General features: G+C 57.6%; 106 protein-coding genes, 1 tRNA gene and 1 riboswitch (1 of these 108 only partly in view). Of the genes, 46 read left to right on the forward strand and 61 right to left on the reverse strand.

What is annotated here, in order from left to right; genetic code table 11:
• Window positions 1–25: 25 nt before the first annotated feature.
• The 5 genes from PQU98_RS15800 to PQU98_RS15820 all read right to left on the reverse strand — a co-directional run bounded on the left by PQU98_RS15800 (window position 26) and on the right by PQU98_RS15820 (window position 4,654).
• Window positions 26–619, reverse strand: a complete 594-nt coding sequence (locus tag PQU98_RS15800) for a YcxB family protein (RefSeq protein WP_272745929.1) — start codon at window positions 617–619, stop codon at window positions 26–28.
• 224 nt (window positions 620–843) lie between these two features.
• On the reverse strand, window positions 844–2,103 hold the full coding sequence (locus PQU98_RS15805) for an Hsp70 family protein (protein WP_272745930.1): 1,260 nt from the start codon (window positions 2,101–2,103) through the stop codon (window positions 844–846).
• A gap of 329 nt (window positions 2,104–2,432) precedes the next feature.
• Window positions 2,433–3,131, reverse strand: coding sequence for a TPM domain-containing protein (locus PQU98_RS15810; protein ID WP_272745931.1), 699 nt, complete (start codon window positions 3,129–3,131; stop codon window positions 2,433–2,435).
• Window positions 3,132–3,140: 9 nt separating this feature from the next.
• Window positions 3,141–3,941, reverse strand: a complete 801-nt coding sequence (locus PQU98_RS15815; protein WP_272745932.1) for a TPM domain-containing protein — start codon at window positions 3,939–3,941, stop codon at window positions 3,141–3,143.
• Between the two features lie 35 nt (window positions 3,942–3,976).
• Window positions 3,977–4,654, reverse strand: a complete 678-nt coding sequence (locus tag PQU98_RS15820) for a LemA family protein (RefSeq protein WP_272745933.1) — start codon at window positions 4,652–4,654, stop codon at window positions 3,977–3,979.
• Window positions 4,655–4,803: 149 nt separating this feature from the next.
• On the opposite strand from PQU98_RS15820, the gene PQU98_RS15825 reads away from it, so the two are divergent.
• Window positions 4,804–5,385 carry a hypothetical protein gene (locus PQU98_RS15825; RefSeq protein ID WP_272745934.1) on the forward strand — a complete coding sequence of 194 codons (582 nt, stop codon included), beginning with the start codon at window positions 4,804–4,806 and terminating at the stop codon, window positions 5,383–5,385.
• A 128-nt stretch (window positions 5,386–5,513) separates the two neighbouring features.
• Here the strand turns inward: PQU98_RS15825 and PQU98_RS15830 are convergent, their stop codons facing one another.
• Together PQU98_RS15830 and ald are read right to left on the reverse strand one after the other, a co-directional pair.
• Entirely contained in the window at window positions 5,514–6,068 is a 555-nt protein-coding gene (locus PQU98_RS15830; protein WP_272745935.1) for a GNAT family N-acetyltransferase, read from the reverse strand.
• A gap of 224 nt (window positions 6,069–6,292) precedes the next feature.
• Entirely contained in the window at window positions 6,293–7,405 is a 1,113-nt protein-coding gene (gene ald / locus PQU98_RS15835) for an alanine dehydrogenase (protein WP_272745936.1), read from the reverse strand.
• Window positions 7,406–7,545: 140 nt separating this feature from the next.
• On the opposite strand from ald, the gene PQU98_RS15840 reads away from it, so the two are divergent.
• Window positions 7,546–8,010, forward strand: a complete 465-nt coding sequence (locus PQU98_RS15840) for an Lrp/AsnC family transcriptional regulator (RefSeq protein ID WP_272745937.1) — start codon at window positions 7,546–7,548, stop codon at window positions 8,008–8,010.
• Between the two features lie 210 nt (window positions 8,011–8,220).
• Here PQU98_RS15840 and PQU98_RS15845 read toward each other — a convergent pair whose 3' ends face one another.
• Together PQU98_RS15845 and PQU98_RS15850 are read right to left on the reverse strand one after the other, a co-directional pair.
• Window positions 8,221–9,042: a DUF1365 domain-containing protein gene (locus tag PQU98_RS15845; protein ID WP_272745938.1), complete on the reverse strand. Its 822-nt coding sequence runs from the start codon at window positions 9,040–9,042 to the stop codon at window positions 8,221–8,223.
• Between the two features lie 3 nt (window positions 9,043–9,045).
• The gene (locus tag PQU98_RS15850; protein ID WP_272745939.1) at window positions 9,046–10,473 is read right to left on the reverse strand and encodes an NAD(P)/FAD-dependent oxidoreductase; all 1,428 of its coding nucleotides are present in this window, start codon (window positions 10,471–10,473) and stop codon (window positions 9,046–9,048) included.
• A gap of 50 nt (window positions 10,474–10,523) precedes the next feature.
• Here PQU98_RS15850 and PQU98_RS15855 point away from each other — a divergent pair, with 50 nt between their 5' ends.
• The 8 genes from PQU98_RS15855 to dxs all read left to right on the forward strand — a co-directional run bounded on the left by PQU98_RS15855 (window position 10,524) and on the right by dxs (window position 17,679).
• Window positions 10,524–11,267: a sigma-70 family RNA polymerase sigma factor gene (locus PQU98_RS15855; protein ID WP_272745940.1), complete on the forward strand. Its 744-nt coding sequence runs from the start codon at window positions 10,524–10,526 to the stop codon at window positions 11,265–11,267.
• Window positions 11,264–11,923, forward strand: a complete 660-nt coding sequence (locus tag PQU98_RS15860; protein ID WP_272745941.1) for a ChrR family anti-sigma-E factor — start codon at window positions 11,264–11,266, stop codon at window positions 11,921–11,923. Before PQU98_RS15855 ends, PQU98_RS15860 begins: the two co-directional genes overlap by 4 nt.
• Before the next feature lie 3 nt (window positions 11,924–11,926).
• Entirely contained in the window at window positions 11,927–12,349 is a 423-nt protein-coding gene (locus tag PQU98_RS15865) for a DUF2177 family protein (protein WP_272745942.1), read from the forward strand.
• A 39-nt stretch (window positions 12,350–12,388) separates the two neighbouring features.
• Window positions 12,389–13,627 (forward strand): SAM-dependent methyltransferase, encoded by a 1,239-nt coding sequence (locus PQU98_RS15870; RefSeq protein ID WP_272745943.1) that lies wholly within the window; start codon window positions 12,389–12,391, stop codon window positions 13,625–13,627.
• A gap of 83 nt (window positions 13,628–13,710) precedes the next feature.
• A complete protein-coding gene (locus PQU98_RS15875; RefSeq protein ID WP_272745944.1) occupies window positions 13,711–14,367 on the forward strand; it encodes a histidine phosphatase family protein in 657 nt (218 codons plus the stop codon).
• Between the two features lie 85 nt (window positions 14,368–14,452).
• Window positions 14,453–14,701, forward strand: coding sequence for an exodeoxyribonuclease VII small subunit (locus PQU98_RS15880; RefSeq protein WP_272745945.1), 249 nt, complete (start codon window positions 14,453–14,455; stop codon window positions 14,699–14,701).
• 62 nt (window positions 14,702–14,763) lie between these two features.
• Entirely contained in the window at window positions 14,764–15,675 is a 912-nt protein-coding gene (locus PQU98_RS15885; RefSeq protein WP_272745946.1) for a polyprenyl synthetase family protein, read from the forward strand.
• A gap of 84 nt (window positions 15,676–15,759) precedes the next feature.
• The gene (dxs, locus tag PQU98_RS15890) at window positions 15,760–17,679 is read left to right on the forward strand and encodes a 1-deoxy-D-xylulose-5-phosphate synthase (protein WP_272745947.1); all 1,920 of its coding nucleotides are present in this window, start codon (window positions 15,760–15,762) and stop codon (window positions 17,677–17,679) included.
• Between the two features lie 47 nt (window positions 17,680–17,726).
• Here the strand turns inward: dxs and PQU98_RS15895 are convergent, their stop codons facing one another.
• A complete protein-coding gene (locus PQU98_RS15895) occupies window positions 17,727–18,101 on the reverse strand; it encodes an RcnB family protein (protein WP_272745948.1) in 375 nt (124 codons plus the stop codon).
• A gap of 211 nt (window positions 18,102–18,312) precedes the next feature.
• Here PQU98_RS15895 and PQU98_RS15900 point away from each other — a divergent pair, with 211 nt between their 5' ends.
• Window positions 18,313–19,899, forward strand: coding sequence for an AbgT family transporter (locus tag PQU98_RS15900; protein ID WP_272745949.1), 1,587 nt, complete (start codon window positions 18,313–18,315; stop codon window positions 19,897–19,899).
• A 143-nt stretch (window positions 19,900–20,042) separates the two neighbouring features.
• Here PQU98_RS15900 and PQU98_RS15905 read toward each other — a convergent pair whose 3' ends face one another.
• The 6 genes from PQU98_RS15905 to PQU98_RS15930 all read right to left on the reverse strand — a co-directional run bounded on the left by PQU98_RS15905 (window position 20,043) and on the right by PQU98_RS15930 (window position 27,419).
• Window positions 20,043–21,314, reverse strand: coding sequence for an O-antigen ligase family protein (locus PQU98_RS15905; protein WP_272745950.1), 1,272 nt, complete (start codon window positions 21,312–21,314; stop codon window positions 20,043–20,045).
• 57 nt (window positions 21,315–21,371) lie between these two features.
• Entirely contained in the window at window positions 21,372–22,250 is an 879-nt protein-coding gene (locus PQU98_RS15910; protein ID WP_272745951.1) for a methyl-accepting chemotaxis protein, read from the reverse strand.
• A 273-nt stretch (window positions 22,251–22,523) separates the two neighbouring features.
• A complete protein-coding gene (locus PQU98_RS15915; RefSeq protein ID WP_272745952.1) occupies window positions 22,524–23,354 on the reverse strand; it encodes a sensor histidine kinase family protein in 831 nt (276 codons plus the stop codon).
• Between the two features lie 226 nt (window positions 23,355–23,580).
• Window positions 23,581–25,386: an IlvD/Edd family dehydratase gene (locus tag PQU98_RS15920; protein ID WP_272745953.1), complete on the reverse strand. Its 1,806-nt coding sequence runs from the start codon at window positions 25,384–25,386 to the stop codon at window positions 23,581–23,583.
• Between the two features lie 21 nt (window positions 25,387–25,407).
• The gene (locus tag PQU98_RS15925; RefSeq protein ID WP_272745954.1) at window positions 25,408–26,547 is read right to left on the reverse strand and encodes an aldose epimerase family protein; all 1,140 of its coding nucleotides are present in this window, start codon (window positions 26,545–26,547) and stop codon (window positions 25,408–25,410) included.
• Window positions 26,548–26,705: 158 nt separating this feature from the next.
• Window positions 26,706–27,419 (reverse strand): FadR/GntR family transcriptional regulator, encoded by a 714-nt coding sequence (locus tag PQU98_RS15930; RefSeq protein WP_272746087.1) that lies wholly within the window; start codon window positions 27,417–27,419, stop codon window positions 26,706–26,708.
• Window positions 27,420–27,645: 226 nt separating this feature from the next.
• On the opposite strand from PQU98_RS15930, the gene araD1 reads away from it, so the two are divergent.
• Entirely contained in the window at window positions 27,646–28,644 is a 999-nt protein-coding gene (gene araD1, locus PQU98_RS15935; RefSeq protein WP_272745955.1) for an AraD1 family protein, read from the forward strand.
• 137 nt (window positions 28,645–28,781) lie between these two features.
• On the opposite strand, the gene PQU98_RS15940 is transcribed toward araD1, so the two are convergent.
• Together PQU98_RS15940 and miaA are read right to left on the reverse strand one after the other, a co-directional pair.
• A complete protein-coding gene (locus PQU98_RS15940) occupies window positions 28,782–30,755 on the reverse strand; it encodes an alpha/beta hydrolase family protein (protein ID WP_272745956.1) in 1,974 nt (657 codons plus the stop codon).
• Between the two features lie 84 nt (window positions 30,756–30,839).
• Window positions 30,840–31,721 carry a tRNA (adenosine(37)-N6)-dimethylallyltransferase MiaA gene (gene miaA, locus PQU98_RS15945; RefSeq protein WP_272745957.1) on the reverse strand — a complete coding sequence of 294 codons (882 nt, stop codon included), beginning with the start codon at window positions 31,719–31,721 and terminating at the stop codon, window positions 30,840–30,842.
• Window positions 31,722–31,803: 82 nt separating this feature from the next.
• Here miaA and PQU98_RS15950 point away from each other — a divergent pair, with 82 nt between their 5' ends.
• Both PQU98_RS15950 and PQU98_RS15955 read left to right on the forward strand, forming a co-directional pair.
• Entirely contained in the window at window positions 31,804–32,910 is a 1,107-nt protein-coding gene (locus PQU98_RS15950) for an Mrp/NBP35 family ATP-binding protein (protein ID WP_272745958.1), read from the forward strand.
• A 271-nt stretch (window positions 32,911–33,181) separates the two neighbouring features.
• Window positions 33,182–34,276: an NADH:flavin oxidoreductase gene (locus PQU98_RS15955; RefSeq protein WP_272745959.1), complete on the forward strand. Its 1,095-nt coding sequence runs from the start codon at window positions 33,182–33,184 to the stop codon at window positions 34,274–34,276.
• Here PQU98_RS15955 and PQU98_RS15960 read toward each other — a convergent pair.
• Both PQU98_RS15960 and PQU98_RS15965 read right to left on the reverse strand, forming a co-directional pair.
• On the reverse strand, window positions 34,273–34,785 hold the full coding sequence (locus PQU98_RS15960; protein ID WP_272745960.1) for a dihydrofolate reductase: 513 nt from the start codon (window positions 34,783–34,785) through the stop codon (window positions 34,273–34,275). The two genes, PQU98_RS15955 and PQU98_RS15960, sit on opposite strands and share 4 nt — an antisense overlap.
• 125 nt (window positions 34,786–34,910) lie before the next feature.
• The gene (locus PQU98_RS15965) at window positions 34,911–35,762 is read right to left on the reverse strand and encodes a thymidylate synthase (protein WP_272745961.1); all 852 of its coding nucleotides are present in this window, start codon (window positions 35,760–35,762) and stop codon (window positions 34,911–34,913) included.
• A 94-nt stretch (window positions 35,763–35,856) separates the two neighbouring features.
• Here PQU98_RS15965 and ilvC point away from each other — a divergent pair, with 94 nt between their 5' ends.
• Window positions 35,857–36,858: a ketol-acid reductoisomerase gene (ilvC, locus tag PQU98_RS15970; protein WP_272745962.1), complete on the forward strand. Its 1,002-nt coding sequence runs from the start codon at window positions 35,857–35,859 to the stop codon at window positions 36,856–36,858.
• Between the two features lie 154 nt (window positions 36,859–37,012).
• On the opposite strand, the gene PQU98_RS15975 is transcribed toward ilvC, so the two are convergent.
• Window positions 37,013–37,792, reverse strand: a complete 780-nt coding sequence (locus tag PQU98_RS15975) for a tRNA1(Val) (adenine(37)-N6)-methyltransferase (protein WP_272745963.1) — start codon at window positions 37,790–37,792, stop codon at window positions 37,013–37,015.
• A gap of 161 nt (window positions 37,793–37,953) precedes the next feature.
• Between PQU98_RS15975 and PQU98_RS15980 the strand changes: the two genes are divergently transcribed.
• Window positions 37,954–38,985, forward strand: coding sequence for a polyprenyl synthetase family protein (locus PQU98_RS15980; protein WP_272745964.1), 1,032 nt, complete (start codon window positions 37,954–37,956; stop codon window positions 38,983–38,985).
• Window positions 38,986–38,990: 5 nt separating this feature from the next.
• Entirely contained in the window at window positions 38,991–40,133 is a 1,143-nt protein-coding gene (locus PQU98_RS15985) for an acyltransferase family protein (protein WP_272745965.1), read from the forward strand.
• Here the strand turns inward: PQU98_RS15985 and PQU98_RS15990 are convergent.
• Both PQU98_RS15990 and PQU98_RS15995 read right to left on the reverse strand, forming a co-directional pair.
• Window positions 40,102–41,202 carry a glycosyltransferase family 4 protein gene (locus tag PQU98_RS15990; protein ID WP_272745966.1) on the reverse strand — a complete coding sequence of 367 codons (1,101 nt, stop codon included), beginning with the start codon at window positions 41,200–41,202 and terminating at the stop codon, window positions 40,102–40,104. The genes PQU98_RS15985 and PQU98_RS15990 overlap by 32 nt on opposite strands.
• Window positions 41,203–41,366: 164 nt before the next feature.
• Entirely contained in the window at window positions 41,367–42,575 is a 1,209-nt protein-coding gene (locus PQU98_RS15995) for a pyridoxal phosphate-dependent aminotransferase (RefSeq protein ID WP_272745967.1), read from the reverse strand.
• Window positions 42,576–42,915: 340 nt separating this feature from the next.
• On the opposite strand from PQU98_RS15995, the gene PQU98_RS16000 reads away from it, so the two are divergent.
• The 6 genes from PQU98_RS16000 (at window position 42,916) to rodA (ending at window position 50,032) form a co-directional block, all read left to right on the forward strand.
• Entirely contained in the window at window positions 42,916–43,662 is a 747-nt protein-coding gene (locus PQU98_RS16000) for a TVP38/TMEM64 family protein (RefSeq protein ID WP_272745968.1), read from the forward strand.
• A gap of 343 nt (window positions 43,663–44,005) precedes the next feature.
• On the forward strand, window positions 44,006–45,049 hold the full coding sequence (locus tag PQU98_RS16005) for a rod shape-determining protein (protein ID WP_267527260.1): 1,044 nt from the start codon (window positions 44,006–44,008) through the stop codon (window positions 45,047–45,049).
• A 79-nt stretch (window positions 45,050–45,128) separates the two neighbouring features.
• Window positions 45,129–46,268 (forward strand): rod shape-determining protein MreC, encoded by a 1,140-nt coding sequence (gene mreC / locus PQU98_RS16010; RefSeq protein ID WP_272745969.1) that lies wholly within the window; start codon window positions 45,129–45,131, stop codon window positions 46,266–46,268.
• Complete coding sequence (locus tag PQU98_RS16015) at window positions 46,265–46,834, forward strand: hypothetical protein (protein ID WP_272745970.1); 570 nt, start codon at window positions 46,265–46,267, stop codon at window positions 46,832–46,834. The genes mreC and PQU98_RS16015 overlap by 4 nt, the downstream gene beginning before the upstream one ends.
• A gap of 12 nt (window positions 46,835–46,846) precedes the next feature.
• On the forward strand, window positions 46,847–48,859 hold the full coding sequence (mrdA, locus tag PQU98_RS16020) for a penicillin-binding protein 2 (protein WP_272745971.1): 2,013 nt from the start codon (window positions 46,847–46,849) through the stop codon (window positions 48,857–48,859).
• A 9-nt stretch (window positions 48,860–48,868) separates the two neighbouring features.
• Complete coding sequence (gene rodA, locus PQU98_RS16025) at window positions 48,869–50,032, forward strand: rod shape-determining protein RodA (RefSeq protein ID WP_272745972.1); 1,164 nt, start codon at window positions 48,869–48,871, stop codon at window positions 50,030–50,032.
• A 221-nt stretch (window positions 50,033–50,253) separates the two neighbouring features.
• On the opposite strand, the gene pip is transcribed toward rodA, so the two are convergent.
• Window positions 50,254–51,246: a prolyl aminopeptidase gene (gene pip / locus PQU98_RS16030; RefSeq protein ID WP_272745973.1), complete on the reverse strand. Its 993-nt coding sequence runs from the start codon at window positions 51,244–51,246 to the stop codon at window positions 50,254–50,256.
• A gap of 64 nt (window positions 51,247–51,310) precedes the next feature.
• Between pip and PQU98_RS16035 the strand changes: the two genes are divergently transcribed.
• Window positions 51,311–52,567, forward strand: a complete 1,257-nt coding sequence (locus PQU98_RS16035; protein WP_272745974.1) for an MFS transporter — start codon at window positions 51,311–51,313, stop codon at window positions 52,565–52,567.
• On the opposite strand, the gene dgcA is transcribed toward PQU98_RS16035, so the two are convergent.
• The 4 genes from dgcA to gloB all read right to left on the reverse strand — a co-directional run bounded on the left by dgcA (window position 52,547) and on the right by gloB (window position 58,272).
• Entirely contained in the window at window positions 52,547–53,527 is a 981-nt protein-coding gene (gene dgcA, locus PQU98_RS16040; RefSeq protein WP_272745975.1) for an N-acetyl-D-Glu racemase DgcA, read from the reverse strand. The two genes, PQU98_RS16035 and dgcA, sit on opposite strands and share 21 nt — an antisense overlap.
• Window positions 53,528–53,675: 148 nt before the next feature.
• Complete coding sequence (locus PQU98_RS16045; protein WP_272745976.1) at window positions 53,676–56,576, reverse strand: tipN; 2,901 nt, start codon at window positions 56,574–56,576, stop codon at window positions 53,676–53,678.
• Between the two features lie 144 nt (window positions 56,577–56,720).
• Window positions 56,721–57,311, reverse strand: a complete 591-nt coding sequence (locus PQU98_RS16050; protein WP_272745977.1) for a hypothetical protein — start codon at window positions 57,309–57,311, stop codon at window positions 56,721–56,723.
• Between the two features lie 211 nt (window positions 57,312–57,522).
• Window positions 57,523–58,272, reverse strand: a complete 750-nt coding sequence (gene gloB, locus PQU98_RS16055; protein ID WP_272745978.1) for a hydroxyacylglutathione hydrolase — start codon at window positions 58,270–58,272, stop codon at window positions 57,523–57,525.
• Between the two features lie 173 nt (window positions 58,273–58,445).
• Here gloB and PQU98_RS16060 point away from each other — a divergent pair, with 173 nt between their 5' ends.
• From PQU98_RS16060 to PQU98_RS16070, 3 genes are read left to right on the forward strand one after another with little or no spacing between them, the layout of a single operon-like run.
• A complete protein-coding gene (locus PQU98_RS16060; RefSeq protein ID WP_272745979.1) occupies window positions 58,446–59,192 on the forward strand; it encodes a class I SAM-dependent methyltransferase in 747 nt (248 codons plus the stop codon).
• A 45-nt stretch (window positions 59,193–59,237) separates the two neighbouring features.
• A complete protein-coding gene (locus tag PQU98_RS16065; RefSeq protein WP_272745980.1) occupies window positions 59,238–59,756 on the forward strand; it encodes a SixA phosphatase family protein in 519 nt (172 codons plus the stop codon).
• Entirely contained in the window at window positions 59,756–60,847 is a 1,092-nt protein-coding gene (locus PQU98_RS16070; protein WP_272745981.1) for a quinone-dependent dihydroorotate dehydrogenase, read from the forward strand. Before PQU98_RS16065 ends, PQU98_RS16070 begins: the two co-directional genes overlap by 1 nt.
• Before the next feature lie 167 nt (window positions 60,848–61,014).
• Here PQU98_RS16070 and PQU98_RS16075 read toward each other — a convergent pair whose 3' ends face one another.
• Window positions 61,015–62,082, reverse strand: a complete 1,068-nt coding sequence (locus PQU98_RS16075) for an alpha/beta hydrolase (RefSeq protein ID WP_272745982.1) — start codon at window positions 62,080–62,082, stop codon at window positions 61,015–61,017.
• A 375-nt stretch (window positions 62,083–62,457) separates the two neighbouring features.
• Here PQU98_RS16075 and PQU98_RS16080 point away from each other — a divergent pair, with 375 nt between their 5' ends.
• A complete protein-coding gene (locus PQU98_RS16080) occupies window positions 62,458–62,661 on the forward strand; it encodes a cold-shock protein (RefSeq protein ID WP_189485809.1) in 204 nt (67 codons plus the stop codon).
• A gap of 57 nt (window positions 62,662–62,718) precedes the next feature.
• Here PQU98_RS16080 and gluQRS read toward each other — a convergent pair whose 3' ends face one another.
• On the reverse strand, window positions 62,719–63,549 hold the full coding sequence (gene gluQRS, locus PQU98_RS16085) for a tRNA glutamyl-Q(34) synthetase GluQRS (RefSeq protein WP_272745983.1): 831 nt from the start codon (window positions 63,547–63,549) through the stop codon (window positions 62,719–62,721).
• A gap of 33 nt (window positions 63,550–63,582) precedes the next feature.
• On the opposite strand from gluQRS, the gene PQU98_RS16090 reads away from it, so the two are divergent.
• The 3 genes from PQU98_RS16090 to PQU98_RS16100 all read left to right on the forward strand — a co-directional run bounded on the left by PQU98_RS16090 (window position 63,583) and on the right by PQU98_RS16100 (window position 65,678).
• Window positions 63,583–64,647 carry a glycosyltransferase family 47 protein gene (locus PQU98_RS16090; RefSeq protein WP_272745984.1) on the forward strand — a complete coding sequence of 355 codons (1,065 nt, stop codon included), beginning with the start codon at window positions 63,583–63,585 and terminating at the stop codon, window positions 64,645–64,647.
• A gap of 140 nt (window positions 64,648–64,787) precedes the next feature.
• Window positions 64,788–65,348, forward strand: a complete 561-nt coding sequence (locus tag PQU98_RS16095; RefSeq protein WP_189485811.1) for an HNH endonuclease — start codon at window positions 64,788–64,790, stop codon at window positions 65,346–65,348.
• A 3-nt stretch (window positions 65,349–65,351) separates the two neighbouring features.
• Window positions 65,352–65,678, forward strand: coding sequence for a hypothetical protein (locus tag PQU98_RS16100; RefSeq protein WP_272745985.1), 327 nt, complete (start codon window positions 65,352–65,354; stop codon window positions 65,676–65,678).
• On the opposite strand, the gene PQU98_RS16105 is transcribed toward PQU98_RS16100, so the two are convergent.
• From PQU98_RS16105 to PQU98_RS16130, 6 genes are all read right to left on the reverse strand, one after another.
• Window positions 65,679–66,155, reverse strand: a complete 477-nt coding sequence (locus tag PQU98_RS16105; protein ID WP_272745986.1) for a DUF1003 domain-containing protein — start codon at window positions 66,153–66,155, stop codon at window positions 65,679–65,681.
• Window positions 66,152–66,757: a demethoxyubiquinone hydroxylase family protein gene (locus PQU98_RS16110; RefSeq protein WP_272745987.1), complete on the reverse strand. Its 606-nt coding sequence runs from the start codon at window positions 66,755–66,757 to the stop codon at window positions 66,152–66,154. The genes PQU98_RS16105 and PQU98_RS16110 overlap by 4 nt, the downstream gene beginning before the upstream one ends.
• A gap of 30 nt (window positions 66,758–66,787) precedes the next feature.
• Entirely contained in the window at window positions 66,788–67,378 is a 591-nt protein-coding gene (locus PQU98_RS16115) for a disulfide bond formation protein B (protein WP_272745988.1), read from the reverse strand.
• A gap of 504 nt (window positions 67,379–67,882) precedes the next feature.
• Window positions 67,883–67,967, reverse strand: a tRNA-Leu gene (locus PQU98_RS16120).
• A gap of 116 nt (window positions 67,968–68,083) precedes the next feature.
• Entirely contained in the window at window positions 68,084–68,983 is a 900-nt protein-coding gene (locus tag PQU98_RS16125) for a hypothetical protein (protein WP_272745989.1), read from the reverse strand.
• Between the two features lie 124 nt (window positions 68,984–69,107).
• Entirely contained in the window at window positions 69,108–69,569 is a 462-nt protein-coding gene (locus PQU98_RS16130) for a MarR family winged helix-turn-helix transcriptional regulator (RefSeq protein WP_272745990.1), read from the reverse strand.
• A gap of 266 nt (window positions 69,570–69,835) precedes the next feature.
• Here PQU98_RS16130 and PQU98_RS16135 point away from each other — a divergent pair, with 266 nt between their 5' ends.
• Entirely contained in the window at window positions 69,836–70,417 is a 582-nt protein-coding gene (locus tag PQU98_RS16135) for a YqaA family protein (protein ID WP_272745991.1), read from the forward strand.
• A gap of 190 nt (window positions 70,418–70,607) precedes the next feature.
• Here the strand turns inward: PQU98_RS16135 and PQU98_RS16140 are convergent, their stop codons facing one another.
• The 5 genes from PQU98_RS16140 to PQU98_RS16160 all read right to left on the reverse strand — a co-directional run bounded on the left by PQU98_RS16140 (window position 70,608) and on the right by PQU98_RS16160 (window position 77,711).
• Window positions 70,608–72,230 carry a response regulator gene (locus PQU98_RS16140; protein WP_272745992.1) on the reverse strand — a complete coding sequence of 541 codons (1,623 nt, stop codon included), beginning with the start codon at window positions 72,228–72,230 and terminating at the stop codon, window positions 70,608–70,610.
• A gap of 155 nt (window positions 72,231–72,385) precedes the next feature.
• A complete protein-coding gene (locus PQU98_RS16145) occupies window positions 72,386–72,964 on the reverse strand; it encodes a chemotaxis protein CheB (RefSeq protein WP_272745993.1) in 579 nt (192 codons plus the stop codon).
• Window positions 72,964–73,800: a CheR family methyltransferase gene (locus PQU98_RS16150; RefSeq protein ID WP_272745994.1), complete on the reverse strand. Its 837-nt coding sequence runs from the start codon at window positions 73,798–73,800 to the stop codon at window positions 72,964–72,966. The genes PQU98_RS16145 and PQU98_RS16150 overlap by 1 nt, the downstream gene beginning before the upstream one ends.
• An 8-nt stretch (window positions 73,801–73,808) precedes the next feature.
• Window positions 73,809–77,288, reverse strand: coding sequence for a response regulator (locus PQU98_RS16155; RefSeq protein ID WP_272745995.1), 3,480 nt, complete (start codon window positions 77,286–77,288; stop codon window positions 73,809–73,811).
• Window positions 77,289–77,333: 45 nt separating this feature from the next.
• A complete protein-coding gene (locus PQU98_RS16160; protein ID WP_272745996.1) occupies window positions 77,334–77,711 on the reverse strand; it encodes a response regulator in 378 nt (125 codons plus the stop codon).
• A gap of 410 nt (window positions 77,712–78,121) precedes the next feature.
• Between PQU98_RS16160 and PQU98_RS16165 the strand changes: the two genes are divergently transcribed.
• The 4 genes from PQU98_RS16165 to PQU98_RS16180 all read left to right on the forward strand — a co-directional run bounded on the left by PQU98_RS16165 (window position 78,122) and on the right by PQU98_RS16180 (window position 82,161).
• The gene (locus tag PQU98_RS16165; protein WP_272745997.1) at window positions 78,122–79,774 is read left to right on the forward strand and encodes a phosphatidylglycerol lysyltransferase domain-containing protein; all 1,653 of its coding nucleotides are present in this window, start codon (window positions 78,122–78,124) and stop codon (window positions 79,772–79,774) included.
• Window positions 79,775–80,033: 259 nt separating this feature from the next.
• Window positions 80,034–80,912 (forward strand): division plane positioning ATPase MipZ, encoded by an 879-nt coding sequence (locus PQU98_RS16170; RefSeq protein WP_272745998.1) that lies wholly within the window; start codon window positions 80,034–80,036, stop codon window positions 80,910–80,912.
• A gap of 13 nt (window positions 80,913–80,925) precedes the next feature.
• On the forward strand, window positions 80,926–81,375 hold the full coding sequence (locus PQU98_RS16175) for a J domain-containing protein (protein ID WP_272745999.1): 450 nt from the start codon (window positions 80,926–80,928) through the stop codon (window positions 81,373–81,375).
• Window positions 81,376–81,402: 27 nt separating this feature from the next.
• Window positions 81,403–82,161, forward strand: a complete 759-nt coding sequence (locus PQU98_RS16180; RefSeq protein WP_272746000.1) for a M12 family metallopeptidase — start codon at window positions 81,403–81,405, stop codon at window positions 82,159–82,161.
• A 58-nt stretch (window positions 82,162–82,219) separates the two neighbouring features.
• On the opposite strand, the gene PQU98_RS16185 is transcribed toward PQU98_RS16180, so the two are convergent.
• Window positions 82,220–82,861: a hypothetical protein gene (locus PQU98_RS16185; protein WP_272746001.1), complete on the reverse strand. Its 642-nt coding sequence runs from the start codon at window positions 82,859–82,861 to the stop codon at window positions 82,220–82,222.
• A gap of 638 nt (window positions 82,862–83,499) precedes the next feature.
• Between PQU98_RS16185 and PQU98_RS16190 the strand changes: the two genes are divergently transcribed.
• The gene (locus PQU98_RS16190) at window positions 83,500–84,699 is read left to right on the forward strand and encodes a reverse transcriptase domain-containing protein (protein WP_272746002.1); all 1,200 of its coding nucleotides are present in this window, start codon (window positions 83,500–83,502) and stop codon (window positions 84,697–84,699) included.
• Between the two features lie 83 nt (window positions 84,700–84,782).
• Here the strand turns inward: PQU98_RS16190 and thiC are convergent, their stop codons facing one another.
• The 4 genes from thiC to PQU98_RS16210 form a co-directional block, all read right to left on the reverse strand.
• Window positions 84,783–86,636, reverse strand: a complete 1,854-nt coding sequence (thiC, locus tag PQU98_RS16195; RefSeq protein WP_272746003.1) for a phosphomethylpyrimidine synthase ThiC — start codon at window positions 86,634–86,636, stop codon at window positions 84,783–84,785.
• A gap of 66 nt (window positions 86,637–86,702) precedes the next feature.
• A riboswitch (TPP riboswitch) is annotated at window positions 86,703–86,823 on the reverse strand.
• Window positions 86,824–87,272: 449 nt separating this feature from the next.
• Complete coding sequence (putA, locus tag PQU98_RS16200; protein WP_272746004.1) at window positions 87,273–90,398, reverse strand: bifunctional proline dehydrogenase/L-glutamate gamma-semialdehyde dehydrogenase PutA; 3,126 nt, start codon at window positions 90,396–90,398, stop codon at window positions 87,273–87,275.
• A gap of 249 nt (window positions 90,399–90,647) precedes the next feature.
• Window positions 90,648–91,811, reverse strand: coding sequence for a TIGR03862 family flavoprotein (locus PQU98_RS16205; protein WP_272746005.1), 1,164 nt, complete (start codon window positions 91,809–91,811; stop codon window positions 90,648–90,650).
• A complete protein-coding gene (locus PQU98_RS16210; RefSeq protein ID WP_272746006.1) occupies window positions 91,804–92,745 on the reverse strand; it encodes an endonuclease/exonuclease/phosphatase family protein in 942 nt (313 codons plus the stop codon). Before PQU98_RS16210 ends, PQU98_RS16205 begins: the two co-directional genes overlap by 8 nt.
• Before the next feature lie 174 nt (window positions 92,746–92,919).
• On the opposite strand from PQU98_RS16210, the gene PQU98_RS16215 reads away from it, so the two are divergent.
• Window positions 92,920–93,129 (forward strand): DUF2061 domain-containing protein, encoded by a 210-nt coding sequence (locus tag PQU98_RS16215; protein WP_272746007.1) that lies wholly within the window; start codon window positions 92,920–92,922, stop codon window positions 93,127–93,129.
• A 144-nt stretch (window positions 93,130–93,273) separates the two neighbouring features.
• On the opposite strand, the gene PQU98_RS16220 is transcribed toward PQU98_RS16215, so the two are convergent.
• Both PQU98_RS16220 and PQU98_RS16225 read right to left on the reverse strand, forming a co-directional pair.
• Window positions 93,274–93,486: a CsbD family protein gene (locus PQU98_RS16220; RefSeq protein ID WP_272746008.1), complete on the reverse strand. Its 213-nt coding sequence runs from the start codon at window positions 93,484–93,486 to the stop codon at window positions 93,274–93,276.
• Window positions 93,487–93,706: 220 nt separating this feature from the next.
• The gene (locus PQU98_RS16225; protein WP_272746009.1) at window positions 93,707–94,426 is read right to left on the reverse strand and encodes an SDR family oxidoreductase; all 720 of its coding nucleotides are present in this window, start codon (window positions 94,424–94,426) and stop codon (window positions 93,707–93,709) included.
• Between the two features lie 162 nt (window positions 94,427–94,588).
• Between PQU98_RS16225 and PQU98_RS16230 the strand changes: the two genes are divergently transcribed.
• The 4 genes from PQU98_RS16230 (at window position 94,589) to PQU98_RS16245 (ending at window position 96,647) form a co-directional block, all read left to right on the forward strand.
• On the forward strand, window positions 94,589–95,152 hold the full coding sequence (locus PQU98_RS16230) for a TetR/AcrR family transcriptional regulator (protein ID WP_272746010.1): 564 nt from the start codon (window positions 94,589–94,591) through the stop codon (window positions 95,150–95,152).
• 70 nt (window positions 95,153–95,222) lie between these two features.
• On the forward strand, window positions 95,223–95,537 hold the full coding sequence (locus tag PQU98_RS16235; protein ID WP_272746011.1) for an ArsR/SmtB family transcription factor: 315 nt from the start codon (window positions 95,223–95,225) through the stop codon (window positions 95,535–95,537).
• On the forward strand, window positions 95,530–96,219 hold the full coding sequence (locus PQU98_RS16240) for a cation efflux transmembrane domain-containing protein (RefSeq protein WP_272746012.1): 690 nt from the start codon (window positions 95,530–95,532) through the stop codon (window positions 96,217–96,219). The genes PQU98_RS16235 and PQU98_RS16240 overlap by 8 nt, the downstream gene beginning before the upstream one ends.
• Before the next feature lie 92 nt (window positions 96,220–96,311).
• Window positions 96,312–96,647 (forward strand): MliC family protein, encoded by a 336-nt coding sequence (locus tag PQU98_RS16245; protein WP_272746013.1) that lies wholly within the window; start codon window positions 96,312–96,314, stop codon window positions 96,645–96,647.
• On the opposite strand, the gene PQU98_RS16250 is transcribed toward PQU98_RS16245, so the two are convergent.
• Together PQU98_RS16250 and PQU98_RS16255 are read right to left on the reverse strand one after the other, a co-directional pair.
• Window positions 96,629–97,645, reverse strand: a complete 1,017-nt coding sequence (locus PQU98_RS16250; RefSeq protein WP_272746014.1) for an adenosine deaminase — start codon at window positions 97,643–97,645, stop codon at window positions 96,629–96,631. The genes PQU98_RS16245 and PQU98_RS16250 overlap by 19 nt on opposite strands.
• Window positions 97,646–97,697: 52 nt before the next feature.
• A complete protein-coding gene (locus PQU98_RS16255; protein ID WP_272746015.1) occupies window positions 97,698–98,267 on the reverse strand; it encodes a hydrolase in 570 nt (189 codons plus the stop codon).
• Between the two features lie 424 nt (window positions 98,268–98,691).
• Between PQU98_RS16255 and PQU98_RS16260 the strand changes: the two genes are divergently transcribed.
• Window positions 98,692–99,555 carry an alpha/beta hydrolase gene (locus PQU98_RS16260; protein ID WP_272746016.1) on the forward strand — a complete coding sequence of 288 codons (864 nt, stop codon included), beginning with the start codon at window positions 98,692–98,694 and terminating at the stop codon, window positions 99,553–99,555.
• 74 nt (window positions 99,556–99,629) lie between these two features.
• On the opposite strand, the gene dapA is transcribed toward PQU98_RS16260, so the two are convergent.
• The 6 genes from dapA to PQU98_RS16290 form a co-directional block, all read right to left on the reverse strand.
• Window positions 99,630–100,535 (reverse strand): 4-hydroxy-tetrahydrodipicolinate synthase, encoded by a 906-nt coding sequence (dapA, locus tag PQU98_RS16265; protein ID WP_272746017.1) that lies wholly within the window; start codon window positions 100,533–100,535, stop codon window positions 99,630–99,632.
• A gap of 4 nt (window positions 100,536–100,539) precedes the next feature.
• The gene (locus tag PQU98_RS16270; RefSeq protein WP_272746018.1) at window positions 100,540–100,818 is read right to left on the reverse strand and encodes a hypothetical protein; all 279 of its coding nucleotides are present in this window, start codon (window positions 100,816–100,818) and stop codon (window positions 100,540–100,542) included.
• A gap of 154 nt (window positions 100,819–100,972) precedes the next feature.
• Window positions 100,973–101,173 (reverse strand): DUF2905 domain-containing protein, encoded by a 201-nt coding sequence (locus tag PQU98_RS16275; protein WP_272746019.1) that lies wholly within the window; start codon window positions 101,171–101,173, stop codon window positions 100,973–100,975.
• Window positions 101,174–101,331: 158 nt separating this feature from the next.
• Window positions 101,332–101,895, reverse strand: a complete 564-nt coding sequence (locus tag PQU98_RS16280; RefSeq protein ID WP_272746020.1) for a DNA-3-methyladenine glycosylase I — start codon at window positions 101,893–101,895, stop codon at window positions 101,332–101,334.
• A gap of 66 nt (window positions 101,896–101,961) precedes the next feature.
• Window positions 101,962–102,351 (reverse strand): DUF1398 family protein, encoded by a 390-nt coding sequence (locus PQU98_RS16285; RefSeq protein WP_272746021.1) that lies wholly within the window; start codon window positions 102,349–102,351, stop codon window positions 101,962–101,964.
• Window positions 102,352–102,819, reverse strand: a complete 468-nt coding sequence (locus PQU98_RS16290; protein WP_272746022.1) for a MarR family winged helix-turn-helix transcriptional regulator — start codon at window positions 102,817–102,819, stop codon at window positions 102,352–102,354. It abuts the gene before it with no gap.
• A 366-nt stretch (window positions 102,820–103,185) separates the two neighbouring features.
• Between PQU98_RS16290 and PQU98_RS16295 the strand changes: the two genes are divergently transcribed.
• Entirely contained in the window at window positions 103,186–103,587 is a 402-nt protein-coding gene (locus PQU98_RS16295; protein ID WP_272746023.1) for a hypothetical protein, read from the forward strand.
• A 165-nt stretch (window positions 103,588–103,752) separates the two neighbouring features.
• On the forward strand, window positions 103,753–104,652 hold the full coding sequence (locus tag PQU98_RS16300) for a glycosyltransferase family 2 protein (RefSeq protein ID WP_272746024.1): 900 nt from the start codon (window positions 103,753–103,755) through the stop codon (window positions 104,650–104,652).
• Window positions 104,653–104,713: 61 nt separating this feature from the next.
• On the opposite strand, the gene PQU98_RS16305 is transcribed toward PQU98_RS16300, so the two are convergent.
• From PQU98_RS16305 to PQU98_RS16325, 5 genes are all read right to left on the reverse strand, one after another.
• Entirely contained in the window at window positions 104,714–104,974 is a 261-nt protein-coding gene (locus PQU98_RS16305; protein WP_272746025.1) for a GlsB/YeaQ/YmgE family stress response membrane protein, read from the reverse strand.
• Window positions 104,975–105,085: 111 nt separating this feature from the next.
• The gene (locus PQU98_RS16310; RefSeq protein ID WP_272746026.1) at window positions 105,086–106,579 is read right to left on the reverse strand and encodes a tryptophan halogenase family protein; all 1,494 of its coding nucleotides are present in this window, start codon (window positions 106,577–106,579) and stop codon (window positions 105,086–105,088) included.
• A gap of 8 nt (window positions 106,580–106,587) precedes the next feature.
• On the reverse strand, window positions 106,588–107,619 hold the full coding sequence (locus PQU98_RS16315; RefSeq protein ID WP_272746027.1) for a cupin-like domain-containing protein: 1,032 nt from the start codon (window positions 107,617–107,619) through the stop codon (window positions 106,588–106,590).
• A 6-nt stretch (window positions 107,620–107,625) separates the two neighbouring features.
• Window positions 107,626–108,354, reverse strand: coding sequence for a SapC family protein (locus PQU98_RS16320; protein WP_272746028.1), 729 nt, complete (start codon window positions 108,352–108,354; stop codon window positions 107,626–107,628).
• Between the two features lie 79 nt (window positions 108,355–108,433).
• Window positions 108,434–111,538, reverse strand: coding sequence for a TonB-dependent receptor (locus tag PQU98_RS16325; RefSeq protein ID WP_272746029.1), 3,105 nt, complete (start codon window positions 111,536–111,538; stop codon window positions 108,434–108,436).
• Between the two features lie 514 nt (window positions 111,539–112,052).
• Here PQU98_RS16325 and PQU98_RS16330 point away from each other — a divergent pair.
• Window positions 112,053–114,949, forward strand: the 5' portion of a protein-coding gene (locus PQU98_RS16330; RefSeq protein WP_272746030.1) for a glycoside hydrolase family 2 TIM barrel-domain containing protein. The gene runs 205 nt beyond the window's last position; the window shows 2,897 of its 3,102 coding nt (coding positions 1–2,897); its start codon is at window positions 112,053–112,055; its stop codon lies beyond the right edge, outside the window.

The following is a 114,949-nucleotide window of genomic DNA, read 5'->3' on the forward strand; positions in this document are numbered from 1 at the left end:
GGGGAAATGGCGAATTTCCTGATGTTTAGAATGTAATATCTTTGGCTAGTAACCAGTGTTTGGATGAGGTCTTGGAAAAAGTATCCGCGTCTTCACTGGAATCAAAGGCGCTTTTAGGAATTATGATGGCGCAGTTTTTATTCGCGAATATCAGTATGGTTTTGCAGGTTTCTGAAACGTCATAAATGTTCGCCCATTCTGTTTCAGAATGTTTATGGCCAGAGGATTTAGAAAATTTTGATGCTGTAATCTCAACCTGATTTTCACGTCTTGAGACCGGGCTGATGATAAATATCATCAGTTGTGTCAGGTAGTTGATGAGTGGGGATAGCACAAATAAGAAGATCGCAGTGAACAGGCAGCACACCAAGCTTACAAATATTATCATGAACGTGGTAACAGCCGGTGCAAATCCCGGAATATCGGGGGCATCAGCGGTGATCGTGCTTAACATTGGGACTGTAAAAAACATCATGGTGGCAATAAGAACCACCGAACCGATCCAGAATTTTCGCCAGATATTTTGGGCGTATTTTGTCTTTATCCACACCTGAAAGAAATCATTGAGATTTTCCAGCCTGATTTTGTAGCTGTTGGTTTTAAGTGAGGCTTCGGTCAAGATGTGGATTCCGGTTGATGGCTACCAGAATGCCCTTGAATAATTTCAATTATAATAACTGATCCACGCTCCTAGCGAATAATGCCTTTATTATACTCCCCCGGCGTGCCGGGGGAGGTGGCGCGAAGCGTCGGAGGGGGGCTTTCAAGCCGTAGCCAGGCCCCCCCTCCGTCTTTTTGCTGATGCAAAAATCCACCTCCCCCAACGCGTTGGGGGAGTATAAATCAGGTATACCGCTCTTTCGCGGCCAGACCCAAACCAGACGCCACCGAAGAAAAGCGGTCGCCGTAGTTAATAGTGGCGGCCGGAAACGCGGCGCGCATGGCGTCCTCAAAGCCCGGCATGGCGGTCGATCCGCCGGTCATAAACAGGGTGTGGATGGCATCAATCTCAAGCCCTGCTTTTTCGTTCACGCAGGCCACCGCCGTATCCACAATCCGACCGACTTCACGCTCGGTCGCGGCTTTGAGGGTGTCGCGGTCGATGTCCATCAGCCAATCCGCATCAACGGCGCTGAGGTCAACCGTGGTTGCCTCCTGATCCGACAAAGCGATCTTGGCGCCTTCAATGCGGTTGGCGACATGGTGGCCCAGTTGCTTATCAACCGTATCGACCAGACGTTGGGTGAGTTCGGGTTGCGCGGCCTGAAAATGCAGTTGCCGGATACCGGCGATGTTCTTTTGCGTATAGAGAAAGTTGATCAGGTGCCAGGTCGCCAGTTGGTGATAATAAAGCCCCGGCATATCCAGCCCGCTTTTCATCTGTGACCGGAACCCCATCTCACGCATGGCGGTATTCAGACTCAGGCGCGTATCGAAATCCGTACCGCCGATGTGAACGCCTGAATTAGCCAGAATGCTGTTTGCCCGATCATCGCCGCGCTTAGCATTGGGCGACAGCTTGATCACCGAAAAGTCGGAGGTGCCCCCGCCGATATCGACAACCAGCACGACCTCATCGCGCGTCAGACGGCTTTCATAATCGCGCGCGGCGGCCAGAGGTTCATACTCAAAGCTGATGTTTTTAAAGCCTTGCGCCTCCGCAATGCCGCGCAGTTCGGCTTCGGCGCGGGCGTCGGCCTCCGGGTCTTCGTCGACGAAATGGACGGGCCGGCCCAGCACGACATCTTCGATAGCCGCACCCGTATGGGCTTCGGCTTTGGCTTTCAGGTGTTTGATATAGAGCCCGATAATGGCGCGAAAATCCTTGCGCCCCGCGCCGATCTGAGTCGTTTCGCCGATCAGGCGGCTGCCCAGAACCGATTTCAGCGCGCGCATCAGGCGGCCTTCATAGTGCTCCAGATATTCACCGATGGCCGCCCGGCCAAAGGCGGTTTCTTCGGTTTCAAAATTGAAAAACAGCGCCGACGGTAAGGTCACGGATGTGCCTTCGACCGGCACCAGTTCGAGACGATCGCCAAATCCCGCGCACACCGCCGAGTTGGACGTGCCGAAATCGATACCGCAATAGGGACGGGAGGTCATGGCGCACCGTGGACTTTGAAAAGGGCGCGTGTTTAACGCTGCATGGGGGGGAAGGCAAGGGGGCGTTTACAGCAATCACATATGAAAGATCAGCCTGCTTCCCCTCTCCCCGCAGGCGGGGAGAGGGTGGGGTGAGGGGCCTAAGGATGCTACGAGCACGCTGCGTATGGGTTTTTGCCCCTCATCCGGCCTGTCATCAAGGATGCCAAGCCACCTTCTCCCCGTAAAAAACGGGGAGAAGGAAATGTCGCGCAGCATAATTTTACCCCCTCTTTTATGCAGGCTCAGCCTGCATAAAAGCCCCCCCTCCAAGAGGGGGAGTTCTAAAATCAAATCTCGATCAGCACATCCGGCAGTTCGTTGAGATTGACCGCATCGGGCGGGAAGTGCGCGCTTAGAACTTCGCCGCTTTTGATGACCGCGGCCTCGAACCCGCCGGTCAGATCATCGCGTTTGATATGGCTGATTAGGGCCGCGACCGTTTCATCCCAGACCTTGTGATCGACTTTTGAATAGATGCCCTCATCGGCGATGACATCGACAAAATGTTCCTCTAAAGCGCAGAAAATCATCACGCCGGTGCGGGCCTTGGTCAGGTGCAGACCGCGGGCCATGAACTGCTCCATCGCCTTTTTGTGGGCGCGTTTGCGCTTGATGCTACCCGGTGTCAGGGCCAGGCGCACCTTGGGGATGCTCACCAAGCCGTAAACTATGGCGAACAGAATGACCTGCACCAGACCGTAAAGCCCGATGGTTTCCAGCCGGTTATAAAACTCCTGCTGGCCGTGGGCAGCCTGCCACTCAATGGCGGCGCTAGGGAGGATATGAACCAGCCAGTCCTGCGGCCATACGCCCATCAGCGCCATGATCACCGGCCCGATCAGGGCGGCGGCCGTCGCCCACATCAGCGGGGTTTCGGGGTAATCCAGCGGCTTTGATTTGATGACGCAGGTGATCTCACCCGACGTCGTTTCCTCGGCCTTTGAGATGGCGGCATTGATGCGGCTGTGATCGATTTTAAGTGCCATGATCTGATCCTACCAACTGCCCGATGAGCCGCCGCCGCCGAAGCCGCCGCCGCCCCCGCCAAAACCACCGCCGCCGAAGCCGCCTCCGCCGCCGCCTGACCAGCCACCCCCGCCGCCGCCCAGACCACTGAGCAGGAAGAACGGCAGCCAGCCGCGCGAGAACATGACGATCAGGATAAAGATCAGGATGATGACCCAGCGCGGAATTTCTTTTTCCTGCGGCTGTTGCTGCGCGGCCTGCTTGGCGCGGTCGATGGCGACGCCGCGATCAAGCGATAGCTGCTCAATGAGGGCATCGGTGCCGGCGACAATCCCGCCCGGATAGTTGTTTTCGCGAAACTGCGGCAGGATACGGGTTTGAATGATGAGTGACGACAAAGCGTCCGTAATGACGGGCTCAAGGCCATAGCCGACTTCGATGCGCACCTTACGCTCATTGGGCGCGACAATCAGCAAAACACCGTTGTTTTTCTGGGTGATATCGGTGCCGACCGCGTTTTCCGCCGACTGGCCGATGCCCCAGGTGCGGCCCAGCTTATAGCCGTATTCGGCGATATCATAGCCTTCGAGGTCATTCACTGTGACAACCACAACCTGATCGGAAGTGGTCTGCTCCAGCGTCGCCAGTTTTTGCGTCAGCTCGGCCTCAACCTCCGGCGTCAGCAGGTTTGCCTGATCGACGACGCGACCGCTCAGTTTTGGGAAGGTAGGTTCTGCAAAGGCGGCGCTGGTGAACACCAGCGCCATCAGGGCCAGCAGTAATGCCGCACCCCATGATCGTGCCTTATGGACGGGTAAAGTAGCTATCATGGGATGCGGCCTAAGTTTAAGTTTTTAAGGCCGGTTTATTGAGCCGCAGCCGGTGCGGCCGCAGGTGCCGGTTCCGCCGGCTTTAAGCCATCGAAATTGACCGTCGGTGCGTTTTGGGCGCCTGCAGAAGCCTGGAAGTACTCAAACGGCTTTTCGCCGCCATAGACGGTCTTGGCCCACACGATCGTCGGGAAGGTGCGAAGGCTGGTGTTAAAGTCGCGCGCCGATTCATTGTAATCGTTGCGGGCAATGTTGATTCGGTTTTCCGTGCCTTCCAGTTGCGATTGCAGGGCCAGGAAGTTCTGGTTCGATTTCAGGTCCGGATAGCGCTCAACCACGACCATCAGGCGGCCCAGCGCGGACGACAGGCCGTCCTGAGCCTGCTGGAACTGCTGGAACTTGGCCGGATCAGTGATGGTGGACGCATCAACATTGACCGAGGTCGCCTTGGCGCGGGCTTCGACCACTTCGGTAAGCGTCGTGCGCTCCTGAATGGCGGCACCCTGAACCGTCGAGACCAGATTGGGGATCAGGTCGGCGCGGCGCTGATACTGCGACTGCACGTCGGCCCACTTAGCCTTGGTGGCTTCCTGCTTGGTCGGAATGGTGTTGAATCCGCAGGCGGATAAGGTGACAGCGGCGGCGGCCAGTGCGGCAAAGGCCGCGATACGCTTACCCAGTTTAGATTGGCCCAGTTTAGCTGCGAATTGCATATCAGGAGCTCCCTCGAATGCTCAAATTTCAATAACCGGCATCAGGCCGATTATTGGGTATGTGGGTGTTGATACGTCATTTTAAAGAGTTGCAAAAGAGGTTAATCTCATAGCTCATCTGCGTGACAGAAACTTGTGGCAATTTGGAAATGAATAAACGCACGACACCGGGATGGAAAATCTGGGCCTATCTGGTGCCCATAGCACTGGTTCTGGCGGGTTTTGGCTATGTCGCCTATGACAACTGGGGTGTGAAAGCCTATCCCGATCCGATCGAGGTTGAGCGCAAGGCGGCGCAGCGCGGTAAACTGTCGGCGCAGGTGCGCATGGCCGAAATCTATGAATATGGTTTTTCAGTACCGGTCGATAAGGCTGAGGCTGCCCGCTGGTATCGTCTGGCGGCTGAGCAGGGGCATGCCGGTGCCCAGTTCATTCTGGCCGAAAAGCTAATGCGCGGTGAAGGTGTGGCTCGCAATGAGGCTGAGGCTTTTGGCTGGTACCAAAAGGCCGGTTTTAAGGATCACAGTGTGGCGCGCTTTAAGGCCGCCGATATGCTGGCTACGGGCGTGGGGACAGAGAAAAACAGATTGCGAGCCTATGTCGAATTCACGCGTCTGGCCAAGGATGGCGATCAGACTGCTGCTGCACGGGCTAAGGCGCTGGAGGCTGAACTCACCCCGCAGGAAAAGGCCAAGGCGGCTGAGTATCTGGAAGAAGCAAAAGCCGAATAAATCGGTTACTTATTCGTATGTGTTGGCCCCCCTCCGTCAGCCCTATGGGCTGCCACCTCCCCCGGCACGCCGGGGGAGTATAATTACGGATTGATACTCCCCCAGTTTACTGGGGGAGGTGGCAGGGGCTACAACGCCTTGGTCATAATATAGTCGGTAAAGTCGAACGGGCCCATGCGCACCGGCACTTCGGTAATCACCTGAAGGCCGTTATATTTGTAATAGTCGATGGCCTTTGCGTTGCCCTTATTGACATAGAGCGACAGGTGGGTTGCGGGCGCGAAATGCTCCAGCGCGTTGTGCATCAGGGCCTTGCCCAGCCCCAGTCCCTGATATTCCGGCAGGATATAGAGCTTTTTGATCCACAGTGCCCCGCCGTCCTTATAGGCCGAGGCAAAGCCTGTATCGACCGGTGGTTCACCGGGCAGGGCGTAGCTGATGATCCAGAACACATGCCCCAGAACGTCCATGTCCTGCTCAAGCGTATCGAGCGCATAGATTTGCGCCAGCATGGCGTCGATCTGGTGCGGCGCTATTACCCCGTCATAGCTGTTGGGCCATATCCTCTGGGCCAGAGACTGCACGATATAAAGCTCATCCGCCTTGATCTGGCGGATGTGGGTGCGACCGGGTGCCGGACGGCTTACGGGCTTTTGGCGTGTCGTAGTGGCGCTTCCTGTCATGTGGCGGCTTCGCTCTCATGGTTAGTCTGAGATCTGACTATAGATGAAAATCAACCGGTTGATTAGCCGTAAAATGCACCCGATATCTGGTCAAAGAAAAAGGACGCTCGAACGGGGGGCGGTTCGAGCGTCCTTTGGGGTAGGGCGCGCTGGGCGCTCTACGCGAGGGCGGAGACTGCAAGGGGGAAGAACAGTCGCATCACCCGTAAACCTGATATGGGGCTTCAGGTCAGGGTTTCAAGTCCGCTATAGTCAAGATTTAAGGCTTCGGCCACGGCCTTATGGGTGATCTTTCCGCCTTTTATATTAAGGCCTGCGCGCAGATGCGGATCGTGGGTCAAGGCCCCTGCGACACCTTGGCGCACCATCTTCAGCACAAAGGGCAGGGTGGCGTTATTCAAAGCCAGAGCCGATGTGCGCGCCACCGCTCCCGGCATATTGGTGACGCAGTAATGGACGACGCCTTCGTCGATATAGATCGGGTCCTGATGGGAGGTCGGGTGTGAGGTTTCAAAGCAGCCGCCCTGATCAATGGCGATATCGACCATGACCGCACCGGCTTTCATGGACTTGACCATATCGCGGGTAACCAGCTTAGGGGCGGCGGCACCGGGAATCAGCACAGCTCCGATGACGAGGTCAGCATCTCTGACGGCGGCAGCAATGGCCGCCTTAGAGGCATAGGCGGTTTTGATCCGGCCCTGATAGGTCTGGTCAATCTCAATCAGCTTATGGGCTGAGATATCAAGCACAGTGACATCGGCATGAAGCCCGATCGCCATCTGGGCGGCATTGAGGCCGGAAACTCCGCCGCCGATAATGACCACCTTACCCGGTGCCACCCCTGGCACGCCACCCAACAGCACGCCACGCCCACCGAAAGCCTTATGCAGATAAACGGCCCCGACCTGAACCGACAGCCGCCCCGCCACTTCGGACATGGGGCGCAGCAGGGGCAAGCCCCCTTGCGGTTCGGTCACCGTCTCATAGGCGATGCAGGTCGCCCCTGACGCCATCAGGGCTTCGGCTTGAGGCTTATCGGCGGCCAGATGCAGATAGGTGAACAGGGTCTGATCGGGCCTTAAACGCGCACATTCATGCAGTTGCGGTTCCTTGACCTTGACGATCAGGTCACCGGCGGCGAAGGCCTCTTCGGCGGTGGCGACCATGATCGCACCGGCGGCCACATAATCTTCATCCGAAAAGCCTATGGCCGCGCCGGCTTGCGTTTCCACATAGACCTCATGGCCATTATGGGTAAGCTCGGCCACCGAATCCGGCACTAAGCCCACACGGTATTCGTGGTTCTTGATCTCTTTAGGAACGCTGATTTTCATGAGCGGCCTCCTGTGGTTTCCAGTGATTATAGCCTGTTGTGATCACGGTGTTATTTTGTTGATAATGATACGAAAACCGTAAGATGTTTTTGCGAATTTGCGTCTTGAATTGCTAAGTTGCGCGATATAATCTCAATTTCATGGCCAATTCTGACAAATTTTCCGACCTCGACTCCTTTGATCGCGAACTGATCAAGGTCTTACGGGCTGACGCCCGCGCGACGGCGGCGGAATTGGGGGAAAAGGTGGGCTTGAGCCCGTCGGCCGCCCACCGCCGCGTCAAGATACTGGAGCAGCGCGGCATCATAACCGGCTACCGCGCCGTCATCGCCGAAAACGTGCAGGGCAAGCAGGGGACGGTGTTCGTCCATGTCACCTTGCAGGACCAGCGCCGTGAGACGTTCGAAAAGTTTGAAAAGGTCGCCCTGACCTGCGCCCCGATCGAAGAGTGTCACCTGATGTCGGGTGAAGCCGATTATCTGCTGAAAATCGTCCTGCGCGACAGCCTGTCATATGAGGATGTCCACCGCGATGTGCTGTCGACCATGCCGGGGGTATCCAAGCTGGTGTCGCAGTTTTCGATCCGCACCGTCAAGATGATGTAGGCTGAGTTTAAAGATTTTTCGAGTTTAACCAATTCTCCTCCCTACGCTTGCGCTCAAATAGCGAAGCGGTAGCGCGTTTAAAAAGCATGGGGAGGTGGCAGCCCGTCAGGGCTGACGGAGGGGTAAATGCGGCAATGAAGGATACCCCTCCGCCTCGTAAACTCGGCACCTCCCCATCTGCGCCTAAGGGCTCGATAGGGAGGAGAAAGATCACCCGACGGATGCCGAAGATTTCGCCGTCGGCGGTTTGGGGCGGTACTTAATCCCTTTTAGCCAGATTTTCAGCGCTTCCCAGTGGATACCGGCCATGACCTTAAGCGTCATCAGGGGCAGGGCGAAGAACTGACGGCGTAAGGTTTTGTCGGTTAATGCCTCGCGCCGGGCCGTAAAGGCCGCCAGTAGCATATTGGCACCTGCCTGTTTGACCATGATCTTGAGCGCAAAGGTCTCACGCGGCGCGGTCAAGTCGAACTCATAGCCCATATCCATGTCCATAAAGGGTGAGACATGCAGCCGTTTGGCGCTACGTTGATGGATGTGGCGGGCAGGCGTCTCAACCGGCAGGATATAGCTGTGACGGTCGCCGAAAGTATTATTGACCTCATAGACCACACAGCGCATCTGGCCATCCGGTTTCTGAACGAAATAGAGACTGATAGGGTTAAATACATAACCCAGCACCCGCGGCATGGTCAGCAGAAACAGCCGGTCACCATCCGCGTACATCTCATGTGATTTCAAGTGGCGTGCCACGCGGTCTTTTAAGGGGGCCGAGCTATCGGCCTGATCCGGCCCGTAATCGGCCTCATGAAAACTGAGCCCGCCAAACCGGTTGAGCGACAGCCATTTCAGCGGTTTGAGGCCCGCGTCCAGATGATCCAGATCCAGCAGAACCTGAAAAATCCGGTAGCTCAGCCGGTGCGATTTCGGCGCATAGCGGACATGCACAACATCGCCGGTATATAGCCCTGCGGCCAGTGACGGCGCGATTATCTGCGTCTGCGCTTCTGAGGCTGAAAAAGGGGCGTTCATGATCTACTCCGCCGCCATAGTCTCCGCCCAATTCGGCCGCCAGGCAATACGGCTTTGGGCTGGATCAAAGGCCCACGGGCGCTTCAACCCGCTTAAGGTCTCAGCCACCGCCAGACCCGATTGCAGGCCGTCTTCGTGAAAGCCATGCCCCATCCACGCGCCGCAGAACCATGTCCGGCGCACGCCCTGAATAAGCCCGATATGCTGCTGGGACTGCAAGGCGCGGGCATTGAACAGCGGGTGATCAAATTGGGCGGTGGCGATAATCTTCGCCGGATCGACCGGTGTGACCGGATTGAGGGTCACGAAATAGTCGGTCTCGGTCTTCAGGTTCTGCAACCGGTTCATCCAGTAGCTGACGCAGAGTTGCCGGTCATGATCCGCGCCCTTACCGATATAGTTCCAGCTCGACCAGGCGTGGCGGCGCTTAGGCATCAGGTTCGCATCGGTATGCAGTACAACCGTGTTGGGCGTATAGCGGATGCCGCCTAAGATATCGGTTTCCATATCGTCGGCATCACCCAGCATATTCAGCGTATCAGGGGTATGGGTGGCGAAGATCACCTGATCAAAGCGATGGGCGCGGTCGTGCTCATCTATTACAATCACCTCTCGGTCATGGCGGATGACGGTTTTAACCGCAGTATTGGTGACGATACGATCTTTAAAACCGGCGGTCAGTTTTTCGACATAGGCCTGTGAGCCGTTGGTCACCGTCCGCCACGGCACACGGTCTTTCAGGCGCAGCAGGCCGTGGTTTTCAAAGAAGGCGATAAAAGCTTTGAGCGGATAGTCCATGATTTCCCGCGCCGAGGTCGACCAGATCGCCGCCGCCTGCGGCAGCAGATGGTCGTCAATAAAGGCCCGTCCATAACGTTTATCGGTCAGGTATTCGCCCAATGTATAGCTGTCGGAGGTCAAGGCTCTGGTATCAACAGGGGCGTGTTTATAAAAGCGCACAATATCCGACAACAGGCTCAAAAAACGCGGACGGATCAGGTTGCGTCGCTGGGCAAACAGGCCGTTCAGGCTGGTCGAGGCATATTCGAGGTGCCCGGGCCCGTCCTGATCGACGCTGACGCCAAATGACATATCGGAGGGCTCATGCGCCACCCCCAGATGCTCAAACAAGGCCAGGAGATTAGGGTAGCAAGGGTTATTAAAGACGATAAAACCCATGTCGATCCACAAAGGCCTATCTTCGCTTCCGGCATTGAAGCTGTGGGAATGACCGCCGGGGCGGTCAGATTTCTCAAACACGGTCACGTCGTAGCGATCTTTCAGCATCCAGGCTGCTGACAAACCCGCTATGCCGGTGCCGATAACGGCGACCTTCTGGCGATCCTCACCCAGTGGCAGGCGGCTGAAGCTCATATCGCCGTGCGGCCCGTTGGGGTCAAACGGCGTGGCAATATGATGGCTGTCGGGCATGTTGGGGCTCTCAGATGGATTTTGTTTATCTATACGGCACCTAAGACCGCATGGATCAGCCGATCTTTTTGGCAAGCGCCATGATCCAGTCAAAACCGCGTGCCGTATCAACGATCATGAAACACAGCATGTCCGGCCTTCTCGATGAGTGTGATGTCGCAACGGCAGAAGCGTTTGACGTGCGCCCGCTGTCCGGCGCATCATGTGGCATGTCCCATGACGATCTTAAGACCGCCTCGACCGAAGCCCTGATCCTGAAGATCGCCGCCGATCGCGACCGCCACGCCTATGCGCGGCTGTTTTCGCAATTTGCGCCCAAACTCAAGGCCTTCATGATGGGGCGGGGCATGAGCGCCTCTGAGGCCGAGGATCTGGCGCAGGACACGCTTTTGAATGTCTGGCGCAAGGCCCATTATTTCGACCCCAACAAAGCGCAAGCCTCGACCTGGATCTATGCCATTGCCCGCAATCTGCGCATCGATAACCTGCGCAAGCTTCAGCGCGTCAAGGACCTGCCCGAAGATCTGTGGGCGCCTGAGCCTGACCGTGCCGCCGATGAGGCGGTGATCACCGCCCAGTCAGTTAAGTCTATGTCCGCACTGATGCGTACCCTGCCGCCGGAACAGATAGACGTTATCCGACTATCCTTTTTTGAAGACCTGTCCCACGGTGAAATCGCTGCGGCACTTTCGATACCGCTGGGCACCGTCAAATCAAGGCTGCGTCTGGCCATGATGCGCCTCAAAAGCGCTTATGAGGCCTCGGCCGCCAAAGACCCTGTGCTAAGATCATGAGTAGCGTAATGCACCACCCCGCCACCGAACTTTTGCTGGATTACCACAACGGGCGTATGCCGCGCGGGCAGACCCTGACGGTGCGCGCCCATGTCGAGGCCTGCGCCGAGTGTCGGGCGCAATTGCGGCTGTTCGATGTGATCGGGGCCTCGCTTATGGAAGATACGGACGGCGTTGAGATGTCGGCTGATGCACTGGATCTGGCGCTGGCCCGCATTGAGCGTCCTGAAGAGACTGTGCCGCAACCTGTTGCCAAATCCGCAAAGCCCAAGCCTTATCTGGAGGGGATTGCCCTTCCGGCAGGTCTGACAGCGCAGGATTTCAAGCCGCGTTATTGGGCCGCCCCCGGTGTGTGGATTGCCTCGCTTGCCGATGAGCATGACGGTGCCCACACCTATCTGATGGGGGTCAAGGGCGGCATGAACATGCCCGATCATGACCATAAGGGGCTGGAACTGACGGTGGTGCTGACCGGACGGTTTTCCGATACCGGCGGGAATTATCTGCCTGGCGATCTGGTGGCGCAGGCCCCCGGCGATATCCATGCGCCGGCCATTGCGAGCGGGCAGGAATGTATCTGCCTGATCTCGGCGCTGGCGCCCATCGCGCCGAAAACGCTTTTGGGTAAGCTGCTCAAACCGTTTGCGCGGATTTAAGTCATGGTCAGGTTCGCCCTCAGCTACGGCGCGGTGTTTATCATCTTTGCGGTGCTGGATTTCCTGTGGCTGTCGAACATGGCGGGCCGGATTTACCGCCCGATGATGGGCGACCTGCTGCTTGAAAAGTTCAATGTGCCGCCTGCGGTGCTATTTTATATTTTGTATGTCTTTGGCCTGACGTGGTTTGCCGTTTATCCGGCAGTGAGTGGTCAGCTCAACCCCTACAATCTGTCACCGCTGATGTCGGCGGTGGCAGGTGGTTTTGTGGTCGGGCTGATCGGCTATGGCACCTATAATCTGACCGCACTGGCGGTGGTCAGGAACTGGTCGGCGCCTTTGTCATACATCGACATAGGGTGGGGGGCTATCGCCAGTGCGGTAGCATCCGGCATCGCTTTTTTGTGTCTTCGTCTCCTGAAATAATCTATATTTGCCTCATACATAGAGGAAGGGTGCTTAAGTATGCTTACGTCACCGGTCAGTCACTCTGCGTCCGAAACCAGCCTGAAGCCGGTGGATTTATCTTACCTTCCGGCAGCGTTTCGCAAAAGCCTGAACATCCTTAACCGCAACTGGCGCAAAGGTCAGTTGGACATTGTCTTTCCGAACGGGGCGGTGTGGCCGCTAAAAGGGACGGAGGAGGGGCCGACGGCACGGCTTGAGGTCAAAAACCCGCGCTTTATCCGCCGGGTGATGGCGTCGGGCGACATCGGTTTCTGCGACGGTTACCGCGAAGGGGAGTGGGATACGCCCGATCTGGCTGCCCTTCTGACCGTCCTTAGTTACAATCTCGATAAACTTAAGATCCTGCTGGTTGGCAATCCCCTGGTGCGGGTCTTTAACAATATTCTTCACACCTTTAATAAAAACACCAAATCGGGCTCCAAGCGCAATATCTTTGCCCACTACGATCTCGGCAATGATTTTTATGGTCAGTGGCTGGATAAGACCATGACCTATTCATCGGCCCTGTTTGAGGCGGAAACCGACCTCGAATCGGCCCAAACGGCCAAATATGCGGCTCTGGCTAAACTGGTCGATCTCAAACCCGGCCAGCATGTGCTCGAAATCGGCTGCGGCTGGGGGGGATTTGCCCAATATGCCGCCCAGACTATCGGTGCCAAGGTGACGTGTCTGACCATTTCACCAGCACAAGCCGACTATGCCACCGCGCGCATGAAGCGCCACGGGCTTGATAATCTTGTGGATATCCGTCTGATGGATTACCGCGATGTCGAGGGTGAGTTTGATGCCATTGTCTCTATTGAGATGTTTGAGGCGGTCGGCGAGGCCTATTGGGACGCCTATTTCAATCAGGTCAAGGCACGCCTCAAACCCGGCGGCAAGGCGGGGCTTCAGATCATTACCATCCGCGATGACCTGTTTGATGAATACCGTCAGCGTTCGGATTTTATCCAGAAATACATCTTCCCCGGCGGCATGCTGCCAAGCCTTGCCAGACTTAAATCTCAGGCCGCACGGGTAGGGCTGGCGCCGCTTAAAACCTATGGGTTTGCCCTGGACTATGCCCAGACGCTCAAACTGTGGGCCCAGCGGTTTGAGGCGGCATGGAAGGCCGGCCACATCCGCGGCTTTGACGGTCCGTTCCGTAAGCTGTGGCTGTTTTATCTGGCCTATTGCGAAGCTGGTTTTCGCACTGGCCGCACCGATGTCATCCACTTCGGCCTGCAAAGACCCTGAGCGCACACTCAAAAGAGCCTTGTCTTGACTCACCGGTCAGGTTACGACCTTAGATCGTAGTCAATAAGCAGCGGGGCTCGTTCATGGTGGTTTCGGCATTCAGCCCGCAATCCGCTGATTCCCGCGCCGGGGGGCAGGTGAAGGTAGCCGACGCCACATTACGCCAGAAGCGCGGCGCCATTACGCTGGTGCGTCACGGTGAACCGGCCTTGTCGCGCCGCGTGAAGCTGACCGCCAAAGGCTATGGCGAATGGTGGGCGCGCTATGAGGTGGGCGGCCTGCTGGAAGGCCAGCAACCGCCGCAGGTGCTTAAGGACTATATTGCCCGCGCCCGGCACCTGTTGTCATCGACCCGTCAGAGAGCGCTTGAGACCGCCCGCATGGCCTGCGGGGAGCGTCCGTTTGAGCCCTATGACCTGTTTATCGAGGCGCCCCTGCCGCCGCCGGATTTTCCCGACAGCCTGACCTTTAGCCCCAAGCACTGGGGGGCGATCTCGCGCTTCTGGTGGTGGGCGTTCAATAATCACAAGGGGCAGGAGACCCGCCGTGAGGCTGAGGCCCGCGCGCGCAAGGCCGCCGATTTCCTGCTGGAACGCGCCAAGAGCGGCGATGAGGTCGTGCTCATGGCCCACGGCTATTTCAACTATATGATCTCACGCGAACTTAAGCGGTCGGGATATATCAAGACCCATGAGCAGGGCTTCAAATACTGGGGTTGCCGCCGCTATGAGGCGCTCTGATCAGCCTCTATGGGGTTGATATGCTGAAATTTAGGGCTTAAAGCCTTTATAGAATTATCGTTCTAAGAGAATTATTTTCAGTACCATGACCGACGCTTCTCCCGACATTTCCACCCTGTCCTTTGAGGAGGCTCTGAGCCAGCTTGAAAAAGTGGTTCAGAAGCTGGAATCGGGGGCCGCGCCGCTGGAAGAATCGCTTAAGCTTTACACCTACGGGGCCGAACTTAAGGCGCACTGTGAAAAGCGTCTTGAGGATGCGCGGCTTCAGGTCGAAAAAATATCGCTGTCCAAGACCGGACAGGTCGAAGGGGTTGCCCCCGCTGAGTTTAATTAATCGCAAACAAAGTTTTTGGCGCGGTGATGTGCCGTAACCTTCAGATCCGAAAGACTTAAGCCTTGACCCTGATCGCCGCCAATTCCGACCTTCCCCCCTTGGGTCAGCGTATGCAGGAGACGGCGGATCTGGTGACGATGGCGCTGGATGAATTGCTGCCGCGCGCCGACGGGCCGGAACAGCGCCTGACCGAGGCCATGCGCTATGCGGCCCTGGGGCCGGGTAAGCGTCTGCGGCCGTTCTTTGCGCTGGAAACCGGTCGTCTGTTCGATGTCGATGAGCGCTCAGTGTTGCGGGCGGCCTGTGCGCTGGAGTGCATTCATGCCTACAGCCTGATCCATGACGATCTGCCGTGCATGGATGATGACGATATTCGCCGCGGGCAACTGACCGTCCACCGCGCCTATGACGAAGCCACCGCTGTTCTGGCCGGTGATGCCCTGCAAAGCGTGGCTTTTGAAATCATGGCCTCCGAAGATACCCACGAAGACCCGCTGGTGCGGTGTGATCTGGTGGCGCGTCTGGCGCAGGCATCAGGCGCGCAGGGCATGGCCGGCGGTCAGATGATCGATCTGATCGGGGTGTCGGATGATCTGGGCGGGGTGGCGCGCATGCAGCGCCTGAAAACCGGCGCCCTGATTGTGTTTGCCTTTGAAATTCCGCTGATCATTGCCGATGCCGGTGACCGCGAATCCCATGCACTTACTCACTTTGCGCAGGATCTTGGGCTGGCCTATCAGATTGCCGATGACCTGCTGGACGTGGAGGGCGATCCCGACCTGTTGGGCAAAGCGACTGGCGGCAAGGATGCGGCCAAGGGCAAGACCAATTTCGTCACCCTGCTGGGCGTCGAAGAATCCAAGGCGCGGGTTAAAATTCTGGCCGATCAGGCCAAGGCGCGGCTCGACATGTTTGGATCGGATGCGCGGTTTTTACGCGAAAGCGTCGATTTCGTGCTCAATCGCCAAACCTGAAGTAACCGTCTGACGCCGGTAAAAAGGCGATAATTTAGTTATTTCAAAGCGATTCAAAAATCTATATCTTTACGCGTAATGAATATGCCGTCTGTAACGCCCGTCCTCGACACCCTGACATCGCCTGAGCGCATAAGGTCCCTGAGCTTTCACGACCTTAGGGCCCTTGCCGACGAAGTGCGCCTTGAAACCATCGATGTGGTGTCAAAAACCGGCGGCCATCTGGGCTCGGCGCTGGGTGTGGTCGAACTGACGGTGGCGCTGCATCATGTCTTTGAAACCCCGAAAGATATTCTGATCTGGGATGTGGGCCATCAGACCTATCCGCATAAGCTTCTGACCGGACGGCGCGACCGTATCCGATCTTTACGTCAGGGCGGTGGACTGTCGGGCTTCACCAAACGGTCTGAGAGTGAATATGATCCGTTTGGCGCAGCCCATGCGGCCACATCCATTTCGGCGGCTCTGGGGTTCTGCGCCGCCCGCGACCTGCAGGGCAAGGACAACCGTGTCATCGCTGTGATCGGTGACGGCTCGATGTCGGCGGGCATGGCCTATGAAGCCATGAATAATGCCGCCGAAACCACCAAAAGCCTGACCGTCATCCTCAACGACAATGATATGTCGATTGCCCCGCCGGTCGGCGGCATGAGCGCGTACCTGGCCAATCTCGTCTCCGGCGGGGCCTATCAGTCGTTCCGTAAGTTCGGCAAATCGGTCGCTGAGCGCCTGCCGCGCCCATTATTTGAGGCCGCGCGCAAGGCCGAAGAATTTACCCGCGGCATGGTCACCGGCGGGACATTTTTCGAGGAACTGGGCTTTTACTACGTTGGTCCGATCGACGGCCACAATATGGAGCACCTTTTGGCTGTGCTCAAAAAGGCTCATTCGATCACGGATCGGCCGGTGTTGGTCCATGTGGTGACGCAAAAGGGCAAGGGCTATGTCCACGCCGAAAGCGCTGCCGACAAATATCACGGCGTCGCCAAGTTCGATGTCGTCACGGGTGAGCAGTCAAAGCCTAAGGCCAATGCCCCAAGCTTCACCGATGTCTTTGCCTCGGAACTGATCAAGCGCGCCCATATCGACCCGAAAATCGTCGGTATCACCGCCGCCATGCCTTCGGGTACGGGCCTTGACCGGTTTGCCGAGATTTTTCCGGCGCGTACCTTTGATGTCGGCATTGCCGAACAGCATGCCGTGACCTTTGCCGCAGGTTTAGCGGCTGATGGCATGAAGCCGTTCTGCGCCATCTATTCGACCTTTTTGCAGCGCGGTTATGATCAGGTCGCCCACGATGTCGCCTTGCAGGATCTGCCGGTGCGCTTTGCCATTGATCGGGCCGGACTGGTCGGCGCTGATGGCGCAACCCACGCCGGCACGTTTGATATCGGCTATCTGGGCGCACTTCCCGGCATGGTCTTGATGGCCGCGTCTGATGAGGCGGAGCTTGCCGCCATGATTGCCACCGCCACCGCCTATGATGACGGCCCCTCGGCGTTCAGATATCCGCGCGGCGAAGGCACGGGGGCGGTGATCCCTGAACTGGCTGAAGCCCTTGAGATCGGCAAAGGCCGGATTGTGCGCGAAGGCTCAAAAGTCGCCATACTGTCGCTGGGCGCGCGCCTGAGTGAAGCGCTCAAAGCCGCCGACATTCTGGCCGCCAAAGGCCTATCCACGACCGTGGCCGATGCCCGTTTCGCCAAGCCGCTCGACAAAGACCTGATCCGACAACTGGCTAAACATCATGAATGTCTGATTACCGTCGAAGAAGGCGCGATGGGTGGCTTCGGCGCGTTTGTGCTGCATTTTCTGGCCGAAGAAGGCGCGCTGGATGGCGGCCTGAAAATCCGCACCCTGACCTTGCCGGATCGGTTCCAGGATCACGATAAGCCCGACGCCATGTACGCAGATGCGGGGTTAGATGCCGAAGGGATCGCCATTGCCGCTTTGCAGGCGCTTGGGTTCAGCGAGGCTGATATCGTCAAACTGGCTAAGGCCTAAAAAACGACGCGACAAAAACGGCGCCGGTTAGGGCGCCGCTCTTTAAGTTATCTCGTAATAATAATGGTTGCTATAACGCCGGTGGCGGCGGCCGCCAGAACATAGCGGTTGTCGATCTGACGCCATTCATAGCCGCGGGGCGGGGCTTTCAGCTTTTTGTGCTGGCGGTAATCGACCGCCTTGCCGCGCTGCCAGTCATTATAGGCAACATAGCCGCCTTTCTTGTAGCTCGACTTACTGTGCTTGTGCCAACCCTTGGGCGGGGTGTTGCGCTCATCGTGCCGGTCATGGCCACGAGCATCTGACTTGTTCGGCCCTTGCTCGTGACGGTCGTCCGGACGCGGTTGGGCCATAGCCGTGCCAGACAGGGCGGCTGAACTCATCATAATGGCCATCATTGAGGCGGCGAATATCTTCTTCATAGCGTGTCTCCTTTTTAAGACTGTATTTCGATGTCCTAAAATGACCCTTGTCCCATGAACGCTATCTGAATGCTCTGGGGTCTTAGTGTGTTGGTTTTGTTTAGAATTTGAAACATTTACTCGCCGAAATCATTCCGTTAGATACTATCTGCGTTTGACAGCGGCCCATGTCCCGCTAAGGTTAAGGTTTTGGCGCGGTAAGGGGAGACACATGACCAATAGTGATATGGCGCAACGTCAGAAGGGCTTTCTGGGGTTTATCGAGCGTTTGGGGAACAAACTGCCCGATCCGGTCATGATCTTTGTCTGGCTGATCCTGGCCCTGATGGTGTTGTCGACTATCGGCGCGTATCTGGGATGGTCGGCCTCCATTCCATTTTCGGGCGATAAGGCCCCGCCGTTCTCGACCCTTGAAAACGGGGTAGTGACCTATACCGCCGACAGCCTGTTCACGCAGGAAAACATTACCCGCCTGCTGGTCGATATGCCAAAGACCCTGACCGGATTTGCCCCGCTGGGGGTTGTTCTGGTGGTCATGTACGGGGCGGCGGTGGCGGAGCGCACGGGGATGTTCAGCGCGCTGATCCGCTCATCCTTACGCAACGCCCCAAAAGCTATCCTGACGCCGTGCGTGGCGGTGATTGGTATGTTGTCGCACCATGCCTCTGATACCGGATATGTGGTGTTTATCCCGCTGGCAGCCCTGATCTATGCCTCGGTCGGGCGGCACCCGCTGGTCGGGGTGGCGGCAGCCTTTGCGGCGGTATCGGGTGGCTATGCCGGTAATATCACGCCGGGTCAGATCGATGTGCTGCTGTTTGGCTTTACGCAGGAAGCGGCCCGTATTATCGATCCCGAATGGACCATGAACCCGATCGGTAACTGGTGGTTTATCGTAGCGATTGTGTTCCTGTTTACCCCCATCGTCTGGTTCATTACCGACGTGATCGTTGAGCCGCGTCTGGGCAAATGGGGTGGCACCAAGGATACCGAAATTGCCGCTGAACTGGCTAAATCCGAAGTCACCGAAGCCGAAAAGAAGGGACTGAAGGCCGCCGGTATCGCCGCCCTGATCGTGATTGGCCTGTTTGCCGCTCTGGCGCTCTGGCCCGGCTATACGCCGCTGATTGATGAAACAAAGACCGGCCCCGCCCAGCTTCAGCCGTTCTATTCGGCGCTTATCCCCGGCTTTTTCCTGCTGTTTCTGGCGACCGGCATATCGTTTGGCATCAAGGCCGGCACTGTCAAATCCGACAATGACGTGGTGCGAATGATGGGGGAGGGGATACGCTCTATGGCCCCCTATATCGTGTTTGCGTTTTTTGCCGCCCATTTTGTGGCCATGTTCAACTGGTCGGGGCTGGGGCCGATTGCCGCCATCAATGGCGCCGAAGTGCTCAAGAGCTGGGATTTGCCGACGCCGATCCTGCTGGTCAGTGTGCTGCTGTTTTCATCGGTGCTGGACCTGTTTATCGGTTCGGCCTCGGCCAAGTGGTCGGCTCTGGCCCCCGTTGTGGTGCCCATGTTCATGCTGGTCGGCATTTCGCCGGAAATGACCACGGCGGCTTACCGGATGGGTGATAGCTATACCAATATCATGACGCCGCTGATGTCCTACTTTCCGCTTATTCTGGCCTTTTGCCGCCGGTGGGACTCGACCTATGGGGTCGGGTCATTGCTGGCCCTGATGCTGCCCTATGCCCTGTGTTTCATGGTGGCGGGGATATTGATGACTGCCGGATGGGTGCATTTTGACCTTCCGCTGGGGCCCCATGCGCAGGTGCATTATTCGCGGTAAATGACTCTCCTCCCTACGCAGTGGGGAGGTGCCGAGTTTACGAGGCGGAGGGGTATCTTTCGTATGAAATACCCCTCCGTCTGCTCGCTACGCTTACAGCCACCTCCCCATCTTCGATAGGGAGGAGAATTGGGCCGCTACCCCTAGCTTTCCTGCAAACGGTTGGCGGTCAGACGGGCCGCCGCCGCCACAAATAACACCCAGATCAGGCTGTTTTGCCCCAGAATGAAGCTTTCCGACAGGATCAGAAAGCTGAACAGGCATAATATCAGTACCGAGAAAAAGCCGTCATTGACACGCGAAAACCGAAACAGGGCGCATAGAAAGCAGATCGCTAAAAACACCGCAAAGGTGATCACCCCGACCCAGCCCAACTGCACCAAAAGATCCAGCCAGCCATTATGCGCCGACGGCACCGGCCAGTGCGTTTCGCGCCGCACGATCAGGGCGGGCACCGAACCTTCGGCCCAAAAGGCCTTGTAGCCATAGCCAAGCCAGGGGCGTTCTTCAGACAGACGCCCCAGCGCTTCCCAGATCTGGGTGCGGCCGGTCAGGGTCGGGTCTTTGCCCAGCGCTTTCAGGATCACATCGGGCATGGCCATGAACAGCACTGTGCCAAGAGTCGCTGCCGTGGTGGCGCACCAGACGATAACCACGCTGATCAACCCGCCGCGCTGAATGGCCACCAGCACCGGCATGGCGCCTAAGCTCAACAGGCAGGCCAGCAGAGAGGTCTTGGAGCGCGACAGCACCACCAGCACGAATATCATCACCGCCGCACCGATCCATGCCTTACGACGTTCCGGTACCTGAAAGGCGGAGGCGCACGCCGCGATAAAGCCCAGCACCATCATGGCCGCCATCTGGTTCTTTTCATGCCACAGCCCGCGCCAGGCCCCGGCATTGATGTCGTGGGCGATACCCATCTTCGGGTACAAAATCGCCGCCAGATAGGAGCCTACGGCCAGCCCGACAAAAGTGACACCTACGATCTGGGTCAGGTCGGAACCCTTATAGCGCGCGCCCAGATAGAGCCCGAACAGGCTGGTGAAGGCAAGCGCTATGGCGCGCCGACTGGAGACATCGGGCGCGATCGACCACACCGACGACAAATAGGCCAGCCCCACAAATATACCGGTGGCAAACAGGGCAGGGATTACGCGCAAAAACGAGGATATCCGCAGGGCGCACAACAGTGCCGTGGCCCCATATACCGGCAGCCACAACAGGCGCATCCACGCCGTTTCGCCGCCGTTTTCCTGATTGGGCGCAAACAAAGGCGCCCAAAGGGCTTCGGTAAACATGAACACGCAGAAAATGGTCAGCGTGACTTCTGCCGCGCGGATCAGCACAGCCCAGCGATCTGCCGGCTCAGTGGCGGTGTGGGTTTCTGTCCGGTAAAGGGCGGCGGTCATGGCCCGGACATTACGCGTAAAAGGTCAAAATCTTGTTAGCCACCCAATTCGGTGTAATTAGTCCAGTATAATCTGGCGCATTTCCATCTGTCTCAGGCGCTCATGCTCGCGCTGTTCCCGCGCCAGCCGATCAGCCTCGACCGCCCGGTCACGCAGGTGTTCGATCGCCCGCCAGACCGCGGCAATTTCATCATGCTGATGATGAACATGGGCCGGATCGTGGTGAGGGTGAGCGTCGGGGATAGGGGTCTCATACTTGCCCTCAGAGACATTAATGATGGCATTGGCAATGGTCTTGAGCGGCTTTGAGATAAACTCAACCACGATCCAGACGGAAATAGCCACCATCAGCACGATCCCCAAAACAGCGACGGTCAGGAAATGGATGGCGCGTTTGGCATGGTATTCCTGCGCAATGGCCTGATGGTTGGCCAGATCCTTACGCGATGCCAGAACTGCCTTTTCAACATCAGCCTGAAAGGCGATACGGCGGGCGCGGGCGCGCTCATTATTGCCAAGCTTATCGGCCTCGGCCGGGTCTACCGTCGTGCCCAGCCGGATCAGTTCCCGGCGGAAGGTTATAAACTCAGCGGCCTGTTTCTCAATAACCCCAAAGCTGGCCAGCTTGTTGGCCCCGCCAACCGCGCGCCAGTCTTCCATAGTTTGTTCGATCTCAGTCAGATCGTTTTCAAGCCGCTTGGCAAAGACGCGGGCACTGTTTGTATCGCGCGACAGATATATCCCCCGTGATTCCATCACAGCGCTTGAGACCAGATAGTTCAGATGTTCGCCGTAATAGGTATTATCATAAGACAGCCCATAGTTTTGCATCATCCGGTCATAGTCGCGTATGGTCAGTACGCCCAATCCGGCAATCCCAAGCGCCATGACCGCAAACGCGGCCACAAGGGCAAGTATTCTGGCTTTAATCGACACGGTCTGCTCGCTCCCGTAATCATGTGCACGCGGTTTTGTGTGCGTGCGTTCCCTGTAAAGACTGTCCTGATGAATTCAGGTTGTTGTTATGGTGTATTCTACCGTTTTACGCCAAAGGTTACGCGGTGATCACTGCCCATATATTAGTCCTTAATGGCTAAATAGCAATGATTGATACATCAGGCCTTCGTGATGATTGACGCTGATGAAAACACGCTTTGGATGAGGGCGTAAATACTTGTGCGAATGCGAACGAATATTTATGGATTGCGGCTAATCCAATAATATCTGGCGCATTTCCAAAGCCTTCTTCTGCTCGGCTTCCCTTTCGGCCTTGGCGGCGGCTTCGGCAAATTGTGCGCGTTCAGCCAGCAGGGCCAGGGCACGTTGAACCGCTGAGATTTCGTCGCCGGCGCGCGCATCGGACGGGGCATTGACCGTATCGTAGTTGCCTTCGGACACCCGCACGATCTGAGACGCCAGACCTTGCAGGGGGCGGGAAATATAGGCGATGGCCCACCATAGCGACAGGGCGATCATGATAATCAGGCCAATGACGGCCACAACAATGAAATGAGAGACGCGGCCATCGCCATAGGTTTGTGCAATCTGGCGATGGCGGTCGAGTTGAAGGCGAGCGCCCTGCACCCAGTGCTCCAGATCGGCCTGAAAGGCCATGCGGGTCTGGCGGTTGGCTTCGTTATTGCCATGCTGGTCCGCCGCCGCCGGAGATACCTGCGTGCCCAGCCGGATCAGTTCGCGCCGGAAAGCCACAAAGGCTTGTGCCTGAGTGACAAGATCGGGGCTTAGGGTTGCCGGTTCGCGTAGCACAGCCTCGATTTCGGTGAGGTTGCCTTCCAGACGACCGGCAAAGACCTGTGCGGCCTGCGGATTGGCGGCGTTATAGATACCGCGCGACTCCGATACGGCACTGGAAACCAGCCCGTTCAGGCGCTCACCCTTATGGACGATTTCGTGGGCGGTCGTATAGTCGCTCAGGATACGGCGGTAATCCATGATGCTGGCGACCCCCAGCCCTGCAATCGCCAGGGCCATCAGTGCAAAACCAGCGACCAGAGCCAGAAACCGGAACCTTATCGACATGACAACCTCATCTTACGCATACTTATACCACTTATGCGGTAATCCATGATTGAGCCGCATAAATGTAAAATAGAGGTGAATAACCATAAGCATTAAGCGGTTATGTCATTGAAACTGGAAATAAAAAGGGGTTTCGCCATGTTTTTGGCGAAACCCCTTCAAAATCAGGTCATTAAGTTGATTGTGACTTTTATTAGTGATGTTTATTTTTAGGCGTTGTAACTTTTTAGTGGTTATCTCTGGGCAGGCCCTTGGTCTGGGCAATACGCTGATAGGCCACGGCGTTTTCAAGGGCCGCACCGGTATCCATCTGACCCACGACGGCGCGTTGCATTTCCTGCCACGGCGTCTGGTGCTCAGGGTACTTGAAGCCGCCGGCAGCGTCTAGGGCGGCGCGGCGCTCAGCGATCTCAGAATCCGAGATCAGTACATTGACGGTGTTGGTGTTCAGGTCAACCCGCACGCGGTCATCAGTTTTGAGGATAGCGAGGTTGCCACCTGCCGCGGCTTCCGGCGAAGCGTTGAGGATTGACGGCGAGCCTGATGTGCCGGACTGACGGCCGTCGCCGATACAGGCCAGCGACTTGATACCGCGTTTCAGCAGATAGTCAGGGCAGCGCATGTTGACGACTTCGGCGGCACCGGGGTAACCGATCGGGCCGGCGCCGCGCATGAACAGGATGCAGTGCTCGTCGATACCCAGCGCCGGATCGTCGATGCGGTGGTGGTAATCTTCGGGGCCGTCGAACACGATGGCGCGGCCTTCAAAGGCGTTGAGATCCGCCGGATTGTTCAGATAGCGCTCACGGAATTCCTCTGAGATCACCGACACCTTCATGATGGCCGAGGTGAACAGGTTACCCGACAGGACGCGGAAACCAGCGGCGGCCTTGAGCGGGGTTTCGAACGGACGGATAACGCGCTCGTCCTCGATCACGGCATTGCGGCAGTTTTCACCGATGGTCTTGCCGTTGGCGGTGAGGGCGTTCTCATGGATCAGGCCGTGCTTGATCAACTGGCCCACAACGGCGGGGACGCCGCCGGCATGGTGATAGTCTTCGCCGAGATATTCACCGGCAGGCATCAGGTTGACGATCAGCGGCACCTCTTCGCCGTACTGCTGCCATTCCTCGACCTTAAGCTCAACGCCGATATGGCGGGCCAAAGCGTTGAGGTGGATCGGCGCGTTGGTCGAACCGCCGATGGCCGAGTTGACGCGGACGGCGTTGATAAAGGCTTCCTTGGTCAGGATGTCCGAAGGCTTGAGGTCTTCGTGTACCATGTCGACGATGCGCTTACCGGTACGGTAGGCACATTCCTGACGGTCGCGGTGCGGGGCCGGAATGGCGGCCGAGTAGGGGAGCTGCATTCCCAGCGCTTCGGCCAGAGAGTTCATGGTCGTGGCCGTACCCATCGTGTTGCAGTAGCCGGTCGACGGGGCCGAAGAGGCCACCAGCTTGATGAAGCCCTGATAGTCGATTTCACCGGCGGCCAGCAGTTCGCGCGCCTTCCAGACGATGGTGCCGGAACCCGTGCGCTCACCCTTGTACCAGCCGTTGAGCATAGGGCCGACCGACAAAGCAATCGACGGGATGTTGACAGTGGCGGCAGCCATCAGACAGGCGGGGGTGGTCTTGTCGCAGCCGATGGTCAGGACAACGCCGTCGAGCGGATAGCCATAGATGACTTCGACCAGACCGATATAGGCCAGGTTGCGGTCGAGACCCGCCGTCGGGCGCTTACCGGTTTCCTGAATCGGGTGCACCGGGAATTCCAGAGGAATGCCGCCTGAGGCGATAATGCCGTCACGGATGTGCTTGGCCAGCTCAATATGGTGGCGGTTACAGGGGCTGAGGTCCGATCCCGTTTGCGCGATCCCAATGATCGGCTTGTCCGATTGCAGGTCTTCGAGCGACAGGCCGAAGTTCATGTAGCGCTCAAGGTAGAGCGCTGTCATGTCGGCATTGTCGGGATTGTCGAACCAGGCGCGCGAACGAAGCTGGGTTTTGGAACGGGAAACAGGATCGGACATAAGGCTAAGGTCTTCGGTTTTTTATTGGGTTACAAAAATGTGGTGAACTGTGGTCTGGGTGTAGGTCTGGCCGGGGTTCAGACGCGTGGTCGGGAATTCCGGACGGTTGGGGCTGTCGGGGTAATGCTGGGTCTCAAAGGCGACCGCATCGCCCATGCGGGTCACCTGACCACCCTTGCCGGGGATTTTGCCGTCAAGGAAGTTGCCGGTATACATCTGCACGCCGGGCTCGGTCGTCAGGATCTTAAGGCCACGACCGGAGGTTTTGTCGGTCAGGGTAACGGCCAGTTTAGGGGTCTTGGTCAGGCCGCCGCGCACCAGATAGTTATGGTCGATGCCAAGGCCGATCAGGATTTGCGGGTGGCGGGCATCACGCACGCGGTCATCAATGCGGGCCGGGGTGGTGAAATCGAACGGCGTGCCCTTAACCGGTGCAATCTCACCGGTCGGAATAGCCGTTTCGGTCGTCGGCAGGTAAGTGTCGGATTCCAGTTGCAGGGTGGCATCCAGCGCGCTGCGGCCGGAGCCAACGCCGCCCAGATTGAACAGGGAGTGGTTGGTCAGGTTAAGGACGGTCGGCTTATCGGTCGTCGCCTTATAGGAGATGGTCAGGTCGTTCGTATCGCTCAAAGCGTAGGTCACAAACACCTTAACCGTGCCGGGATAGCCTTCTTCGCCATCGGGCGACACATAGGACAAAGTCACCGAAGCCGTGGGGCCGGATTTGACCTCTTCGACCTTCCAGACCACCTTGTCCCAGCCCTTAAGGCCGCCGTGCAGGTGGTTGCCATTATTGTTGGTGGCTAGGCTGTATTCCTTGCCATCGAGCGTGAACTTGCCCAGCGCGATGCGGTTGGCATAGCGGCCGACGGTGACGCCCAGATACTGCGGCGTATCGACATAGCCCTCAAGCGTGTCATAGCCGATCACGATATCATCAACCTTGCCCGTGCGATCCGGTACCATCAGAGCCTGAAGCGTGGCACCATAAGCAATGACCTTGGCGGATACGCCCTTTGAGTTTTTCAGTTCGACGGCTTCGATCTTGGTGCCATCTTTCAGCGCGCCAAACTCGCCCTTGGTAGCGGTAGCAGACATGGCGGTGGTCGACATCAAAAGGCCGGCCAGGCTAAGCCCGGCAGCAACAGCTAGGGATTTCATTATCGGTCTCTCCTGTAATAGGTCTTTGGTCTTACGCGGCTATGGCGAGGTAAGTCAGACTCTGTTCAGCCAGTCTTTTAGCCTTGTGGTTATAGTCCGACAATAGCTTATTTTATTATATTATAAAAAGGGGGCTGAGGCCTTTGAGTTGTCTGGAATTAGGCTTGCGGAGGCATGCTTTTTTGCGTGTCCTCCAGCGCCATACGCACCAGCGATTCCATGCACCAGCGGGCCGCCGACGCATCACCGCGCTCAATGGCCTCAAACACGCGGGCATGATCCGGGATCGGATCGCGGCTTAAGGACTGATGGCGCTGTTTATAGCGCGTGGTCCAGCTTACCGCCGCGCCAATTGTGGTGCTGAGCGAGGCCAGGGCTTCGTTATGGGTGGCGAACATCAGGGTGTGGTGAAATTCCAGATCGGCCATGCGTCCGGCCTCACTGGCCAGGGTCTCAACCTCCATGACCTTCAGCGCCTTGCGCATCCGCTCAATCTGCTCCGGTGTGCGCCGCTCTGCCGCCAAAGCTGCGGCAGCGGGTTCGGTAATCAGGCGCAGTTCAAACAAACCCTTGATGAAATCCTCAGACGGCTCGGTTTCAAACATCCAGCCCAGCACTTCGGGGTCGAGAATATTCCAGCGGTCACGCTCGGTGACGCGGGTGCCGATCTTGGGGCGGCTTTCGACCATCCCTTTGGAGGCCAGAATGCGGATCGCCTCACGGTAGGCCGAGCGCGAAATGTCGAGCGATTCGCTGGAGTCGATCTCATTGGGCAGGATATCGCCGGACTTATAGACCCCGCCCAGAATCTGAACCCCCAGATTGTGCGCCAGCGCGCCGTGCAGGCGTCCCTGAAACGCGGCACGGAACATGTCATGTCCGCCCGTCGCGGGGGTGAAGGTCAGGGGATGCTGTGTTTTATTATCGGTAAGCGTCGGTTTCCTCATGATCAATGAATGACATTTTCGCTGATATTTGACAAAGTTATTTTTAATCAGGCCCATGATTTGCGCTTTACGGCGCATATTTGTCTGACTATATCAATCGGCCTGATGCTCCGTCTGGAGCACGCCCAAAAACCATATACGGGAGCCCGTCATGACCCTGCGCCTTATTCAATTCGTAACCGCCACAGGCGAACGCCGTGTTGCCGCCGCTCAGGATGACGGCTCGGCGCAAGTGGTGAATAGCGTGTCTTCGACCTACGAACTGGCGACCGCGGCTATCCGCGAAGGGATTTCGCTGGATGCCAAGGTCACGGCTTTGGGCTTGGGCGAGGCGGTTAATATTGCCACAGCTTTGTCCGAAGGTCGGGTTTTGGCACCGATCGATCACCCTGATTCGGCCCACCTGCACGTCACCGGCACCGGCCTGACGCACTTGGGTTCGGCCGAAAGCCGTAACAAGATGCACCAGGCGGCCGCGTCCGGCGAAGAAAACCTGACCGATTCCATGCGCATGTTCCTGATGGGCGTTGAAGGCGGTAAGCCTGAGGCCGGTCAGGTCGGCGCCCAGCCGGAATGGTTCTATAAAGGCAATGGCGCGACGCTGGTGGGCCCGAACGTGCCGCTGGAATCGCCTAGCTTTGCCGAAGACGCCGGCGAAGAGCCTGAAATGGCCGGTATCTATATCATCGGTGAGGATGGCAATGCCTATCGTCTGGGCTTTGCGCTGGCCAACGAATTTTCCGATCATATTGTTGAGAAGCAGAACTATCTGTGGCTGGCCCACTCAAAGTTGCGTCCGGCCTCAATCGGCGTTGAAATCCGCACCGGCGATCTGCCGAAAAGCGTCGAAGGCACCGCCCGCATCACCCGTGGCAACGAAGTCGTCTGGGAAAAGCCGTTCCTGTCGGGTGAGGACAACATGTCGCACACCTTCGCCAATCTGGAGTATCACCACTTCAAATATGCCCTGTTCCGTCAGCCGGGCGATATCCATGTCCATTGCTTTGGCACTTCGACGGCCTCGTTTGGGGACGGTATCCGCACCCAGGACGGCGATGTATTTGAAATCGAAGCCTCGCCGTTTGTGTTCGGTCTGCGCAATGAACTGACGACGACCAAGGAAGAAAAGATCGTGGTGCGCGCGCTGTGATTTTAGAACCTCCCCTGATTTCAGGGGAGGGTGGATGCGAGCGTAGTGAAGCAGACGGGTGGGGTTAAGTCCGGCAGAATTAAACCCCACCTGTCACTCCGTGACATCGGCTCCAGCCGCCCGGCGAGGGACTAAAATTAAGTTGCCGGGTTATGTTTTTCCAGAAACGCGATGATGGCGGTGGACATCTCAACGCGCTTGGCTTCAACCGACTGCCAGTGATCCTCACCTTTCAGTTCGATAATGGTGACGTCTTTTCCGGCGTTTTTAAGGGCGCGTTCCATTTTGCGGCTCTGGCCGATATCGACAACAATATCGTCTTTGCCGTGGATCAGAAGGATAGGGATAGTGACCTTATCGACATGGTTGACCGGGGAAATCTCATCCAGGGTTTTCTTATCCCCGACCGAGCGCTTGAGCGACAGTACGACCGGGCTGGTCGCGGAGCCAGTCTGGTTGGTGTCGAAACTCAGCATGGCCTTGATGTCGCTGATGCCGGCTACCGACACCGCGCACCGGTAAACGCCGGGATCAAGGGTCGCCCCCGCCAGCGCCGCATAGCCGCCGTAGGACGCGCCGACTATGGCGACACGTTTGGGATCAATGGTGCCCCCCTTGGCCAGATAGCGCACGCCGTCGGACAGGTCGGTCTGCATCTTGCGGCCCCACTGGCCGTAACCGGCTTCGATGAAATTGTTACCATAGCCGGTTGACCCGCGGAAGTTGGGTTGCAGCACGGCATAACCGCGTGAGGCATAAAGCTGGGATTCCCAGTCAAAGCTTGAGGTATCGCGCGCGTGGGGGCCGCCGTGCGGCAGGACAATCAGCGGCAAATCCTTATGTACTTTATTCGGTGGCAGGGTCAGGTAGCCGTGGATTTCAAGGCCATCTGCGGCCTTATATTTGATCGGTTTTTTCTGGGTAATCCATTCGGCGTACAGGTCGGGGTAGTTCTGGCCAACCGGAACGGACGAGCCTGCACCAAAATCAATGAAATAATAGGTGCCGGGATCATAGGCGCTTTCACCGTATATCAGAACCTTACGCGGGTCTTCTTCGGCAAACTCATAGACCGAGACATTATATTCCGGCATGGCACCCTTGCACAGGTCGGCTAGTTTCTGCATCCGGGGATCATTATATTCGTACTTTACCCAGTCATCCCAGCGGGCGAAACCGGTAAACAGCTTGGTCGTTGGGTGGAACATCGGGCTACGGTTGTAGCCGTCCTTATCCAGTGGCTCTGAAAAGGTGCCGTCGGCGCTGACTTCCAGATATTCACCGGCATTGTCGCCAGCGTCGATATAGATAATAACCGATTGTTCGGTGCGCCCAAGCCCGATCAGGGAGGGATAGTCAACGGCTTCTTTTTGTACGAAGACCTTTTTCCAGCCGCCTTTGGGCTGGCGGAACTCCAAAGTCCATTCCTTACGGGTACGGCTGAAGTGGCAGCGGGCCACCGGTACGCCCGCAGGCGTCAGCACCCAGTTATGCGTATCGTCAAAACCGGCATCGATCAGGCGGCCACGGTAGCTTTCCAGATCGAAGCGAAACAGGCATAAAGGGTATCCGCTGTGCATCTGATAGTTTGACGCTGTGACGCAATACTTGCCTTCATGCTTGATGCGCCGCAAGCCGCCTTCGACGGTGTTGTAAAAGCCGTCCATCCGGTCGAACAGGGTTTTTATCGCATTGGTATGGATGTCGATAATGTGGGCCAGCCAGTGTTCCTGACGGCTGCCGGTAAATTCCCTCAGCCCCACCGTAGCGGAGGTGCTGACCATGACGTGATCATTACTGGCCCAGAAGACGCTGCGAACCTTGGCTTCGCCCAAACGCAGATGGCTGGTTTTATTGGCGGCGATCTCATAGGTGACAAGAACGTAATCCTTGCCGTTTTGGGTGATCAGAGCGATGCGTTTGCCGTCAGGCGACAGGCTGACATCTTCGATCTGGGGCGATCTGACATAGACGTCCATCGCCGGACGGGGCGGGAGGGGCTCATCCGGCTTTGCTGGCTGAGTCTCGGCCATAGCTTTCGCCACAATCCCATTCAGCGACAGCGCCCCCACACCCGCCAACATGGCGCGGCGGTCCATATGTCCCCCCATGATCTACTCCCATAATGCCCGTGCCCCACGCACTTATGGAATATTTATACTTAGGGTTTTAACTTGCACAAGTCCGATAAAGGGTTAATGCGGTAATTCTGTAACCGAAGGCATCTGGTTTCTGAACCAGGTCATCTGGCGTTTGGCATAGTTGCGGGTCTTTTGCTGGGCCAGGGCGCGGGCATCCTCCAGCGTCATATCTCGCTGAATACAGGCGCTTATTTCGGAAAGCCCCAAAACCCGCATAATCGGCCATTCGGGTTTGAGGCCGCTGGCCATCAGGGCCTCTACCTCATCCAAAGCGCCATTATCCAGCATCAGATCAAACCGGCGATCGCAGCGTTCGTACAGCCATTCGCGGTCGGGCCGCAACACCTCAAGGTGGTATGAGCCTTCGGGCAAAAGAGGGGCATTGGTCTTTTGCCAGTCGCTCAAAGGCCGTCCGGTTTCCAGCCAGACCTCATAGGCGCGGCACAGGCGCTGCTGGTCATTGGGCATAATGCGCGCGCAGGCTTCCGGGTCAACCGATAGCAAAAGGGCGCGAAACGCCTCTTCGCCCATGTCGATATAGGCCTGACGGGCTTGCGTGCGGGCGGGATCACCGATGTCCGGAATTTCGGCCAGCCCGCGGATCAGGCTCAGGAAATAGAGACCCGTTCCGCCCACGACACACAAAGCGGTATCGCCGCGCAGGGCGGCATCAATGAACGGCTGGGCCGCCCGCAGCCACTGACCGGTCGACCACATCTGATCAGGCTTTAAATGGCCATACAGTACATGGCGGGCTATGGCTTCGTCATCGGCAGAAGGGCGCGCGGTAAGCGTCGGGACATCCTCATAAAGCTGCATGGAATCGGCATTGAGAATGATGCCGCCGGTCTTGACCGCCCAATCCAGCGCCAGAGCCGACTTGCCGGATGCGGTAGGTCCCGCCAGAAGCAGCAGGTGAGGGGGTGATGCGGACATATTGATGTGAATAGCCGCAATGTGGGTTGCATGACAAGCTGCCAAAGCTTAATCGCTCTCGCAAACGTATAAGGATACAGTCATGACCCAGCCCGACCGCGAACAGGTACTCAGCGCGCTCAACGCCATCAAGGATCCGGTATCCGGGGCAGGCCTGTCGGACGCAGGGTTGGTGCGCGGGCTGGTGCTGTCGCCGGATCGGGTCGGATTCATGCTGGAGGTCCCGCGCGATCAGGTTAACCTCTATGGCCCTGTACGCGCCGAAGCTGAGCGGATGCTGGCCGGATTGCCCGGCATCAAAAAGGCACAGGTCGTGCTCACCGCCGAAACCGAAGCCCCCGTTCAGGCCCCCAAAGCCGCCAAATTGTCGCCGCAGGCCGTCGATCAGAACCGCCCCAAAGCGCCCGTGGCCTCATCGCGTCCGGCCCATGTCAAGCGGGTGATCGTGGTGGGATCGGGTAAGGGCGGGGTTGGCAAATCCACCATCGCCTTAAGTCTGGCACTGGCACTCAAAGGGTTGGGGTTTCGGGTCGGGTTGCTGGACGCCGATATTTACGGGCCGTCGGCACCGCTGATGCTGGGGGTGACCACACCGCCCGCGTTTGGGCCGGAAAAGATGATGATCCCGCCGCAAGCCTTTGGCCTCAAAGTCAATTCGGTCGGGTTCCTGGTCGATGCCGATCAGGCGATGATCTGGCGCGGGCCAATGGCGTCGCAGGCGCTTAATCAACTACTGACCCAGACTTTGTGGGGCACGGAGGCGGAACCGCTGGATGTGCTGGTGGTCGATATGCCGCCGGGCACCGGAGACGTGCAACTGACCCTCACCCAAAAGACGATGATTGACGGGGCGGTGGTGGTGTCTACGCCGCAGGAAATGGCGTTGATTGATGCCCGCCGCGCGATCACCCTGTTTGAAAAAACGTCGGTGAAGATTTTAGGGATCGTCGAAAACATGGCCTGGCTGGAAAATCCGGTCTCAGGTGAAGCCATCTATGTCTTTGGGCGCGATGGGGCGAAGGCTCTGGCGAAAAACCTCAACGTGCCGTTCTTAGGCGATGTGCCGCTCGACCCGGCCTTACGCAAAGGCTCGGATGAGGCCCAGCCGCTGGTGGCGCTGGAGCCCGACGGCGATGTCGCCGTGCGCTTTAAGATGATCGCTCAGGCGGTGATGACGCAGTTGGAGTAGGGGGCAGGCGCAAAGAGCCCCCCCCACCGTATCTCATCGCTACGCGATTTCGTGCGGTTCCCCTCCCCGGCACGCCGGGGGAGGTGGCGCGCCGAAGGCGTGACGGTGGGGGGCTCTTGCGAACTTTAGGGCTTTAACGACTGCCGGGAGAAGGTTGACACCGATAAGCGGCCTTGAACGTCGATCCCCCGCTAAATTCGCCATCACTTCTTGTGCAGCGCAAAATCGTAACTAAATCTGCATCAGTTACTTTTTGATGCGGAGCGCGCACATGACCCATTCTACCCTGTTTTCGCCTTATAACTTTAAGGGCCTCGACCTTAAAAACCGCATCGTCATGGCCCCCATGACGCGTCAGTTTTCGCCGGGCGGGACGCCGGGGCAGAATGTGGCCGATTATTATACCCGTCGCGCCAAGGGCAATGTCGGCCTGATCATTACCGAAGGTACCGTGATTGAACGCCCGGCCTCCAAGAACGAAGAAGGTATCCCCAATTTCTACGGCGCAGCGCTCGATGGCTGGCGCAAGGTGGTCGACAGTGTTCATGCTGAGGGCGGGCTGATCGCGCCGCAAATCTGGCACACAGGTGCCATTTACGGCAATGACCCGGCCTGGAAGCCGACCCCGATGGATAGCCCGTCTGGTATCGCGCCCGATGGCACGCCGGTGGGCCAGCCGATGACGGAGGCCGATATCGCCGACACCATTGCCGCCTTTGGACGCGCGGCGGCCTCCGCAAAAGGTATCGGCTTTGACGCCATTGAACTGCACGGCGCGCACGGCTACCTGATCGACGAATTCTTCTTTGCCGGTTCCAATAAGCGCGATGACCAATGGGGCGGGGCGACGGTGGGTGAACGCACGCGCTTTGCGGTTGAGGTCATCAAGGCCGCCCGCGCGGCGGTTGGGCCAGACTTCCCGATCATTATCCGCTTGTCGCAGTTTAAGCCCAACGCCTATGACGCCAAGGTCGCGGCCACGCCGGAGGAAATGGAAGCCTGGCTGACACCGCTGGTTGATGCCGGTGCCGATGTCATCCACGCCTCACAGCGCCGGTTCTGGGAGCCTGAGTTTGACGGCTCTGACCTCAACTTTGCCGGCTGGGCCAAAAAGATTACCGGCAAGCCCACGATTACGGTCGGATCGGTCGGCCTGTCGGGTGAGTTTATCGCCGGTTTTGGCGGCGAAGTCTCTAATCCGGCATCGCTGGATAAGCTGCTGGAACGTCTCGATCGCGGTGATTTCGATCTGGTCGCCGTCGGCCGCGCCATCCTGTCCGATCCTGAGTGGGTGGATAAAATCCGCTCCGGCGAGACGGCCAGCCTGAAATCCTTCGACCGGTCATTGCTGGGCGAACTGGTCTAAACCCGCTCATAGACCCGCGTGGTGAAATCGTAATCATCGCCTTCACCCGCCTGATGGAACTGAGAGGACACCTCTTTCCATTGGGCGGGGTCGATTTCGGGGAAGTGCGCGTCGCCGTCCAGCCAGACATGGACTTCGGTCACATAGAGCCGGTCGGCTTTCTCAAGAGTCTGGGCGTAAACATTAGCGCCGCCGATGATGCAGATCTCATCCGCCCCATCGTCTTTGGCATGTTCGCGGGCGATATCTAGCGCCTCAAATAGCGATGTGCAGATCACGCCGCCTTCGGCCTCAAACAAGATATCGCGGCTGAGGACAAGGTTCAGCCTACCTGGCAAGGGTTTACGCGGCAGGCTGTCCCAGGTGTTTGAGCCCATGATGATCGGCTTGAACTGGGTGATGGCCTTGAACAGCTTGAGGTCGGATTTCAGCCGCCACGGCAGGTCATTGTCGCGCCCGATGACGCGGTTTTCGCTCATGGCGACGACGAGGGATAGTTTGGGTTTCATTTATACTCTCCCGCCCCGTTTGCGGGGAGGGGGGACCGCGCAGCGGTGGGAGGGGCAATTCCGTGTTAACCCCACCCGTCTGCTTCGCAGCCACCCTCCCCTGCATCAGGGGAGGTTCTAAAGGGCTAAACCGCCACCGGCGCTTTGAGTGCCCCGTGGGACTGGTAATTTTCCAAAGCGATATCGGCATAGTCAAAGCCAAACAGGTCGCGGCCTTCAGCCAGTTTCAAGGTCGGGAAGGCAAAGGGGGCGCGTTCCAACTGGGTTTTGGCCTGTTCCACATGGTTCAGGTACAGGTGCACATCGCCGAACGCATGGACAAAGTCACCGACCTCAAGCCCGACGGCCTGCGCGACCATATGGGTCAACAACGCATAGGAGGCGATATTGAACGGCACGCCCAAAAACACATCGGCCGAGCGCTGGTAAAGCTGGCACGACAGCTTGCCATCGGCCACAAAAAACTGAAACAGGCAATGGCATGGCGGCAGGGCCATGTCCTCAACCTCGGCCGGGTTCCAAGCTGAAATCACATGGCGGCGGGAATAGGGATTGACCTTAAGGTTTTCAACGAGGTTTGCCATCTGGTCAATCACGCGGCCATCGGGGGCGGCCCCAGAGACGCTCCAACTGCGCCACTGCTTGCCATAGACCGGGCCCAGATCGCCATTGTCATCGGCCCACTCGTCCCAGATCGAAACCCCGTTATCTTTCAGATATTTGATATTGGTGTCGCCGCGCAGGAACCACAGCAGTTCCACCGCCACTGATTTGAAATGTACCTTCTTGGTGGTCAGCAGCGGAAAGCCCTTCGACAGGTCAAAGCGAATTTGGCGCCCGAACAGCCCCAGCGTGCCCGTGCCGGTACGGTCTTCGCGCGGCGCGCCGGTTTCCAAAATCTCACGCAGCAGGTTGAGATACTGATATTCGGGGTGATCGGTCATAACGGTTCCGTGCGGTGCTACTCTCCGCCCCATCGCAGATGGGGAGGGGGACCACGAAGTGGTGGAGGGGTTACTGTTTCTAGCTTAAACAGACGTCAGATTGAACGATTCTTTTGCGAGTTTTGCCATGCCTTTACCCGTATACCATGACCGCGACTGCGATCTGAGCCTTATCCAGAATAAGCGGGTGCTGATCATCGGCTATGGCTCGCAGGGGCGGACCCACGCGCTTAATGCCCGCGATTCCGGTGTGACCGATATCCGCGTGGCGCTTAAACCCGACAGTGCCACCCGCGCCAAGGCTGCAGCCGACGGCTTTGAGGTGGTGACGGTGGCGGACGGCGTGGCCTGGGCCGAGGTTATTGTGGTTTTGACCTCTGACGAAGCCCATCAATCCCTGTTTCGCGATGAGATTGCACCGAATTTGAGCGCCGGGCAGGCGCTGATTTTCGCGCATGGATTATCGGTCAATTTCGGGCTGGTGACGCCGCCCGCGGACGTCGATGTCATTCTGGTCTCGCCCAAGGGCATCGGGCCGCGCATCCGTGACATTTACGTGGAGGGGCAGGGGGTGTTTTGCCTGTTCGGCGTGCATCAAGATGCCAGCGGTAGCGCCAAAACCATCGGCCTGTCCTACGCGGCGGCTTTGGGTTGCGGGCGCAAGGGGATACTGGAAACCACCTTTAAGGACGAATGTGAAAGCGACCTGTTCGGGGAGCAGGTCGTGCTGTGCGGGGGCACGCGTGAACTGGTCCAGGCGGCGTTTCAGACGCTGGTGGATGCCGGATACCCGGCTGAGGTGGCGTGGTTTGAAACCTGCTATGAGTTGAAACTGGTCGTCGATCTGTTGTTCGAGCGCGGCATGTCGGGCGGGTTTGAAAAGATATCGAATACGGCGGAATATGGCGCCTATCTGACCGGTCCGCGGGTCATCGGTGACGCCTCAAAAGCGGCCATGCAGGGGGTGCTCAAAGATGTGCAGTCGGGCGATTTTGTCCGCACCCTGATGGCCGATTACAACGCCGGCAGCCCTGACCTTCTGGCCCGCCGCGCGGCGTTGACAGATAACGGGCTGGATCAGACCAAGGGGTACTTGGATGGGGTGGCAAAACCCCACCTTCCGGCCTGATGGCTCAGGCCTCCCCATGACTAACAAACGATTCACTGGATCGTTTGTTGACGTCAAACCCCTCCCTGAGGGGAGGTTTTAAGAATAAGAACTCCCCCTGTTGCAGGGGGAGCTGATCTTCAGACCTTAGGTCTGAAGATCAGAGGGGGTAAATTCACCACCCCAGTATCGCCTCACCGCGCAGGATAGCCTCGACTTCGGGGGTGTGTTTGCGGTCGCCTTCGTCGTGCAGGATCAGTGGAGGCAGCAGCTTCAGCGGAGCCTTGCCTAGGCGTTTGGCGCGGACGATAACGCGCTTTGCCGGCTGATCCGCATAGGGCTGGATCGGGCGGGTGATGAACGACCCACATCGGCCTGACAGGCCGCTCAACAAATCAAAAAGCCGGTCGGCGCGATGGACGAACAAAATCTCCCCGCCGTCCTTAACCGCGCTCTGGGCAAATTCGGTCCACGCCCCAAGGCCATCATCGGCAATCCAGGCGGGGCGCTTAAGCTCATGGGGCGCGCGCAACAGGTTCGGATCATCAAAATAGGGCGGGTTGCAGATCACCATGTCAAACCGTTCCAGCCCGAACGATTTAAACCCCTTACCCACATCGCCATTGATGGCCGTATGACGCGCCGCCGGATCATTGCGCTTGATGTTTTCCTGCAATAATTCAAAGCTTTGTGACTCACGCTCAATACCGGTTGCCACCACCTGCGGGCAGCGCCTGTAAAGCGACAGCATGACCCCGCCGACCCCGCAGCCCAGTTCCAGCACGCGCGTGGGCCGCACCCGATCCTCCGCCAGTACACCGGCGGCCGCGGCGGCCAGCAGAGCGCCGTCCATGCCGATGCGATAGCCCTTGGCCGGTTGCAGCAAAACGACCCGCCCGTTCAGCAGGGTGGTTTCGACAACGCCAGACGGCAAATCAGGGGACAGGTCTTCCATCACGCGGCCATACTACAGATTGCGGCAAAACGACATAGCTCCGATTAAGACATGCTCACGCCGCCTTTATTAAGATATAACGCAAACGCTACTGACAAAGGCATGGACACCCGCGAAAAGGGGGGGTATGGCGATATTTCGAGTGTATCAGGAGTATGGTTTTGGACACGGCAGACATCGATAAAATCCGCGCCCGGCCCGACACGCAGTCACCTGTTGCAGATGTCAATGATCTGGTGCGCCTCAGTGCCGCCGATATGGATGATGTCAACGCCCTGATCCGCGCCCGTATGCAAAGCGATGTCGCCATTATTCCGGCTCTGGCTGATCACCTGATCGCCGCTGGCGGTAAGCGCCTGCGCCCGCTTCTGTGCGTGGCGGCGGCGCGTCTGTGCGATACGGCTAACACTCATCACCACAACCTGTCGGCGGCGGTCGAGTTCATTCACACGGCTACCCTGCTGCATGATGATGTGGTCGATTCTTCCAACCTGCGCCGGGGTAAGGTCGCGGCCCACCTGATCTGGGGCGCGCCATCTTCGGTTCTGGTCGGCGATTTCCTGTTTTCGCGCGCATTTGAACTGATGGTCGAAACCGGATCGCTTGAGGCGCTCGGTATCCTGTCGAAAGCCTCGGCCGTCATTGCCGAAGGCGAGGTCTGGCAACTGACCAAGGCGTTCGACATTAACCTGAGCATCGACACCTATATCGAGATCATTTCGGCCAAGACGGCGGCCCTGTTTGCCGCCGCGTCCGAAAGCGGGGCGGTGTCGGCGAAGGCTACGCCGGAGCAGCGGGAAGCTTTGCGGCTCTATGGGCTTTATCTGGGGCTGGCGTTCCAGATTCAGGACGATGCGCTGGATTACACCGGATCGGCGGCGGATCTGGGCAAAAACGCCGGGGACGACTTTGCCGAGGGCAAGGCGACCCTGCCGCTGTTGCTGGCGGTGCAGCGCTCAAAAGACACTCACGCCGATTTCTGGCATCGCGCCGTGTCCCTGCGTCAGCAGGCGGACGGTGATCTGCAAACCGCGCAGGCAATCATGAAAGAGACCGGTGCCCTGACAGATTCTATCGCTATGGCGCGTGATTATGCGACGCAGGCAAAGGCGAGCTTATCAGCCTTTAAATCCTCGGCGTGGAAGACGGCGCTGGAAAATCTGGCCGACTACAGCGTCGCGCGTAAGAAGTAGGCCGCTTGAGTCCGAACCGTGCACCTGATAATGGCCGGTTTTACGAACTGGATATATTGCGCGGCGTGGCGGCGCTGGTGGTGGTGGCATACCACTATGTCCACTTTTATTATACCGATCAGTTTCAGCCCGATCTCTATGTCGATGTGCCGTTCTTTGACCTTTTGCGGCCCATCTATCAGCACGGACTGTGGTTTGTAGACCTGTTTTTTTCGATTTCGGGTTACGTGTTCTTTTGGCTTTATTCTGAGCCCATTCGCAGCGGTGCCGTATCGATTAAAAGTTTCGCGGTGGCACGGATCGCACGACTATATCCGCTTCATTTGGTGACGCTGGGTGTGACCGTGGGGCTGATGCTGTTGTTTCAAGCGCTCTTTGGCTATGATTTTGTTTATCAGGGCAACACACTTCTGAATTTTGTCCTGAACCTGTTTCTGATACATCAATGGGTGCCGGGGGCCGTTCAAAGTTTCAACGGGCCCACGTGGTCGATATCCGTCGAACTGTGGATGTACGGCGTTTTTTTCATGTTCTGCCTGTGGAAAGGTGGTCGTCTGGCCTTAGGGGGGATGACGCTGATCGGGATCATAATACATCTGATTTCCCCGGACAGTATGGTTGGCCGCGCCCTGCCATGCTTCTTTCTGGGCGGCGTGGCCTATGCGTGTGTGCAGGCCCTGACGGCTAAAGGGATGGAGGTACAGATTCGCGGCCCTGGTCTTGGGCTGGCCCTGTCTGGCTGGGTCATCAGCTACCTGTTTGGACACGAAGGGATCACAGGGCCGGTGACGGGCTGGGTGAGCGCTGTCTTCTCAAAGGATGTGTTCGTGCTGGTTCTGGTGCCGCTTACGCTCATCGTTCTGGGGCTGTGGCGGGGTGAGATGGCGACGAAGCATCTCAAGCCCTTTGTCTGGCTGGGGGACATCAGCTATTCGACCTATCTGATCCATTTCCCGTTGCAGCTTCTGATCATGATTGGCTTGAACGGGCTGACCCCTGCCACCAAGGCGGCGGTGATCGCATCGCCCGCATTTTTTATGGCGTTTTTTGCCGTGTTGATTGGTGTGTCAATTATCAGTTACGGCCAGTTTGAGATGAAGGCGCGGCTTTGGCTGCTCAGGCGGTTTTCGCCGCGCTACCGGCACTGATCTTATAGCGCAACCACAGCCAGCCGACTGCAAACAGCCAGAACAGGGCCACCAACGCCACAAATCGCAGGTTCACACCGGTCTCTATGTGGATGTAGCGCATGGTCAGGCCGACCGCGCCTGAGAAGGCGCTTAAGCCCCATACCCGCAGGGCCATATTCAGGTGCGACGGGTCTTTGTGGATCAGCCATTGTTGGTACAGGTGATCCTTATGGGCCTCGAATAGCCGGGCACCGCTTTTGGCACGCAGGGCCAGAGTCAGCAGCACATCGACCAGCAAAGGCGCCAGCACATATCCCCCCAGCCACAGCGAAGTCACCCCGGCATGGATCATCAGCAGAACCCCGCCGGTAATCAACGCACCGCCGAACAGCGATCCGGCATCGCCCTGAAACACCTTACCCATCGGCAGATTGAACGGTAAAAAGCCCAGATGGGCCCCAAGGGCGCACACGCAGATCAGCAGCAAGCCTGCGGCATAATAGGTGCGCTCACTGAGCGGCCCCAGAACGATGATCATAATGATCATCAGCCCCAGCGCGATCGATTGCGACCCGATCGCCAGCCCGTTTGAGCCGTCCATAAAGTTGATGGTGTTTAGCCCAAGCACCAGCCAGAACGCCGTGCCCAGCATCCCCAGCCACGGCCACAGGCTGATGGCGGCCCCGAACCCGAAATCGATGTGAACAATGGGGTAGGTGCTGGCAAACCCTAACGCCAGGGCGATCTGGAACAACAGCTTGAACTTGGCATTGAGCGCAAACATGTCATCCAGTGCGCCCGACAGGCCCAAGAGGACGGCATAGATCAGCAGGGCAAAGCCATGCCCGCCGTCGCGCGGGAACTGAGGGTGGAACAAAAGGCTGAATATGGCAATGCCCAGCGCGGTCGCGGCCATGATGGCCATGCCGCCGGAGGTTGCGGTGGGCGTGTTGTGGGAGCCGCGGGCACGGGGCTTATCAACCGGCCCGCCGCGTATAGCCAGTTGGGTGAGGGCGGCAGACGCCAGCGCGGATACCGCAAAGGCCGCGATCAGGATCAGGGGCGGAATGATCCAGAACTTAATCATGTGTTAAGGGCGAAGCTTGCCCCCTCCGGCGCGGACTTACGCCCCCCTTTATACTTTCCGGCCACCTCCCCCGTAAACAGGGGAGGAGAAACGGTGATCATATGTCTTCTCCTCCCCTGTTTACGGGGGAGGTGCCCCGAAGGGGCGGAGGGGGGCATCTTGTCTTACTTCAGGCTGGCGCAGAAGCGCTGAATGCGCTCACAAGCTTCGGTCAGCACGGCTTCGGACGTCGCATAGGAAATGCGGAAGAACGGCGACAGGCCGAACGCCGCGCCATGAACGACGGCAACTGTTTCGGTTTGCAGCAGTTCCGAGGCAAAATCCTCATCGGTCATGATGACCTTGCCCGAAGGCGCGGTCTTGCCGATCACACCGGCAATCGACGGATAGACGTAGAACGCGCCCTCTGGGGTCGGGCATTCGATGCCGGCGCAGGCATTGAGACCGGCAACCACCAGATCGCGGCGCTTTTGGAAGACAGCGGCGCGTTCCGGGATAAAGTCCTGCGGCCCGTTGAGCGCCTCAACGGCGGCCCACTGGGCGATCGAGCACGGGTTGGAGGTCGACTGCGAGATGATCTTCGACATCGCCTTGATCAGCGGCTCAGGGCCCGCGCAATAGCCGATGCGCCAGCCGGTCATCGAATAGGCCTTCGAGACACCGTTCATGGTCAGGGTGCGGTCATAAAGTTCCGGCACGACCTGAGCGATGGTGGTGTATTTGAAACCGTCAAAGATCAGGTGCTCATACATGTCGTCGGTCAGAATCCATACGTGCGGATGCTTTTTCAGCACTTCACCCAGAGCTTTCAGTTCGGCCTCGGTATAGGCCGCGCCCGATGGATTGGACGGGGAGTTGAGGATCAGCCACTTGGTCTTGGGCGTGATGGCGGCCTCTAAGGTTTCCGGCTTCAGCTTGAAGCCGTCAGCCATTTCACCGACCGCGAACACCGGCGTGCCGCCGGCCAGCAGCACCATATCCGGATAGGACACCCAGTACGGAGCGGGGATGATCACTTCATCGCCGACATTTACCGAGGCCATCATGGCGTTATAGATGACCGGCTTGCCGCCCGGAGACACCGATACCTGTGTCGTGGCGTAATCGAGACCGTTTTCACGCTTGAACTTGGCGACGATGGCGGCTTTCAGCTCAGGGATACCGTCCACGTCAGTATAGCGGGTTTCACCGCGCTTGATGGCCTTGATGGCGGCTTCGCAGATATTTTCCGGCGTATCAAAATCAGGCTCACCGGCCCCAAGGGAAATGACCTTTTTGCCTTCGCGGGCAAGTGCGCGGGCCTTGGCGGTGACGGCCAGCGTGGGTGACGGCTTGACGCGTTTCAGGGTTTCGGATTCGGAAAAGGGGGCCATGAGCGTTCCTGCGGAAGGTATGGGTGTGTCGGTTGCAAAACTACGGGTCAGCGGATTAGCATTGCCGCTGGTAAAACTCAAAATTCTCTTTACGCGCCCCGTGTCGTTTGTCCACTCGTCAAAGTTCATTTGCGGATGATTTCGTGCCTGGTAATGTGAATAAGACGGGACAGGTGTATCCCTGAAGTCATAGTTGATGACGTTGCGGCGGCTTTATCATCTATTGCGCCTTTGCGTAGCCGAAATCAGTTGATAGCTGTCATTTTCGGGTTTAAGTGCCCCAAAAGTCACCGTTACGCGCGGTAGTTACCATTGCGACGGGTTGCGGATAAGTGAAAACATGGTGCAAAGCCTGAAAGCCCTTTGGGACAATGTGTGGTCGTTCCTGACCAATATGGACTCAAAGGTCATGCGCGCCGTGTGGGTGACGCTGGCTCTGTTTGCTTGCGTCGGCGTGGTGTTCATGATCGGTAAGACCGATATCGGCCATGACCTGACTCATGAACTCGAAGCGTGGATGGCCCACTATTCCAAGTCGCCGTGGGCCATATTTATCGTCATCGCGGTCTTTACGATTTCAGCTTTTATCGCAGCCCCCCAGTTCGTTTTGATCGCCGCCTGCGTGGTGGCGTTCGGGCCGTGGATGGGCTTTGTCTATTCGTGGGTGGCGACCATAGTATCTGCTGCGGTCACCTTTTACGCCGGACGGTTCATCGGGGCCGACACGCTGGCGAAGATCGAAGGCAAGCGTATGCAGCGCCTGTCGGAATATATCGGGCGTAACTCGTTCACCGCCTCATTCATCGTGCGCAATGTGCCATCGGCACCGTTCATCATCGTCAATATGGCTTTCGGCGTGTCTAAGGCCCGCTTTTCAGGGTTTATCTTAGGCTGCGCGCTGGGGTCGATCCCCAAGACAGCACTGGTCGCCCTGTTCGGATCGTCGTTTTCGCGGCTCACCTCCGGCGGCGACTGGAAGGGGGCTGCCCTGATTGCGGTCATTGGCCTGGCGTGGATGGCGTTGATGATTTTTGCGCGTACACTGATCGAGAAATGGCGTGAAGCCGGACGAGGGCCAGTTTCTTAAGGGGCCGGCCTCTTAAATCGCAGTCTGAAAAAAGCCGTAATCAGGTGGTGGAATTGCGACAATATTATTCGGTTTTAATTTCACCAGAGTCCTGAAAAACAAAGGCTTTTAAACAGGCCTTGTTATTTTGAATCATCTTTTTAAACTTGTCGCTTGCAATTGATTCCAGTTAAGGGCAAGTGACTGTCTCCCTGACATCGGGCATGTGGTTTATGTGCATGGTTTGCAGCCTGTCTGCCCCGTCCGGATGAGGTGTCTTTGGCCGCAACTGATCGCTCAGATGGCGGCTTAGGCGCAGATTAAAAAGTAATTCTGATCAGACTTCAAAAAGCGGTTGTATTCTATGTTAAAAGGCTTCTTCGGCGGGTTCTCGAACGACATTGCGATGGATTTGGGGACGGCCAATACGCTCATATACATGAAGGGCCGGGGCATAGTTCTCAACGAACCGTCCGTGGTCGCGCTGCGTAATGTCGGCGGCCGCAAGGTGGTTCACGCCGTGGGCATCGAGGCCAAGCAGATGCTGGGCCGGACACCGGGCCACATGGAAGCCATTCGTCCCATGAAGGACGGCGTGATCGCCGACTTCGAAGTCGCCGAAGAAATGATCAAGTATTTCATCCGTAAGGTTCATAACCGCAAAGGCTTTGTGAACCCAAAGGTCATCGTGTGTGTGCCGTCGGGGGCGACTGCCGTTGAGCGCCGCGCCATCAATGATTCCTGCCTGAACGCATCGGCGCGCCGCGTGGGTCTGCTGGATGAGCCTATGGCCGCCGCGATTGGTGCCGGTCTGCCGATCCATGAGCCGACCGGGTCGATGGTTGTCGACATCGGCGGGGGTACGACCGAAGTGGCCGTTCTGTCGCTGTCGGGTATTGTTTATTCGCGCTCGGTGCGCGTCGGCGGCGATAAGATGGACGAAGCCATCACCAACTTCATGCGCCGTAACCACAACCTGCTGATCGGTGAAACGACGGCCGAGCGCATCAAGAAGGACATCGGCACCGCCCGCGTCCCGCACGACGGCGAAGGTCTGGCCATTGATGTCAAGGGCCGCGACCTGATGCAGGGCGTGCCGCGCGAAGTGCGCATCTCTGAGCGTCAGGCGGCAGAAGCTTTGGCTGAGCCGGTCGCGCAAATTATCGATGCGGTTAAGGTAGCACTTGAGGCTACCCCGCCGGAACTGGCCGCCGATATCGCCGATAAAGGCATTATGCTGACTGGTGGTGGTGCTTTGCTGCGCGGTCTGGATGTGGAAATTCGCGACCAGACGGGCCTGCCGGTGTCTGTGGCCGAAGATCCGCTGTCATGCGTGGCGATTGGTTGCGGTCGCGTGCTGGAGCATCCGCGCTGGATGCGCGGCATTCTGGACGCCACTTTATCTTAAAAACCGAGCCTAAATTCTGTCGCTAATCGGCGCTATAAGGCCTGCATAAGTTTAAGTCTGTTGATCCGGGGTCAGTCGCGTGCCGCAAGGGGATAAGCATTTTGAGCACCTGAAACTGCCGGTCAACTGGGGCGTTATGGCTTTGGTGGCGGCGGTCTGTATCTTTGGCGCGCTCAGTTTTCTGGGCGACCGGCGCGAAGAGGTGTCGGGGCGCTCGTACGGTAACCGCTCTGGCTTTGATGCGGCTGCGGGCCCGGCCAGCAATGTTTTGGCCACTCCGGCCCATGTGGTCGGTGACGGGGCCAACTGGATTGACGATTATTTCTTTGCCGTGCGTGAGAATCGCATCCTGAAAAAGCGGGTGCAGGATCTGTCGCTGTATCGCGACATGTATTTTCAGCAAAAAGACATTTCCGAACGCTACGAAAAACTCCTGAACCTGCGCACCGAGCCACCGGTGGAGATGGTCACCGCCAGGTCCGTGTCCGTGTCACGCGGGCCTTTCAACAACAACCGTCTGATTGATGCCGGATCGAACGCCAAAATCCGCTTCGGAAACCCGGTTATCACCGATCAGGGGCTGGTCGGCCGCGTGGTGGGCGTAAGCCCAAAGGTCAGCCGCGTGCTGCTGATCACCGATGTGGTCAGCCGCACCCCGATCATGATCGCCCGCTCTGATGCGCGCGCCGTTATGTCCGGCGATGGCGGCGAATTCCCGCGCCTTGATTTCGTGCGCGGTAAGGATGCCGTCAAGAAAGGCGACCAGATTCTGACCTCCGGCGACGGCGGCATCTTCCCGCGTGGTTTGCCGGTCGGCGAAGCGGTGCAGGGCGTCGATAAGGTGTGGCGGGTTAAGCTCTATGCCAATCGGGCCCCGATCGATTTTGTCAAAATTCTGCTGTACGAAGATTTCTCGCAGTTTCCGGAAGCCGATCAGGTGCTGATGACGCCGCAGATTACCGAACTTCTGCCGCAACCGGCGATCCCGCAACCTGTGACCGCAGGAGCGGCGGGGGCGGCCTCCTCAGCCGGTGTGGCCTCAAGTGCGGCGGCGCCTGTATCGGGGGCAGCAACCTCTGCCGCCGCCCGCCCAGCCGCCCCTCGGCCAGCTCAACCGCGTCCTGCACAGACACGCCCGGCGCAGACATCCGCCACGCAGCCTGCGCAGGCCCAAACCCAAAGCGCTGCCGCCACACCCGCGACTGAGGTGCCTTTTTGAAAACGCCGTTTATCAAGACGCCGCTTAAGGTGACGCTTGATCGCGGCGTGCGCAAAGGCATGGCTCAGCGCATGATCGGCCCGCTGGACTGGATCGGCTGGCCGGCGCTGTGGGTGCTGGCCGGAACCATCCTTCTGGCGACGCCGATGAAAATATTCGGGCTTTATTTGCCGGAACCGGTCTTGCCGCTGGCTTTGGCGTTTTCGTGGCCGTTAATCCGTCCGTCCTATATTGCGCCGCTGGTGCTGGCGCTGATGGGCGCGTTTCTGGATTATTTCTGGGGCGCGCCGCTGGGGTTTTGGACCCTGTCGCTGATGATCGTCTACGGCGTGACCTTTTTGTTGCGCGGGTATATTGTGGGGCAGGACATGATGGTCATTACGGCCCTCTATGGTTCGGCGGTGATCGGGTTTTTCGTACTCAATACCCTGCTGGCAACGATTGATTCAGGCATGGTGCCGCGCCTGATCAGCGTGTTCGAGCAGGCTCTGGCGACCTTTGCAGCGGTATTTCTGGTGTTGTGGCTGCTGGAAACCTTTGTTCACGCCGATGTGCGCTTTCAGTGAGTAATGGCATAGATGGCTGAAACCTCGATCATTTTCAGCGATGTCAACGAACGTCAGGGCGTGTTCTCACGGCGCGTCTTCCTGATGGGCGGGGTAGTGGCGTTTGGCCTGTTTGCCCTGACCGGACGACTGGCGCAGCTTCAACTGATCGAAGGCGGTAAGTACCGGCGCCTGTCTTCGGCCAATCAGTTCAACTACCGCCTGATCCCGCCGCCGCGCGGGCAAATCCTTGACCGCAACGGTGTGGTTATCGCCGGTAACCGGCCATCCTTTTCGGTGCTGGTGATGCGCTCGCAGGTTAAGGACATCGACGAAACCCTGGATCAGATCGCCTATGTCCTGCCGCAGACCCTGCTGCGCCGCCGGGCGATTCTGCGTGATATCAACCAGAGCCGGCGCTTTGCGCCGACCGCCATCGCCACCGATCTGAACTGGGAAGACTTCGCCAAGGTCAACCTCTATGCCTCGACCATTCCGGGCGTCGATGTGTCGATGGATGAGGTGCGTGTTTACCATTATGGCGGCGCGTTTTCCCACGTCATCGGCTATGTGGGTAAGATTTCCGACAAAGACCTCAAGGCCGAAACCGAAGCGGCCGGTGACGAAGAACAGCTCGATCCCATCCTGCTGCATCCCGGTTTCCGTATCGGCAAGCAGGGCATTGAAAAGGCCTTTGACAAAGACCTGCGCGGGGTCGCGGGTGCGCGTAAGATCGAAGTCAACGCCACCGGCAACATCATTGCCGAAGACTCGGACGGTATGCGTCCGGCCACGCCCGGCGAAGATGTGACCTTGACGCTGGATGCCGAAATCCAGCAGCGCGCGCTGGAGGTCTTTGGCGAAGATTCCGGTGGGGCGGTGTTGATGAACATTCACACCGGCGAAGTGCTGTGTATGATGTCGGCACCGTCGTTCGATCCCAATCTGTTTGTGTCAGGCATTTCGTCAAAGGCCTACGGCCTGCTGCGCGACTATGAACGTCTGCCGCTTTTGGATAAGTGTATCGGTTCGACCTTTGCGCCGGGCTCGACTTTTAAGGTAGCAACCGCGCTGGCTCTGCTTCAGGCGGGCGTTGATCCGTCCGAGCGGGTCGTCTGCTCGGGCAGTTATCGCTACGGAAATACAACGTTTGCTTGCCACAAACGCGGCGGTCATGGCCCTCAGAATGTTCATGATGCCATCAAGAACTCGTGCGACGTTTATTTTTACCATATGTGTAATCGTCCGGGCGCCGGGCCTGATGGCATAGCGCGCACCGCACGTGCACTGGGCATGGGCCATATTTTTGAAAATTTCGAAATTTCGGGTCAGAAAAAAGGCACTATTCCTGACCGTGAATATAAGCGCACGGCGTTTAAAAATGACCCCAAATGGCATCTGGGGGAAACCCTGTCGGTGGCCATTGGTCAGGGCTATGTGACGACGTCAGCCCTGCAACTGTGCACCTATATCGCCCGCATCGCTAATGGCAAAAAAGCGGTCGAGCCTTATCTGGTCAAGAAAATCGGCTCGGTCGAGAAAGTGCCCTTCAAGGATTTCAAAGACTTGCCGTTTTCGCGCGAGCATCTTGATATCGTGCGGGCCGGGATGGTCGCGGTGTCCAATGATGTGACCGGCACCGCCTATCGCAATTCGCGCCTGAACCTTGGCAATATCGAAATGGCGGGTAAAACCGGTACGGCGCAGGTGCGATCCTACAAAGGTGTTGCCAATCGTCGCAACGAAGGTATCCCGTGGAAATTGCGTGACCACGGCCTGTTTGTGGCCTTTGCGCCCGCCGATGCCCCGAAATACGCTATCGCCGTCATCGTCCAGCACGGCATGGGCGGGTCGATGTTTGCGGCCCCGAAAGCGCGTGAGATCATGAAGCTGGCCCTGATCAAGGACCCTGAGATGCAGGCCCGCATCATTCAGCCCATGCCGATCGACCCAAGCCTTGCCAATGCGCCGGATCAGGAACTGACCTCTGATGCGCCGCCCGATACGATTGACATCCCGACGCCTCCAGCGAATCCGCAACCGTAAAGGACTCTCATGGCTGAAAGCGCACTGACACGCCCCGGACAACGCGACCGCTACCAGAATAAGTTCGTCCAGATCGACTGGATGCTGTGCCTGATGATGTCGCTGATCGCGGGCATGGGCGGCTTGGTGCTTTATAGCGTCGGCGGCATGTCATGGGAGCCGTGGGCCTATGACCATATTTTTCGGTATGGCCTGTTTTTTGTGATCATGATCGGTCTGTCGATGGTGAACTTAAGCGTCTGGCTGAGTCTGAGTTACTGGATTTATGGCGCATCATTGCTGCTGCTGATCGCGGTTGAGCTGTTTGGTAAGGTCAAGATGGGGGCCCAGCGCTGGCTTGATATCGGCATTACCGACATTCAGCCGTCGGAGTTCATGAAACTGGCCATCGTGCTGGCTCTGGCCCGCTGGTACCATGAAAATTCGGCCAAGGATGCCAACTGGTCATGGAAGCTTTTGGTGCCTATCTTCATGATCATGATGCCGTTTACGCTGGTGGCGCACCAGCCGGATCTGGGCACGGCCATGCTGATCCTGATCACCGGTGTGGCGGTTATGATTGCGGCCGGCCTTAACTGGAAAGCGATTGCGACCGCGGTGGGTGCGGGCGTCGTTGCCATTCCGTTTGTCTTTACCTTCGTCCTGCACGACTATCAGGCCAAGCGCATCACGACTTTCTTAGACCCCGAATCCGATCCGTCAGGGTCGGGCTATCACATCCTGCAATCGAAAATCGCCATGGGCTCAGGCGGTCTGCTGGGCAAAGGGCTGGGGCTGGGCTCTCAGTCGCAGCTTAACTTCCTGCCGGAAAAGCATACCGACTTTATCATGGCAGCAGTGTCCGAAGAACTGGGCTTTGTCGGTGGGGCATCGGTGTTTCTGCTGTACGGGCTGGTGATTTTCATGGCCCTGCGCATTGCCATGCTGTCCCACAGTCACTTTGGCCGTCTGGCCGTGGCCGGCACGATCGCGACTTTTGCCGTCTATGTGCTGATCAATGGGGCAATGGTCATGGGACTGGCGCCGGTCGTCGGCGTGCCCATGCCGCTGCTGTCTTATGGCGGCTCGGTCATGCTGACGGTGATGGTGGCCTTTGGGCTGGTGCAGGGTGTCAAGGTGCACCGGTATCAGGAGTTGCCGCGCCAAAATTCTATCTTCGCCCGCTTCGAATAAAGGAAAATCGCGGTCTTTGCGGGGCGGCCCGTGCCGGTGATTACGTCGTTGTCGTCGCTGGCAGGTACTTAAGTACCTGCGGCGCTAAACGCCTAGTACTCACCTCAAATCTCACGATTTTCCGGCCGGTGAATAAATATAAGAAAAGTTTCCCTCTCCCCGTTTACGGGGAGAGGGTAGGGTGAGGGGCAAAAAAAGGGTAGGAGCAAAATGCTGAGGCCTTACCCCAGCACCTCAACCGCCTGATCACAGGCGGCTACCAGCGCCTCCAGTATCCCCGGATCGGACGACGAATGTCCGGCCTTACCGATCAGCTTAAACCGCGCCTCTGGCCACGCCTTATGCAGGGCCCAGGCGCTGTCCATCGGGGTGACCACATCAAACCGGCCCTGAATGATCCATGCCGGAACGTGGCGGATACGGTCGATATGATCGAGTATCCAGTTCTCGTGCTCGAAAAAGCCCTTGTTCTGGAAATACCACGATTCAATGCGCGCAAAGGCGATGGCAAAGTCAGTATCGGTGAATTTTGACGGCGTGTCGGACGGCCCTTCGATCGATAGCGTTGCTCCCTCCCAGCCGCTCCACGCCAGCGCCGAAGCCGCCTGCTGCGCCTTATCCTCGCCATTCAGGCGGCGGATGTGGGCGGCCATCAGGTCGTGGCGCTCATCTTCCGGGATCGGGGCAATGAAATCTTCCCAGATGTCGGGGAACAGGTAGCTGGCCCCTTCCTGATAGAACCATTTCAGCTCTTTCGGGCGCACCATAAATATGCCGCGCAAAATCAGGCTTAACACCTTATCTGGATGGCTGATGGCGTAAGAAAGCGCCAATGTCGATCCCCATGATCCGCCAAACACCGCCCACTGTCCAATCCCCAGTTTTTGCCGCAGGGCTTCGATATCGGCCACCAGATGCCAGGTCGTGTTGTCGCTCAGATCGGGATCGGTTGAGGCGTGGGGCGTCGATTTCCCGCAGCCGCGCTGATCGAACAGGATGATGCGGTAAAGCTTGGGATTGAAGTAGCAACGCAGATTGGGGCTGGTGCCGCCACCGGGGCCGCCGTGCAACACGACGACCGGAATGCCGTCCGGGTTACCGCTCTGCTCATAATAAATCCTATGGCGGCCACCTGCGGACATGTAGCCCTGATCATAGGGCTCTATGGCGGGATATAGGCCTTTGGCCGGTCTGGGGCTGAGGGAATCGGTCATAAGAAATGGTGTTGGCGACAGTTGCGGTGGAAATAGCTAAGCTTAAGGCCTATCAAAGACTGAAATGTCACGGATCACAATACCTTTTTCCCGCAAACACCCGCATCCGCCGCGCGCCGATCTGTCGACGCGCGCCCGTCAGGCGATGTTTTACACCTTTGTCTATATCGGCACCGGCGCGTCATTGCCCTATATGCCGCTGTGGTTTCAGGCGCAGGGCTTAAGCGGGTCTGAGATCGGGCTCATTCTGGCTGTACCGTTGCTGCTTAGGGCGGCATCGGGGCCGGTGATAGGCGTCTGGGCGGATAATTTTAAGCTGTACCGCACGCCGATGATATGGCTGGCTCTGGCCGGAGCGATCTTTTACGCGTTGATGGCGGCATCACCGGCGTTCGCAGACTATCGATTCTATGGCTTTCTGGTGCTGTGGACGGTGGGCTATACGCTGACGACCTCAGTCAGTCCGCTGATTGACGCCATGACCTTTCAACTGGCCGCGAAGGAGGGCTTTGCCTACACTTTTCCGCGCGCGATCGGCTCGGCGGTGTTTGTGGCGACCAATATCCTGCTGGGCTTTTTGCTGACCCTGATGGCGCCGGATATCATTCTGGTCTGGGTGGTGCTGGCGGGGCTTGGTATTTCGGCGGCGGCGGCGCTTATTCTGCAACCGAAATCGAAGGATGATCTGCCCGATGCCGAGGCCATCGACACCGACCCGCGCGAAAGCGGAGCCGCCCGGCTGAAAACCCTGCTGGCCAATCCGACTTTGGTGTGGGTGGTGGTGGCGATGGGCTGTTTTCAGGCGTCCCACAGTTTCTACTACGGCTTTTCGACTATCATCTGGAAAGGTGAGGGCTATAGCGGCACCATCTGCGGCTATCTGTGGGCTGTGGGGGTGGTGGCCGAAGTGGCCTATATGGGCCTGACGCTCAATTGGCGGCGTAGGGTCGGACCGTGGCGGATGCTGATTTTGGCGGGGGTATTGAGCGTGGCGCGCTGGGGCATTATGGCTCTGTCGCCGCCGTTGTCGGTACTGTGGTTTATTCAGGCGCTGCATGCCTTCAGCTTTGCCGCCATATATCTGGCCGGGCTTGAACTGGTGCAGACCCTGTCGCCGCGTCGTCTGGGCAGCCTGGCCCAAAGTCTCAATGCCGCCTTTACGACCGGCGTAATGATGGGACTTGGGACACTGGCATCCGGAGCCGTCTATGACCGGATCGGATCGGGTGGTTACGCCCTGATGGCCGGGCTATCGGCGGCGGGACTTCTGATCGCGGTCGTCTTGTACCGTATCCAAAGGTCAGCCCCACAACTGAGGTAAGGGTGGCTCCAGCATCGAGCCGACGATCCCCAGCCCATGATCGCGGTCTTTGGCCAGCAGCAGCGGCCCGTCCAGATCGACAAAATCCGCCCCTTGCGCCACGATCATGGCGGGGGCCATAGACAGGGACGTCGCCACCATACAGCCGACCATGACCATCAGGCCTTTGTCGCGGGCGGCCTGATTGAGCTTCAAGGCTTCGGTCAGGCCGCCCGTCTTATCGAGCTTAATGTTCACGCAGTCATAGAGTCGCGCGCACCGGTCAAGATCGGCCGAGGTATGCAGGCTTTCATCGGCACAGAGCGGAACCGGCGATTTATAGCCCCGCAATGCCTCATCGTCCGCGACGGGAAGAGGCTGTTCGATCAGCACCACCCCCAGTTTGTGCAGTTCGGGCGCGATCCGTTGCAGGGTGTCAAAGGTCAGGCCTTCATTGGCATCGACGATCAGGCGGGTTTTAGAGGCATTGGCCCGCACCGCCTCAACGCGATCCAGATCATCCGCACCCCCGATTTTCAGCTTCAGGATCGGTCGCCTCGCATTGGCGGCGGCCTGCGCGCCCATCGCTTCGGGGCTATCAAGGCTTAGGGTATAGGCCGTTTTCAGTGGCGACAGGCTACGCAAACCAGCGGTTTTGAACGCGGGCACATCGCTTTGTTTGGCGCGCAAATCCCACAGGGCGCAATCCAGCGCATTGCGGGCGGCACCCGCCGGCAAAAGGGATTGCAGGGCCTCAACCGTCAGCCCCGTCTCGACCTGCGGGCGGATGGCCTCCAGTTCGGTGAGGGAGGCCTCTATGCTTTCGCCGTAGCGGGCATAGGGCACGCTTTCGCCGCGTCCGATGTGATCGCTGCCATGCAGTTCGACATAGAGCACCTGCGCTTCGGTCTTGGAGCCGCGGGCGATGGTAAACCGGCCCGCGATCGGCCAGCTCTGGGCCTCGATAATAAATTCAATCATGCTGGTATAACTTCACTCTGGCCTATCCATCCTCCTCCCTACGCAGTGGGGAGGTGCCGAGCTTGTCGAGGCGGAGGGGTATCTTTATTCGGCTATACCCCTCCGTCAGCCCTGCGGGCTGCCACCTCCCCACTGCGTAGGGAGGAGGTTAACTTAAATCACTGATCGCCGCATCAAACAGCAGATAGGCCCGGCCGGTATCATTGGCCAGTACCTCCATCAGCGCCGCCTCAGGCTCAGCCGTCAGCAAAGCCACATTGATCTGGCGGTCATAGAATGTCACGAAGTCATTGACCTGTTCACGCAGTTCGGCGTCAGAGCTTAAGCGGCGCGACAGGCGGTGCACCGGATCAGACGCCACGCGCACAATCACCCGGCGGGCCGTGTCATTGTCATCTGTGGCGATGGCGGCGACCGCTTCTTCAAGGCGTGAACGGGTGATGATGGCCTTGGCGTCAATGCCCATGCGCGACACTTCGTTGATCAGCATGTCATCAAGGTTATCAAACTCTTCGGCATCCGGTAGTTCGGGCGTGGCATTGGCCAGAGCTTCCTGCGCTGCCTGATAGGAATAGGGCGGCGGGGCGGCGGGGGCTGTTGGCTCATCATCAACAGGCGCGGGATCCTGACGTAATCCAGATCGGGGTGCAGGCCGGGCCTCATGCGTATTCATGCCGCCCAGAAGATCACGCCACGACCAGCCATCGCTTTGCTTGGCCGCAGGAGTCGGCGCGGGGGGCGGCGCAGCTTCTGGCTTGTCCGGGACATCTTCTTCAAGCGGTGTCAGGCGCAGACGCGGCCGTGCGGCAGATTGCGGGGCGGGTCTCGGCGGCTGTTGAACGGGCAGGGGAGGCGTGGGGGCCTCAAACGGGGTCGACAATATATCGGGCGCAGTATCACGGACGGGCGGCGGTGTGGGCGCAGGTCGAGGGGCGGGACGGGGATCGGGGCGGCTTGGGAACGGATCAAAGGCCTCCGGTGCCGGACGCGGTAGGGGCTGAGGGGCTGTCTGTGACGTGACTGGTTGCGATATTGGCTGTGATGTCACTGGCGGGCGCACCGGCTGGCCATAGGATTTCTTGGCGTCGGTATCGGTCGGGCGCAGAGGCTGGCTGCGCGCATAGGCCGAAGCCGGAGCCGAGGCCAGACTTTGGGCGCCTGAGACCATGCCCATCATGCGCACGGTTTCCTGCAACATTTCATAGTTGCGCTGCACCCGCTCCTGGAATTTCTGATCGACGGCTTCGGTCTCAAGCGCGGCGCGGCGGGCGGACTCGGTCATGGCCAGCAGCCCGTCTTCGACGCTCTGGCGGATTTCCGCAATCCGTTCCTGCGCCACATGGGGCAGTTCATCGGCACGGGCATAGAGCGTGTTCATGGCGCTGGCGACATCGGTAATAGCCGATTTGGCGTGCTGGAAGGTGACATCCAGCCGCTCAGCCGTGCGGTCACCGGCCTCATTGATCAGATCGGCGGAGTTCTCAATAAGGCGGCGGGCGGCGGCAAAGCGGCTGTCAAAGGCCTCATCAGCCTTCTTACCGGCTTCGAACAGGGCCTCATTCAGACGGTCAACGCGTGACTGGGCGGCCCCGGCGGCGACATCGGCGGTACGGCGGGCATCTTCGGCGGCGACATTAAGCGCCTCCAGCGCCTGACGGGTTTCCGCAATCAGTTCATCGCGGGCATCGGCGGCCATGGTCGAAATATTGGCCAGCGTTGAGTGAATGCGCGTCTCATAGGAGGTGCGCTCATTTTCAGCCGCCCCCAGTGTCTGTTGTAAGTGCGCCTGAGCCGACACCACCAGATCGCGCAACACATCGGCCCCGCGTGATGAGGTCTCACCAAGGTCAACGGTGGCCTGACGGGCGATGAGCAGAGCGTCAGCCAGTTGGTTACGCTGGCCTTCGATATGCTGGGCGAAGTCTTCCTGATCGGCGCGCAGAGACAGGGCGGCTGATACCAGCCCGGCGCGCTGCTGCGACAGGCCTTCCTCGACCGTGCGAATCTGATCGACTACGCCGTTACCCGCTGTTTCAAGCCGCAGGGTCTGACGGCTCAGGTCATCCGATATCGCGCTGGCGGTGGCCTGAGCATCGGCGGCGACACTGGCAAGGTCAGCCGCACGGGCGGCCAAGGTCGCTTCGGCCTCACGAAGCTGGGTCTGGGCGAGGTCTGAGGCGTCGGCGACCATACGCGCCTGACGATCGACGGTGTCGATCACCCCTTGCGCCTGAGCGTCCAGAACCTGAGTCATCTTATAGATCGCATCACGCTCCCCCCCTAAAGCGGTGGTAATAGTGCGGGTCGCCCCTTGGGCGGTCATGGAGGCTTCGTTGATGCGGTCGGTTTCTGACTTCATCTGGTTAGACAGGGTAGTCAGGTCGCGGTGCGCCATCTGAACCGCCCGCACCGTCTGATCGACCTGATGACGCAGATTTTCCACCAGCTTGCTGGCGCTGTTGGCGGCTGAGGCCGCAGGGCCGACCATCGAGTCGGCAAGGTCCGAGGCCCGGCGGGACTCTCTGGCCAGAATCGCGGCCTGACGCAGCAGAAAGGCTGATGCGAACACCATGCCGGCGGGGAAAAGTCCCATAAATACAAGGATGATCGCCTTGAGCGGTGCGGTGACAAAGGCATCCAGTTCACGCTCGGCCCCCAGCGCAAATGCCGCTAAACCTAACGCCCATAACAAACTGACGAAGGTAGCCCCCACCCAGTACGGCCCGGAATTGACCGTCAGATTTTGTGAGCGCGCAGGCGTTTCATCCAGCGGTCGCAAGGCCGGTGCCCGCGACCGGCTGGCCAGTGTTTTTTCGGAGGTTTTATCGGGTTTTGCCGCGACCGGCGGACTGGCTTGCGGGGGCGGGGTCGGGATGAGAAGGTCTTCGAGGCCGTCGTCCGGACGCGATTCCTCTTTATGGGCCCCGACAAGGGGCGCCTCAGTCACGTCGTCAGGTTCTGCCAGCGTGTGCGTCCCAGACTTATGTGTCGTAGGCTCATCAGCGTGCGGAACGGTCAGATTAAGTGGCGGACGATTTCTGAATTTCATAAACGGCACCTTTTGAGCCATGCCCGCAATAGTGTCAGGCTGGCTTCTCCCATAAGGCGAAACGCTATCCTCAACCGGCGCGTATGGTAAAGGGGTTTATAAGATTTTTTGTAAATTATTAGTGTATGGAGCCACGGTTAAGCCTCACAGGCTTAAGGATATTCCGGGATTTACCTGCGCGGTAAGGGCGGGGGCTCTGAATACCTCCGGTGCCGTGCAGATTTCGGGTCCATCCGCGATCGATGCGCTGACCATCACCTCAATATGACTGGCGACCGCCGCATTCAGCGCCGCCTGTTCGCTCTGAGTCAGTCCGCTGATTGTTTTGCCGTCAGATTGAAACGACAGGTGTGAGCGGATGTCGGCCTCAGATACCGCCTTACGGGTTGCCTGAAGCATCGCGTCAAAGGCCCGCATCTCGGCTTCATGCGCACGCATCTGCGCCTCATGTGCCGCCGCTGCCGCCATATGCTCAGCCTCAATGGCAGCCATCTCAGCGCTGTTATCAAATCGCGGTGGCTCGGGCGGTTGCGGGGCTGACACGGGCGTCATAGCCGGTTGCGCGGGGGCGGCGGACGGTGCCGACCGGGCGGGTGCATCCTGAGGGGCAGAGGCTTCGGGAACAGATGACGGAGTTGCACGTGATGTCGGCATTTCCGAGGCGCCAAAATGGGCGAAGGCCGCCGCAATCAGGGCGGCGACAAAGGAAATAACGATGTCAAAAAACGATGACATGGGATCTGCGCGATGAAAAAGGGTTAAGACTTTCAGGCCAGCGAAACAGCCAGAATCGTTATCATAATATACGCAGGATACTAAAAGGCTTTATGCTCTATTTTCGTCATGGTTGCAATCGAAACCGTGGCGCGAAGCTAACCTAACGGCATAAATATGGCGTGATTAAGGTGTGGCTGCGGCAATTTCGCTACGCATTCTCAAAAAAGCTTTAACGAAACTGATCCTTTTGAAGCCGCAGATCGCCAAAGGCTCTGGCCTGGGCCTCAAACCCGCTTTGCATCAGCGGGAATTTCAGGAACGGATTGGTGGCGCGTTCATCTGACAACCGTGACGGCACCGTCGGCAGGCCGCGGGCCCTCAAATCGTGCAACTGTTCGGCGCGTGGCTTGAGGGCTTCATGCGATCCAACGCTTTGGGCAAACCTGAGGTTATCAAGGGCATATTCATGGGCGCTGTAGATCAGGGTGTCTTCGGGCAGGGTCATCAGGCGCGTCAGGCTCATCCACATGTCCGCCGGTGTGCCTTCCCGCAGCCGTCCGCAGCCCAGCACAAACAGGCAGTCACCGACAAAGGCGACTTTGAGGTCGCGGTTGATATAGCCAATCTGTCCGGCCGTATGCCCGCTCAAGTCCATGATCTCAAAACGCGTTTCCCCCAGATAAACCTCATCACCGGGGTTTATAAGCTGATCGAGCGGGGCTATGCGGGTCACTTCCTGCGGCCCGATAATGGTGCAGCCGAAACGGTCTTTCAGGGCCTGATTGCCGTTCGTGTGATCGGGATGCCAGTGGGTATTGAAAATGTAGTCAAGCCGTCCCCAGCCCAGACTCTCTACGGAACCCGCAATCACCTCCGCGTCGGGCGTATCTATGGTCGCGACCTGTCCGCTGCGTTCATCACGTACCAGAAAGGCGTAATTGTCCTGAAGGCAGGGGAAGACACGAATATCAAGGGCCATGTCTTAATATGTAAGGATGGCCATTGGCATTGTCAAAGAATGGCCCAAAGAATGGCCCAAAGAATGGCCCAAAGAATGGCCATGTGTAATGGTGGGGGCGGTTGTATGTTGGCGGTATTTCCTGCTAACATATTCCCCTGAAAAGAATATTCCTATGAGGATTTGCGTAACCCGTGCGCCGTTCGGTCGAAGAGCTAAACCGGTTTTATACCACGCCCGAAGGGATGATGGCTCGCCAGATGGTCAGCGATAAGCTGATTGAGGCGTGGGATGATGTGACCGGTCTGGATGTGCTGGGTTTGGGGTATGCGACACCGTATCTGGCCCCCCTTGCCAAGGCTCGCAGGGTGCTGGCGGCCATGCCGGCGGCGCAGGGGGCGGAAATCTGGCCCGAAGATCTGCGGGTCAGGTCTGTGCTGGTCGATGAGCAGGCCCTGCCGTTCTCTGGCGGCCTGTTCGACCGGATACTGCTGATCCACGCCCTTGAGGAAGCCCAAAACCCTGAGCGACTGTTGCTTGAGGCGTCGCGCCTGTTATCGCCCAATGGCCGTCTGATCATTGCCGTGGCGGCGCGCGGTGGATTCTGGGCCCATGCCGAAAAAACACCATTTGGTCATGGCTTGCCCTATAGCCGGATGCAGCTTGAAACCGCCATCCGTGATGCCGAGCTTGAACCGTTGGCCTGGTCTTATGCGCTTTATACCCCGCCGTGGCGGGCCCTGACGCGCTGGGCTAAGACGATCGAAATGATCGTGCCGAACATCCTTCCGATGAATGGCGGGCTGATCCTGATGGAGGCCGGCCGGCGGCCGTTTGTGGCCCTGACCCAGAAAGCCACTGACAAATCGATCTTAAGCGATATCCGCGATGTGTTGGGCGCTAAGCCCGTACCGACGGCGCGTGAGGCCGAAAAAGTCTGATTTTTTAGCTTTTACAGCCGCAGATTTTGGGCCATACCACCTGTCATGAAACATCTGATCATCATGCGCCACGGTAAGGCGGAAAAAGACGCCGACAGCGGCGAAGACTTTGATCGCGATCTGGCTCCGCGGGGTTTGCGTGAAGCGGCGGCGGTGGCGCTGGCTCTCAAAGATTACGGGCTAAAGCCTGATTTTGCACTGGTGTCGTCGGCCCACCGCACGCTGCAGACCTATCAGCAGGTGGCCGCCGTATTTGGCGGGATTGAGGCCGAGATCAGTGACGCGCTTTATAATGCCGATTCCAACAAACTGCGTCAGTTTATTGAAGCTCATGAGGATCGCGGTCAGTGCCTGCTGATCATTGCCCATAATCCGGGCGTGCAGTATCTGGTGGCGGAATATCTCTATGAAGGGGCGGCGGGGCCAGAGGTCACGGACCGCATCCGCAGCAGTTACCCGACCGCGACCGCGACCGTATTCGAAGTCGATGTGGCCGGGCGTCCGACCTATGACGGCCTTTATAAACCTAAAGACCTGATCGGTGCCGATGAGGAACCGGCCTGATGGATTTTTTTAAACCCGTTGTCAGGGCCCTGCATGGCCTGGATGGCGAAGATGCCCATATTGCGACCCTGCACCTGCTGAAACTGGGCAGCCTGACCGGCATCGGGCCGTCTTCGGATTATAATCCGCCGGAACTGAGCGTGACCATTCCCTATGAGGGCGGGGCGCTTAAGCTCGGCAATTGCGTCGGGCTGGCCGCGGGTTTCGATAAAAACGCTGACGTGCCTCTGGCCATGATCCGCGCCGGTTTTGGCTTTGTGGAATGCGGCACGGTGACGCCTCTGCCGCAGGCCGGAAACCCCCGGCCGCGCCTGTTTCGCCTCAAGGAAGATGAAGCTGTCATCAACCGCATGGGCTTTAACAATAAGGGGCTTGAGGTGTTTTCCGGCCACCTGAGCCGCTATGCCGGACGGCCAAACCATGCCGTGATCGGGGCCAATATCGGCGCCAATAAGGACGCGGCTGATCGCATGGCTGATTATGTGACGGGACTAAAAACCCTGTGGGGCCTGAGTTCCTATTTTACGGTCAACATATCCTCGCCCAACACGCCGGGCTTGCGGGCTTTGCAGGGACGCGGGCATCTGGATGAGTTGTTGGCGCGTATCTCTGAGGCGCGCCATGATCTGAAAAGCGTTACGGGTAATAACTATCCGGTCTTTCTTAAGATCGCGCCGGATCTGGATGAAGCTGAAATCGTCGATACGGTCGAAAGCACCATCGATCATAAACTGGATGGTCTGATTATCTCCAACACGACGCTTGAACGGCCGGACACGCTGAAATCGGTGCACGCGGCGGAAAGTGGCGGCCTGTCGGGGGAGCCGCTGTTTGATCTGTCAACCAAGGCTCTGCGGGTGGCGTACAACGCATCGGGTGGCAAGCTGCTGCTGATCGGGGCGGGCGGCATCAATTCGGGTGAGCGGGCCTATGCCAAGATCCGGGCCGGGGCCTCGCTGGTGCAGCTTTATTCGGCACTGGTCTATGAAGGGCCGGGCCTGATCGACCTCATCAAGCGTGATCTGGTCAAGCGGTTGAAAGCGGATGGTTTCACCCATATTTTACAGGCGGTAGGCTCCGCAAAAACCTGAAAAGATATGCAGAGCCTCCCTCTCTCCGCGTGCGGGGAGAGGGTAGGGTGAGGGGCCTGCCAGCGGATCAAACGCGCTGCATATGGGTTTGCCCCTCATCCGGCCTGTCTCAAGTGACAGCCCACCTTCTCCCCGTCAAACAGGGAGAAGGATTAGGGCGTTAATCTTTAAGCCAGCAGCTTCAGCCAGTTCTGCGCAATATCTAAGGCGGCGCTGCGGGCCTCATCGACGACATCGGTAAACAGCGGAAATCCGTGTGGCAGGGTGTCGTAACGACGATAAATGACCTTGGTGCGGGTCTCCATCAGACGGCGTGTCCACGCCTCGGCCTGATGGGCGATGGGATCAAGGCCACCGGCCACGATCAGGGCCTTGGGTTGCCCTACCACCACAGTTTCTCTCAACGGTGATATCTGCGGGGCGGTAAGATCGATGCCGGCGCCGCCGTAGTGATCAATCATTGCGGCGATATCTGCCGCCGACACCGGCCAGCTTTTCGCATAGGCCGAGGCGGCCATCATATCATCCGCCAGATCAAGCAAGGGTGAAATCAACAGTTGAGCGACCGGCAGGGGCTTGAACTCACGCTTGAGGTCAAGGCATAGCCGCGTCGCCAGGGACGCGCCAATCGATTGTCCACCCACCGCGACCGCACCCGTCATCACCCCCAAGGATGCCGCATTGGCCACCGCCCAGTCATAGGCCGCCTGAGCATCCTCTAACGCGGCTGGAAAGCGGTGTTCGGGCGCCAGCCGGTAGTCGGGTAAATAGACCGGGCTTTTGGTTTCTGTTGCCAGTACTGTGGCAAAGCTTTTTGACAACTCAGCCCCGCCTAACACCCCGCCGCCGTCATGAAAAAAGACAATCAACGGTGCATCGGGGGCTATGGTCAGCGGGCGTATAAGCAATCCACGAATGGGGGCGGACAGATGGCCGTTGTCGCCCAACCCCGTTTGCCCCACAGGCTCAATGCGCACGCGCCCATCAAGAGGTGCTGTCAAATGGGCCGCGGTTTCACACCAGTCTTCGCGGGCCGCTTCCAGCGATATCCCGCTCACAGACAGTGGTGTCTGGCTTTGACGCCCCAGATAGGTGCGCGCCAGAAACTGAATCTGCGCATCCAGCGTTCGCCCTTCGACATGCACAACCCCGCCACCTGCCAGAAAGCGCAGAACGGCGGGCGGCAGCGATAAAACCCGTTTCAGAAACAGTCGTCTAAGGTGGGAGGCGCGCATTGAACAGGTCTCAGAAGAGGGCGGATGGTCCGGCAGATCCTCATCCCTACCGTATCGAGCGGAAGGGTATAAGGGGTATCAGGGGAATTTTTAACGCCAAATGACCGAAAATAACTTCGTTATATTGAATCTCACGGGTTTTTTATGAGCGCAGCACGCATTTTACCGTGTTTTTATTTGACCGCCTAAAAAACCGCTGTCTTAATATGCGCACAATTCGTTAGTCTGGCTGCCGATACCAAGGGCTCCGGTGATATGTTCCTTTTCAAAGGCGTGTCTCCAGATCTCAAACTAACTGCTACCGAGATATGCGATTGTCTACGGGAAGTGCGCTTCCCACCTCGATAACAGCTCGTTTTAGATAAGGAGAGCATCATGGCTGAAGGTACAGTCAAGTGGTTTAACTCAACGAAAGGCTTCGGCTTCATTCAACCGTCAAACGGCGGTTCGGATGTGTTCGTGCACATTTCGGCCGTTCAGCGCGCCGGCCTGCAAGGTCTGGCTGATGGCCAAAAGATCGCTTATGAGCTGCAATCCGAGCGTGGCAAGACGGCGGCGGTTGATCTGAAGCTGCTGTAAGCAGAGTCGATCTATAGTTTTGGAAAACGCGGGCTCCAGACCGGGGCCTGCGTTTTTTTATGCTTTGGCCGTCCCCACAATTAGGGCTTTAATGTCTGCCGGACTCATCCCGCCTGAGCGCAGGTCGCGAATGGATTTCGAGCCCTTGCGCTTGGCCAGGCGCTGACCGGTATCATCAAGTAACAGGGCATGGTGATGATACTGCGGGGTTGGCAATCCCAGCAGGGCCTGTAGCAAAACCTGAGTGTGAGTAGCCTCAAGCAGATCATGGCCGCGGTGGATATGGGTGATCCCCTGACGGGCATCATCGACCACGACCGCCAGATGATAGGCGATGCCGACATCCTTGCGCGCCAGCACGACATCGCCATTGATAAACGGATCGGCAATTTGCCAGCCATGCTCACCTTTCGGGCCGTGGCCCTGTTCTTCAAACCCTAGCTCATCCCAACGCGACCCCAGATAGTCGCGGGCCTCCGTCACGGCCAGCCGCCATGCCGGTTCACGGTCCAACGGCGTATCGGCAGGCGGCAGGACAGGTGTGTCCTGAGGCGCGCTTAAGGCCTCCAGCATCAGTTCCTTGCGCGTTTTATAACACGGGTAAACCAGCCCCATGCCTTTCAGGCGTTCCAGCGCCGCCTGATAATCGGCCATGTGTTCGCTCTGGCGCAAAACCGGCTCTGGCCAGTCAATCCCCAGCCAGCGCAGGTCATCATAGATCGCCTGCTCATATTCGGAACGACAGCGGGTGTGGTCGATATCTTCTATGCGCAGGATGAATGTGCCGGTGTGGAATTTGGCGGCGTCATAGGCGTTAAGTGCACTAAACGCATGGCCGGGATGCAGATATCCGGTGGGCGAGGGGGCAAAGCGGGTAATATAGTGCAATTTAGAATCAACCTTCGGTTTGAAAGCCTGTCAATGAATTCGCGTAATCGTTATGTCGTGCTTGATGTGTCTCATGAGGAGGTCGATATATTCAATCCCCGAAAATACGGGTGGGGGCGCGATTTTTATCTGGACGTATTCCGCCACATTGAGGTGGAGGGGAAGCTTCAAGGCCTTACGGTATATATATCCTACAGCACTCCCAAAGCTCTGCCGCGTTATGGCAGGGATGTCGTTCTGGTCATCACCGGCGATGAGCATTATCAGCACTACGCCTATTTCAAAGATGTTGGATATGTTTTTCGCAGCTATGGCCAATGGCCGGTTTATCTTGACGGATTGCCCTGTGGGCGGCAATCCGTGGCCGCCCTTAAACAATATTTCTATAAGATGGTGTTGTGCGTAAAAATGCGTTTAGTCGCCCTTAAAGGGGCTGGCTTAAAAGGGCTGAATGCGGGCGATGAGCGGACATTGCAAGTGCCGCTGGGTTTATTTCAGGCGTTTGACCCTAAAGTTAAGTCCATCTCTGAACGTCAGATCAACTATGGATTCATGGGCAGCGTGTCTGATGAAACCTATAGAGGCGGTTTGCTTCATCGGCTTCAGAATGATTCCAAAACCTTATCCCGGCGACGTATGATGGACATGCTCGAAACAATGCCCGACGCATTTAAAGGCCATACACACACGACCGCCAGTTTCCAAAGCAGCGTTGATAATCACCATGACTATGCTTCCGTCATGGCGGACACTAAAATCGCGCTGGTGCCGCGTGGCTCGTGTTATGAAACCTATCGCTTTTATGAGGCATGCAAAGCTGGATGCGTCATAATATGTGAGCCTTTGCCGGACACTTGGTTTTATAGGAATCACCCGGGAATTGTCATTAGGGATTGGTCTGAGGTGCCGCAACTCATTGCGCGCTTGCTGGCCAGCGAGAAGGAGATGCAGACCAGATCTCAAGCGGCACTTAGCTACTGGAAAACACAGGTTAGTGAGAGAGCGACGGCCACGGTAGTTGGTGATTTTCTTATGTCCTGTGTTTCGGATGGTCAGGGTTCTAAAAACTCCAAACAGCCGCAAGCTGCTGTCGCATAAAATTCACTGTTTCTTTTTCGATGAATCAGGTTCTTAATATCGGTGTGGATAACCACTGACGACACATAAGGAGGCCGCGTCTTCCCCGAACCTTGTCGCTTACCCGCCCTGACCCCTTACGCGATGCGAAGGAGGCGGCGATGAATATTTTAAAAAGCCCCCCATCGGACTGGCGCGCCCTTGTGCTCAATTCCGATTTCCGGCCGTTGAGCTATTATCCCTTATCGACTCGTCCGTGGCAGGAAGTCGTCAAGGCGGTTTACGAAGGCCGCGTCGATGTCGTGTCGACCTATGACCTCGAAATCCGCTCGCCCTCCATGTCGATGCGCCTGCCCAGCGTCATTGCCCTTAAATCCTATATCGATCAGAACCGCCCGCCGGCCTTTACACGCTATAATGTGTTCCTGCGCGATAAGTTCTCGTGCCAGTATTGCGGTGCGCGGCATGACCTTACCTTTGACCACGTGGTGCCGGTATCCCAGGGCGGAAAGTCGACCTGGCAGAACATCCTGACGGCCTGCGCCCCGTGCAACTTGCGCAAAGGGGGAAAAACTCCCCAGCAAGCACGTATGATGCCGACAAAAAACCCACACCGGCCAACAATGTATCAGCTACAGGAGCTGGGGCGTCGTTTTCCGCCTCACTATCTTCACGAAAGTTGGGTAGATTACCTGTATTGGGACACTTTGCTGGAGGCATAAAATATGCCCATTCGGTTTGAGCTGGATCGCCGTAAATTCGGCGTTCTGCACTTTGCGTTGTCGGGGGAACGGGCAGCCGAAGGTTACAGGGCGGTTAAGCGTGATGAGTTTGACAGTGCGTTACAATCGGCTCTCAAGGTCAGGTTGGAGACCCGCCGTGAACGCCTGTTTGGCCCGAAAGTGACCCGCTTTACCTTTCAGGGAGAGCCGGTAACGGTGCAGGCCGCAGCCAATGGTGACGTTCAGCTTGAACTGGGCGATCTTGATGATGATGTGCGCGAAACCATTATCGAAAAACTGCGTCACAGCCTGGAATTCATGAATATCTGATTAGTCGGGTTTTGTTGTCTCTTGCGCCACGCGGGCGTTGCGTTGCGTCTGTAAGGATTCAACCAGCTTGATCAGGCGGTTGATGTCGTCCTCGCGCATCAGGTCAATCTTCTGGTGCAGGGCTTCGATATCCAGTTCGGCTTTCAGGTTGACGTCGTAATCCAGTTTCGCCTTGCCGCGGTCAATATCAGACTGGCGGTTCTGCGACATCATCAGGATCGGCGCGGTAAATGCCGCCTGAAATGACAGGGCCAGATTGAGCAGGATAAACGGGTACGGGTCCCATGCCTTGATCCAGGCAAAAACATTGACCACGATCCAGCCAAACAGCAGCACCGACTGAATAATGATAAACCGCCATGACCCGACGATGGCGGCGATTTTGTCGGCCATGCGGTCACCGAATGACAGCTCAGGTGTCTTACCGTGCAGGTGGCGCAGGCTAAACGCACGCACCTTATCGGGATCAATGGTCATATTTTTTCGCTGATCTTGATGGCCAGCCGGCAGCCCGCCTGTACCACGGCCGACAGCAGCGGGTAGGCGGGGGCTTGATGGGCGCCGGCACTGATCGCATGATCCTTATGGCCGATCTCGTCGTCGCGGAACTTGGTCAGCTCGGCGGCAAGATCGGGCTCGCGGTCTTTCAGATCCTCGATCTGTTCGGCATAGTGCTGCTCAATAACGCTTTCGACCGCTTCGGTGCAGGCGTGGGCCGCCTTTGGGCCCAGCAGCGCGGTGCCAACCCCAAGTCCCATCGCCGCCAGCCGCCATACCGGCGTCATAACCGTTGGGCGGACGTCGTGTTCGCGCATCAGGGTGTTGAAGCGATCCAGATGCACCTGTTCTTCAAACTCCATGCGCTTGAGGTCTTGGCTTAAGGCCCGTTCCGGTGTGGCGGAAAAGACCATGCTCTGGGCGCGGTAGATGTGAACGGCGGCCAGTTCACCGGCATGATCGACGCGCAGGATTTCAGCCAGCCTGTGGCGCACAGCGCCCTTACCCGGACGGGGTGGCACACCTGACGGCGTGGGCGTGGCCGCTTCGGGGATTTCTTCGACCAGAATATCGTCACTCATGGCAGGTTTCCCGCTGGCTAAACAAAAAGCCTATTTTGTCAGGTTTTTAGGGCGGCGGAAGAAGTATTTTAGTCTTAAGGAAGCGATAAAGCTCAATACCGCCAGAATAGCGGAAATGATCGCATTCCATCCGGCCATGCTCAGGCCCCACATTTTCCAGGCGATCACATCGCATTGCGGGATGGTGATCGGCGCGCCCGATAGCAGAGCGGCCATAGAATCGATGCTGATATCATCACCGCCGCCGGTGCAGGTTTCGGGGCCCGGCCACCATTTCAGTTCGACCCCGGCGTGAAACAGGGCCAGAGCCGCGCCGGTGGCGAAGATGGCAAACAACACAAAGGCAAACACCCGCGGCGGCCCTTTGGCGCCGGTAAACAGCGCCCAGACGCTGGCGATCAGTGAGACCACCACCGCGATCCAATAGATGTCACGCTGCTTAAGACACAGATGGCACGGATCAAGTCCGCCGAATTTCTGAAAGGCATGGGCCGTCATCAGCAGGGCCAGCGAGGCAATCAGGGCCGTAATCGTCCACCAGCGTCCGAACAGAAGGGCTGCCCTCATGCTGGCTTTCTGGCTGGCTTTTTGAGGGTCGGTATAGAGGGTTGAAGCGTTCATCAGGTATCCGCACGCAGTCTTAGAGCGTTTTCCCCTCAAATGTGATCATCTGAGGGATTAGAAAGAGCGACTAAATAAAAACTTAGAGCTAATTTGATCGAAATTCGCTCTAAGTCCGCCGCGCCTTATGGCGGCGACTATAATGCAATAGATTTAAGGCTTTGTCGCACCGTTTTTAGTTAATGTCCGGATTGCTTGGGGAAAGCCGGAGGTTACGGCTGAGCCCATTTGGGTGAGGCGCGGATAATGGAGTGGGAAGGGGAGTTGCCTCAAACTCTGATAGCGACCAAGCGGGAGCGCAGGCTACGTGCCGCCAAGGCGCTTTGCGCCTGAACGGCAACAAAAAAACCATTTCTGCCTTCGCAGAAATGGTGCAGGGAGTCGGCGTGAAATCAAACCTCAGCACCCGACCGGGTGCCGGCGAGCGCTCAAAGCCTCCGCGGAGCGGTGAGCAAACCGCGCGCCAATCTTGGCGCGCTGCGAACATAAGCGTGAGCGAAAAGATGGTGCCCCCGGTCGGACTCGAACCGACACACCTCTCGGTACCGGATTTTGAATCCGGCGCGTCTACCAATTCCACCACAGGGGCCCGTGTGCACGGAGATATAGTGCGGTAAGGACGGCGGTGATAAAGGCTTTTTTAGCCCCACGCAAGCCTAAATCCGTTGCCATTCACAGCCTTAAGCCAGAGCTCTAAATCAGAGCCTACGCGAGTCCGGGTCGGCGGCGCTTCTTGGGTGGGGGCGGTGTCGGATCCGGCTCAGGTGCGGCCCGTCGGGCCGCTTCGGCGGCGGGCGGCGGGGCTACGGCATAGGTGGGGGCGGGGTGATGCCCCCCTGAATGCGAACCTGAATGCGGCCCGTCACCTTCCGGCGAGTTCTTGAACGGATTGCGGCGACGTCGCGGGCGCGCTGAACCATCAAGCGACACACCGAACAAGTCGATTTCCGGTTTCAGGTCTTCGGAATAGAGCAGTTCTTCTTGCGCTTCGGTGATCATCTTGATCACGCCCGGCTTGTTGCGCCAGAAGCCTTCTAACTGATCAACCGACACACGGATCGCGGCCCAATGTTCGGTGTAATGCAGATGTCCGCTCTCTTTGCCGGTATAGACCTGCGCGGGAGAGACAATGCCTACCGGCGGTGTGCCGGGCGTTGTACCGCCGAAATTGAGATTGACCGGAACCAGGATCGTTCCGGCTTCGCCATCCTTGCCTTTTTTGACTTCGGTTTTACCTTCGACGGCCTTTTTGATGGGCTCAATTTGCTTTTTGAGTTCCCCGCAAACACTAAGGGTTTTACCAAGGCGTTCATCAATGACTGACAGCAGATACTTGGCCGCGTCATAGGTTTCACCGGACGTCGAGACCACGACCTTATCTATGGCGCGTTTGATAGCTTCGTAGATATTGTTGGCCGACCTCAGACGCTGATGGCGCAAGGCTTTACGGGTATCTGATTTGCCTTTGGCGTAGGCCGCCCACAACAGAAACGCCAAAATAAGCGCAATGACGATGGCAAGGAACAGCAGGCTGAGATCATAGGATACGGTCTCATACGCGAAGTCGTTAGGATCTTCCGCCGGAGTAAATGAGTCGTACCTCATAGCCATGTTCAGAACTTTCCCCCGCCTGCGTCGCCATAACCGTTAACACAGCGATAAGGTTAACACAAACGCTCACGCTCTGACGAGTCCTAGCTGCCTGAATGGCGAAAGTTATGGCGCCAAATCACTTGGACTTGTCGTTTTGCACCGCCATTGCGGCGTCTTCGACACGGCGCAGGAGATCCTTCAACACTGAAACTTCTTCCGGGCTCAGGTTGGACAGGACGACCTTTTCAAACTCAACCGCCGAAGGGGCGACATCGGCAAACAGCCGCTCGCCCTCAGAGCTCAGGATCAGATGGTGTGAACGTCCGTCATATTCATGGGGCGCGCGGGTGATCAGGCGGCGTTTAGCCAGAGCCTGTGCGGCGCGGGAGATCGTGACCTTATCCATGCCGGTGCGCTTGACCAGCGCCTGTTGGGTTGAAGGGCCGTCTTCGTTCAGTACCCAGATCAGCCGCCATTCCGGAATTTTCAGCCCGTGGATGCTGTCGTAGGCGGTTGAAATAAGCGTGCTGACGGCGTTCGACGCTACCGATAAGCGGTAGGGCAGGTAATCATCAAGCGCAAGCTTACTCACCGACATATCAAACAACCTCCTGAAGGGTATGGAAAATCGTGCGCAGATACATATCTGCACATTATGGTTTTATAATTGTCATCTTTATGCCTTGCCGCAACCCTTAACACAAATGAGTTTTAGTTAATTCGCCAGAGAACTCCGCTAAACAGAGAACTCCGCTAAACCGCCACAGTCTGAAATAAACTTCGCCCATAGCGACAAAGCCGTTTGCTTGGGGATGGCAACATGCCATAGGAACCTGTCCTTTATTTCAAGCCAAAGATTTTAACGTGCTGCGCCCCATTTATAACTGGATGATCAACCTGGCGGGCAGCCGCCATGCCGAAAAGGCGCTGGCCGTTGTGTCGTTTGCGGAAAGCTCATTCTTTCCCATTCCGCCCGATGTCATGCTGGCGCCGATGGCGCTGGCGCGGCCGGACAAGGCCTATCGCTATGCGATTGTCTGCACCATTGCCTCGGTTCTGGGGGCGTTACTGGGCTATGCCATCGGTTATTACCTTGAGCCGGTCGGTATCTGGCTGCTGAAACTGTTTGGTTACAGCGATGACCTGTCGAAATTCCATGATTTCATGGCGCAGTGGGGCCCGTGGGTTATCATCGCCAAGGGGCTGACCCCCATTCCGTTCAAGCTGGTGACCATTGCGGCGGGGCTTGGGCACATGAATCTGGGCATCTTTATCGCCAGTTGCATTATCACCCGTACGCCGCGGTTTTTGCTGGTGGCGTATCTGCTGAAAAAGTTCGGCCCGGAAATCACCCATCACATCGAAAAGCGCATCTATACGGTGTCGGCCATCGCGCTGGCGGTGCTGGTTCTGCTGATTGTCGCCATCAAGATGATCCCGCACTAGGTTGTGGTGACAAATTAACTTTCAGGATGTTTCTCCTCCCCACTCGTGGGGAGGTGCCGAGTTTACGAGGCGGAGGGGTATTTCTTACGGTCAGATATACCCCTCCGTCAGGCCTCCGGCCTGACACCTCCCCATGAAATGGAGAGGAGAAAAGGCAATAAGTTTTGAAATCTTAAATTGTCACTACGCACTAGATTGGGCCATCCGCAGCCGTCTGCGCGCCCTGAATATCGCCCAGCAACTGCGTAAAGCGGTCTAGGCTTACCGGTTTGGTGACATGGTGATCAAAGCCGGCCTCAAACGCGGATTGGCGGTCGCGTTCCTGGCCCCAGCCGGTCTGGGCGATGATGACAGTGTCCTTAAGCGCTTTGTGCTTACGCAACTCACGGCAGACCTCATAGCCGTTCATGCCGGGCATACCGATATCGAGCAGGATGACATCTGGCGGGGTGGCTTTGGCGGCGGCAATGGCGTCCATGCCGTCATGAACCATGCGCGCCTGATGGCCGATCAGTTCCAGCATCCAGCTTGTCGTCTGGGCCGATTCGCGGTTGTCATCGACGACCAGCACATCGAGCGGCGCACCGGCCTTGGCGGCAGGCTCAACGCCTTCGGGCGCTACGCCTTCCAGATCCGTGACGGGCAGACGAACGGTGAAGGTTGAGCCAAGACCCGCGCCCTCACTGTCGGCTGTGATGGAGCCTGCGTGCATCTGCACCAGCCGGTGCGCCAGCGCAAGGCCGATACCTAACCCGCCCTGCGACAGGTTAAGGTTGCGCTCGACCTGGGTGAACAGCTCAAACACTCTGGGCAGCATATCTTTTTCGATGCCCAGACCGGTATCGGTCACAATAATGCGGGCTTCATGACCGTCACGCGTCAGGGTCAGGCGGATATGGCCGCCGTCAGGGGTATATTTGGCGGCATTGTTCAACAGGTTTGAGACCACCTGCGCCAGCCGCGTCAAATCCCCGTTTACGGGTATAGGCTCGTCCGGCAGATCCAGCGTAAAGCTGTGGCCGCCGGCATCGATCGCGGGACGGCTGGTTTCCAGCGCGGCATTAATCACGTCTTGCAGGGCAATCCGTTCACGGCGCAGATCAATCTTGCCCTGACTGACCCTTGAGACATCCAGAAGGTCATCGATCAGGCGCACCAGATGGGTCATCTGGCGGTCCATCATATCGCGCACTTCATCGGCAATCTTAGGGTTGGGCGACATTTTGAGGATATGCAGGCCGTTGCGGATAGGCGCCAGCGGGTTTCTCAGTTCGTGAGCGAGGGTGGCCAGAAACTCATCCTTGCGCCGGTCGGCGTCCTTAAGGGCTTCGGCGTATTTGCGGCTCTCATTGAGCAGGCGGACGTTTTCCTCAAAGGCCGATTGAAGGGCGTCGCGCTGGGCGGCGATGTGCTGTTTCTGGCGGTAAAGCTCAAAAAATACCTCGACCTTGGACTTGAGGATATCCGGCTCCAGAGGTTTTTGCAGGAAATCGACGGCGCCGGCCTCATAGCCACGGAACCGGCGGCTGTGGTCGGTCGTGCCCGCGGTCAGGAAAATGATCGGCACGCGCTTGGTGCGCTCAGACCCGCGCATCATTTCCGCCAGTTCAAACCCGTCCATCTCCGGCATCTGCACATCCAGCAGGGCGAGGGCGACCTCCTGCTTAAGCAGAATTTCCAATGCTTCGGGCCCGGAGCGCGCTTTCAGCAGCACCAGCCCTTCACGCCGCAACAGGGCTTCGAGAGAGAGCAGGTTCTCAGGAAGGTCATCCACCAGCAGAATATGAACAGGGTTTTTCAGTCTATCGGGCATTTTACCATTCGGTCATTAGGTCATAATTCTCCTCCCCATTTTATGGGGAGGTGTCGAGTTTACGAGACGGAGGGGTATCTTTACGAGCGGTATCCCCCTGCGTCTGTTCGCTGTGCTCACAGCCACCTCCCCACGCTAGCGTAGGGAGGAGATTTTTAAGCGGCCTTTTTCAATTCTAATAGAATGTCGTCTAAATCTAAAATCAATGCGGAGGGGCAGGCTTCGATCGCCGCTTCGGGCATGGCGCGGGCAAAGGCGGACTGGGGTGTCTGGATAAATCCGGCGCCTCCCGCGGCCATGACCGCTTTCAGGCCCGCCGCACCGTCATTATTGGCGCCGGTCAGGATGACGCCTATCAGGCCGTCACCATAGGCATCTGCCGCTGTTTCAAACAGAACGTCAATGGACGGGCGTGAAAACAGCACGGGTTCTTCGGAAGATAGCGACAATTCATAATTGCCTTCGACCAGCAGGTGATAGTCCGGCGGGGCAAAATAGACGCAAGCTCCCTCAATCGGCGTTTTATCTTCGGCCTCGATCACCCTGATTTGCGATTTTTCCTCAAACAAAGGCGCGATCAGGCTCTGGCGATGGGGCGGGACGTGAATAACGACCATGATCGGCAGCGGATAATCGGCGGGGAGGTGGGGCAATATGGCCGACAAAGCTTTTAAGCCTCCGGCCGAGGTGCCGATCACGACCGCCTGATAGGGTTTACGCGCCGGGGCGGGCATCAGTGTGCCCCCCGCTTCTGGTACAGGCGTTCATCGCGGGAGAAGTCGCTGAAATCATCGGCATGGGGGGAAAAGCGCAGGGTTTCTTTCGAGCCGAGCCCCAGAAACCCGCCGCGTGTGAGAGAATCGCGAAACAGCCCAATCGCCCGCCCTTGCAGGTCTTTGTTGAAATAGATCAGCACATTACGGCACGACACCATCTGGGTTTCGGCAAACACCGCATCCGTGACCAGCGAGTGGTCGGAAAACACCGTGCGTTTTCGCAAACTCTTGTCAAACGTCGCCGCCCCGTAACCTGCGGAATAATAGTCTGACAGGGACGATTTGCCGCCCGACAAGCGGTGGTTTTCGGTAAACAGCCGCATCCGCTCCAGATCATAGACACCCGCTTCGGCCTTACGCAGGGCCTCAGGGTTGATATCGGTTGCATAGAACATGGTGCGCTCTTCAAGGCCCTCTTCGCGGAACAGGATGGCAAACGAATAAAGCTCCTCACCGGTTGAGCAGCCTGCGATCCACACCTTGATCGACGGATAGGTCTTAAGATGCGGCACGACCTTTTCGCGGATGGCCCTGAAATAGGCCGGGTCGCGGAACAATTCGGACACCTGCACCGTCAGATAGGTCAGCAATTCGTCCATCATGCCGGGTTCATTCAGCACCTTGTCCTGAAGCTGGGAGAACGAGCGGCAGTCAAACCGCTCGCGGGCCTGATTCAGCCGGCGCTTGACCGATGCCATCGCATAGCCCCTGAAATCATAGTGATATTTCAGGTAGATCGCCTCCAGCAGCAGGCGTAACTCTATGTCTTCGGTGCGGGCGATGGGGTTAGGCATGGCTTATCCTATCTGGGCATCCACACCCGTACCAGCGACACCAGCTTTTCGACATCCAGCGGTTTGGCCATATAGTCGTTGGCACCGGCGCTGATGCAGCGTTCCTGATCATCCTTCATAGCCTTGGCGGTCAGCATGATCACCGGCAGTCTGGCCCAGTCCGGATTTTTTCGGATTTCACGCGTGGCGGTCAGGCCGTCCATTTCCGGCATCATGACATCCATCAGCACCAGATCGACGGAGGTTTTGGCCGACGCTTGAGACGTGTTCAGCGACTCCAGCGCCTCACGGCCATTGCGGGCAATCTGGACGATGGCCCCCAGCGGTTCAAAGATGTTGGTGACAGCATAGACATTGCGCACGTCATCTTCGACCACCAGAATCCGGCGCCCTTCCAGCATGGCGTCGCGGTTCTTGGCCTTTTTGATCATCTTTTGCTGTTCGGGCGACAGCTCGGAGACAACCTTATGCAGGAACAGGGTGACCTCATCCAAAAGCCGTTCCGGTGACTTGGCGCCCTTGATGATGATCGATTTGGAATAGCGGCGTAAGCGCTGCTCATCCTCGGAATTGAGGTCGCGCCCGGTATAGACAATCACCGGCGGGAAGGAATAGGCGTCTTCCTGACTTAGGGTCTCAAGCAGCGAATAGCCGGACTGATCGGGCAGGGACAGATCCAGTACCATGCAGTCAAAGGTCTCTTCTTTCAGTTTTTCAAGGCACTCGGCAGCGGTTCCGACCGCTACGGTTTCCACGTCCTTGGTTTGGAGCAGGCGGGCCACGCTGTCGCGTTGGACGTCGTCGTCCTCCACGATCAAAATCCGGCGCACGCCGGCGGTCAGGCGGCTCTCCAGCGCCTTGAACGCCTCAACCAGTTCGTCGCGCTTGACGGGTTTCAGCATATAGCCGATCGCCCCCAGGGACAGGGCCGCATGGGTGTAGTCGTCAGCGGAGACCACGTGAACCGGAATATGGCGGGTACGCGGATCACGCTTTAAGCGGTCAAGCACTGACAGGCCCGAATGATCGGGCAGGCCGACATCCAGCACCACGGCCTGCGGCAGGTACTGACGGGCGACACTCAGAGCGTCTTCGGCAGAGTGGGCCACCAGACAGGCAAAACCCAGTTCGTGGGCCAGATCAAACAGGATGCGCGCAAAGGCCTCATCGTCCTCAACGATCATAATGGTCCGGCTGTTGGCGGTGAGTTTGTCGCGGTCGTCCTGAGCCGATGAGGTGGTCTCAAAGGTTTCAGGCAGCGGGGCCTTGCGGGCCTTGACGCTCGCTTTCGGGGCGGGGTGCGGTGCCAGGGCCGTCATGCTGGCGGGGACAGTTGCGACGGGCAAGGGTACATCGCGGGCCTCAACCTCGGCCGGATCATAGGTCTGCGGAATGGTGATAGTGAAGGTCGAGCCCTGACCATAGGTGCTTTGCAGGGTGATCGCGCCGCCCAGCAGACGGGCCAGTTCGCGCGAAATCGACAGCCCCAAACCGGTGCCACCATATTTGCGGCTAATGGTGCCGTCGGCTTGCCGGAAAGCGTCGAACACCGTCTTTTGGTGGTCTTCGGAAATGCCAATGCCGGTATCGGTGACGCTGAAGGCAATCTTGCCGTCAGCCGCCGGTTTCACCGTCAGGCGGACCTCTCCGCGTTCGGTAAACTTAAAGGCATTGGACAAAAGGTTTTTCAGCACCTGCTCCAGCCGCAGGCGGTCGGTTTCAACCATATCCGGCACGCCCGGTTCGATTTTTGTGATAAACCTAAGGCCCTTATCGCCGGCCACCGGATCAAAGGTGCGGGTCATGTCGGTGACCAGACGCTGCACTGATACGGTCTCGGCGCGAATTTCCATCTGTCCGGCCTCGATCTTGGACAGGTCGAGAATATCGTTGATCAGCAGCAGCAGGTCATTGCCCGACGACTGAATGGTGCGGGCAAATTTGACCTGTTCGTCGCTCAGATTACCATTCGGATTGTCACCCAGCAGCTTGGCCAGTATCAGCGACGAATTGAGCGGGGTGCGCAGCTCGTGCGACATATTGGCCAGAAAATCTGACTTATAGCGGCTGGCCTGTTCCAGTTCTTGTGCCTTGAGGGTGATCTCGGATTGCGAACGCGACAGGTCGTCGCGCTGGGCTTCCAAAAGCCGGGTTTGCTCGGACAACTGCACATTGGTCTGTTCCATTTCAGCCTGCTGCTGTTCAAGGCGCAGGTGCGATTCCTTAAGCGCGCGGCTTTGTTCCTCAAGCTCTTCGTTATTGACGCGCAGTTCTTCGGACTGGGTCTGTAACTCTTCGGACTGGCGCTGGGTTTCTTCGAGCAGGTTTTGCAGGGAGGCGCGGTAATTGGCAGACTTAACCGCAACGGATATAGATTCCGCCGCCCGCTCCAGCAGGGGCGCAATCAGGTGCGACATCGGGTTTATAAAGCCCAGTTCGATTACGCCATCGATCTGATCATCGGACTTAGACGCCGCCAGCGCCAGATGGCGCGGTCGCCATTGCCCCAGGGCGGTGCCGACGGTCAGGGCATCAGTATCCGGCGTGTTTTCAACCGTGATGATCCCGCCCTTAAGGGCCGCCTGACCCAGAAGGCCGTCACCGGGACTGAAGGTGGCGGGCAGGTCATTCTGCGGCGGCACGCCAAAGGTGGCCACCTGTTTGAAAATGCCGCCGTCCTTGGCGTAAAAGGCTGCGGCATGGGCGCCGGTGAACTCGCACAGGAAGGTCAGCAGGTTATTACCCAACTGGTCAAGGCGCTGTTCGCCCAGCATGGCCTGACTTAAGCCGACCTGACCGGCTTGCAACCATTCCTGACGCCGGCGCTCACTGGTTGAGCGGCGCACGATCACCGCGATGATAAAGGTCAGGATGACACCCAAAATAGCCGCCACCGCTACGCTGAGTATGGTGGCCTGATAGGCGCGCTCCATCTCGGCCAGACGCTGCGTCCGCCGCTGGCGCTCAGCGACCTGCATGTCATTGACCTGCGCCCGGATCGCGTCCATGTAATTTTTGCCCAGATGGCTGATGACCTCGTTCTGGGCTTCGATAAAGCCCTCCTTGCGCCGGATATCCAGCGTGCGGCTAAGTTCCGCGGACTTAGCGGCCACCAGCCCCCTGAGGACGGCAATCCTTTGTTTCTGGTTGGGGGTATCATTCATCAGGCGGTCAAGCTTGGTCAGTTCGGCCTCGGCGCTGTTCACGCCATTGGAATAGGGCACCAGATAGGCGCTGTCGCCGGTAATGATAAAGCCGCGCTGGCCGGTTTCGGCATCCTTCATCGACGACAGAACCTCACTCAGCCCCAGCAGGACATCGTGGGTTTGGGTGACCTGAAGGCTGTCGCGGTTAAGGGTTCTGATATTGCTGTAGGATACAAAACCGGAGCCGACGAAAAACAGGCCGACAAAGATAAGGCTCAGTAAAACCCAAAGATCAGCGCGCGCCGACCGGTCGACAAATGAAAATATATCGGCGCGTTTCATAACGAAGCGGCGTCCCCCAAGATGTAAGAATTTTACAAGTGGCGCTTAAGCCGCAGAACTGAGGCTCTGGGCTATGTCATCCAGTAGCGCCTGTAATTTTTCAATATTGGCCGGTTTGACAATGTGGTGGTGAAAACCGGCGTCTTCGGCCATCTGACGGTGCTCCGGTTCTGAACGCCCGGTTTGGGCAATGAAAATGGTCTGCGACAGGGCCGGGTCGGCGCGCATCTGACGGCACAGATCATAACCGCTCATGCCGGGCAGGCCGATATCCATGATGATGACATGCGGCTTATAATCAGCGGCCGTGGCAATGGCAGAGCCTGCATCATGGCTGAAGCGGTAGTCGTGCCCGAACATCTCCACGATCCAGCCGGTGGTCTGGGCGAGGGCTTCATTGTCCTCAACGATCAGAATATTCATAGTCCTCAGTCCCCACGCTCAGGCGCTTGAAAGCGCTTATGACGCAAGCGCGCCTGTTTGATTTGCAGTCAAGGAAGCTAGAGCATTTCAAAACTGGTGGCAATATTATAAAGGCGGAATTATGACTAAAAATGATTGATTTATCATTTGTTTATAATTTTTTGGCGCATTTTTTCGGGTTAATGATGTTTGATCGCGGGTATTTTATTTGTAAAAGTTTATTGTTAACTATATTAATCTGAATATTTTTCAAATTTGTAATTATTTATTTTGTAGTTGTTTCATATTTTGAATAGTTAATACGATTTATACGTATTTTTATATTGCCATTTAAATAATTGCCTGTGAGACGCACGGGCGGGCTATGATAGCTCAGGGCCGTGACAGATTCGGCCGGATCAGGTGTAATTATGGCCAGTCGGTTCAGCGTTCATCAGCTTTTGGTCGATACCGCCACCCAACTTGTGCCCAAGGTGTTCGGGGCGATCATTTTCGTGGCCGGTGTGGCCCTGCTGCTGCTGGTGCTGACGCCGATTGATCCTGATACTTTGCCGGTGGTGCAGCGCCTGTTGCCGCTGCAACTGGTCGAAGTGTCCCACATGGCGGGCACGGCGATTGCGGTGCTGTTGATACTTGTGGCGCGGGGGTTGTGGGAGCGGGTCGATACGGCCTGGTATATGGCGATTGCACTGCTGCTGCTGGGGGCGGTGGTGTCTCTGACGCGTGAGCTGGCGGTGGTGCCGGCGGTGGTGCTGGCGGTGTGCGCCGCCCTGCTGGTGCCGTGCAAGCAGGCCTTTCGACGCAAGTCCCAGTTGCTGACGCTTAAGCTGCGGCCCCTGTGGATGGGGGCGATTGCCGTGACCCTGCTGGTGATCGGGCTGGGCGGTTTTTATGCCTATGAGCAGGTGCCCTATGCCCACAAACTGTGGGGGCAGTTTGAGTATGAGGCCTCGGCCTCGCGCTTCCTGCGGGCTCTGGTCATCATGGCGGTGACGGTGGGTGTGTTTGCGCTCTACCGCCTGTTCGGCGTGGCGCGCACCGCCCCGCCCATGCCGGATGAGGACGACCTCAGCGACCTGCATGAGGTGGTGACGGAATCGGTCAATCCGCAGGCGTGGCTGGCCCTTTTGCGCGATAAGCACATCCTGTGGAGCGATGACCGAACGGCCTTTGTCATGTACGGCATCAGCGGCAAGCAGTGGGTTGTCATGGGAGAACCCGTCGGAGATGAAGCCCACCGCACCCAACTGTGCTGGCAGCTTAAGGACATGGCGTCTCTGGCGCGCGCCAGACTGTCCTTTTACCAGATAACGCCCGCCATGCTGCCGCTGATCATCGATCTGGGGCTTACCCCCTACAAGATCGGGGAGGAGGCGCTGGTTGATGTTCAGGCCTTTTCGACCGCGGGCAAGAAGGGTATGAACCTGCGTCAGACCCTGAAGAAATATGACGCCACGGCGACGTTTGAGATCATTGAGCCGGAACAGCTTGAGCCTGAACTGCCGCGCCTGCGCGAAGTCTCCGATACCTGGCTGAAATCCAAGGGGGCGAAAGAAAAGAAATATTCGCTCGGCTTTTTCGATGAGGCCTATATCCGCCTGATGCCGGTGGCGGTGGTGCGCATGGACGGTAAGATCATGGCCTTTGCTAATCTGTGGCCGACCGGCGACCGCAGTGTGCTTAGTCTCGATCTGATGCGCTATGATCCGGAAAGTCCGCATGGCATTATGGAATATCTGTTCCTGCAACTGATCTTTTACAGCCGTGACGCGGGGTATCGCTATTTCAGCATGGGGCTGGCGCCGCTGGCCGGGCTTCAGGCCTCGCCGCTCAGTCCGGTCTGGTCCAAGCTGGGCTCGCTGATCTATACGTTCGGCGGCGAAATCTATAATTTCGAGGGGCTTCGGGCCTATAAGGAAAAATTCCGGCCGCAGTGGCAACCGCGTTACTTTGCCATAGCGGGACGAGAGACGGCTCTGGTGCCCGCTCTGATCGCCCTGGCGGCCTTAGGCATTAAGTCCGACAAACCGCATCTGGTGAAGGGTTTGGTTAAGAGAATGTAAATTTTGTGTGCAAAAGCCCGCCTCATCCCTATGTTTGGTGTGTCGGGTGCATTGACCAAGGCTATCATACCGCGACATTAGGGGGATATATTCATTCTTCCTTCTCCGCCCCATTTTATGGGGAGGTGCCGAGTTTACGAGGCGGAGGGGTATCTTTCGTATAAAATACCCCTCCGTCTGGTCGCTATGCTCACAGCCACCTCCCCATCTTAGCCAGGATGGCTCGATAGGGAGGAGAAAATTATCAGGAGTAAGACGTTTGGCGTTCAATAAACAGGCACAGGGTCCGGCGCGTATTCTGGTGTTCGGCAATGAAAAAGGCGGGGCGGGCAAATCAACCGTCGCCATGCACATCGCCGTGGCCCTGCTGCATCAGGGTAAGTCGGTGGCCTTTATCGACCTTGATCTGCGCCAACGCTCACTTGCGCGCTTTTTCTCAAACCGTAAGGCGTGGGCGGCTGCCAATGGCAAGGACCTGCCGCAGGCCTTTGAGCCGTTCCTGCATGATAATCCCGCCAAGCTGGTCGATGCGCCGCAGGATGAAGCCGTGGCCGCCTTTGACCGCGCCCTGGGTGAGGCGCTTGAAACCTGTGACATGGTGGTGATCGACACACCGGGCGGGGATTCGGCCATGTCGCGCCGCGCCCATATGTGCGCCGACCTGATCCTGACACCGATGAACGACAGCTTTATCGATTTTGACCTTTTGGGGCAGGTCGATCCGGTCACCCTCGACCTCAAGCGGCCCTCGATCTATTCCGAAACCGTTTGGAATGCCCGTAAGCACCGCGCCGTCGAAAACGGTCAGAGCATTGACTGGGTGGTCTTGCGTAACCGTCTGGCTACGACCGAAGCGCGTAACCGTAAGCGCGTCGATGAACGGGTGGCGGCCCTGTCCAAGCGAGTGGGTTTCAGGGTATCGGCGGGCCTGCGCGACCGGGTGATTTATCGTGAGTTATTCCCGTTTGGCCTGACGGTCGCCGACTTAAGCAGTGATGTCCGGCCGGTCGCGGTGTCTCTGGCCCATGTGGCGGCACGTCAGGAATTGCGCAGCGTGATGATTGAGCTTAATCTCGAACAGGGTGCCCAGATTGCGGGCGCTGTCGATGAGGATGAGCGCGAACGCGCTCAGGCGTAAGGCTTAAAGGTTGATGATCTATATTCTGGGTGCGCTGCTGGGCGGGTTTGCCCTTCTGGTCTGGCTGGGCCGCAAGGCCAAGGCCGGAACGCTCAAGCCCGGCCCGTGGATTCGTCAGGGCGGCACCATCAATGCCATACTGGCGCTGATGACCTTGATTTCAGGAGGTATGAGCGTGTTTCGAGGACAGTGGATCATCGGTGGCGCGCTTATTCTGCTGGCGCTGGCGTTTTTAAGCGGGACGCGCTTTCGCTACGAAGGCGACAAAAGCCCGCAACCGGCCCGCACTGACATGACGCGGGCGGGGGCCTTCAAGGTTTTGGGCCTGACCGAAGGGGCCGACCGCAAAGCCATACTGAGCGCCTATCGCCGGCTGATGAAGGATGCCCACCCCGACCTGGGCGGCACCAAGGAAAAGGCTGCGGCGCTCAACGCCGCGCGCGATATTCTGCTGAAATCTTAACCTGTGGTGTGGGGGCGGGTTCTCCTGTTGTGGCTGGTATTGGCGGTGCCGGTAAAGGCGGCGGCGATCGAAGACCTGACCCGGCCGTGGCCGGGTGCGGTCGTGCCTTACAAGCTTGATCCGGTCATCTTAAAACGCGCCGGCGCCAAGGGGACTGATTGCCGGAACTGGCGCGACTGGAGTGCGGCGACGCAAGGGCATAAGGTCTGCCGCGCCATGTCGGAATGGCAAGCCGAGACCGGCGTGCGCTTTGTGCCGTACACTAAGGGCGCAAAGTGGCTGGATATCCGCACGTCCGATAACCGCACCAATGCGACTTTGGGTTACAGCGTCGTCAACTGGGTCAATGTGGAACCGCGCGCAAGCTACGGCGCGGTGCTGCATGAATTTGGCCATGTGCTGGGCCTTACCCATGAGCATATGCGCCCCGACCGCGACGACTATATCGTGCTGGCGCCATTCATTGGTGATAGCCTTAAGGGCTGCAATCCGGTGGAGGCCATGTGCCGGGACATATTGCTGAATTTCCCGCGTCATGGCCGCCTTCAGATGAAAACCGACTATGATCCGTGCTCCCTGATGCACTATCTCAGCCATCAGGGGCCGCGCTATCCGGATGATCCGCGCTGGCGGCAGGCCTTTACTCTGACGCGGGCAGGGGCGGCGCGTATGGATGTCTGTTCCGGGCAGTTTCAAGCCCGTGAGGCCCGCTGCCGCAAGGTCGGCCAAAAATGCGCGATCACTGAGGATGATGCGGCCCTTGTGCGCCGGTTTCATGGCGGGTAAACGCATCCCGAAAAGTGTGCAGCGGTTTTCGGATCCAGATGCGCGTCAAACGAGGATATCAGGGCGGAGCCGAATAGGTGCCGGAGTTGGGGCCGGAGCGGTTTTGGGGGCGGGCGGTTTTTTCGGCCAGTTTTTCAGCTAAGCTGCGCGGGGCACGTCCCAAGGCCCACTGGATGCCGTTGGGCCAGCAGCCGGGGCAGTGGTCATCCATGCCGCTGTTGGCATTGATCTGCGGGTCGTGGAAGTGATGCAGGCCATAGTTGGGATCGGTCTCATCATAGGGCGTGCCGTCGGGCCAGACGCCGTGCGCCTCGGCCTGTGCCTTATGGATGCGGTCAAGGCGCGTGCCGATGATCTCGGCCATTTCGAGAAAGGCCTGCGCTTCGTGGTCGATGCGCTCAGCTTCGCTCAAACCCTCCAGATCGTCGTCATCGGTGTCGTCGCGTGAAGCGCGGCGCGAGGGGCCAGATGCGGTAGTCGTGCGCGGGGTGGGGGGCAGCTTTTCCGCTGGTTCGCCGTAAAGCTGCACCAGCATGGCGTCGCAGGCCTTGACGGCCTTATGGGCGCGCTCCGCCTCAAGGAAGCTGTCGGGCATGGGGATCATCTCGACCGCCTCCAGCAGCCGGTCAGCATAGGCGCGCAACCGCGCACGTCGCGTTTTCAGCGCGTCGGCGTCAGTGATGTCCGGGGCGGAGTCCATCCGGTGATGATGGGGGATAGCGGGGGTAGGGGGGATAAATATGCAATAGGTTAAGAGTATTTCTTGAATTGTTGAATGTTTATACCTACTTTATACAAGTCCGATTTGTATCTCACGTCGTGGCTACCGTCGCCTCTTGGAAGTGGCATCCGATCCTCGCGCCAGCGTGGAAGCCGGGTGCGCGGAGATGGTTCCAGATGCTGTATCGCGAGAAGCATGCAGTTCTGAAACGTTATCGAAGGAGGAATGTTTCATGCTTGATAAGCTTGATCAGGATCAGGCCATGAGCTTAAATGACGGAGACCAGGCGGGCGGGGAGCCTTTTCGGGTAGATATTTCCATTCGTTCCCGTTTTGTTCTTGGTGGGGGCGGCAAGCTTAGTGTTGCTATTGCGAGTAGAGTTTCATATTCTTTTATTTTCGCGGTAGTACTTCTGGGGGCGAACTTTTGGGGGCCAAATGCCGACTCAAACCGTCGCCTCTTGGAAGTGGCATCCGATCCTCGCGCCAGCGTGGAAGCCGGGTGCGCGGAGATGGTTCCAGATGCTGTATCGCGAGAAGCATGCAGTTCTGAAACGTTAGCGCTACGGAACTCCCCTCAAGGGCCGCACCTGAACTTGAGGGGGGAGAGCGCAAAAAGTGTCTGAATATTTTAGCAAAAAATTAATCAAGGAAGTTTGGAATCATAGCAAAGATGCTAAGCGTTCGACTGCAGGGGCGCCTGGTGTTGACGGTATCTCGGCCTTAGATTTTAAAAGAAACTTGGACGAAAATATTGATCTGATTTATCAGGAGATCAAAACAAAAACTTTTCGATTTAATCAACTGAGGTTGGTTAAGCTGCCGAAGGGTGATGACGCTTTTCGTATCATTGCAATTCCTACTGTTCGCGACAGATTAGTGCAAAGAGTCGTACTGCATTATTTTTCGAAAAGACCAAAACTAAGTCCTGCTACAGAAATCAGTTACGGAAGCATCAGTGGCAGAGGTGTAAATAATGCCCTTAAAGCAGCCGTTAAATTCAGAGATGAAGCCCCCATTGCACTGCAAACTGATATTACAAAATTTTTCGATACTATTGATCGTTCAAAACTAAAAAAATCTATCCCTACGACCATATGTAAGTCAGTACGAGAAATCATTTTAAAGGCAATTGATTGCGAAATTAAGACTCGTGATAGTGAGGATTCTAATATTCTCTATAAAAATGAAATTGTAACTGGAAGAGGGCTGCGTCAAGGAATGCCTCTTTCTCCATTGCTATCAAATTTCTTTCTCAAAAAATTTGATAGCTGGTTGCTAAAAAATGAAACACGCTGTGTTAGATATGTTGACGATATATGTGTGTTTAAGAATACAGAAAAAGAATGTTTGCAGTTATTAGGGGAGATGAAAGAGAAACTTCTCAAATTAAAGCTAAATATACCTGAAATAGAAGCAGCTACAAAAACTAATATACATCATAAAACTGATGTCGTTGAATTGCTTGGGGTGGAAATTAGGTATACACAAAAAGGCTATGGAATATATCCGCAAACTAAAAAATTGCCAAAAATACAACTTGAGTTTGAAAAAATTGGCACTGTGAAATTCTGCGTGGATAACAAATATACAATGCACAGATTGATGCAGAGATTAGATTCAATGGCAGATGGTTATCGCCATTCATTGAGAAACGTAGAAGGTACAAGGGACTATCTTAATACGATTGACTCTTTTAAAGACAAGCAAAAGGCTGCGTTTTTAGTGGAGTTTTTTGGTGAGTTTCTTAACAGCTTGGACGCTTCTGGTCGTGCAATTTTAGGTTTAGATCCATTTAGTTCTACACAGAAGCGTTGACATGAGAATGTGGGGTCGAAACCCCACACCCCATTTGTTTAAACGCTACCCTATCCACCCACTTCAAGTTACGGGTGCAGGGTCTAAGACCCTGCTGCCGGGATATAGACTTCCGAACCCAGCGCTTTGAATTTTTCCGACATTTCCGACATGCCCGAAGAGGCGGCCTCAAGATCGGCTTTTTCGTTGTCGGTAAGGCCCGCGGCATAGTCGCGCACGTCCTGGGTGATCTTCATCGAACAGAACTTAGGCCCGCACATCGAGCAGAAGTGCGCGGTCTTATGGGCGTCCTTCGGCAGGGTCTCATCGTGGAAGGCCCGCGCCGTGTCGGGATCGAGGCCGAGATTGAACTGATCTTCCCAGCGGAAGTCAAACCGCGCACGGCTCAGCGCATCGTCCCACGCATGGGCGGCGGGGTGACCCTTGGCAAGGTCGGCGGCGTGGGCGGCGATCTTATAGGTAATCACGCCGGTTTTCACGTCATTGCGGTCGGGCAGGCCCAAGTGTTCCTTGGGCGTGACGTAGCATAGCATGGCCGTACCGAACCAGCCGATCATGGCCGCCCCGATGCCCGACGTGATGTGGTCATAACCCGGCGCGATGTCGGTCGTGAGTGGGCCCAAGGTATAGAACGGCGCTTCGCCGCAGGTGGCCAGTTGCTTATCCATATTGGCCTTAATCTTGTGCATCGGCACGTGGCCGGGGCCTTCGATCATGACCTGACAGCCCTTGGCCCACGCGACCTTGGTGAGTTCGCCAAGGGTTTCCAGTTCGGCAAACTGGGCGCGGTCATTGGCATCGGCAATCGAGCCCGGACGCAGGCCGTCACCGAGCGAGAAGGTGACATCGTACTCACGCATGATGTCGCATATCTCCTCAAAGTGCGTGTAGAGGAAGTTTTCCTTATGGTGGGCCAGACACCACTTGGCCATGATCGATCCGCCGCGTGAGACGATGCCGGTGACGCGCTTGGCGGTCAGGTGGACGTAAGCAAGGCGCACGCCGGCGTGGATGGTGAAGTAATCAACGCCCTGCTGAGCCTGCTCGATCAGGGTGTCGCGATAGACTTCCCAGGTCAGGTCTTCGGCGACGCCATTCACCTTCTCCAGCGCCTGATAGATCGGCACTGTGCCGATCGGGTTGGGCGAATTGCGCAGGATCCATTCGCGGATATTGTGGATGTTGCGGCCGGTCGACAGGTCCATGACGTTGTCGGCGCCCCAACGGATCGCCCACACCATCTTATCAACCTCTTCTTCCATTGAGGAGGTGACGGCGGAATTGCCGATATTGGCGTTGATTTTCACCAGGAAATTGCGGCCAATGATCATCGGCTCGACTTCGGCGTGGTTGATATTGGCAGGGATAACCGCGCGTCCGCGGGCGACTTCGTCGCGGACAAATTCCGGTGTGATAAAGTCGGGGATTTCCGCCCCGAAATCTTCGCCATCACGGATGACCTCAGCATCGGCCTTGCGGCGGATGTTTTCGCGGATGGCGATATATTCCATCTCAGAGGTGATGATACCGGCGCGAGCGTATTCCAATTGTGTGACCGGACGACCGGCCTTACCGCGCATCACCTTGGGCAGGTTCGGGAACTGCGGCGCCAGAGCGGCCTCAGAGACATTGCCGTTGTCTTCGGGCTTTACGACGCGGCCTTCGATAAATTCGACATCGCCGCGATCAAGGATCAGCTTTTCGCGCACCCGCGGCAGACCCTTATCAATCTGCGGCACAAAGCCGTCTTCGGTATAGGGGCCGGTGGAATCATAGAGGCTGACCGGCGGCTCATTGGCCTCCGGTTGCAGGGCGACTTCGCGGAACGGCACGCGCACGTCGGGGAACAGGGTGCCAGGTTCATAGACCTTTTTCGAGCCCGGAAAGGGCGAGGCTTCGACGCGGATCGGCTTTAAATCTTTGATTGGTTTATTCATGGAAAATCCCTCATAAAAACAAAGGGATCATGAGCGCAGATTGCAGGTGCTTTTCGCCTGTAAAGCCAAAAAGCGTATCCAACTCCCTTCGCCGGCATGACCCGGATCAGGTTCGGCGGTTTTAAAGCACAGCATTGAGTGCTTAGTCTCAGCCCGCATAAGCCTGCGGACACTCCGGTGAACTAACTTGATTCAGGATAAAGGAACGCCGCGCCACTCGCAAGCGGATAAAAAAAGACCCGAAGCGGGGAGCCGCGCCGGGTCGTAAGTTTCACCATAAGGACTTAAGCCTTAATCACCCTCATGGTGTTATCAGCAACGTTCAAAAAGGGGTGCAAAGTGAACGTTCATTCATTTGTACGCAGGCACGCGAATTTTCCGTCGCGGCAAATATAAAAATTTGATGTGGACTGGAAAGAAACTGTACCCCTCCGTCTTTTGGGCAAAGGCCCAAAATCCACCTCCCATGTAATGGAGAGGAGAGATGGGGCGGACTTCCACCTCCCTATCGTGGTAACGATGGGGAGGTGGCGTTGAGCGCAGCGAGATGACGGAGGGGTATTTACCCCCTGTTGTCTTTGATGTTTGCATCAAAGACAACCTCCCCCTCCAAGAGGGGGAGTTCTTAAGGTAAGATCAGAGATTCAACAGAGCGGGATCGCCGCCCTGCGCGGTGATGTTGTTGGACACGGCGCGTTCCGAGGCAAAGCGGATCAGGCTGAACGGGCCGCCCGCCTTGGGGCCGGTGCCGGACAGGCCTTCGCCGCCAAAGGGCTGAACGCCCACGACGGCACCGATGATCGAGCGGTTGATATAGACATTGCCCGCAGGCACGGCCTCAGCAATATCTTCGGCAAAGGCTTCGATCCGCGAGTGGACGCCCAAGGTCAGCCCATAGCCGCGACCGGCCAAAGCGTCGGTCGTCGGCTGATAGTTTTGCGAATCGTAACGCACGACATGCAGGACGGGGCCGAACACTTCGCGCTCCAACTCATCAGCAGAGGACAGCTCCACCAAGGTTGGCGCAAAATAGTCGCCGTTCAATCCAGATGGCGTCGGCGTGCGGTGCAGAACCTGCCCCTTGGCCTCGCATCGGCTCAGGTGGGCTTCTAAGATGTCGCGGGCATCTTTATCGATCACCGGGCCGGTATCATTGACCGGGTTGGACGGATCGCCGATCAGCAGCATGTCCATCGCGCCCTTGAGGCCCTCGATATAGGCATCAGCGACGTCATGGGGCAGGAACAGCAACCGCAGGGCCGAGCAGCGCTGACCCGATGATCCAAACGCCGACAGGATGACATCGTCAATGACCTGTTCCTTCAGCGCTGTGGTATCGACAAACAGGCCATTCAGCCCGCCGGTCTCCGCGATAAACGGCACGATCGGCCCGCGTTTATTGGCCAGAGTTTTGTTGATCATCCATGCGGTTTCGGTCCCGCCCGTGAAGGCTACGCCCGCTATATGTGGAAGCGCTGTTAATTGCGCGCCTACTGTTTCACCTCTGCCGGGCAAAAGCGCCAACAAGGCGGCGTTCAGACCCGCCTTATGGAACAGCTTGACGGCCTCAGCGGCGATCAGCGGCGTCTGCTCGGCCGGTTTGGCCAGCACGGCATTGCCTGCGGCCAAAGCGGCGGCAATCTGACCGGTGAAAATCGCCAGCGGGAAGTTCCACGGGCTGATGCACACAAACACGCCGCGGCCATGCAGTTCGTGGGAATTGCGCTCACCGACCGGGCCGGTCAGCATCTTAGGCTGGCCGAATTGTTCAATGGCAAGCCGCGCATAATAGCGGCAGAAATCAACGGCTTCGCGCACTTCGGCAATGGCGTCGGCCCAGGTTTTCCCGGCTTCGCGCACGATCAGGGCGCACAAACGATTGAGGTCAGCCTCCAGCGCATCGCCCATTTTGTTAAGGACTTCGGCGCGTTTGGCCCCGCCCAGTTTATTCCAGTGCGGTTGGGCTGATTTGGCGAGGTCAAAAGCGTTTGCAATATCGGCCTTGGTGGCCTCATGCACCACGCCGACCTTGATCAGGCGGTTGGCGGGGGCAGTGACGACTTCAAACGCCGCCGAGGTGTTTTCCTCCCCGCCGACCAGCGGGGCCGCCACAAAGCTCGTGCCGTCGACCTTATCGATTGCCATCCCGAAGGTATCGCGCACGGCCTTGATCGACAGATCGGGCCCGAACGAGTTCAGACGATCGCCATAAATCGTGCGCGGCAGATTAAGGCGCGGGTGACGGTCAGGATGGGCCATGACCTCATCGATCGGGTCGTGGATGACCGCTTCGGCGGGAATGTTTTCGTCCATTAGCGCGTTAACGAAGGACGAATTGGCGCCGTTTTCCAGCAGGCGGCGCACCAGATAGGGCAGCAGGTCTTCGTGGCCGCCAACGGGGGCGTAGGCCCGCAATGGAAAGTCGCCAAAGACATCCTGCGCACAATCATAAAGCACCTCACCCATACCATGCAGGCGCTGGGATTCGACGGTAACTTTTGCGTCGCGGGCCATACGGCGCACAGCAGCCAGAGTATGGGCGTTATGGCTGGCGAACTGGGCATAGATATGGGGGGCGGCGTCAATCAGGGCCTTGGCGCAGATAAGGTAAGAAAGGTCGGTGGCGACCTTAGTCGTGTGCACCGGATAGTCTTCGCGGCCCATGACCTGCGCGCGTTTGATTTCCGAATCCCAATAGGCGCCCTTGACCAGCCGCACCATCAGACGGCGGCCGGATTTCTGCGCCAGAGTTTTCAGCGCCGCGATCACTTCGGGGCAGCGCTTCTGATAGGCCTGAACGGCCAGGCCCAGGCCCTGCCAGTCGCCAAGCTCCGGCTCATAGCACAGTTTGTCTAGCAGCTTGAGCGAGATGGCCAGCCGGTCGGTTTCTTCGGCATCGATGGTGAAGTTGATATTGGCCTTGGCGGCCTGAATGGCCAGCGCTTTCAGGCGGGGATAGAGCACCTCAAAAACGTCTGCGACCTTGACCGCCTCATAGCGCGAATAGATGGCCGACAGCTTGACCGAAATGCCGTGATCGGCTTCCGGCCCGCGCGTGCAGACTTTCGACAGGGCGGTGATGGCGTCACTATACGCCTTGGCATAGCGGACAGCGTCGGCTTCGGTGCGCGCCCCTTCGCCCAGCATGTCGAACGAGCAGAGATAGCCGTCTTTTTTGGAGCGTTTCAGGGCGGCTTCAATGGTGCGGCCCAGCACGAACTGCTCGCCCATGATGCGGATGGCGGCGGCGACCGCCTGACGGATGACGGGCTCACCGACGCGGGCCGCAAGGCCGGACACGTAACCCTTGACGTCCTTTTTAGCATTGTCTTCGACATCGATCAGCTTACCCGTCAGCATCAGGCCCCAGGTCGAGGCATTGACGAACAGATTATCGGACTTGCCAAAATGGCTGGCCCAGTCGGCAGAAGATATTTTTTCGGCAATGAGCTGATCGCGGGTGTCTTCATCGGGCGTGCGCAGCAGGGCCTCAGCCAGACACATCAGCGCCAGACCTTCGCGGGTGCCGAGTGAAAACTCTTTCAGGAAGCTTTCGACCACGCCCTGCCGGCGGGCGGCTTTGCGGGTGGCGCGGACAAGGTTTTCGGCTTCGGCGCGGATGACGGCGCGGTCCTGTTGCGACAGAGTATTGGCCACCAGCAACCGCTCACACGCCTTGACGTCGGTCATATATTTGGTGTCGTCGAGAGCGTCCCAATCGACGGTGAAGCTGGTGAAGGTATGGGGGGCAGGGGAAGCCATATGTGCGCTCCGCAAAATAATGTGGTGGCAAAATACATTATGCCATGCCGGAACGTAATGATGTCGGGTTATGATAAAACAGAATGACCTGTTTCCGGTTTGGGTGTCGTTGGAAAAGATACCCCTCCGTCTGCTCGCTATGCTCACAGCCACCTCCCCACTGCGTAGGGAGGAGGTAGGGGGCAAACCCTTCTCCTCCCCATGTCATGGGGGAGGTGGCAGACCAAAGGTCTGACGGAGGGGTATATCTTACGCTTTAAGGATCGATCGCGCGGCCATGACCGACGTAGCAAAGGTCGCCTGCAGCAGATAGCCGCCGGTCGGGGCTTCCCAGTCGAGCATTTCGCCCACGGCATAGGTGCGGGGCAGGGCTTTCAGTTCGTAATCCGGCGTCAGGCTGGTGAAACTGATCCCGCCCGCAGACGATATGGCGCGATCCAAACCTTGCGCGCCGGTCAGGCGCAACGGCACGGCCTTGATATCAGCGGCTTTTGTTTCCTGCACCAGCGCGATGGCGGCGGGGCTGAGGTTCAGCGATTTGCGCAAACGGTTGCTTTGGCTGTCCTTTGGTGAGGCGCGGCCAAGTTTCGAGATCACCTGACCGGCATTGAGATCAGGGCGCAGGTCTATGGTCAGGTCGGCCTGACCGTGGCGGGTGATGGCGTCGCGTAAGGCCGAACTTAAGGCATAGATCGCCCCGCCTTCGACGCCGGTGCGGGTCAGCATCAGCTCGCCCTTGACCTCACGGCCCGCGAAGCTAAGCGCAATGTTTTTCAGTGGTTCTCCGGAAAATTTATCGCGGAAATGGTCGCTCCAGACGGTGGTGAACCCGGCGTTTGAGGGCTGAAACGGGGCGATCTCAACGCCTTTGGCGCGTAAGGTATCGGCCCAGCCGCCATCACCGCCGAGCTTGGGCCAACTGGCCCCGCCTAGCGCCAGAATTGTGTAATCGGGCTGTATGCGTACCGTCTCGCCCTGCTGGTCGAAAACCAGCGTCTCACCATCGAACCCGCGCCAGTCATGACGAGTGTGGAGTATAACCCCTTGCGCCTCAAGCCGCTTCAGCCACGCCCGCAGCAGCGGCGAGGCTTTCATCGCCTTGGGAAACACCCGGCCCGATGAGCCGACAAAGGTTTGCGCGCCCAAACCATCGGCCCAGTCGCGCAAGTCCTTAGGTGTAAAGGCTTCCAGAGCCGGTCGTAATTGCGGGCTGCGCTTGCCATAACGGGCCACAAAGCGCTCAAACGGTTCCGAGTGGGTCAGGTTCAGGCCCCCGCGTCCGGCCATCAGAAACTTACGCGCCACCGACGGCATCCGGTCATAGAGGTGGGGGTGGTGGCCTGCCGTGCTTAAAATCTCGGCGGCCATAAGGCCTGCGGGGCCGGCGCCGATAATGGCGACGGTCTTAGTCATGGGCCGCCCCCAGATCGATATCAGCGCGGATCGGGAAATGATCCGACCCTATGGACGGCAGGACTTTATAGTGTGCGGCGGGAATATCGCGGGTCAGGACGTGATCGATCTGAATGGCCATCAGCGGATTATCGGCGGGCCAGGTATAGGCAAACCCCGAACCGGCAGGGCGCTGCATCTTCGCCGCAACCAATGGCGTCAGGCTATGCGACCACAGGGTCGAATTAAGGTCGCCGGTGACGATGACTGGTTTTTGAGTGATGCTGAACTCACGGGCGATGGCTTCGATATAAGACCTGTTTTTGGCACTCCATCTGGCATGAACGGGTGGGACAGGGTGAGCGACGAATAGGACGAAATCTGCGAACTCGGCGCGTAGTAGTGGCACTTCGGGATCATCAAGTGTCAGGATTTTCGCCGTAAACGGGGCCTTGGCATAGAGGCTGATGCCAAAGGCGCTGCGGCCGGAAATATCGTAGCTGTAGGGATAACGGTCTTTCAGGCCGCTCAGGGCCGTTTGCCAGTGGTCGGCAGCTTCGACGACGGCAAAGATATCCGGGTCTTCGCGGGCAACCATATCGGTGACGGCATCGTAATCCTTGCTGACATAGAGCACATTGCTCATGACCAGACCGAGGGGCTTGGCGGCGGGGTCGGGCGAGGGCAAGGCGGGAACGCTCATGCTGCGTAGTGTAATGGGGGCAATGGTCAGGGCCAGCACCATCAAAGACGCTATAATCAGCCGCCGGTTTTTCATCGTTAGGCAGGTGGCGCACAGAACCACGGCGGCCACGGCAATCTGAAGCCGGAACGGCGTGATCAGGTCGGCAAACCACAGCCAGCGCGCCATAAAGCTGAACAGTGTTACGGCGGTGATCGCCAGCAGACACAGCATGAGGGCGGACGTAATCAGGCGGCGAAGGTGAGGGGGCATTGTGATCCGCGACGGTAAGTTTGGGCCACATAATCGTCTGCGAGGGTTTAAGGCCAGCCTAAAATTGCAACGCGGCGGAATAAAATTTTCTTATCGCATATTCAAAAACAATTGATTTTACCTATATTGTGATTGCGAGTAATTTGCATTTATAGAATTTCAGGAGAGACCCTTATGCGTTTAGCCGCCAAAACTCTGTCCTACAGTGCCATGCACGTTATGGTCGCCTCATCCGTCGCCTATGCCCTAACGGGCAATTGGGCGATCGCCCTCGGTATCGGTTTGCTGGAGCCTATGGTGCAGACCATTGCCTATCCGCTGCATGAGTACCTGTGGGAGCGCAAACCAGTTAAGGTCGAGCTGTTCCATAATCACGGGCATTAGGGATTGCCCCTCACCCTAAAAAGGTTGCCCCTCACCCTAGCCCTCTCCCCGTAGTACGGGGAGAGGGAACTTGCACGAAAAAGGCCGCTGACGTCTCTCTCCCGTCAGCGGCCTTTTCCATAAGCGCTCCCGAAACCGGGTGCGTTATTTCACGCGATCATAAGCGGAATCATTCCACTTTTTGATCTGGGCTTCGACTTCGTCTTGCGCGATACCGTAGCGTTCCTGAATCTTGCCCGCCAGTTGCTTGCGGTCACCTTCGATGACATCCAGATCATTGCCGGTCAGCTTGCCCCAGGTTTCCTGCAGCGAGCCCTTAACCTGTTCCCAGCTACCTTCGATACGATTGCGGTTCATGGTCTTTCTCCGTAATTTCAATGCGTTGGGTTAGGTGCTTAAATTAGCGGGTCTGGCACTAAAGGTTCAAAGCGGATGGCGGGCTGACAGATAAGTATAGAATAAGCGATCACGCCCTCCCGGTTGGGGGAGGGCTTGATCGTTCAAGCCGCCATTGCGGCGCGGCCAAGGTGGCGCAGCCACCGCCCAGAAAGGACTAAAAGACAGCGAGGGACTAAAATCAGTGTGCGGCGTTGAATACCTTCTCAAGGCCAATCGCATTGGTGGCCCAGGTCGCACCAATCGCCTGAGCGGTCGGATCGGGATAGATATATTCTTCACCGGCTTCGATGCCCTCAACAATCAGGGCGGCGGCAGTTTCCGGCGTAGCCTTATTCAGGGGGATATCGCGCGCCATGTCGGTATCGATCGGGCCGGGGAAGACGCCTAAAACTTCAACGCCGGTGTCTTTCAATTCTTCGCGCACCGACTGGGTGATCGACAACAGAGCCGCTTTCGAGGCCGAGTACCCGGCCAGACTATGGGCGGCCACAAGGCCTACGACGCTGATAACATTGACGATGGTGCCGGAATTCTTTGCCACCAGTTGCGGCGTAAAGGCGCGCAGGACGTTCAGTGTGCCAAAGACATTGGTGGTGAAATCATAGCCGAAGTCGTCATTGGAACTGGTCAGCACCGTGCCGAACTGAGCCGTGCCGGCATTATTAATGACGATGTCGATATCGCTGTATTGGGCGGCCAGGGCCTGAACCGCCGCGTTATCGGTGATATCAAGTTTGACCGGCACGACGCGGGCATCGCCAAAGTCAGGCAGGCTGGCCGGGTTGCGGGCGCCAGCATAGATTTTGGCGGCCCCTTTGGCCAGCAGTTCGCGCACGATGGCGGCGCCGATGCCGCGGTTGGCGCCGGAAACGAGGATGGTTTTGTTGGCGATTTTCATGATCATAGCTCCGAAGAAGAGAGGAAAGGGAAACGCTTTGGGAACTGGGTGGTTGTAAACCGATCTGTTTACATTGAGGCTGTGTGTAAACCGATCAGTTTACATTGTCAACGATGTCCGTTATAAAAAAATATCACCCATCCCCCATCGGACTGTGCGCATATGACCAAGGCTCTGAAAAAACAGGAAATTATCGATCGTGCCTATGAGCTGTTTTACGATCACGGCTTTCACGCTACCGGCGTCGATAAGGTCATGGCCGATACCGGCATTTCCAAGCGCACCCTCTATAAGTACTTCCCGTCCAAGGAAGACCTGATCGCCGAGGTGATCGGCCATTATCTGGAAACCTTTTTGAGCATAGCCCCCGATGAGATCGCGCGCTTAAGCCCCGATCCGGCCGGACGGGTCATGGCCCTGTTTGATTTTCGTAAGGCGATGTTCGATGAGGGTTGCTTTCGCGGCTGCTTCGCCATCAGCGCCAATCTGGAATATTCGGGGCGAGACACGCCGGTGCAGGCGGCCAGCCTAAAATTCTTTGAGACCTTCCTGAACTACATAAAAAGCCTGTGCGCGGACGGCGGTTATAAGGGCCCCGATAAACTGGCGGGGGAGGTTATCATCCTGTTTAACGGGGCGGTGGTGGCGTCTCAGGCCAGCCGCAGTTCGGCACCGTTTGACGCCGCCAAATCGGTGCTGGCTAAGCTGCTGGCGGATGCCAGATAACCAGCAGTCGTAAAATCCCTTTCTTGCAAACATTCAAATAATTGTTTATATGTTTGTCATGGATGCGGCCGTGACCCAAACAGACCTGCCTGATGACGATGATGTCGTTATCGAACTGGCCGAAATTTTCCACCTTCTGGGCGATCCGATGCGGCTGCGCATTGTGCTGCGCTGTCTGGCGGGTGAGGCGGCGGTCGGCGATATCGCGGCCTCAGTCGGGGCGTCCACCGCCTTGACCAGCCACCATCTGCGCCTGCTGAAAGCCGCGCGTCTGGTGCGCTTTCGCAAGCAGGGCAAGCAGATTTTCTACACCTTAAGCGACCATCACGTCCGCCACATGATTGAGGATATGCGCGACCATATCCGGGAGCCTGACCATGACTGATCATAACCATTCCCACGAACATGGCGCGACCTGTTCTCACGGTCATGACCATAGTCATGATCACGGTTTTCTAGGGCTGGGCCATCATGATCATGACACCGGCCCGGTGGTCGAAGCGCGTTATCGCAAGGTGTTGTGGGTCGTTCTGGCGGCCAATGCGGCTATGTTCCTTGTGGAAATCGGGGCAGGTCTTAAGGGGCTGTCGATGGCATTGCTGGCCGATGCGCTCGATTTCGCGGGCGATGCCGGCAATATCGCCATTAGTTTATTGGTGTTGAGCGCTGTCCAATCGGTGCGCGCCAGGGCATCCCTGTTCAAGGTCGCCTGTATGGTCGCGTTCAGCCTGTGGGTCGGGGGGGCGACGGTTCTGCAACTGATCAACGGCACCGTGCCACGCCCGGAAATCATGGGGGTCGTCTCGGTTCTGGCCATCGCGGTCAATCTGGGCAGTGCGGCGTTTCTGTATCGCTACCGGTCGGGTGATTCCAATGTCATGTCGGTGTGGCTGTGTGCCCGCAATGACGCCATCGGCAATGTGCTGGTTATGATTGCCGCTGTCATCGTCTGGCAGACCGGATCGAATTTGGCCGATGCGGTGGTGGCGTTGCTGATGGTGGCACTTGGCTTGTCGGCCGCGTGGCGGATCGGGCGGCAGGCGATGGGTGAATTACGCGGCGCATGATCCCTATCAAAAACTTATTTTGAAGCCGCTATAAAACCTTTATAAGACATATGGTAAAACGCACAGGTCGAAGACACATAAAGGGGCAGGACATGATCCGGATTTTAGCCGCGTCAACCGCAGTGATCACCTTATCGGCCTGCGCCACCATGCCCTCCGCGCCGCCCCCGCCACCGCCGCCACCTTTGGGCGCACCGTCAGCGGACGGGATACCTTACACGTGTGCGGACGGCACCACGTTTGTCATCAGCTTCATGCCGGATGCCGCCTTGGTGACTTTGGTCGACGGCACCCAGATTCAGCTCAAGCAGCAGCCGGCCGCATCCGGTATGTGGTATTCTTCGGGCCGTCACGAATTCCGCGGCAAGGGCTCAGACGCCACCTGGGCTGTCGGGCGCATGGTGCCCACTCAGTGCAAAACCGAATAGGCGTCGATTTCGGCCAAAAGCTCAGTTTTTCGCGCATCCGTGGCGAATGACCCGGTGACCGAATTGCGGGCTAAGGTCACACAATCAGCGCGGCTGATCAGGCGAAGGCCGGTCAGGGCAAGGAAATTGTCATTCACATACCCCCCGAAATAGGCCGGATCATCGGAATTGATGGTGGCTTTCAGGCCGCGTTTCAGCATGTGCGGGATCGGGTGGGTGTTCATATCCTCAACCACACACAGCTTATGGTTCGACAGCGGACACACCGTCAGCGTCAGGCCAGAGGCCGCCAGCCGTTGGGTGAGAGCCTCATCCTCCAGTGAGCGATTGCCGTGGTCAACGCGGTCGATGCCCAATATATCGAGCGCTTCGCAGACATAGTCCGGCGGGCCTTCCTCACCGGCATGGGCGACCAGCTTTAGCCCCAAGGCGCGCGCACGGGCAAAGACGCGGGCGAATTTTGACGGTGGATGGCCGACTTCGGAGGAATCGAGGCCCACGCCGATTATTTTATCCAGATGCGGCACAGCCATCTCAAGCGTTTCAAGTGCTGCCTGTTCCGGCAGATGGCGCAGGAAGCACAGGATCAAACCGCTGGTCAGGCCCCAGCGGGCTTCGGCCTCAAGTTGTGCGCGGTGCAGGCCGTTGATGACCGTCTCATAGGCAATGCCGCGATCGGTATGGGTTTGCGGATCAAAGAAAATCTCAGCGTGGCGGACAGTATCGGCGGCGGCGCGCGCGAAATAGGCTATGGCCAGATCGTAAAAATCAGCCTCGGTACGCAGGACATCGGCGCCCTGATAATAGATGTCGAGAAAGTCCTGAAGATTGGAAAAATCATAGGCGGCGCGGATGGCGTCTACGCTGTCGAACGGCAGGGTGATGCCGTTGCGCCGCGCCAGCTCAAACATCAGTTCGGGCTCCAGAGTGCCTTCAATATGGACATGCAATTCTGCCTTGGGCAGGCTCGCCACAAACGCATCCAGATCATAAGCCATATGCACCTCCATAGCGGTATAGTCCGCCGGAAACCTTGGCGTGACAAGGGGCTTAAGCCGTAAAATGCAGTTCGGCGCTTTGGATGACGCGGCTGATGCGCGGCAGGATGTATTGAATGCTCAGGCGGTGCAGGTGGTCGGACTGACTGGTACACAGGTCTTCTGCTATGACCACATCATAGCCGTGCTCCCACGCCTGACGGGCGGTCGATTCGACGCCGAAATTGGTGGCAATGCCCCCGAGGACTATGGTTTTAACCCCGCGACGGCGGAGTTGGGCGTCAAGTTCCGTGCCGTACAGCGCGCCCCACTGGTGCTTTGAAATCACCAGATCGCCGTCCTTAACCAGACCGGGATAAAAGGTGGCGAAATCGGCAGGCATCCCGCCTTCGGGGCGGGGCATGGGTTGATCGACATTCGTGGACGGCATATCGGCATAATCCTTTGCCCAGCAGACATGGACCGGCACGACCAAAGCCTGTGAGTCGCGGAACTTTTCCGCCAAAGCTATGCCACTTTGCGCCACCAACTGACCGTCGCGCGGTTCCAGCGGCCGGTTGATGATGCCATTCTGCAGGTCGATCAGGACAAGGGCGGTGGTGCGGGGATTAAGGGCGATCATGGGGGCTCAAAGCTCAAATGGGCGGGGTAATGCTTGTTTCTCCTCCCCATAACATGGGGAGGTGGCGCAGCTTGTCTGCGACGGAGGGGTATGCCGTCGCCAGAAGATACCCCTCCGTCTGCTCGCTTAGCTCGCAGCCACGGCACGGGCCGCCCCACTCCCCATCTTCGATAGGGAGGGGAAAGGTTGTCAATTCGGAACTGGGTGAAATGGCTTGCTTTGTCATTGCGTTGCGCTAAATTAATCGCAATCAATCAATATCGAGCATTTGAGGCTCGGTCAGAAACAGGGGCCAGACATGGATCGTCGTCGTTTACTCACGCTGGGGGCCGCGGCCGCCTTTTTTCCGCAGATAGCCTGCGCCCTCTCAATACCAGGGCCTCCGGTTGTTCCGATAAAATTAGTTCCGGCCCTAAAGCCCCCGTTGGAGAGTTTCAAACTGTGGCCCAACGGCGCGCCGGGGGCTAAAAAGGTCACGGTCAAGGAAGACTGGATCCTGCGTAACGCCGGTGGCGACCCGAACGATACGGCGGCCACCCACGTTACCGATCCGATCCTGATGGTACGGCGCCCGAAAAACCCCAATGGCGCGGCGGTGCTGATGATCCCCGGCGGCGGCTATGTGCGGGTGGCGGTATCGCGGGCAGGCGGCGGCACCGATCAGTGGCTGGCCGATCAGGGCATCACGACCTTTGTTATGACCTATCGCTTGCCCGCCGATGGTTGGGCCGCGGGGCCGGAAACCCCGCTTCAGGACGCCCAGCGCGCGATCCGTCTGATCCGCCACCGCGCCGCCGAGTTCGGTATCGACCCTAAGCGCGTGGCCGTGATCGGCTTCTCAGCCGGCGGACATCTGGCCGGATGGCTATCCGAAAGCTTCGGGCGGGAGTCTTACGCGCCAGTCGATGCCGCCGATACTCAATCGACCAAGCCGCTGATGGCGGGCCTGTTCTATCCGGTCATGACCATGACGGCCCCCCATGCTCACGGCGGGTCGGTCAAGCAACTGTTCCCGCAAGGATCTACCGATGCCCAGCGCAAAGCCCTGTCGCTGGAGCAAAACGTGCCGGTCGATATGCCGCCAACCTTTCTGGCCCATGCCGGAGATGACCGGGTGGTGGTCGCTGAAAACAGCCTGATGCTTTACGGCGCCTTACGCGCCAATAAGACGCCGACCGAACTGCATATCTTCGAAAAAGGCGGCCACGGTTTGCGCACCAACGGCAAGGACGAGCCGTTTATGGAGCTATGGCTGCCGTTCGCTAAGCGGCACGGGCTTTTGGGCTAAGCGCATCCCAAAAAGTGTATCGCGGTTTTTGGATAAGATGCGCGTCAAAGAAAGCATTTAAAGCTTATCCCGATCTACTGTGCAAATGCGGGATAAGCTTTAAGCCCGCTTAAGGCATTAAGCGCGTCCCTGATCCGCTGGCGGCTGTCGTCGTGGACTGGGATAAGCGGCAGTCGCAGCTCTTCATGGATGTAGCCCTGAAGTGCCAGCGCCGCCTTGACCGGTGACGGGTTTGGATCACGAAACATCAGCTTGATCAGCGGGCGGAACTGGTCGAACACCCCCCAGGCCTCTTCGGCGCGGCCCGCCTGCATCAACTCATAAACCGCCACAAACCGGTCGGGAAACAGGTGGGATGAGGCCATAATCCCGCCGTGTCCGCCCATCTGAAGCGTCAGGTAAAGCCAGCTATCATCGCCGCTTAAGACCTTAAGGCCGTCCATTTCGGTCAGCAGCGACAGGTGCTCCAGGGTCAGGCCACAGGCCTTGATGGCTGGAAAGCGGCCGGTTTCATAGAGCCGGAATATAGTCTCCGGGGCCATTGACACACCGGTGCGGGCGGGGATGTTATAGAGCACAATCGGCCGGTCGGTGGCTTCGGCTATGGTCATGAAATGGCGGTATATGCCTTCCTGACACGGGCGGACATAGGACGGCGGCGACACCAGAAATCCATCGGCAAGAGTATGGCTGAAATGGCGAACCTCACGGGTTACGCCTTCGGTCGACGCGCCTTCAATGCCGACCAGAACCGGGCAAAGACCGTCAGTGACGGTAAGTATGGTATTGAGGACGGCGTGTTTTTCTCGTGAGGTGAGGGCGGGCCCTTCGCCGGTGGTGCCACCGGCGACGACGCCGTGGATGCCCGCGTCAAGCAGGTGCTGAGTGAGGTGTGCCGCAGCGGCATGGTCAATGGCTCCGTTCTTAAAAGGCGTGATAAGGGGCGTATAGATGCCGCTGAAATTTGTGGGGAGACGCATAGGGTTAACCCTCGACAGGACGAAGCGTTGCGGCGGGTTTCAGCGCTCCAAATTCGGCTGAGGGCAGGCCCAGAATAAGGGCGTGCAACAGCAGGCCGTAGGTGGCGGCTTTGACATAGATCCAGATGCGGGTCTGATGACGTGCGGGCAGGGCCTCACAGTTCATATCGCCAATCAGGTCGGCACATTCGGTTTTAAGGAGTAACTGGGCCTTTTGACTTAAGGCCTCATCGACGGTCAGGGGGAAGTAAACCGTAGGCGTAAAGGGGGCGGCGCAAGCCATTTGGGTACTCTGTTATCGTTGAAACAGAGGCGTAATTTAGCCCTGACCGCATATGGCCGGCGCATAGGTTTAGGCGAGAGTTGTAGAGATTTTGTATAGGCGGTCTATATGCGCGCATCTTGGTCCAAAAACCGCACACACTTTTTGGGATGCGCTACTTACGGAACAGCCAGAACAGGACGCTTAGGATCACGCTGATCAAGAGGCTGGTGACGATCGGCATATAAAAGGTGAAATTATCGCGTTTGACGACGATATCGCCGGGCAGGCGACCGATGCCTAGCTTCGACAGCCACGGCCACAACAGGCCGATGGCGACGATAAGGCATCCAATAATGATCAGAGTTTTGGCCAAAATGTTACCTCCTCCCCTGTTTACGGGGGACCGGGCCGCCGGAGCGGGTGGATTTTGCGCAAGCAAAAGACGGAGGGGGCAAATGTAGCCGAAATGCCCCCTCCGTCTCGTCGCATATTGCGCCTCGACACCTCCCCCGTAAACAGGGGAGGAGGAAGCTAACTGGCCCGGAAACAATCTCGCACATGATCATCGACCATACCTACGGCCTGCATATAGGCATAGATGATAGTCGAGCCGACAAAGCTCATGCCGCGTTTTTTCAGGTCTTTGGACAGGGCGTCTGATTCCGGCGTTTGGGCGGGCACATCTTTCAGGGTTTGCGGGTGGTTGAGTTTGGGTGCACCCCCGACAAAGCGCCAGACATAGGCGTCGAACGATCCGAACTCTTTCTGAATAGCCATGAATACATGCGCGTTTTTGCGTACTGAATAAATTTTGAGCCGGTTCTTGATAATTCCGGGGTGGGTCATCAGGGCCTCACATTCGTCATCAGTCATCTTAGAACAGGCGACCACATCAAAATTGTGAAAGGCGTCACGGTAACCGTCGCGCCTGACCAGAATACTTTCCCAGTTAAGCCCCGCCTGCGCACCCTCCAGGATCAGCATCTCAAACAAAAGCCGGTCATCATGAACCGGCACGCCCCATTCGGTGTCATGATAATGGACATAGTGGGGCTTGTTCAGGTTGACCCAGCCGCAGCGGATTTTATCGGTCATTAGTATCTCACAAATAAGCGCATCCCAAAAAGTGTATGCGGTTTTTGGATTCAGATGCGCGACAAACTATAAAATCGGGAACCGTTCAATGTGCTGAGACCCGTCGCGTCCGAAATAGATAGCCTGTTTGCCGGATATGAATACCCAATAATGGCAGCAGCCCGCCTTAATGATGCGGTCCATGAAGGTCAGGTATTTGATACGGCCCTGCTGGATGTCGGTGATGGCGGCCTTGACGGCGGCGGCATCGAAGGTGAGAGGGATGTCGCCCGCCTCATAGTCATAGGCGCCGACGTGGCTGGAGCCATCCACGCCCCACGCGATGTGGCGCTTTCCCGTTATATCGACCAGATAGCGTTCCGTGCCGCTTTGGGCCAGCCGCATGACCACTTCGGGAAAGGTGATCTGCTCGGCCAGCGACAGTTTCAGAGTGCTTTCGACGATGTGTGTGTCCATTTAAACCATCCGGTCTTTGCCGCGGGTGTCGGGGTTCCAGCCGTTGGCGGTCAGCAAAGACTGGATCGTGGCCATCAGGCGGGTTTTCTCGGCGGCGCTTAAAGAACTGAAAAACGCCGCATCATTGGCGTCGGCCTCATCGGCAAGCTGTGGCAAAAGCTGCGCGCCCTTGCGCGTCAGGGACAATTTCACCGCCCGCCGGTCGATCGGGTCGGTGTTACGGTTGATCAGCCCTTTGTGGACCATGCGCTCGGCCATCCGCGACAGGGACGAGGCATCGATGCCCACGATTCGCGCGGCTTCATTGAGGGTCAGGTCGCCCTTGCCGTACAATGAGCGCATCACGACCCATTGCGCGACCGTTATGTCGTGTTTTTCGAGCCGTTTGGCAAAGCTGTCCGACACGAAATTCGACAGGCAACGCAGCCAGTAACCCAAATGATCGTCCAGGGATGAAATTTTTTTCATGTAATGTAAATAATTGCATAGACAATAATTGTCAAGCCTTGCGCCTCAATCGCGCGTTAATCTTTGTTAAACAAGGGATTGCATCAGGGGCTCAGAAAATCAAATAGGGCGCAATCGTGCCCTTGTTATTGACTGATCCATAAGGGTTTTTTCCTGATCGTTTCTTTATATCGGGTCGGTTAGCCTGATTTTCGAAGGCGCCGATGAGGCCACGGGACAGAGGTTCGGTGATCTTATGACGCACTTAAGGCGGTTAGAACCGTCGCCCGAATTCGATGATTTGGCGTAATACCATACCACTTGGAAGCGTCGGTTGTCGGTCCATTCACTCTGAACCCACTTTTAATAACTGAAAGAGACACGTTCATGAAAACCACGACCTCCCCAATCTCTGGCAAGATTGCTGTTGCTGCCCTTTTGGGTGCCTTTGTTGCCGCTCCGGTACTGGCCCAGGACGCTACAGCCCCAGTGACGCCGCCAACTACAACCGCACCAGCCACACCTGAAGCGGCAACGACTGCTGAACCGGCCGCTGATGCGGTGCGTGTGACCGGCACCGTGGCCGAAGCCGCCGGCGACGGTAAATCCTACTCGGTCGAAGTTGCCACCCAGTCCGGCAAGAGCCGCCCGATCGCGGTTGATGCCTCGGCCGTGACGGGTGCACCTTTCGCGGTTGGTGACACTGTATCCATCACGGGGACGCTGGATGCTGACCAAACCAAGCTGACGGCTTCGGCCATCACCAAGGCGGACGCTGCGGGCCAGTAAGCCCCCACCCCTGACCGCAGTTTAGCCTGAACAGGCTAACCGCACTTGCGTCGCGAAAAAGGCTCCCTGAACGGGAGCCTTTTTTGTGTTTGCAGTGCGGCGCAGGGCGGCATAAAACTTGCTGATCATTCCGCGACGAATTGCCTGTAACCGCCGAAAGCCATTATGAGCCACCTGAAAATCGACATCGGTATCGCCACTGCCGGGCGCCGCGACATCTTAAGTGAAGTCATCAATTTCATGGGGCGGATGAAGCGTCCGGCTAACAAACTGATCATCTGCCCGGCCAAACCCGAAGATGTCGATGAAGCGGCCCTGACCGGCTATGGCGCGCCGATTGAGATCGTGTCCGGCCCTGTGGGATTGCCGGCTCAGCGCAATGTGATCATCGAAGCGTCGGATGCCGATGTGATCGTGTTCTTTGACGACGATTTCTTACCCTCTGAGGATTTCCTGATCGAACTTGAGGCCCTGATGACGGGCGATCCGTCGATTGTGGTCGCCACCGGTCATGTGGTTGCCGATGGGGCGCTGGGGCCGGGGCTTGAATTCATTGAGGGGGTTTCAATTGTCGAGGGACTGGGCCCGCAGGCCGATCGTGCGCTGGAGCCGACCTATAATGGCTATGGCTGCAATATGGCCATCCGCATGGACGCGGTGCGCCAGCACAATATCCGGTTTGATGAAGCCCTGCCGCTCTATGCCTGGTTTGAAGATGTCGATTTTTCGCGCCAACTGGCTCCTTATGGCACGATTGTGAGATCCTATCGTCTGCGCGGGGTGCATCTGGGCACCAAAAAAGCAGGCCGCAGTCCGGGCAAGCGGCTGGGCTATTCTCAGGTCGCCAACCGCATCTATCTGGCGCGCAAGAAAACGCTGGGCTGGGACATGGCGATTGAGGGCATATTGAAGCATCTGGCCGCCAATCTGGTGCGCTCTGTGGCGCCTGAGCCGTGGGCGGACCGCAGAGGGCGGCTTATCGGGAACCTGAAAGCGCTCAGTGAATGGCCAAGCGGGCGGATGTCGCCGGGACGTATCCTCGATTCCGACCTTAAAAACTCCTGATTATAAAAAAAGCGGCGGCCTGAATTTCAGGTCGCCGCTTTTTTGTGGTTGTCAGATAAGGTCAGGCTTTTTTGCCGCGCATCATGCGACCGAGCGCAATCAGGATGCAGGCCCCGATCACCCCTGCGACCAGATAGCCGATGACGCCGCCGAACGACACGCCGATAATCGAGAACAGGCCGTTGGCGATCATGGCCCCGATAATGCCGAGGATGATGTTCATAAACAGGCCCTGATCGGATTTCATGACCTTTTCCGCGATCCAGCCGGCAATAGCACCGACGATAATGGCGGCCAGCCAGCCGATTTGATTGTCTTCCATAACAGCCTCACTCAGTTGGGTTGATAGTGGCCTGACTGTGCGGTCAAAAGCGTAAGGTTAAAATGGGCGGGTTCAAGTTGAAAATAAGGATTTTATATCAGATCTCTTCAATTAAACCGGTTCGGGCAGGGCGCAATAGGCCTTCAGGAAATCGCCATGTTCCGGCATGGCGGCGACGGCCTGATCGATCTGGGCCTTAAGTGCCGCCAATGCCTTTCCAGACTGTTCGGTGCTCATCATTCGGCCGAGGTGGTGCCAGGACTTCGGCTCAAGGCGCTGGCCAGTCATAACCTGAAGCCAGGAATCGATGCGGAAGACCTCATCGGCGACCTGCCAGGCGTGGCCGGTGTCACGGAACATCTCGATACGCTCGGTCAGGGTGTCAGGGATCGCCATATCGCGCCGTTCGCGCCAGTAAGGCGTATCGTCACGCTCAGTCAGCTTATAGTGCATAATGACAAAATCACGGATATTGACGACCTCATCTTCGGTCAGCTTGTTGAACCGGTTGATCAGGGCGTCGGTAATGCCGTCAAACGGGAATAGCTGTACCAGACGGGTAGCGGCGATCTGCATCAGGTGGATGTTGGTCGATTCCAATGGCTCGATAAACCCGCTCGACAGGCCCATGGCGATACAGTTTTTGTTCCAGATTTTTAAGCGCCGTCCGGTGCGATATTTGATGGTGCGCGGCTTGGTCAGGGCCGGGGCGCCGACGGTCGCCATAAAGCTGTCCATCGCCTGATCGTCGCTCATATGGGCGCTGGAATAGACATGGCCCTGACCGACGCGGTTTTGCAGCGGGATGCGCCAGTGCCAGCCCGCGTCATGGGCTATGGCCTGAGTATATGGCACGATCTTACCGGTCGGTTCGGTCTGCATGGCGATGGCGCTGTCGTTGGACAGCCAGTGGTTCCAGTCCTCATAACCGCTTTTCAGCGTTCCTTCTATTAACAGGCCGCGTAAGCCCGTGCAGTCGATAAACAGATCGCCCGCAATGCTCTGACCTGACTCAAGCATAAGCGCGGTGATGTCGCCGGTGTCCGGGTTTTGGTCGACGCGGGCGATTTTGCCCTCAACACGGGTAACCCCTGCGGCTTCGCTCAAGCGGCGCAGGAACGGGCCGTAAAGTCCGGTGTCGAAATGATAGGCATAGTTGATGCGCGAGGTGGGGGAGGTTTCGAACTTGCCATTTTCGGCGGCCTGAAGCTCAAAGCAATAGTCGCTTAACGGGCCAGCGACACCATCGGCTTTTGCCTGAAGCCATATGTGGTGAAACGGCGCCATCCACGACGATTTGCCAAGCACACCAAACGAGTGGAAATAGTGATCGCCCTTGCGCGCCCAATTATCGAAGGAAATGCCGAGCTTGATGGAGGCGTTGGTCGCGCGCATAAACTCGCGCTCATCGATGCCCAGCAAATGGTGAAAGGTGCGGATGGTCGGCACGGTCGCTTCGCCGACGCCGATGATGCCGATTTCATCCGATTCAACCAAAGTGACCTCGATCAGCGGGCCGATCATTTTGCTGAGGGCGGCGGCGGCGCACCAGCCGGCGGTGCCGCCACCGGCAATAACGACTTTCTTTACGGGCGGTCGGGTCATGGGCTTTACTACCTGTTGAGTTTTTGAAGTATCTGGGCACGCAGCCGCCGCGCCATGAGCGGATCAAGCGGGGCGAGGGGGCCACGCGCGGCCTCGGGCAGATGGGCGGCGGGCACCTCTGAGGGGCCGAAAATGTAGTAGTCGAACAGTTCCCGCCAGGCCGCTTTTTCAGGTTCGGGCCGGTCGCGCAGGCTAAGCATCCCGTGCAGCAGTGTCGTCCACGGCGTATCCATAAAGGCCGCAGACGTGTTCCACCAGTAATTGATCAGGATGTTGAACGGTTCCAGCGCTTCGACATGATGCCACCACAGGGCCGGATAGAACAGGACATCGCCCGGCTCCATCTCGGCGACCTGAGCCTGAGCCAGAGCGTCGCGAAAGCGGGGAAAGCGCTCAAAATCAGGCTTGCGGAAATCGACCATGCTGACCACCTGACCGCCGGGGGTCGGCTCCAGCGGGCCGGGATAGAGGTTGTGGACCTGATCGGGCGGAAACAGCGTAAAGCGGCGACGGCCCGCCACACAGACTGCCAGATTATGCGACATGTCAAAGTGGCAGGTGGCGGTGGTGCGGTTGCCTATCCATATGCTGGCCAGAGGTGGATTGGCCTCAAACATAGGGTGGTTCAGGATCAAGTCATTGTCATCGCGCAGGCCCGGCAGATAGAGCGACAGATCGGTCGAGCCGAGATAAAAGGACGGCGGGGCGGGATGGTTGAGGTGGTCATGCACCTGCGCCAGAAAGTCATTAAGCGCCACCCGCTCACCCTTGAAGTTCATGGCGGTAACGTCGTCATTATAGAAAAACCGGCCGCCGATGTCAGGTGCACCGGTATAGGCCGTCACGGGGCGGCCCTGATAATAGCGCAGCAGGTCATCCATCGCGGCTTTGGGGCTATTAAGGCCCGCCTGCACCAGTGGCCAGTTGCGCGCCAGCCCTTTCAGGATCACCGGCCGCTGCCCGGCCATCAGGTCATCATAGGGGATATCGCCCGGTGCGATGCCGTCTAGAATCAGGGGCTTGGCGGGTGAATCCAACATGGCGGCTTAAACCTGATGGCGTTTGCGGTTTTTCATCTCGATGATCTTCGAGACATTACCCAGTGACGACATCACCTGAAAGGCCAGAGCCAGAAAACCTGTCTGATTAAGCGATTGCAATGTTTCACCATTCAGGCCGTTCAACGCCTCGGCACTGATGCCGAACAGATCGGGGATCTTATAGGAGGTGGTCTCATCCAGCCGGATATCGACCTCGATCGGGGCCAGCAGGCCGGCGGCCTCAAAGGCCGAAAACATGGCGGGCATGACCTCAGATCCGGCGTGAATGGTGCGCAGGGTGCGGCTGATGCGCTCAAGGCGCGGGGCATTGCCGCCGTGGGGCAGGAACAGGGGCTCGCCCTCGCTGCGGCTGAAACGCGGGTGGGTAATATCGGCGTGGATCATCGGTTCGCGTCGGGTTTCACCGTCGATGTCACGGGTCTGAAAGCCGATCAGGAACGGGCCGCGCGCGATCATGGCGGGGATATAACGGGCATTCCACTGGTTGCCCTCAAGAAACAGGTTCTCGTCCTTATCCAGACCGAGCAGGGCTACGGCATAAAACGCACCCTGATGGTCACGGCGGAAAAAGATCGGATATTCGCGCTGGATTTCGGCAAATTCGGTCGGAAACACGGGCGTCTGATTGACGCTGTCCCCAAAGGCTGAACCGTGACCTGAGATATATCTCAGATCGTGGTGTTCGATATTATCAAGTGCTACGGGCTGGCTCATAGGGATACTTTATATACTCGGCAGAGAAAGAAAAGGCCGCGAGGGTTCGCGGCCTTTTCCATCAGTTTAAGCTACGCGGTTAGAACTTGTAACGCACGCCCAGTTGGTAACGGGTGTCAAGTTCCTGAGCAAAGTAGATGTTGGTGGTATCGCGTCCGTACTGGCGGATATGCTCCTTGGTCAGGTTGAGGCCTTCAAAGGTCAACTGGATCGAAGGGGTCACCTGATAGTTGACCGAAGCGTCCAGAACGCCGAACTCCTCGAAGTACTGCGGATCACCCTGGGCGCCGACATTGGTGTTGGCGATGTACGTGTCGCGCCAGTTGTAGGACAGACGACCCGACAGAGGCCCCTTATCATAGATCAGGGTCATATTGTAGGTGTCCGACAGCCCCAGCAGCGGGAACTGAAGCGTGCCCGGTGCCGCCGAATCGTCGAAGCCGATGTCGCCCTCGACCGTGGTCATGCTGCCCGCGACGCCGAAGCCGGTTTCGCCGAAGAAGTGCTGGAAGGCCAATTCGAAACCGTGGATGTTCGCGGTCTTGTTGTTGACCGGAATGGCAGTATCGAAATTGAACAGCGGATCGTTGGCGTCAGCCGTGATGTCGTACGCCGCCAGAACTTGATCGACGAAGGCCTGATTGAGGTTGCCGCCCGTCGAATTGGCACTGTACTCGTTCTTGGCCGCAGTGACATTGCCGTTGTTCTTGATTAAAAGCGCCGTCATGGTGAACAGGTTCACATCCGTTGGCGATTGACCCAGATCGCCCAGCGCGGTCTTGGCCGTACCAGAGCGTGAGCCTGCCGTAGCCGCAGTCGGATCGCGCAGGCTGAACAGGTTCTGCGTGACGCGGCCGGTACCGATAAAGTTGGCGACGTCCTTGTTGTAGAAGCCCAGCGACACATAGTTGGTCGTGCCGTAGTACCATTCTGCCGAGAAGTCGATGTTTGAAGATTCCAGCGGCAGCAGGGCCGGGTTGCCGGAACTGGCTGTCGGGTTGGTGCCGTTAGCCGTCGGGCGTGGCGGCGTATTGACCGTTGTCGTCGCGAACATATTGCCGTAGGCGGCGCGTGCGATCGTCTTGGAGTAAGACGCCCGCAGGGTCACGTCATCACGCACATTCCATGAGATGTCGAGGTTTGGCAGCCAGTTGTCGTAGTCCGCCTGACTGCTGAGGGTGGCCACGCCGGTGCCGAAATTGGTGGCGAAGTCGTTGTCAGCAGTCCAGCGGATGGCCGTTGGAATGCTTTGCAGCGCCGACGCCGTCACGTCCGTCTTTTCATAGCGCAGACCCGCCACAACGCTGGCTGGCTTGCCCAAGAAGTCGCCTCTCAGCGTTAGCTGACCATAGACGGCCTTGATCTCTTCCTCAATCGTATTCGCCGTCAGAGACGTCGTCGGGAGCGACTGGTTATAGCCCTTAGCCAGCGCGCGGTAAATGTCAAGTGCATTGCCGCGGAAGGCAATGTTCGACTGACCCGGCGTGAAGTCCTGGAACAAGCTGCCCAGATCGTAGGTCGTGATCAAGCCCGGTGCGTACTGGGCCACATCGCCGGGGTTCGAAATGCCCCAGTCGCCGAGCGCCTGATAGGTCGAGCCCGTGGTGGTAGTCATTTCCGACTTCAGTATGTCGATGCCGCCGTCGAAGCGGCTTTCACCGTCGAAGTCATAGGCAAAATCGACCTTGAACTCGTCGATCTTGTTAGTCTGGCTGTTAGTCCAGGTGCGGCCCACTTGCGAGCCTAGATCGCCGGCGTCCAAACGGCCGTTATTATTGCCGCGCAGAGCGTCGTTAATCGTGTACTTCTGAACCGGAATCTCGCCACGGAAGTCCACCGAGTGCGACGACACGACCGGCGCGCCGATCGAGATGGCCACCGTCGTCGAGCCGTCCGGATTGTTCGGCATGACTTCACCTTCCGCCGAGTGAGCGTCGAAGGTCAGGCTCATCTTGTCGTTGATGTCCCACACCGCATTGAAGCCCACCGACTTCAACGTGCTCTTCAGGCTTACCAGTTGCTGCTCGAAGCCGATGTCCTTCACGCCCGACAGGTTTTCCTGCAGGAAGACGGCGTTGTAGATGCCCGAAGCGCCCTTCTCGAAGATGATCTGGTCGAACGGACGGTTAAACCAGTTCGTCTGCTCGGCGCGCAATTCCGTTGCTTCGTTCTGAACGTACAAGGCGTCAGCCGTGAACAGCCAGTTTTCCACCGGACGCCATTGGGCGGTCGCCACCAGATTGCTGCGCTCGTTATGCGTCTCGGACAGGGCGTAACGGCTGTCGTTCGGATAGGCGACCAGCGAACCCGCCGGCGGCGCATTGGTGATCTGAGTTTGAAGCGTTGTCTGGTTGGACGCGTAGCGCAGACGGCCGCTGGAGGGGCTGTAGAACTGATCGCGCGTGTCGAGGTTCCAGCTGTTCTGCGTCGCCTGACGTGTCGCCACGTCCCTTTCGGCAAACTGACCGAACAACGCCACACCGAAGGTGTTGCTGTCGTTAGTCCACTTATAGGTTCCTGCCACTTCCGGCGTAAAATCCTTGCCGTCGATCAGGTTTTCGCCGTGCACGGCCTTGGCCGAAAGAGAGCCCGAAGCGCCAGCCTTACCGATCGGGCGCAGCGTCTTGATATTCAGGGTCGCGCCGATGCCGCCCGAAGCCACATGGGCCTTGCCGGTCTTATAGACTTCAAAGCCTGATACGCCGTCAGAGGCGATGCTCGAAAAATCGAAATTACGTGAACCGCCACCGGCGGTTCCGTTGCCTGAGCCCACCGCGTTAATTTGCGCCGCCGGCATTACCCGGCCATTCAGCGTCACTAGGTTAAAGCCCGGACCAAAGCCGCGCACCGTCACAGTGGCCCCTTCGCCGTTGGTGCGGTCGATCGACACGCCCGGAATGCGTTGAACCGATTCGGCCAGGTTGGTGTCGGGATACTTACCGATGTCTTCCGACGTGATGGCATCAACCACCCCCGTCGCGTTCCGCTTGATATTCATGGCGCGTTGCAGAGACCCGCGCACGCCGGTCACGATAACGGTTTCCACGTCTCCGGCTTCCGGGGCCGCGGGTGCCGCGTCCTGTGCAAACGCGCCGCCGGCCATAACGGCCAGCGTCGAGGCGCTGCACAGAATGGCGGCGCGCACGACGCGCTTCATCCCTTTGTGTGTAGTCTTTGTGGTCATCTCAATTCCTTCCAGCTTTTGTTTTTTTGTTACGCGAGTACACTTTGTAGGCATAAGTGCTCAGACGCTGCCGACATGTGGCATCGCTATCACCCGCAGTCAGTCTGCGGACGCACCTCTTCGTGCCCGCGAAGCCCCGTTTAAGTGGGGCATCTGCGGTATCAAATTACTCAAAAAACGCTTGGACGTTTGCCCTTAGCCGTTCCTTCCCAACTGCGAATTTAAGCTTTTGAATCGCCATATTCGCTTATTGTGCGGTACCGCTATCATGACAACGCTATCATTGCCAAACCCTGTTTGAACACAAAACGGCCTGATTGCGTGCTTTGAGTTGTGGCTGTTGTATAATTGCGACAAAAAATTGACCTTATTGTCAATATCGGGTTATTTGTCGTACAAAAAAGTGCCTCAGACGGTTGCATGTCCTTGGTTTTAAACGTATTTGTACTATTAATGATGGCGGCTAATTAAGTTGAAACAGGGTGTATTGTCTTACATGAAAAACGGGAATTCGATGACTGCAATGGCTCTGGTGCTGATGCTGACGGTGCCAGCCACAACCTTTGCGCAAGAGGCGCCGCGCGCCGAGTGGGAGCAGTCGGAGGTAGTGGCGGTGAACCGCGAGCCGATGAAGGCGACGTTTTTTAACTATGAGCGCCGTGATCTGGCGCTCAAAGGGGATAAGTCAGCGTCGCGCTATTTTCAGTCGCTGGACGGGACGTGGGATTTTAAGTTCTCCAAGGGCGTAGAGGCACGCCCCAAGTATTTTTACAAACAAGACACCTCGGCCTGGGACAAGATCCAGGTGCCGGGCATGATTCAGGCCCAAGGCGACGGCAAGTTCGGGACCCCTGAATTCTATAATATCCAGTATCCGTTCCCGATGAACGAGCCCTTCATCCCGCATGACGCCAATGAGGTCGGATCGTATAAGCGCAGCTTTGACGTGGCATCCGATTGGGCGGGTCGCGATGTGTTCCTGCATATCGGGGCGGCGGGGGCGGCCTATTACATCTGGGTCAATGGTGAGAAGGTCGGCTATTCCGAAGACTCCAAACTGCCGTCGGAATTTAATGTCACCAAGTTCCTGAAAGCCGGTACCAACAGCATCGCCATAGAGATTTACCGCTATGCCGATGGCTCATACCTTGAGGATCAGGACTTCTGGCGGCTGTCGGGCATCGAGCGCAGCGTTTATCTCTACGCTGAGCCTAAAGTCCGTTTGCGTGACTACACCGTCACGGCCTCGCTGGATAAAACCTACACCGACGGCACCTTTGCCCTGGAGGCCGAACTGGCCGGTGTCAAGGGAACCGGCACGATTACCGCCACGGTTTACGACGGTGAGGCGCAGGTGCTGAAAACCACCGCCAAGGCGTCGACCACTAAACCGGCTAAACTGACTGGCACCATCAAGGGTGTTAAGGCGTGGTCGGCGGAAACGCCGAACCTCTATCGTCTGGTGATCGAATACACAGATGCCAAGGGCAATCTGATCTCGGCCACGGCGCGCAAGATCGGTTTCCGTACGGTCGAAATCCGCAATGGCGAAGTTCAGGTCAACGGTAAGCGCATCATGATCAAGGGCGTCAACCGCCATGAGCACGACCCGGAAACCTACCGCGTCGTGTCCGAAGCGTCGATGCGCACAGACATTGAGCTGATGAAGCAGGCCAATGTCAACGCCCTGCGCACCTCTCACTATCCCAACGATCCGCGGCTATATGATCTGGCCGACGAATACGGCCTCTACCTCATGGACGAGGCCAATATCGAGAGCCACGAATATATGGATAAGGCCGACAAGGCCGGCAGCCCCAAACGTGAACAGATACAGTTGGGCTATAAAAAGCATTGGGAAGTGGCCCACATTGATCGCATTTCGCGCATGGTTGAACGCGACAAAAACCACCCCAGCATCATTTTCTGGTCGCTGGGTAACGAAGCGGGCACCGGGCCGAACTTTGAAAACGCCGCCAAATGGATACGCAAGAATGATCCGACACGGCTGATTTCCTATCTGGGTCAAGGGACACTGGTTGAGCGTCATGCGCCGAACCCTTATGTCGATATTTACGCCCCCATGTATGATGATATCGAAAAAATGGTCGATTGGGCGCAAGACCCGACCCGTACCCAGCCGATGATCCAGTGCGAATATGCCCACGCTATGGGTAATTCGCTGGGGAATCTTGAGGACTATTGGCAAACCATCCGCAGCCATAAAAAGCTTCAGGGCGGGTTTGTCTGGGACTGGGTGGATCAGACGGTTCACGCCAAGGATGACAAGGGCCGCCCGTATTGGGCCTCAGGCTTTGATATCAATCCGGCGCGCGGTGATAATTCGGTGGTCGGCGATGGTGTGGTGGGTGCCGACCGTGTGCCTGATCCGGAATATTACGAACTGCAAAAGGTCTATTCGCCGGTGGTATTCGAAGGCGATCCGACGACGGGGCAGGTTACGGTTGTCAACCGTTATGATTTCAGCGATCTGTCGGGCTTTGAGTTTGAATGGGTACTGACCAATAACGGCAATGTGGTCACGACCGGTGCGTTTGACGCCGCGGCGGTCAAGGCCGGAACGAAGCAGGCGGTGGCGATCAATCTGCCGATGCTGAAAGTGGCCCCCGGCTCAGAACAGATCGTTACCCTGCGCGCCAAGGCCAAGGCGGACGCTATCAAGGGCGTTGCGGCGGGCACCGTCTTAGGCTTCACGCAGTTCATCACCCATAAGTCTGAGGCCGAACCTGTGGCAGTCGTTGCCGTTAAACCGGCCCGTACCGGCGACGAGATCAGCCTGAAATCAGCCGCGGCGACGCTCAAGCTCGACGGTAAGACAGGTTTGGTGACCTACAGTGCCGGTGGCAAGACTTTGCTTAAGGGGGGCGCCCCCAACTTCTGGCGCGGGCTGGTCGACAATGATGAAGGCACGGGCGTTGAAAAATCCCACCGTATCTGGAAAACTTTCACCGACAACCGTCAGGTGCGCTCGGTCGAGATGACGGATGAGGCCGTCAAGGTGCTCTATAATTTCGGCACCGGTGCGGCCCATTGGGAAACCACCTACCGGATGTTGCCGGATGGGACGGTCAAGGTGACTTCGACCTTTACCCCGTTACGCGACGATCTGCCCGATCCACTGCGGCTGGGGCTGCGGTTCGACAGTGAGCCGACTTTGAGCGATATCGAATGGTACGGACGCGGGCCGCAGGAATCCTATGTCGATCGCCAGACCGGTTACGCGATCGGCCTCTATAAGGGCAAGGTTGCCGATCAGTATCACGACTATTCCCGCCCGCAGGAAAGCGGCAACAAAACCGATGTGCGCTGGCTGGCCCTAAGCGATGCGGCGGGTAAGGGGGTGCGCGTCACCGGCGAACAGCCGTTGTCCGTTAATGCCTTGGCCTTCCC

Origin of the sequence: Asticcacaulis machinosus, from assembly GCF_028550435.1 — a bacterium.
GTDB classification, from domain to species: domain Bacteria; phylum Pseudomonadota; class Alphaproteobacteria; order Caulobacterales; family Caulobacteraceae; genus Asticcacaulis; species Asticcacaulis machinosus.

Bases quoted from the DNA above. Each gene is read 5' to 3' on its own strand.
- PQU98_RS15805 (WP_272745930.1), bottom strand. From the start codon at position 2,103: ATGACCTCCCGTCCCTATTGCGGTATCGATTTCGGCACGTCCAACTCG.
- PQU98_RS15810 (WP_272745931.1), bottom strand. From the start codon at position 3,131: ATGGCACTTAAAATCGATCACAGCCGCATCAATGCCGCCATCTCAAAG.
- PQU98_RS15815 (WP_272745932.1), bottom strand. From the start codon at position 3,941: ATGATAGCTACTTTACCCGTCCATAAGGCACGATCATGGGGTGCGGCA.
- PQU98_RS15820 (WP_272745933.1), bottom strand. From the start codon at position 4,654: ATGCAATTCGCAGCTAAACTGGGCCAATCTAAACTGGGTAAGCGTATC.
- PQU98_RS15825 (WP_272745934.1), top strand. From the start codon at position 4,804: ATGAATAAACGCACGACACCGGGATGGAAAATCTGGGCCTATCTGGTG.
- PQU98_RS15830 (WP_272745935.1), bottom strand. From the start codon at position 6,068: ATGACAGGAAGCGCCACTACGACACGCCAAAAGCCCGTAAGCCGTCCG.
- ald (WP_272745936.1), bottom strand. From the start codon at position 7,405: ATGAAAATCAGCGTTCCTAAAGAGATCAAGAACCACGAATACCGTGTG.
- PQU98_RS15840 (WP_272745937.1), top strand. From the start codon at position 7,546: ATGGCCAATTCTGACAAATTTTCCGACCTCGACTCCTTTGATCGCGAA.
- PQU98_RS15845 (WP_272745938.1), bottom strand. From the start codon at position 9,042: ATGAACGCCCCTTTTTCAGCCTCAGAAGCGCAGACGCAGATAATCGCG.
- PQU98_RS15850 (WP_272745939.1), bottom strand. From the start codon at position 10,473: ATGCCCGACAGCCATCATATTGCCACGCCGTTTGACCCCAACGGGCCG.
- PQU98_RS15855 (WP_272745940.1), top strand. From the start codon at position 10,524: ATGGATCAGCCGATCTTTTTGGCAAGCGCCATGATCCAGTCAAAACCG.
- PQU98_RS15860 (WP_272745941.1), top strand. From the start codon at position 11,264: ATGAGTAGCGTAATGCACCACCCCGCCACCGAACTTTTGCTGGATTAC.
- PQU98_RS15865 (WP_272745942.1), top strand. From the start codon at position 11,927: ATGGTCAGGTTCGCCCTCAGCTACGGCGCGGTGTTTATCATCTTTGCG.
- PQU98_RS15870 (WP_272745943.1), top strand. From the start codon at position 12,389: ATGCTTACGTCACCGGTCAGTCACTCTGCGTCCGAAACCAGCCTGAAG.
- PQU98_RS15875 (WP_272745944.1), top strand. From the start codon at position 13,711: ATGGTGGTTTCGGCATTCAGCCCGCAATCCGCTGATTCCCGCGCCGGG.
- PQU98_RS15880 (WP_272745945.1), top strand. From the start codon at position 14,453: ATGACCGACGCTTCTCCCGACATTTCCACCCTGTCCTTTGAGGAGGCT.
- dxs (WP_272745947.1), top strand. From the start codon at position 15,760: ATGCCGTCTGTAACGCCCGTCCTCGACACCCTGACATCGCCTGAGCGC.
- PQU98_RS15895 (WP_272745948.1), bottom strand. From the start codon at position 18,101: ATGAAGAAGATATTCGCCGCCTCAATGATGGCCATTATGATGAGTTCA.
- PQU98_RS15900 (WP_272745949.1), top strand. From the start codon at position 18,313: ATGACCAATAGTGATATGGCGCAACGTCAGAAGGGCTTTCTGGGGTTT.
- PQU98_RS15905 (WP_272745950.1), bottom strand. From the start codon at position 21,314: ATGACCGCCGCCCTTTACCGGACAGAAACCCACACCGCCACTGAGCCG.
- PQU98_RS15915 (WP_272745952.1), bottom strand. From the start codon at position 23,354: ATGTCGATAAGGTTCCGGTTTCTGGCTCTGGTCGCTGGTTTTGCACTG.
- PQU98_RS15920 (WP_272745953.1), bottom strand. From the start codon at position 25,386: ATGTCCGATCCTGTTTCCCGTTCCAAAACCCAGCTTCGTTCGCGCGCC.
- PQU98_RS15925 (WP_272745954.1), bottom strand. From the start codon at position 26,547: ATGAAATCCCTAGCTGTTGCTGCCGGGCTTAGCCTGGCCGGCCTTTTG.
- PQU98_RS15930 (WP_272746087.1), bottom strand. From the start codon at position 27,419: ATGTTCCGTGCCGCGTTTCAGGGACGCCTGCACGGCGCGCTGGCGCAC.
- araD1 (WP_272745955.1), top strand. From the start codon at position 27,646: ATGACCCTGCGCCTTATTCAATTCGTAACCGCCACAGGCGAACGCCGT.
- PQU98_RS15940 (WP_272745956.1), bottom strand. From the start codon at position 30,755: ATGGGGGGACATATGGACCGCCGCGCCATGTTGGCGGGTGTGGGGGCG.
- miaA (WP_272745957.1), bottom strand. From the start codon at position 31,721: ATGTCCGCATCACCCCCTCACCTGCTGCTTCTGGCGGGACCTACCGCA.
- PQU98_RS15950 (WP_272745958.1), top strand. From the start codon at position 31,804: ATGACCCAGCCCGACCGCGAACAGGTACTCAGCGCGCTCAACGCCATC.
- PQU98_RS15955 (WP_272745959.1), top strand. From the start codon at position 33,182: ATGACCCATTCTACCCTGTTTTCGCCTTATAACTTTAAGGGCCTCGAC.
- PQU98_RS15960 (WP_272745960.1), bottom strand. From the start codon at position 34,785: ATGAAACCCAAACTATCCCTCGTCGTCGCCATGAGCGAAAACCGCGTC.
- PQU98_RS15965 (WP_272745961.1), bottom strand. From the start codon at position 35,762: ATGGGGCGGAGAGTAGCACCGCACGGAACCGTTATGACCGATCACCCC.
- ilvC (WP_272745962.1), top strand. From the start codon at position 35,857: ATGCCTTTACCCGTATACCATGACCGCGACTGCGATCTGAGCCTTATC.
- PQU98_RS15975 (WP_272745963.1), bottom strand. From the start codon at position 37,792: ATGGAAGACCTGTCCCCTGATTTGCCGTCTGGCGTTGTCGAAACCACC.
- PQU98_RS15990 (WP_272745966.1), bottom strand. From the start codon at position 41,202: ATGATTAAGTTCTGGATCATTCCGCCCCTGATCCTGATCGCGGCCTTT.
- PQU98_RS15995 (WP_272745967.1), bottom strand. From the start codon at position 42,575: ATGGCCCCCTTTTCCGAATCCGAAACCCTGAAACGCGTCAAGCCGTCA.
- PQU98_RS16000 (WP_272745968.1), top strand. From the start codon at position 42,916: ATGGTGCAAAGCCTGAAAGCCCTTTGGGACAATGTGTGGTCGTTCCTG.
- PQU98_RS16005 (WP_267527260.1), top strand. From the start codon at position 44,006: ATGTTAAAAGGCTTCTTCGGCGGGTTCTCGAACGACATTGCGATGGAT.
- mrdA (WP_272745971.1), top strand. From the start codon at position 46,847: ATGGCTGAAACCTCGATCATTTTCAGCGATGTCAACGAACGTCAGGGC.
- rodA (WP_272745972.1), top strand. From the start codon at position 48,869: ATGGCTGAAAGCGCACTGACACGCCCCGGACAACGCGACCGCTACCAG.
- pip (WP_272745973.1), bottom strand. From the start codon at position 51,246: ATGACCGATTCCCTCAGCCCCAGACCGGCCAAAGGCCTATATCCCGCC.
- PQU98_RS16035 (WP_272745974.1), top strand. From the start codon at position 51,311: ATGTCACGGATCACAATACCTTTTTCCCGCAAACACCCGCATCCGCCG.
- dgcA (WP_272745975.1), bottom strand. From the start codon at position 53,527: ATGATTGAATTTATTATCGAGGCCCAGAGCTGGCCGATCGCGGGCCGG.
- PQU98_RS16045 (WP_272745976.1), bottom strand. From the start codon at position 56,576: ATGAAATTCAGAAATCGTCCGCCACTTAATCTGACCGTTCCGCACGCT.
- PQU98_RS16050 (WP_272745977.1), bottom strand. From the start codon at position 57,311: ATGTCATCGTTTTTTGACATCGTTATTTCCTTTGTCGCCGCCCTGATT.
- gloB (WP_272745978.1), bottom strand. From the start codon at position 58,272: ATGGCCCTTGATATTCGTGTCTTCCCCTGCCTTCAGGACAATTACGCC.
- PQU98_RS16065 (WP_272745980.1), top strand. From the start codon at position 59,238: ATGAAACATCTGATCATCATGCGCCACGGTAAGGCGGAAAAAGACGCC.
- PQU98_RS16070 (WP_272745981.1), top strand. From the start codon at position 59,756: ATGGATTTTTTTAAACCCGTTGTCAGGGCCCTGCATGGCCTGGATGGC.
- PQU98_RS16075 (WP_272745982.1), bottom strand. From the start codon at position 62,082: ATGCGCGCCTCCCACCTTAGACGACTGTTTCTGAAACGGGTTTTATCG.
- PQU98_RS16080 (WP_189485809.1), top strand. From the start codon at position 62,458: ATGGCTGAAGGTACAGTCAAGTGGTTTAACTCAACGAAAGGCTTCGGC.
- PQU98_RS16090 (WP_272745984.1), top strand. From the start codon at position 63,583: ATGAATTCGCGTAATCGTTATGTCGTGCTTGATGTGTCTCATGAGGAG.
- PQU98_RS16095 (WP_189485811.1), top strand. From the start codon at position 64,788: ATGAATATTTTAAAAAGCCCCCCATCGGACTGGCGCGCCCTTGTGCTC.
- PQU98_RS16100 (WP_272745985.1), top strand. From the start codon at position 65,352: ATGCCCATTCGGTTTGAGCTGGATCGCCGTAAATTCGGCGTTCTGCAC.
- PQU98_RS16105 (WP_272745986.1), bottom strand. From the start codon at position 66,155: ATGACCATTGATCCCGATAAGGTGCGTGCGTTTAGCCTGCGCCACCTG.
- PQU98_RS16110 (WP_272745987.1), bottom strand. From the start codon at position 66,757: ATGAGTGACGATATTCTGGTCGAAGAAATCCCCGAAGCGGCCACGCCC.
- PQU98_RS16115 (WP_272745988.1), bottom strand. From the start codon at position 67,378: ATGAACGCTTCAACCCTCTATACCGACCCTCAAAAAGCCAGCCAGAAA.
- PQU98_RS16125 (WP_272745989.1), bottom strand. From the start codon at position 68,983: ATGAGGTACGACTCATTTACTCCGGCGGAAGATCCTAACGACTTCGCG.
- PQU98_RS16130 (WP_272745990.1), bottom strand. From the start codon at position 69,569: ATGTCGGTGAGTAAGCTTGCGCTTGATGATTACCTGCCCTACCGCTTA.
- PQU98_RS16140 (WP_272745992.1), bottom strand. From the start codon at position 72,230: ATGCCCGATAGACTGAAAAACCCTGTTCATATTCTGCTGGTGGATGAC.
- PQU98_RS16145 (WP_272745993.1), bottom strand. From the start codon at position 72,964: ATGCCCGCCCCGGCGCGTAAACCCTATCAGGCGGTCGTGATCGGCACC.
- PQU98_RS16150 (WP_272745994.1), bottom strand. From the start codon at position 73,800: ATGCCTAACCCCATCGCCCGCACCGAAGACATAGAGTTACGCCTGCTG.
- PQU98_RS16155 (WP_272745995.1), bottom strand. From the start codon at position 77,288: ATGAAACGCGCCGATATATTTTCATTTGTCGACCGGTCGGCGCGCGCT.
- PQU98_RS16160 (WP_272745996.1), bottom strand. From the start codon at position 77,711: ATGAATATTCTGATCGTTGAGGACAATGAAGCCCTCGCCCAGACCACC.
- PQU98_RS16165 (WP_272745997.1), top strand. From the start codon at position 78,122: ATGGCCAGTCGGTTCAGCGTTCATCAGCTTTTGGTCGATACCGCCACC.
- PQU98_RS16175 (WP_272745999.1), top strand. From the start codon at position 80,926: ATGATCTATATTCTGGGTGCGCTGCTGGGCGGGTTTGCCCTTCTGGTC.
- PQU98_RS16185 (WP_272746001.1), bottom strand. From the start codon at position 82,861: ATGGACTCCGCCCCGGACATCACTGACGCCGACGCGCTGAAAACGCGA.
- thiC (WP_272746003.1), bottom strand. From the start codon at position 86,636: ATGAATAAACCAATCAAAGATTTAAAGCCGATCCGCGTCGAAGCCTCG.
- putA (WP_272746004.1), bottom strand. From the start codon at position 90,398: ATGGCTTCCCCTGCCCCCCATACCTTCACCAGCTTCACCGTCGATTGG.
- PQU98_RS16205 (WP_272746005.1), bottom strand. From the start codon at position 91,811: ATGACTAAGACCGTCGCCATTATCGGCGCCGGCCCCGCAGGCCTTATG.
- PQU98_RS16210 (WP_272746006.1), bottom strand. From the start codon at position 92,745: ATGCCCCCTCACCTTCGCCGCCTGATTACGTCCGCCCTCATGCTGTGT.
- PQU98_RS16215 (WP_272746007.1), top strand. From the start codon at position 92,920: ATGCGTTTAGCCGCCAAAACTCTGTCCTACAGTGCCATGCACGTTATG.
- PQU98_RS16220 (WP_272746008.1), bottom strand. From the start codon at position 93,486: ATGAACCGCAATCGTATCGAAGGTAGCTGGGAACAGGTTAAGGGCTCG.
- PQU98_RS16225 (WP_272746009.1), bottom strand. From the start codon at position 94,426: ATGAAAATCGCCAACAAAACCATCCTCGTTTCCGGCGCCAACCGCGGC.
- PQU98_RS16230 (WP_272746010.1), top strand. From the start codon at position 94,589: ATGACCAAGGCTCTGAAAAAACAGGAAATTATCGATCGTGCCTATGAG.
- PQU98_RS16240 (WP_272746012.1), top strand. From the start codon at position 95,530: ATGACTGATCATAACCATTCCCACGAACATGGCGCGACCTGTTCTCAC.
- PQU98_RS16245 (WP_272746013.1), top strand. From the start codon at position 96,312: ATGATCCGGATTTTAGCCGCGTCAACCGCAGTGATCACCTTATCGGCC.
- PQU98_RS16250 (WP_272746014.1), bottom strand. From the start codon at position 97,645: ATGGCTTATGATCTGGATGCGTTTGTGGCGAGCCTGCCCAAGGCAGAA.
- PQU98_RS16255 (WP_272746015.1), bottom strand. From the start codon at position 98,267: ATGATCGCCCTTAATCCCCGCACCACCGCCCTTGTCCTGATCGACCTG.
- dapA (WP_272746017.1), bottom strand. From the start codon at position 100,535: ATGCGTCTCCCCACAAATTTCAGCGGCATCTATACGCCCCTTATCACG.
- PQU98_RS16270 (WP_272746018.1), bottom strand. From the start codon at position 100,818: ATGGCTTGCGCCGCCCCCTTTACGCCTACGGTTTACTTCCCCCTGACC.
- PQU98_RS16280 (WP_272746020.1), bottom strand. From the start codon at position 101,895: ATGACCGATAAAATCCGCTGCGGCTGGGTCAACCTGAACAAGCCCCAC.
- PQU98_RS16285 (WP_272746021.1), bottom strand. From the start codon at position 102,351: ATGGACACACACATCGTCGAAAGCACTCTGAAACTGTCGCTGGCCGAG.
- PQU98_RS16290 (WP_272746022.1), bottom strand. From the start codon at position 102,819: ATGAAAAAAATTTCATCCCTGGACGATCATTTGGGTTACTGGCTGCGT.
- PQU98_RS16295 (WP_272746023.1), top strand. From the start codon at position 103,186: ATGAAAACCACGACCTCCCCAATCTCTGGCAAGATTGCTGTTGCTGCC.
- PQU98_RS16300 (WP_272746024.1), top strand. From the start codon at position 103,753: ATGAGCCACCTGAAAATCGACATCGGTATCGCCACTGCCGGGCGCCGC.
- PQU98_RS16305 (WP_272746025.1), bottom strand. From the start codon at position 104,974: ATGGAAGACAATCAAATCGGCTGGCTGGCCGCCATTATCGTCGGTGCT.
- PQU98_RS16310 (WP_272746026.1), bottom strand. From the start codon at position 106,579: ATGACCCGACCGCCCGTAAAGAAAGTCGTTATTGCCGGTGGCGGCACC.
- PQU98_RS16315 (WP_272746027.1), bottom strand. From the start codon at position 107,619: ATGTTGGATTCACCCGCCAAGCCCCTGATTCTAGACGGCATCGCACCG.
- PQU98_RS16320 (WP_272746028.1), bottom strand. From the start codon at position 108,354: ATGAGCCAGCCCGTAGCACTTGATAATATCGAACACCACGATCTGAGA.
- PQU98_RS16325 (WP_272746029.1), bottom strand. From the start codon at position 111,538: ATGACCACAAAGACTACACACAAAGGGATGAAGCGCGTCGTGCGCGCC.